Here is a 112,708-nt window from a genome sequence, read left to right as displayed (position 1 = left end):
GCAGGTCCTTGTAGATCATGCGGCTCATCAGTACCGCCGGGTGGTGGTACTCGACCAGGCTGCCATTGGCCAGGCCGGCATGAATGTGCATGTTGTGGAACGGCCAGGCGCCGCCGTTGGCGTAGCTGACGTTGAACGCCGAGGCCAGGCCGGCGATCTTCAGGCACTGGGTGTAGCCGCCGGTGATGGCCACGTTGGGCTGCACCACGTCGACCGCACCCTGGACCAGCATGTCGCGGAAGCGATAGGCCTGGCCCTCGTTCTGGCCGGCGGCGATGCGGATCGAGGTGCGCTGGCGCAGGTCGGCCATCTGGCGGATGTCGTTGTGCATGATCGGCTCCTCGAAGAAGCCGATGCGTGCTTCCTCCACCCGCTGGGCCAACTGCAGGGCGTGCACGGCGTCGAGGTTGCAGTTGGCGTCGATGTAGATCTCGACGTCGTCGCCGACCGCCTCGCGCACCGCCAGTACCCGCCGTGCGTCCTCGGCGATCACCGCGTTCACCGGCTTGTGGTCACGGTGCAGCATGGCTTCGGCGGCCACGGTCATCTTCAGTCGGGTATTGCCCTGGGCGACCCAGTGGCGGGCGGCCTCGACCAGTTCGTCGCGGCCAAGGAAGGAAAAGCCGAAGGTGGTGTATACCGGCACCTCGCTGCGTGCACCGCCGAGCAGGCGCCACAGCGGCAGGCCCAGGGCCTTGGCCTTGATGTCCCAGAGAGCGATGTCGATGGCGGCGATGGCGTGCGAGGCGTAGCCGGACTGGCCGCGCGGGATCATCGTCCATGTCAGGCGCTCCCACAGACGCTCGGTGTCCAGGGCGCATTCGCCTTGGATCAGGTGGCCGGCGACCTCGTTGATCGCGCTCGCCACCACTTCTTCCTCGGTGATCGCGGTGAAGCCATAGCCCTTCAGGCCGCCCCGCGTCTCGATCTCGCACAGGCAGGCGGACAGCGACATGCTGCGCTTGATGCCGACCACTTCGATGTCGACCGGGATGTTCATCGGAAAGGCCGTGACGGCGACGATATCGAAGGCACCGGCCTGGAGTTGGTTCCGTAGTTCCGCTTGGGCATGAGACATGGCAGGGGTTTCCAGAGGAATGAAGAGAGAGGTCGGGCGCAATTCAGCTACCCATCATGGTCTTTGGCAGCCAGAGGGCGATCTGCGGGAACAGCACGAGCAGCAGCGAGGCCACCACCAGGATGGCGACGAAGGGCAGCGAGCCGAGCATGATGTCGCGCATCGGCAGCTGCGGCGCGATGCCCTTGACCACGAACAGGTTGATGCCCAGCGGCGGGGTGATGCAGCCGATCTCCATGTTCAGGGTGATCAGCACGCCGAACCAGATCGGGTCAAAGCCTGCTTCCAGAACGAAGGGCAGGAACATCGGCGCGACGATCACCACGATGGCGAACGGTGGCAGGAAGCAGCCGATGGCGACCATCATCAGCCACAGCGCAAGCAGGGTCAGCCACTTGTTGCCGAAGGTGCCGATCAGCCCCTCGGAGATCGCCGTCACCGCGCCGTGGTAGGAGAGGAACTGCGCCAGGTAGTAGGAGAACGCGGCGATCACCAGGATCATCGAGGTGTCGCGCACGGTCTTGAGCAGCAGGGTCTTCCACAGATGCAGGTCGGTGACCCGGTAGATTGCCAGCACCAGGGCGATGGAGGCCATGGCGCCCACCGCGGCGATTTCCGAAGGCGTGGCCCAGCCGCCGTAGAGCGCGGTCATGATCACCAGGATCATCACGAAGAAGGGCACAACGCGCAGCAGTGCCAGGGGCGCCTCGCTCTCCGAGCGGTCGCGTTCGAGCATCGCCTGGCGAATCTGCGGGTTGGCCTTTTCGAAACGCCACATGCTCCACACGGTGTAGGCGGAGAACAGCGCGGCGACCATCAGCGCGGGGAGGATACCGGCCATGAACAACTGGCCGATGGAGGTGTTGGTGACCACGCCGTAGAGCAGCAGGACGATGGACGGCGGGGTGAGGATGCCCAGGGTGCCGCCGCCGACCACGATGCCGCAGGCCAGCGCCGGCGGATAGCCACGCGCGATCATCTCCGGCACGGCGGAGGAGCCGATGGCCGCGACCGTCGCCGGCGAGGAGCCGGACATCGAGGAGAACAGGGTGCAGCCGCCCACCGCGGACACGCCCAGGCCGCCGGGCACCGGCAGCAGGCGGTGCAGGGCGCGGTAGATGTCCTTGCCGGCCGGGCTGATGGCGATCACCGCGCCCATGAAGATGAACATCGGCAGGGCCACCAGCTCGATAGAGTCCAGCGACTGGAAGGCGGATTCGGCAATGAACAGCGCCTGCTCGGCCTCTCCGCTGATCGCCATCATGACCAGCGTGGCGATCGCCAGCGAATAGGCGATCGGCAGGCCGAGGCCGATGAGGGCGAGCAGCAGGCCGACGGTGACCAGGCTCAGGGTGATCGGATCCATCAGTGGGTCCCCGTTATGTTGTCCGCTGGCGCCTCTTGGCCGCACAGCCGGATCAGGATGTCCAGCAGCAGGTTCGGGATGATCAGCGCGGTGCCGATCGGGATGGCCAGGTAGGGCACCCAGAGCGGCGGCCCCCACAGGCTGGCCGAGTGCCAGCCGCTGTCCCAGGCCTTGAGGAACATCTCCCAGGAGGAGACGAACAGCAGCACGAACAGGAACAGGGCGATGAGGTCGAGCAGGTTACGGTGGATGCGCTTGGCCCGGCCGCTGAAACGCTTGCGCAGCAGTTCGATGGCGATCTGGCCGCCGGCGCGGTCGGAATAGGCCAGGCTCAGGAAGGCCGCGTAGATCAGCAGGTAGACGCTGGCCTCGAGCTCCCAGATGGTGTTCATGCCGACCAGCCCGCGGCCGAACACCGCCCAGGTGATGGCGCAGCAGGCGAACACCACGCCCACGGCGGCCAGGGCGCTGGCGGCCACATTGAGCACATCCAGGGCGCGACGGGCTCTCAACAATGCGTCGATCATTGCGTTCTCACTCTGCAGGGCTCTCGCGGAAGCCGGGGTGGTGCGCCCCGGCAGTGGCTGGCTACAGCGGCTCGTCGATGGCCTTCAGGGCGTCGGCCCCTTCCGGCACGTTCTTGACGAACCACGGCCAGGCGGTCTTCTTGGCGTTATCGAGCCAGGCTTGCAGTTGCTCGTCGCTCAGGCTATGCAGGGTGACTCCGCGCTCGCCGAATTCCTGGGCGATGCGCTGGCTGTCCGCGGCCATCTTGTCGGCGAACCAGGCCTCGGATTCCTGTACCGCCTCCAGGATTGCCTGGTAGTGCTGGTCACCCACCTTCTTCTGCACGCCGGGCGAGAGCAGGATGGTGTGCATGCCTCCAATGAAGCCCTTGCCGACCATCAGGTGGTCGATCACTTCGTTGAGGTTGTAGCCCTCGAAAGAGGCGTATTGGGTGAGCACCCCTGTGAGCACCCCGGTCTGCAGGCCCTGATAGATCTCCGAGGCTGGCAGTGAGGTGATGGTGGCGCCATTCTCCATCAGCATGCTTTCCGAGGACTTGCCCAGGCCGCGCATCTTGTTCTGCGCCAGATCCGAAGGCAGTAGGATGGGCTTGCCGGTGTTGCCGATGGTGGCCATCGCCCAGCCGGAGCCGGCGAGCACCACGCCGGTCGAGGCGACCGCCTGTTCCAGCATCGGCCAGATGCGCCGCTCGCGCCAGACAAGCCCGTCCTTTGGCTCGGTGACCAGCCCCGGCAGAGCACCGATCTCGGTCAGGGGCGCCATTCCCGACAGCCAGGGAAGCGGATAGATGGCCATGTCGATGCGGCGTTGCTGCAGGCCCTGGTGTTGGGCCATCGCCTTGGATATCTGCTGGTTCGGATGGATGGATACGGTGACTTCACCGTTGGTTTTTTCGTTGATCAGCCCGGCCACGTGCGCCGCCCATTCATGGCGGGCATCGCTCTGGGTATAGGAGTGGCTGAATTTCAGGTTTGTCGCCGCCATCACACCCTGACTACCCAGGGTGAGCATGGCGACTGCGGTCCAGAGAATCTTTTTCATGAGCACCTCTTCTTGCCTCACGGGCGCTGTGGCGCACGGACTGGGGCGGGAGTCGACGGGTGGTTTCCGGGCAGGCAGCGGCCCGGCGTGCAATGCCGATGCACGCAAGGGGTTGCCTGCGGTGGAAGGTCGCGTGTGGGCCGGCTTCAGTCCTTGAGCAGGGTCCACTGGCCGTTCTTGACGGTGATCAGCTCTCGGCCGCGCTCGTCGAAGCCGCTGTGGTCCTCGGGGGTCATGTTGTAGACGCCCTGGGTGGCGGCCAGCTCCTGGGTCTTTTCCAGTGCATCGCGCAGCGCCGCGCGGAATTCCGCGGTACCCGGCTGGGCGACCTTCTCGGCTTCGGGAATAGCGCGCTCCAGCAGCAGCCCGGCGTCGTAGACGTTGGCGCCGAAGGTGGCGGGGGTTTCGCCGTACATTTCCTTGTAGCGCTCGATGTAGTCGGCGGCGATGGCCTTGGAGGGGTGGCTGTCGTCCACCTCGCCGATCACCAGCATCAGGCTGGCGGCGAGGATGGTGCCTTCGACCTTCTTGCCGCCGAGCTTGAGGAACGGGTCCAGTGCCGCGCCGTGGGTCTGGTAGATCTGGCCCTTGTAGCCCTGGTCGGCGAGGGTGGTCTGCGGCATAACCGAGGAGCTGCCGGGGGCGGCGACCAGTACGGCGTCGGGCTTTGCCATCAGGATCTTCAGGCCCTGGCCGGTCATCGAAGTATCCTGGCGCTGGAAGCGCTCGCTGGCGACGATCTTGAGGCCATGCTGCTCGGCCAGGCCGCTCATCACCTTGGCCCAGTTCTCGCCATAGGGGTCGGCGGTGCCGACGAAGCCCAGGGTCTTCACCCCGCGCTTGACCATGTCGTCCATCAGTGCGGCAGCGATCAGGTCGTCGTTCTGGGTGGTCTTGAACACCCATTTCTTCTGCTCGGTCATCGGCAGGACCACGGCGGCGGTGCCCACCGGGGCCAGCATCGGAGTGCCGGACTCGGCGGCGAACTGAATCACGCCCATCGCGTTGGGCGACCCGCTCGGGCCGATGATGGCGTCCACCTGCTCTTCGTCGATCAGCTTCTTGAAGGCCTTCACCGAGGCGGTCGGATCGCTGCCGTCATCCAGTGGGATGTACTTCACCTTCTGGCCGCCGATCTCGGTGGGCATCAGCGCGATGCTGTTCTTCTGCGGGATGCCGACCAGCGCGATGGGGCCGGTGGAGGAGGTGATGACGCCGATCTTCACATCCGCCAGGGCGGTGCCCGGCAACGCCTGAGACAGGCCAAAAACGCTCGATAGCAGGAATGGCGCGACTTTCTTCAGCAGCATGTCGTTCTCCAGATGCAAGGCTTCTACGGCTCGTGAACGGCTCGCTAAAAGGGCGTTCCGTGCAGTGATCGAGGCTGACCGGGCGTCGTCGACAAGGCGATTCGCCATCCTCGGTCGCAGCGGGAATTGCAGGTTGCATGCCAGGAAAATGCCTGCACCATCGCTGTGCCCCGTTCTCCAGCACCTGCGCACCGTTCCGGCTGGGCAGCGGAGCGGGCCTTCCGGCGCCCATCCCGGGGGGTCGCCGGACGCCCTCTCCAGCCCAGTAAAAACAAGGGCTTAAAGATGAAAAAGAACTGGAATTTTCACGCTTAGAAAGAGCAATTTTTTGTTCGTTATTGGCATGTGATTGGTGGCCCTTTCGCTGATGTAAAAATTTTTCTCCATGCCGCGCACCAGGCGTACTTTTTGTTGACCTAAAAGTCAGATATCGCTCATCGTCAAGCACACCAGCAAGGTTAATATACTGATTTAAATCAATAAATAGTCGATTTGGCTTTTTGTTGGGAACTCAGCAGTAGCCCGTGAAAAATGCACAAATCTCGTGCGAAAGACGTTCTCAACGCACTGATTTCAGGCGAAATTTATTCGCATAATTCAATTGACATTTCACGTAATTGGCGCGAATTTCTATTTAGCAAATCGCTGCGGCCCATCGTCGCGGCGAACGTAAATAGAGGACCGTGCCGTGACGATCGTCGTCGAACAACTGAGCCTGGGAGGCAACGGGGTGCGTGTGATGGTGAAGGACACCATCGACGTCGCCGGCTATACCACCCGTGCCTCCAGTCGTGCGCTGGCCGATGCGGCTCCGGCCCAGCGCCATGCCGAGGTGGTGGAGGCTCTGTTGGCCAGCGGCGCCCGCCTGATCGGCAAGACCGTGCTGCACGAACTGGCCTTCGGCACCACCGGTATCAATCATGCCTGCGGTACCGCCCCCAACCCGCATTTTCCCGGACGTATTCCGGGCGGCTCCTCCAGCGGCTCGGCCGCTGCGGTGGCAGCCGGTCTGTGCGACTTCTCGCTGGGCACCGACACCGGCGGCTCGGTACGCATCCCCGCCTGCTGTTGCGGCGTATTCGGCCTCAAGCCCACCTTCGGCCGCGTCAGCCGGCGCGGTGTGATGCCGGCGCAGAGTTCGCTGGATTGCGTCGGGCCCTTCGCCGCCACGCTGCCGATGCTGGAACGGGCGATGCGCATGATCGATCCGGGCTTCGGCGCGCTGCCGGCGGCGGCGGATGAGCCGACGCTCGGCGTCGTTCCGGTAAGTGCCGCCGAAGGGGTGGAACGCACCCTGCGGCCTGTGCTCGAGGCCAGCGGCCTGTCGTTGGGCGAAGCGCCGCTGACGCAGATGAGCGCGGCCTATGACGCCGGCATGGTGGTCATCAACCGCGAGACTTGGGTCGCCTGCGCTGAGCTGGTCGAGAGCGGACGGGTCGCTCCCGACGTCGACGGTCGCCTGCGCGCGGCGGCTCTGACCAGCGATGCCGCGCTGGCCCAGGCCGAAGCGGTGCGCGCGGCCTTCACCGCCGAGGTGGACGCCGCCCTGCAGCGCTTCGACGTGCTGGTGCTGCCGACGATGCCCGACTACCCGCTGCGCGTCGAAGACGCCGCCGATACCCGTGCGGTGCTCGGCATGACCGCCTTCGTGCGGCCGTTCAACCTTTCCGGCCATCCGGCGCTGACGCTGCCTTTCACCAGCGACGACGGTCTGCCGGTGGGCCTGCAGCTGGTCGCCGCCAAAGGTGCCGACGAATTGCTCCTGGCGGTCGCCGGCGAGCTGCTGCGACGCCTGTATTCCAACCCGAGCGATTGTGGAGCCTGACATGACTTCGCTGAACGCGGCCGCTCGCGAGCCCGCCGCCCTCACTTCGAACGCGGACTTCCAGGTCCTGCTCGACGACATCCGCCAGCGCGCCCGCACCGGCGAATTCGACCGCCTGCGGCACATTCCGCAGGACATCATCGAACGCTTCCGTGCGCTGGGCGTGTACCGCGCCCTGGTGCCGCGCCGCTTCGGCGGCGACGAACGCAGCCCTCGCGAGTTCTGCCAGATGGTCGAGGCGCTGTCCCGGGCCGACGGCTCCGCCGGCTGGGTGGCGAGCTTCGGCATGAGCCCGGTGTATCTGGCCTCGCTGCCGTCGCAGACCATCGCCAAGGTCTATGCCGATGGCCCGGACGTGGTGTTCGCCGGTGGCATCTTTCCGCCGCAGCCGGCCGAGCAGGTCGAAGGCGGCTTCCGGGTCAACGGCCGCTGGAAGTATTCCAGCGGATGCATGGGCGCCCAGCTGGTCGGTGTCGGCATCGCGCCGAAGAGCGGCGACAAGCTCGATCTTCCGCGCCTGGCGGTGATGCCGCGGGAAAAGGCCCGCATCGAGCAGACCTGGGACACCGTCGGCCTGCTCGGTACCGGCAGCCACGACCTGGTGGTCGAGGACGTGCTGGTCCCGGAGGAGTGGACCTTCGTGCGCGGCGGCAAGCCGAACCTCGACGAGCCGTTCTTCCGTTATCCGTCGCTGTCCTTCGCCACCCAGGTGCTTTCGGTGGTCGGCCTGGGCGTCGCCCGCGCCGCCCTCGACGAGCTCTACGACATGGCCGGCGGCCGCGTCTCGGTGACCGGCGCGCCCGGGCTCGGCGACCGTCCGCTGACGCAGACCGAGGTCGCGCGAGCCGAGGCCTCGCTGCGCGCCGCGCGCTGCTTCTTCTACGAGGCCATCGACGACGCCTGGGTGCACGTGCTGGCGGGTGACCCGGTGCCGGTGGAGAAGATCAACCTGTTGCGCCTGTCCTCGACCCATGCCACCCGCGTCGCCGCCGAGGTGGCGCGCACCGCGCAGATGCAGAGCGGCATGACCGGCGTCTACAACGACCACCCGCTGGCGCGCTGCGTCAACGACGCCCAGGTCGTCACCCAGCATGCCTTCATGGGCGACATCACCTTCCAGAACGCCGGTGCGGTGTTCTTTGGCAAGAAACCCTTGCCCGGCTACCTCTGACAGGAGCGAGACATGAGCGAGAAAAAACCGCTGCGCGTGCTGTTCTGCATGGGCATCAACCAGAACTTCTTCGATGCCCCGCGCGAGGAACAGCTGCAGGTATGGGCCGCGTTCAGCGCCATGTGGAACGGCATCCACGACCTGCCGGGCGTCGCCGTGCTGGGCAACCTGGACGACGACCAGAGCATGGTCGGCCCGTCCAGCGGCTGGCCATGGACCACCTACCTGCTGGCCGACGTACCGGACATCGAGACCGTGCATGCCGCCTGCAACCTGTTCCGCAGTACGCCGGTGGGCGAGGGCCCGTACAAGTTGTGGCGCTACGCCAAGGTCGAGGCCCGTGTGGGCCGCGAGCTGATCATCCAGCGCGCGTGACCGGCATGAACGACCAAGCCCGGATCGCCGCCCTGCAGGCGCAGCTCGCGCGCTTCCAGACCGAGCACGCGGTGCGCGCCTGCATGAACCGCTACATGGTGCTGTGCGACGCGCTGGACGCCAGCACCCCCCTGGACGAGCTGGCCGCGCTGTTCACCGCCGACGCGCTGTGGGAAGGCAAGGGCGCGAAGTACGCCAGGAGTTTCGGCGGCTACCGCGGTCGGGAGGCGATCCGCGCCATGTTCGCCGGCTACATGAAGACGCCGGCGCACTTCGCCCTGAACGTGCATTTTCTCGCCTCGGAACTGATCGAGGTGGACGCCGACGGCGCCACCGGCAGCTGGGTGATGCTGCAGGCCTCGACCTTTGCCGACGGCGGCTCGCACCTGAACGCTGCGCGCCTGACGGTGAGCTTCGCCTTCGAGGACGGTGCCTGGCGGATGGCCCATTTCCAGACCGAGAACCTCTTCGGCCGGCCGGTGAGCGCCTGGAACAGCGACGCCGAACTGCCGGTACCCGAGCGCCCGGCCGAATGAAACAACCCTCATCCATGAGTCGGCGCACGGGCGCCGACGAGGAGTGACCGTGACCAAGCTGATCGAAACCGTGACCCTGGAAAACTCGCCCGCCGAGCTGGTGCAGGCCGACCGCGTGCACACTTCGCTGTACACCGACCCGAAGCTGTTCGACGAAGAGATGGAAAGGATCTTCTACAGCACCTGGGTCTGGGTGGCACACGAAAGCGAGATTCCCGAGGCCGGCAGCTACAAGAGCACCTACATCGGCAAGCAGCCGGTGATCGTGGTGCGCGACCGCAAGAAGCAGGTCCACGTGCTGCTCAACCGCTGCCGCCACCGTGGTGCCACCGTCTGCGAGCACAAAAAGGGCAAGACCAGCAGCTTCGTCTGCCCCTATCACGGCTGGAGCTACGCCCTGGACGGCTCGCTGCGCGGCGTGCCGCATCCGGAGAGCTACGGTGAATGCCTGGACAAGGGCGAGTTCCCGCTGGTCTCGCTGCGCGTGGAGGCCTACGCCGGCATGCTGTTCGCCACCTTCAAGGACGACATTGAGCCGCTGGTGGATTTCCTGGGCCCGGCGAAGAAGTGGATGGACCTGTTCATGAAGCAGGGCGCCGGCTATGGCATCAAGGTGCCCGGCGAGCACCGCTTCCGCTTCCCCGGCAACTGGAAGATCCAGCTGGAGAACACCACCGACGCCTACCACTTCCCGCTGGTGCACAAGTCGTTCCTGTCGTCGGTCGACCAGCAGACCCTGGACATGCTCGATTTCGTCGAGGGTCCCGGCTACGTCGAGGACCTGGGCAACGGCCACAGCGTGATGGTGATGATCCCCGACCTGGTGGATCTGGAAGCCGACCTGGACAAGCCGATCCCCGCGCGTTTCGAGGAGCTGGCCCGGGCGCTGCGCGACGAGGGCATCGAAGAGATGCAGGTGCGTCGTATCGTCCGCGCCGTCGGCGGCTCGGGCTTCAACCTCAACCTGTTCCCCAACGTCGCCTGCTCGATGGCGTTCTTCCGCGTGCTGCAGCCGATCTCGGTCGACGAGACCGAGATCCACCACGCGGTGATCACCATGGACGGCGGCCCGGCCGTGGCCAACCGCTACCGCCTGCGCCTGCACGAGCACTTCCAGGGCCCGATGGGCTTCGGCACGCCGGACGATTCCGAGGCCTGGGAGCGCGTGCAGAAGGGCGCCCATGCCGGCGAAGACCTGTGGATCCTGCTCAATCGCGGCCTGCCCGGCGAGAAGCCGACCGAGGACGGCCGGGTCAGCGACGTGTCCGCCGAGACCGGCATGCGCGCCGCCTACCAGCAGTGGAAAAAGATGATGTCGGCCTGACCGACCGGAGAGTGCATCGATGAGTCTGCAACTGCTTCAGCAAGTCACCGCCTTCATCTGGCAGGAAGGCGACATGCTCGACCACGGCGAATACGACGCCTGGCTGTCCCTGTGGAGCGAGAAGGGGGTCTACGTGATTCCCATCAACCCCACCGAGGAGGATTTCGAAAACAGCCTCAACTACGCCTACGACGACGCCCACATGCGCGAGAAGCGCGTGGTGCGCCTGACCGGCGGCGAGTCCATCTCCACCAGCCCGGCGCCGCGCACCGTGCGCACCCTGTCGCGCTTTCGCGTGCTCTACGAGGACGCCGAGTACGTCACCGTGCGCTGCGCGCAGAACCTGCGCGAGTTCCGCAAGGACAGCCTGAAGCACTACAGCGCGGACATCGTGTACGAACTGGAGCGTGCCGGCGACGGCTTCAGGATCCAGCGCAAGCTGATCCGCCTGATCAACTCCGACGATGCCCTGGCCGGCATCGGCTACATCCTCTGAGGTCGCCATGAACCAGATCGCACTGGTCACCGGCGCGGCCCAGGGGCTGGGCCACGCCATCGCCCGCCGGCTGTTCGCCGCCGGCCACGCCGTGGTGCTCAGCGACCTCTCGCTGGAGCGCGCCCAGGCCGCCGCCGCCGAACTCGACCCGAGCGGCGAGCGCGTCCTGGCGGTGAAGCTCGACGTGGCCGCCAAGGCCGACTTCGAGGCGGCGCTGGCGGCCACCCTGGCGCGTTTCGGCGCGCTGCACGTGGCCGTCAACAATGCCGCCATGACATTGGCCACGCCGGTCATGCAGATCTCGCCGGAGGAGTTCGACCGCGTGCTCAGCACCAACTGCCGCGGCACCTTCGTCGGCTGTCAGGTGTTCGGCGCGCACATGGCCGCCGCCGGCTACGGCCGCCTGGTCAACCTGGCCTCGCTGGCCGGGCAGAACGGCGGCACCTCCACCGGTGCGCACTACGCCGCGTCCAAGGGCGCCATCGTCACCCTGACCAAGATCTTCGCCCGCGAACTGGCAGCCAGCGGGGTGACGGTCAATGCCATCGCGCCGGGGCCGATCGACTCGCCCATGGTGCATGCGGTGGTGCCGACGGACCGCCTGGAAACGCTGGTCCAGAACATCCCGGTCAAGCGCCTGGGCGATGCCGACTTCATCGGCGACCTGGTGGTGCAACTGGCGCGTCCGGAGGCCTATTTCGCCACCGGCGCGACCTGGGACGTGAACGGCGGCCTGTATCTGCGCTGAGCCTCGGGCCGCGCGACAACCTTTGACGTAGGGACGGGGTGACCCGATGACTGAACAACTTCTGAAGGTCGTGGTGCACAGGCGCCAGCTGCAGGGCGACGGCGTCGTCGTGCTCGACCTGATACCCGCCGATGGCGGCGGTTTGCCGGCCTTCGAGGCCGGCGCCCACGTGGACCTGCACGTCGCGCCCGGCCTGGTACGCCAGTACTCGCTGTGCAGCGACCCGGCCGAGCGTGCCGTCTACCGCCTCGGCGTACTCAAGGATCCGGCCTCGCGCGGCGGCTCGAACGCCGTCCACGAGACCCTGCTGGAAGGCGCCGAGGTGATGATCGGTGCGCCACGCAACCTGTTCCCGCTGGCATCCGAGGCCAGGCGCTCGATCCTCGTCGGCGGCGGCATCGGCATCACTCCGATGATCGCCATGGCCTATGCGTTGCATGCCCGAGGGGCGGATTTCGAGCTGCACTACTGCGGGCGCTCGCGCAGCCGTAGCGCCTTTCTCGAGGAACTGGCCGCCTCGCCGTTCGCGTCGCGGGTATTCACCCACTTCGACGACGAGGCGGCCGGGCAGCGTCTCGACCCCGATGCGGTGCTGGGCCGCGCCGAGCCGGGCGTGCACCTGTATACATGCGGCCCCACCGGCTTCATGGACTGGATCATCGGCGAGGCCGCGCAGCGCGGCTACCCGGAGGAACAGATCCACCGCGAGTACTTCCAGGTCGAGGTGGACGCCTCGGGCTCCGGCTTCGAGGTGGTCGCCGCGCGCAGCGGCAAGACCGTCCAGGTCGCAGAGGGCCAGAGCATCCTCGATGCGCTCGCCGAAGTCGGGATCAAGGTCGAGAAATCCTGCGAGCAGGGCGTATGCGGCACCTGCCTGTGCGACGTGCTCGAAGGCGAACCGGACCACCGCGACGTCTACCTGACCGATGAAGAAAAGGCCGACGGCGACCAGATGCTGGTGTGCTGCTCGCGTTCCCGGTCGAAAACTCTCGTGCTGGACATCTGAGGAGGCCCGTCATGGTTGCCATAACCGATTTCCGCAATGCCATGGCCATGCTCGGTGGCGCCGTCACGGTGATCACCACCGACGGTCCGTCCGGCCGCTTCGGCTTCACCGCCTCGGCGGTGTGCAGCGTCACCGACACCCCGCCGACCCTGCTGGTGTGCATGAACCGTTCGTCCTTCGCCAACGAGCACTTCAAGAGCAACGGCGTGCTCTGCGTGAACGTGCTGGCCGGCGACCACCAGGGCGTTTCCGGCATTTTCGCCGACCGCAACCTGCGTACCGAAGAGCGTTTCGCCTCGCATGCCTGGTCCGCCCTGCAGAGCGGCGCGCCGGCACTGGACGAGGCGCTGGTCAATTTCGATTGCCGCATCGCGCAGATCCATGAAGTGGGGACCCACAACATCTTCTACTGCGACGTGCTGCAGATCCGGCAGGGCCCGTCCCGCGAGGCGCTGGTGTATTTCGATCGCGCCTACCACCGGCTTTGCGAGGACTCCAAGGCCAGCCGCTGAACCCAACGATCAGAACCCGGCCATCGAGTCGGGCCGCGGGCGGCCCAGCCCCCCGCTCTCGCGTCGAGCGCACCATCAAGAGTGCGCCACGCCTTCAACTGCCGCCTTTGGACCTTTGGACTGCTCACCAACTCAGCATTACGAAAAGGAGCGGCACATGTTTCATCAGTCCTTGCTTGCGCGCGCCATCCGGGGCGCCTGCATCCTCGGGGCGCTGGGGGCGCCCCTCGTGGCCCAGGCCGATTTCGTCGACGACAGCCACCTGAAGCTCGACCTGCGCAATTTCTATCTGAATCGCAACTTCACCAACAGCGATGCCCCGGTTTCCGAGGTGGGCAGCTGGTCGCAGGGCTTCGACCTGCAGTTCTTTTCCGGCTACACCGATACGCCGCTGGCCTTCGGCCTGGACCTGAACGCCCAGTACGCCCTTCGCCTGGATTCCTCCGGCAACGACGGCTCGCTGCCCTACAGCCTCTCCGACCAGAAGGTCCCGGACGACTACGGCCGCGCCGGCGCCACGCTGAAGATGAAGTATTCCAATACCGAGCTGAAGATCGGCGACATGCGACCGCGCCTGCCGATCGCCTACGATGACGCCAGCCGGCAGCTGGACACCATCTACCAGGGCGCCGTGCTCGAATCCAAGGAGATCGAGGGGCTGACCCTCACCGGCGGTCGTTTCTGGTCTGCCGTGACGCGCGAGTCCTCGGACCACGAGAAGCTCTACAAATGGGGCTCCACCGACAACCTCGACAGCGACGGGCTGGATTTCGGCGGCGTTACCTACGATCTGACCAAGAGCCTGCAGGCCAGCTACTTCTACGCCGTGCTCAACGACATCTACCGGCAGCACTATGTCGGGCTGGCGCACATGGCCGACCTCGGCGGTGGCTACAAGCTCAAGACCGACCTGCGCTACTTCAACAACAACGAAGACGGCGACGCCCTCGCCGGCGCGGTGGACAACCGCTCCTATGGTGCGTTGTTCACCCTGCTCAAGGGCGCGCACATGTTCGGCGTCAGCTATCAGCGCATGCTCGGCGACAGCGTGTTCCCGACCATGAACGGCTACATCCCCAACCCGTATCTGGTGAACTGGTCGTCACTGGCCTTCGTGCGCCCGGGCGAGCGGTCCTGGTCCGTGCGCTACGGCTACGACTTCGCCGGCTGGGGCCTGCCGGGCCTGACCCTGTATACCCGCTACATCAAGGGCACTCACTGGGACCGCGGCCCGGGGCTGGACGACAACGCCGAGTCGGAGCGCAACATCTACCTCAACTACGTCGTCCAGAGCGGTGCGCTCAAGGGGCTGGGATTCGACCTGCGCAACATCAAGACGCAGCAGAAGTACGGGAGCGACTACGACGAGTACCGCTTCGCCACTACCTACACCTGGAACTTCTGGTAAGAGCGCCCGGCGCTTGCTCCGATCGACCGGGCGAATCCCACCGATTACGTGGGTTCGCCCGTTGCCGATGTCGGGGAACGGCACGTCCGGGACCTGGCCGTAGCGGCAGCTTCGGCAAGCGATAGCCTGTCGGGATCGTCCGTTTCCCTGCCATGGCGCATCGTGCCCGGCGAGCGCCATGTCATGCCAACCGAGTTTTGCTCCTTTCGCCCGGCCTTGGTTCCGGGCTTTTTTACGGCGGTCTGAAGATCGCCGGAAGGATGGAAGATGCGTAACTACTATTGCGGCGGCGATCTGCTGCGCTATCACAGCATTGCCGAACTGGCCGCCACGGCCCGTCGTCGCCTGCCTTATTTCGCCTGGGAGTACCTGGAAGGCGGCGCCGAACAGGAGTGGACCCTGCGGCGCAACCGTGCCGCCTTCGGTGCCTGGGGGCTGCAGTCGCGAACCTTGGTGCCGGCGCACCCGCCGGCTACCCGCCGTCAGCTACTCGGTCAGGAAACGCCGCTGCCGTTCGGTATCGCACCCACCGGCTACAACGGCATGCTGTTTCCGGACGCGGACCTGCACCTGGCCCGCGCCGCCGCGCAGCGGGGCCTGCCGTTCGGCCTGAGCACCGTCTCCAACGCGTCCCTGGAGGAGGTGCGTGCGGCGGCGCCGGACGTCAACCTGTGGTTCCAGCTCTACCCGATGCGCGATCCGTCCATTCAGTCGGATCTGCTCGCCCGTGCCGAGAGCCAGGGCGTGTCGACCCTGCTGATGACCAGCGATGCCTCGACGCTCGGCAACCGGGAGTGGGACCGGCGCAACTTCGCGCGGCCGCGGCAGCTGTCGTGGCGCAACAAGCTGGACGTGCTGCGTCATCCGGGTTGGCTGCGCCGGGTGATGTGGCCGAAGGGGCTGCCAATCATGGGCAACCTGGCGCCCTACATCCCGGCTGCCGAGCGCAATGCGCTGGGCTCGATGCAGTTCGTCTCCCGGCAGATGGACACGCTGCTCGACTGGGACAAGCTGGCGCGCCTGCGCGACGGCTGGCACGGGCGACTGCTGCTCAAGGGCGTGCTGCACCCCGACGATGCCGAGCGTGCCGCCGCCCTGGGCCTGGACGGTATCGTCATCACCAATCATGGCGGACGTCAGCTGGATGGTGCGTCTTCCAGCCTGGAAGCGCTGGCACGGATCGCCCCGCGGCTGCGTGGCCGGCTCGCGCTGTTGCTCGACAGCGGCATCCGCCGTGGCAGCGACGTGGTCAAGGCGCTGGCGCTCGGCGCGGACATGGTGCTGCTCGGCCGCGCCACCCTCTACGGCGTGGCGGTCGCCGGCGAGGCCGGCGCCGGGCGTGCGCTCGACCTGCTGGCCGACGAGTTGCGGCTGGCGCTGAACCTGATGGGCTGCCCCGGCATCGATGCGCTTAGCCATGACTGGCTGCTCGATGCGGAGGAGGGCTGGACATGAAGCTGTTCGAACTGCTGTCGCTGACGCTCCGACCGGGCTGCCTGGGTGCCGCGCAACCTGCGCTGCAACAGGCCCTGGCGTCGAGCCGCGAGGGCGTGACGCTGCTCGGATGCTGGTATTCGGAGATCGGGCCGCTGAACCGCGTGGCCCTGCTTCGCGGCTTCGCCAGCGAAGACGCTCGCGAAGCCGAGCGCGAGCGCCTCCTGCTGACGCCCGATGCGCTGGGCGTGGGCGCCTGGCTGGAGGCCACCGAGGTGGCGGACTACAGGCTGTTCCCCTTCGTGGAATTGCCGCCGCCAGGCAGCCATGGGCCCTTCTACGAACTGCGCGAGTACGAGCTGGTCGCCGACGGCCTGCCGCCGACCCTGGACGGCTGGCGGCGAGCGCTGGGCCCGCGCACCGCGCCGGCCTACTCGCCGATCTGTGCCGCCTTCTACGCCACCTCGGGCAGCCTGCCGCGCATCCTGCACATCTGGCCCTACCGCTCCCTGGAGCAGCGCCTCGAGGTTCGCACCCGCTCTGTGAACGAGGGCGCCTGGCCGCCGGAGAATTCCACGCCGCAACTGAAAAGGATGCACTCGACCGTCTACCTACCGATGGCGTTCTCGCCCCTGAAATAGCGAAGATCGCCCCGGTTCAGCGCGGCAACGGCCGCGCGGTGGCCTGATCTGCTTGGGCTGGACGAATACCGGCAGTCCCAGCCCGAGGCAGGCCGGGTCCGGCAGGGTTGCCGGCTCATGGCATCCGCGATACGGCGAGGTCGGGCGCGGCAATGATGGCGTCCGGTATCAAAAGCCAGAAAATCGGACCTACCGGGAGCCTGTGGATGACGACATCCGGACGAAGTCGCTTGGCGTCTGTCCGAGCCGCTTGCGGAACATGGTCGAAAAGGCGCTGGGACTGTCATAGCCGAGATCCAGGGCAACCTGCGTGATCGACTGTCCCGCCGACAGCCTGGGCAGCGCGGCCAGCAGGCATGCCTGCTGGCGCCATGCCCCGAAGCTCATGCCGGTCTGCTGCTGGAAAAACCGGGTGAAGGTGCGCAGGCTCTTGTGCGATTGCTGCGCCCATGCCTGCGGCGTGGCCTGGATGCTGGGTGATTCCAGAAACGCCTTGCACAGTCTCGCAAGCTGCCGGTCCCTGGGAATCGGGGCGAACAAGGGCATCGTCCGTGCCAGGCGCACCTCGTGCAGGAGCAGCCGCACCAGGGCGCCATCGCGGCCGTCTTCGTCATAGAGGGCGGGAATGTCCAAGGACGCCAGCAGCAGCTGGTGCAGCAGCGGCGTGACGACCAGCGCCTCGCAGTGCCCTGTCGGGCGCGGTGCGGACGCGGGTTCGATATACAGGCTGCGCGTGCTCACGCCCTGCATGCGCACGCGATGGCGCTTGCCCGCCGGAATCCATACCCCGCTGTAAGGCGGAATGGCCCATGCGCCATCGTCCGTTTCCACTTCCATCACTCCGCTCATGCCGTAGAGGAACTGGGCGCGCCGATGCGTGTGGGTATCCAGCAGGGTGCCTGGCGGATAGTCGGTGCCGATGGCAAGTACGGGCCGTGCGACGGCATCCACGGAATCGAGCGGTACGTTGTGCATGACAGGGAAAAACATGGCCGAAACAAAAGGATTGTTGTCCAGTTCCCGAAAGATGGCCATTGCGCCATCGCCATATCGTGGCGTTTTACCTCGTCAGGATGCCGCTATCCCATGTATTTCCTGCTTCTGTTCTTTGGCGTGTTGGCCGGCATGACGACCGTACTGTTCGGCTTCGGCGGCGGGTTCGTCGCCGTGCCCGTGCTGTATTCGGTCCTCTTGGCCACCTACGGCCCCGACAGCGTGGTGGGCCATGCCGCCATGCACGTCGCCGTCGCCACCTCGACCTGCATGATGATTTTCGGCGCCGGGCTGGCCACGCTGCGCCACCACAGGGCCGGGGCCGTGCCATGGGGCCAGGTGCGCCCGCTGCTGGGCTACATCGCGGCCGGAGCCATGCTGGGGGCCACCGCAGCGCTGGCCTCGAGCGGCGACTGGGTGCGTTGGGCGTTCATCGTCTATCTGGGACTGACGATCCTCGACAGCCTCCTGCGGCCCGGTTTCATCCAGGAGACCAGATCGCGGATTCGCCCGCTGGGGAAGCGGGCGACTGCCGGCGCCGGCGTGACGATCGGCGCGATCGCGGCATTCCTTGGCGTGGGTGGGAGCGTGATGACGGTCCCGCTGATGCGCAGGCGCGGCGCCAGCATGAGCACCGCAACGGCGGCGGCCAATCCGTTGTCGCTGCCGATGGCGCTGGTGGGCTCGGCGACCTACGCGGCGCTGGCGTGGAACGCCGCGCCCCTGGGCGCATGGCATGCCGGCTACATCGACTTGCGTGCCTGTCTGGTGCTGGTGGCCGGTTCGTGGCTGGGCATCAGGGCGGCGTCACGGTGGATCGGCAAGATTCCCGACAGCCTCCATGCCAAGGCCTACATCGCATTGCTGTGCATCGTACTGGCGGTGATGCTGGCGGTTTAGGAGCACGGAGAGGATCGCTCGTTGAAGGGGGCGGTAGGCGCCACCCATTGCGTTTCGCTGCACGCCTGGACCTGATTGCCAGCAGAGCACTGCCACGCCTTCAGGCGTTCGCCGCCTTCCTGTCTTTTCGGCCCGGCGCACGCTTCGGTGGCTGCCTTCGATCCATGCGGCGGGTGGTGGTCACCAGCTGTTCCCGAACGGCATAGCCGTCAGCCATCGTTACCAGTTCCAACTTCTCGGTATCTCGCATCAGTCTGCCCTCTTTTGCCATCAGACCGTCACAAGCCCAGCGGTAGTTCAATCGAAGCGAGCCATGATGCGCGAGCGGGTGAGCGTACGTCGGCTGTGAATGGAAGGTGCCGATGCCCTGGAGGAGGAGGGGGCGGAGAGGGGCTGGCGTACGTGCAGCGGCCCGGCAGGCAGGTCAGGTGGCAATCACGAAGGCGATCGCAATGCCAAGGCCGACGATGCAGTCGGCGCACATGGCCATCGCCAGCAGGAGGGTCCTGTCTGTCCCGGGGAGGGGAAAGCGCTGCATTGCCGTTACGGCGAGCCCGAATCCGAGTGTAACCATGAAAAATCCCTCTTCAGTCCCGGCGATTGTCGGCAGGGACCAAGAAGGGAGGCAACAGGTTGATGTCCGGAATGTGACAGACTGGATCGTTGCCGCTGGGGCTGCCGCTCGAACCGGTCCGGGGTCACCTTCGCGAAGCTGCGGCCGTCACATTCCAGGTAACGGGGCGCTGGTGAAACCGTGACGCAAGACGGAGCGCATGGGCTTGAACCATGCGGCCGAAACGAAAAAAGCCCCGGAGGCTCGGCGGCCTTCGGGGCTTTTCGCTGATTCGATCTGGCGGTGAGGGAGGGATTCGAACCCTCGATACGGTTTCCCGTATACACACTTTCCAGGCGTGCTCCTTCAACCGCTCGGACACCTCACCGGATCTCGACGGGCGTGCGCTTCGTCGAGGCGCGCTAATGTAGCGGAAGTGCCAGGCCATGGCAAAAATTTTTTCGGGTTTTCATCGATTTATCTCAAGGAGCGCTCGAAGCGCATGCAATTGCTAACCTTCCATGAAACCAGACGGTATTAATGCCAGTCCGAAGACTAGGGAATTGCCAGGCAAGGCATATGTCGTTCCTGAAAAAGAAACAGAAGAGGCCCGTCTCCACGGCGCGCGTGCAGACCCGTCTGCGCATCGAAGCGGCGAAGCTGGAACTGGGCATGTACGTGGTCGAGGTGGATCGGCCCTGGCGCGAGACGACCTTTCTCTTCCAGGGCTTTCCGCTGCTGCGTGCGCGTGACATCCGGGTCGTCCAGGAGCACTGCCGCTACGTCTACGTTGACGAGACCAGGCGCGTGGCAGTCAGCGAGTTGCACGCGGCCAAGCCGGTGCCGCTGGTGGCGGCGAGCGACCGACGCGAACGTTACGAGCAGGCGTTTTCCGCTGCGCTGCCCGAGGCCCGTGAAAGCCACGAGCAGGGCGTGCTGCTGCTGGAGCAGGTGCTCGACGACGTCCAGCACGGCCGGCCGATCGACACCCGCTCCTGCCGCGCGGCGATCAAGCGCAACCTCGACAGCCTGCTGCACAACGAGAGCGCGCTGCTCTGGCTGACCCGGCTCAAGAGCCAGGACGCCTACACCGGCCTGCACTGCCTGTCGGTGTCGATCATGGCGATGGGGTTCGCCAACTCCCTGGGCTTGTCGGACGCGGAGATCGAGACGCTGGGGATGGCCGGGCTGCTGCACGACGTCGGCAAGATCCGCATCGATCCGGCCATTCTCAACAAGCCGGGCAAGCTGACCTCGGAAGAATTCGAAGAGATCAAGCTGCACCCGGTGTACGGCTACGAAGCGCTGCGCGGGCAGGCGGACATCCCGGCGGCGGCCGTGCATGCCGCCCACGGGCATCACGAGCGCCTCGACGGTCGCGGCTACCCACAGGGGCTGCAGGCCGGGCAAATCTCCTTCTTCACCCGCATCATCACCATCGTCGATGCCTTCGACGCCATCACCAGCCATCGCGCCTATGACCAGGCACGGCCGATCCAGGTCGCCTTCGACGTGCTGCGCAACAACGGCGGGCAGCAGTTCGACGAGAAGCTGGTCGAGCAGTTCATTCGCTGGCTGGGGGTGTTCCCGGTGGGGACGCTGGTCGAGCTGCATACCGGCGAGGTGGCGCTGGTGCTGGAGAAGCACCCGGAGCTGCACCTGCGGCCCAGGGTGGTGGTGCTGCGCGACGCCGAGAAGCGCCCCTGTGCGCCGCGCTACCTAGACCTGTCGCGGATCAGCGTCGACCCCCAGGGGCAGCCCTACCGCATCGGCAGGGGGCTGCCGGATGGTGCTTTCGGGCTGTACATCGCCGATTGCGAGGTGCAGGCGATCCTGCATCCGGAGGTGCTTGCCCTGCTCGAAGAGGACGAGCTCGTGCTCCCGGCGAGCGGGCCGGACGAGCCGGTCGGCGAGGCGCCGGAACGGCCGGCGGAGTGACCGGCGGGTCAGTCACGGCGCTTTACCTGGCGCACCTCGACTCGGTAACGTCAGCGCACTTCCAAGAACAAGGATTCTGCGCCATGTCTGAGCTCGTCGCCTATCACCTCGAAGATGGCATCGCTACCCTGACCCTCTGCAATGGCAAGGTCAACGCGCTTTCCCCGGCCGTGATCGAAGCCCTGGACGCCGCCCTGACCCGCGCCGAGCAGGACCGCGCGGTGGTCGTGCTCACCGGCCAGCCGGGCATCCTCTCCGGCGGCTACGACCTCAAGGTCATGACCTCCAGCCCCGAGAACGCCAAGGCCCTGGTGGCGTCCGGCTCGGCGCTGTCGCGGCGCATGCTGGTGCATCCGTTCCCCATCGTGGTCGCCTGCCCGGGCCATGCGGTGGCCAAGGGCGCCTTCCTGCTGCTGTCGGCCGACTACCGGATCGGCGTGCAGGGCGAGTTCCGCGTGGGCCTGAACGAAGTGCAGATCGGCATGACCATGCACCACTCGGGCATCGAGCTGGCGCGCGACCGTCTGACCAAGCCCGGCTTCCACCGTGCGGTGATCAACGGCGAGATGTTCGAGCCGCAGGAGGCCATGAGCATCGGTTTCTTCGATCGCGTGGTAGCGTCGGAACAGCTGATGCCGATCGCCCTGGCCACCGCCGGGCAGTTGAAGCAGCTCAACATGACCGCCCATCGCAACACCAAGCTCAAGGCCCGTCGCGGCCTGGTGGAGCTGCTCGATCGGGCGATCGAGCTGGACAAGCAGCACGTCATCTGAAGCCGGCGCTTTTTTTGCCGATGGGCGCTCAAACCGGCTCGGGCTGCGTTTAAACTTCGGGAGCGACGCCCCGCCATGCGGGGCGTTCTTCCGTTCTCAAGCCGCTCTCAGGAGAGCCCGATGCCGACCCCGCACCTTCCGGTAGCACGCGCCGATTTCGACCAGGTCATGGTTCCCACTTTCGCTCCCGCCGCCTTCGTGCCGGTGCGAGGCCAGGGTTCGCGAGTGTGGGACCAGAGCGGCCGCGAACTCGTCGACCTGACCGGAGGCATCGCCGTGAACGTGCTCGGGCACGCCCATCCGGCGCTGGTGGCGGCCCTGACCGAGCAGGCCGGCAAGCTCTGGCACATCTCCAACGTGTTCACCAACGAGCCGGCCCTGCGCCTGGCCAGGAAGCTGGTGGACGCGACCTTCGCCGACCGCGCCTTCTTCTGCAACTCGGGCGCCGAGGCCAACGAGGCGGCCTTCAAGCTGGCGCGCCGCTACGCCTTCGATGTGCATGGCGAAGAGAAGGTCGAGATCATCTCGGCGCTCAACAGCTTCCATGGCCGCACCCTGTTCACCGTGACGGTCGGCGGGCAGCCCAAGTACTCCGACGGCTTCGGCCCGAAGATCCAGGGCATCACCCACGTGCCCTACAACGACCTGGAGGCGCTGAAGGCCGTCGTCTCCGAACGTACCTGCGCGGTGGTGCTCGAGCCGATCCAGGGCGAAAGCGGCATCCTGCCGGCCGAGCAGGCCTACCTCGAGGGCGCGCGCGCGCTCTGCGACGAGCACGACGCGCTGCTGATCTTCGACGAGGTGCAGACCGGCGTCGGGCGTACCGGCGACCTGTTCGCCTACATGCACTCGGGCGTGCGGCCGGACATCCTGACCACCGCCAAGAGCCTGGGCGGCGGCTTCCCGATCGGGGCGATGCTGGCCACCGACCGGGTCGCGTCGCATTTCTCCGTCGGTACCCACGGCACCACCTACGGCGGCAACCCGCTGGCCTGCGCGGTGGCCGAGGCGGTGATCGACATCGTCAACACGCCCGAGGTGCTGGAGGGCGTGAAGGCGCGGCACCAGCGGTTCCGCACCCGCCTGGAGCAGATCGGCGAACGCTATGGCATCTTCAGCCAGATCCGTGGTCGGGGCCTGCTGATCGGCTGCGTACTGTCGCCGGCCTGGAAGGGCCGTGCCAAGGACGTGTTCGATGCCGCCGAGCGCGAGGCGCTGATGGTGCTGCAGGCCGGGCCCGACGTGGTCCGCCTGGCGCCGAGCCTGGTGATCGAGCAGGCGGACATCGACGAGGGCCTCGACCGCCTCGAACGCGCCATCGCCAAGCTGGTCGATGCCTGATTGCCAACGGGCCACCGTGGTGGCCCCTCACGAGGAAGAACGATGAGCGACAGCCTGCACCTGATCCTGGAAGACGTCGACGGGACCCAGCTGGAAACCTCCTGCACGCGGTTCGCCGTCATGTGGCAGGGCAAGGAAGTGTGGATCCAGCAGGTCGGCAACGGCCAGCTGATGATCGGCGTCGATGTGGAGGAGGGCGACACCGAGTACGCCAACCTGCTGCTGCGCCCGCTGGCGACCAACCTGGTCAGCCTGCAACTGGAAATGGAGCCGGTCGAGGCCGAGGACGGCCACGTACACGGGCCGGACTGCAACCACGATTGAACTGAAAGGCCGAAAGGATGCTGGCACTGGGCAAATGGCTGGAGCTGACGCTGGCCGGCCGCGAACCGACCGAAAAGATCCAGCTGACCGCCAAGGGCGTGAAGCTGCACTGGCTGGCCGAGGGGGCGCTGCAGATCCTGCCGCCGGCCGCCGCGGACATCGGGCTCGACCTGGTGCTGTCGGCGGGCGTGCACGGCAACGAGGTGCTGCCGATCCAGGTGCTGGACGAGCTGGTGCGCGCCATCGCCCGCGGCGAGCTGGTGCCGCGGGTGCGGCTGCTGTGCCTGCTCGGCAACCCCGGCGCGGTGCGCCGGGGCGTGCGCTACCTGGAGACCGACCTCAACCGGCTGTTCGCCGGGGCGCATGCCGAGGCGGGCGGTAACGAGGCCTTTCGCGCCGCCGAGCTGGAGCGCCTGGTGAGGAGCTTCTTCGCCGACGCCGCTCGCGATCGTTGCCATCTCGACCTGCATTCGGTGATGCGCGCCTCGCGCCTGGCGCAGTTCGCCATCTGCCCGGCAACGCAAGGGGCGGGCCGTGGGAACTGTCTTGACCGCGAAGAGACAACTGCTCCGACGGCGTCGGCACGCGCACTGATCCGGCTGCGCACGCTCGGGCTCGCCGGCGCCGTGCTGCAGGAGCGGCCCGCGCCGACCTTCAGCGCACACACGGCCAGCGCGCACCAAGCTGAGGCGTACACGCTGGAGCTGTCCGAGGCGCCATCGCTGGCGGCCTTCGAGCGGCGACTGTGGCGGCTGGTGGCCGGCGCGCCGATGGAGGCGCCCAGCGGCGAGCCGCCGGTGCTGTTCCGCGTGACTCAGGAGGTCGTCAGGACGCGCGGCCCCTTCCGCCTGTGCCTGCCGGAGGCCATCGAGAACTTCGCCCCGCTGCCGCGCGGCACCCTGCTCGCCGAGGAAACCGGCGGCCAGCGCTGGCTGGTCGAGGACGACGAGGCCCGCGTGCTGTTCCCGATGGCGCAGGTGGCGGTCGGGCAGCGGGCGGTGCTGGTCGTGGTGCCCTGCGCGGTGGAGACGCTGGCGCCGGCCTAGACGCCCGCCGAGGGGCTGCGCAGCGAGTCGTCGCCGGTAACGGTGGCCGTTTCGGTCGCGGCAGTGGCGTTGGCCCGCAGCCGATCGCGATCGCTCTCGCTGGCGTCGAGCGGCATGTAGCTCGACTTGTGCTCGGCCATGCTGGCGTGCTCGTCGAGGTCGGTCAGCACGCGCTTGGCCTCGCAGCGTCCGGTCACGCCGCGCGCCAGCACCATGCCGCCCATCGCCAGCTGCAGCATGCCGCCCAGGCCGCCGCGGCGCAGGCCCTTGCCGAGCAGGACCAGGCCGCCGGCGATCGAGGCGGCGCGCTCGAAGCCGTGGACGTTCTGCGGGACGGACTTGTCGGGGAAGAAGGGGTTCATGGCGTCTCTCCGATGGGGGCGTGATGAAAGGACTGACCCGCCACCACCGGGAGCCGTTCCAGCCGCAGGTCGGCTGCTCAGCCTCAGCCCGCCATGCCGAACACCTTGAGCAGGAAGGCGTATTCCAGCGCCGCGTCCTTGATCGCCTGATAGCGGCCGCTCATGCCGCCATGCCCGGCGCCCAATTCGGTCTTGAGCAGCAGCAGGCTGTCGTTGCTGCGCGTGGCCCGCAGCCTGGCCACCCACTTGGCCGCTTCCCAGTACTGCACACGGCTGTCGTTGTAGCCGGCGACCGCGAGGATCGGCGGATAGTCGCGGGGCGCGACGTTCTCGTAGGGCGCATAGGCGCGGATGCGCTCGTGCACCACGGGATCGTTGGGGTCGCCCCACTCGTCGTACTCGGTGATGGTCAGCGGCAGGTCCGGGTTGAGCATGGTGTTCAACGTGTCGACGAAGGGCACCTCGGCGACGGCGGCGCCGAACAGCTCGGGGCGCATGTTCAGCGCCGCGCCGATGAGCAGGCCGCCGGCGCTGCCGCCGCTGATGGCCAGGCGCTCGGAGGTGGTGTAGCCCTCGGCGATCAGGTGTTCGGCGCAGGCGATGAAGTCGGTGAAGGTGTTCACCTTGTGCTCGAGCTTGCCGGCCCGGTACCAGGCCTCGCCCAGGTCGCCGCCGCCGCGGATGTGGGCGATGGCGAAGACGAAGCCGCGATCGAGCAGCGACAGCCGCCCGTGGGAGAACCAGGGGTCGAGGCTGTGCCCGTAGGCGCCGTAGCCATACAGATAGAGCGGCGCCGGGCGGCCCAGGGTGTCGCGGCGGGCTACCAGGCTGATCGGCACCCGGGTGCCATCCGCGGCCACCGCCCAGAGCCGTTCGCTGACGTAGGCGTCCGGATCGAAGGGCCCTTCCACGGGGGTTTCCTTGAGCACCTGCTGCTCGCCGCTGGCGAGGTCGACCTGACGGATCTGCGCGGGGCGGTTGAGCGCCTCGTAGCGCACCCGGATCACCGGGCTGTCGAACTCCAGGGTGTCGCTGACGTGCAGGCTGTAGGCGGCGTCGGGCAGGGCGATGCGGTAGGTGTCGGCCCCGGTCGGGCGCACCTCGACGATCGGCAGGCCGTTCTCGCGCAGGCTGAGGGTCATGGCGCTGCGATTGAGGCTGACGCCCTCGAACATCACGCGCTCGTCGTGCGGGAGGATTTCCTGCCAGTGGGTGCGGGTCGGCTGGGCCTCGTCAGCCCGGTAGAGGGCGAAGTTGATGCCGGTCTGGTTGCTGCGGATGAACCAGCACCAGCGGCCTTCCCACAGACCATGATCCGGGAAGTACTCGTGCTCCTCCTGGCGCGGCGCCAGGCAGAGCGGAGCCTGCTCCGGCGCATCGGCGGGCAGCACCCAGGCTTCGCTGGTGGTCTTGCTGTGCGAGAGGATGATCAGTTGCCGCTCGGAGCTGGAGCGGTAGCAGTGCACGAAGAAACGCCCGTCGGGGTCGTGGTACACCTCGGTGCTTCCGGGCTCGCCGAGGCGGTGGCGAAGGATGCGGTGCGGCCGGTGGGTGTCGTCCAGCTCGCCGAAGAAGATGGTCCGGTTGTCGTTGGCCCAGGTCATGCTGCCGTCGCAGTTGTCGAAGGGCAGGGCGGTGACCTCGCCGGTGGCCAGGTCCTTGACGAACAGCCGGTAGATCTCGTCGCCCTGGGTGTCGAGGCTGTAGGCCAGCCGGGTCTGGTCCTGGCTGATGCTCATCGTGCCCAGCGAGAGGAAGCCGCCGTTGGCCAGCGCGTTCGGATCGAGCAGCAACTGCTCGGCGTTCTCGTCCACCGTCAGCGAGCCGTCGGCGGGACGCGGGCAGCGGTAGTGCCGGGGGTATTCGTCGCCGGCGGTGGTGCGCCGGTAATAGAGCCAGGGGCCCCAGGGCGAGGGCAGCGACAGGTCGGTCTCGCGGATGCGGTCCTTGATTTCCTGGAACAGCGCTTCGCGCAGCTCCGCCTGGTCGGCCATCTGCGCGTCGAGGTAGGCGTTCTCCGCTTTCAGGTAGTCGAGCACCTCGGGGGCGTCGCGGTTCTCCAGCCAGCGGTAGGGGTCGTTGCCGGTCTCGACTCGGGCGATGGGGGCTTCGGGCATCGGGGCACTCCAGGCAGGCGTCGCGACGGCGACGAGGGTGGGCGCGCGGTAGCGGGCGCGATACGCCGCAGTGTACCTCGCGCTTTGTGCTTCGAGGCATTGACGCCTAGGCTGGCAGGGGGTTCCAGCGGCCTATCGTGCGCCACCGTCGTCATGAATGCCCCATGCAAGCACGGTAATGCCGTTCACTTAGGCAAGCTCGCCCCGAGGTCGGGCCTCCCACGAAAGCGGAGTTGCCCGCCGAGCCCTGTGGAGTTCCCGACGGGCTTGCGGCATCTACCACATCCCTGTGGGAGGCGCGCCCTCGCGGCGATGCAGGCCGTAGGCCTGCCCGAGGCCAAGGGTCCTCACTTAAGTGAACAGCATTGCGTGCACGCACGGGGCTTGCGGGCAGGTGCCACCACTGGCGCAATTGACAACCAGGCGCTTTTCCCCGATGGTGTGCGCACCCAATCAAACGGGCGTATGAATCGAGCGTTTGGCTTCCTGCTCGATCGCCCGGGTACCGTGTCGGTGGGTGCCGCGGTGGAGGAAAGGCCGCGGCGTGTCAGGCCATCGGGCATGCGACACATAACGTTCAGCTTTCATACCGTGGAGATCAGTTGATGATTTACGAAGGTAAAGCCATCACGGTTAAGGCTCTTGAGAGTGGCATCGTCGAGCTCAATTTCGACCTCAAGGGTGAGTCCGTAAACAAGTTCAACCGTCTCACCCTCGATGAGCTGCGCCAGGCGGTCGACGCCATCAAGGCCGATGCCTCGGTCAAGGGCGTGATCGTCACCAGCGGCAAGGACGTGTTCATCGTCGGCGCCGACATCACCGAATTCGTCGCCAACTTCAAGCTGCCGGACGAAGAACTGGTCGCCGGCAACCTGGAAGCCAACCGCATCTTCAGCGATTTCGAAGACCTCGAAGTGCCGACCGTCGCCGCGATCAACGGCATCGCCCTCGGCGGCGGCTTCGAAATGTGCCTGGCGGCCGACTACCGCGTCATGTCCGCCACCGCCAAGGTCGGCCTGCCGGAAGTCAAGCTGGGCATCTACCCGGGCTTCGGCGGCACAGTGCGCCTGCCGCGTGTGATCGGCGTGGACAACGCGGTCGAGTGGATCGCTTCGGGCAAGGAAAACCGCGCCGAGGACGCACTCAAGACCGGCGCCGTGGACGCCGTGGTCGCCCCCGAGCTGCTCCGCGACGCGGCGCTGGACCTGGTCAGGCGCGCGGTTGCCGGCGAGCTGGACTACAAGGCCAAGCGCCAGTTCAAGCTCGAGAAGCTCAAGCTCAACGCCATCGAGCAGATGATGGCCTTCGAGACCGCCAAGGGCTTCGTCGCCGGCCAGGCCGGCCCGAACTATCCGGCCCCGGTCGAAGCCATCAAGACCATCCAGAAGGCGGCCAACTTCGGCCGCGACAAGGCGCTGGAAGTCGAGGCCGCCGGCTTCGTCAAGCTGGCCAAGACCTCGGTCGCGGAAAGCCTGATCGGACTGTTCCTGAACGACCAGGAGCTGAAGAAGAAGGCCAGGCAGTACGACAGGCAGGCGCGCGAGGTGAAGCTCGCCGCGGTGCTCGGCGCCGGCATCATGGGTGGCGGCATCGCCTACCAGTCGGCGCTCAAGGGTACGCCGATCCTGATGAAGGATATCCGCGAAGAGGGTATCCAGATGGGCCTGGACGAGGCGTCCAAGCTGCTCGGCAAGCGTGTCGAGAAGGGCCGCCTGACTCCGGCGAAGATGGCCGAGGCGCTCAACGCCATCCGCCCGACCATGTCCTACGGCGACTTCGGCAACGTCGACATCGTGGTCGAGGCCGTGGTCGAGAATCCGAAGGTCAAGCACGCGGTGCTGGCCGAGGTGGAAGGTGCGGTCAAGGAGGATGCGATCATCGCCTCCAACACCTCGACCATCTCCATCAGCCTGCTGGCACAGGCGCTCAAGCGTCCGGAAAACTTCTGCGGCATGCACTTCTTCAACCCGGTGCACATGATGCCCCTGGTCGAGGTGATCCGCGGCGAGAAGACCAGCGAGACCGCCATCGCCACCACCGTCGCCTATGCCAAGAAGATGGGCAAGAACCCCATCGTGGTCAACGACTGCCCCGGCTTCCTGGTCAACCGCGTGCTGTTCCCGTACTTCGGCGGCTTCGCCCGGGTGATCGCCAACGGCGTCGACTTCGTGCGTACCGACAAGCTGATGGAGAAATTCGGCTGGCCCATGGGCCCGGCCTACCTGATGGACGTCGTCGGCATGGACACCGGCCACCACGGCCGTGACGTGATGGCCGAAGGCTTCCCGGATCGCATGAAGGACGACACCAGGACCGCCGTCGACGCCATGTACGAGGCCAACCGCCTGGGCCAGAAGAACGGCAAGGGCTTCTACGCCTACGAGATGGACAAGAAGGGCAAGCCGAAGAAGGTCGTCGACCCCGAAGCCTACGAGGTGCTCAAGCCGATCGTGCGCGAGCAGCGCGAGCTGACCGACGAGGACATCGTCAACTACATGATGATCCCGCTCTGCCTGGAGACGGTGCGCTGCCTGGAAGACGGCATCGTCGAGACCCCGGCCGAGGCGGACATGGGCCTGATCTACGGCATCGGCTTCCCGCCCTTCCGCGGCGGCGCGCTGCGCTACATCGACTCGATCGGCGTGGCCGAATTCGTGGCCCTGGCGGACAAGTACGCCGACCTGGGCCCGCTGTACCACCCCACCGCGAAGCTGCGCGAAATGGCCGCCAAGGGCCAGCGCTTCTACGGTTGATCGGCATATAAAGCGAGAGTGAATTTATGAGCCTGAATCCGAGAGACGCCGTCATTATCGACTTCGGCCGCACCCCGATGGGCCGTTCCAAGGGTGGCATGCACCGCAACACCCGCGCCGAGACGCTGTCGGCCAACCTGATCGACGCCCTGCTGGCGCGCAATCCGCAGGTCAATCCGGCGGAAGTGGAAGACGTGATCTGGGGCTGCGTGAACCAGACCCTGGAGCAGGGCTGGAACATCGCCCGCATGGCTTCGCTGCTGACGCGCATTCCGCACACCAGCGCCGGCCAGACCGTCAGCCGCCTGTGCGGCTCGTCGATGAGCGCGCTGCACACCGCCGTGCAGGCGATCCAGACCGGCAACGGCGACGTCTTCGTCGTCGGTGGCGTCGAGCACATGGGCCACGTCGGCATGATGCACGGCGTCGACCCGAACCCGCAGCTGTCCCTGTACGCCGCCAAGGCCTCCGGGATGATGGGCCTGACCGCCGAGATGCTGGGCAAGATGCACGGCATCACCCGCGAGCAGCAGGACCAGTTCGGCGTGCGCAGCCACCAGCGTGCCTGGCAGGCCACGCAGAACGGTCACTTCAAGAACGAGATCATCCCCATGCAGGGGTATGACGAGAACGGCTTCCTGAAGGTGTTCGATCAGGACGAGACCATCCGTCCGGAAACCACCCTGGAAGGCCTGGCGCAGCTCAAGCCGGCGTTCAATCCCAAGGGCGGCACCGTGACCGCGGGCACCTCCTCGCAGATCACCGACGGCGCCTCCTGCATGATCGTGATGTCGGCGCAGCGCGCCAAGGACCTGGGCATCCAGCCGATGGCCGTGGTCCGCGCCATGGCGGTGGCCGGCGTCGACCCGGCGATCATGGGCTACGGCCCGGTGCCCTCGACCCAGAAGGCGCTCAAGCGCGCCGGGCTGAGCATCGACGACATCGACCACGTCGAGCTGAACGAAGCGTTCGCGGCGCAGGCCCTGCCGGTGCTCAAGGACCTCAAGCTGCTCGACAAGATGGACGAGAAGGTCAACCTGCACGGCGGCGCCATCGCCCTCGGCCACCCGTTCGGTTGCTCCGGTGCACGGATTTCCGGCACCCTGCTGAACGTGATGGCACAGCATGGCGGCACGCTCGGCGTGGCGACCATGTGCGTGGGCCTCGGTCAGGGCATCACCACGATCTTCGAACGCGTCTGACTCGTTCGTGTCAACAAACCGGGGCCCCGTGCCCCGGTTTTTCGTTTTCTGGCCTTCGGGCCCGCGAGGCACTGCATGCAGATCAAGACCGGGCGTTACCGCCACTACAAGGGGCCCGAGTACCGGGTCTTCGCCGTTGCACGGCATTCCGAGACGGAAGAGTGGATGGTCTTCTACCAGGCGCTGTACGGCGAGTACGGGCTCTGGGTGCGACCGCTGGAACTGTTCGCCGGCTCGGTTGAAGTGGACGGTGAAAGCGTTCCGCGTTTCGCCCTGATCGAGCCGGAACCCAGTCCCTTCCAGGGCGAAATCTGAGTCCGCCGGCTCGGTAGTCGGCTTGACCTCGGCTCCGTCGCCACTATATATAGCGGTGCCTTCGGGCGCCCCCGCCTTTCATTTCTCGGTTCAGGAAGTCTCCACCCCATGGGTAAATCGCTGGTCATCGTGGAATCACCGGCCAAGGCCAAGACCATCAACAAGTACCTGGGCAACCAGTACGTGGTGAAGTCGAGCATCGGCCACATCCGCGACCTTCCCACCAGCGGCTCCGCCAATGGCAGCAAGGAGCCGGCCAAGCGCGGCAAGGCCAACGGCGAGGCCGCCGCCCTGTCTCCTAAGGAGAAGGCCAAGCGGCAGCTGTTCACGCGCATGGGCGTGGACCCGGAGCACGGCTGGCAGGCCAAGTACGAGATCCTTCCCGGCAAGGAGAAGGTGATCGAGGAACTGCGCCGGCTGGCCAAGGAAGCCGACACCATCTACCTCGCGACCGACTTGGACCGCGAAGGGGAGGCGATCGCCTGGCACCTGCGCGAATCCATCGGCGGCGACGACAGCCGCTTCAAGCGCGTGGTGTTCAACGAAATCACCAAGAAGGCCATCCAGGAGGCCTTCTCCCAGCCGGGCGAGCTCGACATCAACCGCGTCAACGCCCAGCAGGCGCGGCGCTTCCTCGACCGCGTGGTCGGCTACATGGTCTCGCCGCTGCTGTGGCAGAAGATCGCCCGCGGCCTCTCGGCCGGGCGCGTGCAGTCGGTGGCAGTGAAGCTGGTCGTCGAGCGCGAGCGCGAGATCCGCGCCTTCGTCCCGGAGGAATACTGGGAAATCCACGCCGACCTGGAGACCGCAAAGAACGCCAAGGTGCGCTTCGAGGTGGCGCGGGAGAAGGGCGAGGCCTTCAAGCCGCTCAACGAGGAGCAGGCCAATGCCGCGCTGGCCAAGCTCAAGGCCTCGAGCTACCAGATCAGCAAGCGCGAGGACAAGCCGACCAGCAGCAGGCCCTCGGCTCCGTTCATCACCTCCACGCTGCAGCAGGCCGCCAGCACGCGCCTGGGCTTCGGCGTGAAGAAGACCATGATGATGGCCCAGCGGCTCTACGAGGCCGGCTACATCACCTACATGCGTACCGACTCGACCAACCTCTCGGTCGACGCGGTGACCATGGCGCGCGGCTTCATCGAACAGGAGTTCGGCGAGAAATACCTGCCGGCCAAGCCCAACGTGTACACCAGCAAGGAGGGCGCCCAGGAAGCGCACGAGGCGATTCGTCCCTCGGACGTCAACCTGCGGCCGAACCAGCTGTCCGGCATGGAGCGCGACGCCGAGCGGCTCTACGACCTGATCTGGCGCCAGTTCGTGGCCTGCCAGATGCCGCCGGCCGAATACCTGTCCACCAGCGTGACCGTGACTGCCGGCGAGTTCGAGCTGCGCGCCAAGGGCCGCATCCTCAAGTTCGACGGTTACACCCGCGTGCTGCCGCAGCAGAGCAAGGGCGGCGAGGACGACGTGCTGCCGGAGATGAGCCAGGGCGAGTCGCTCAAGCTGCTCGAGCTGGACCCGAGCCAGCACTTCACCAAGCCGCCGGCGCGCTACTCCGAAGCCAGCCTGGTCAAGGAAATGGAGAAGCGCGGCATCGGCCGGCCCTCGACCTACGCGGCGATCATCTCGACCATCCAGGACCGCGGCTACGTCTCGCTGCACAACCGCCGGTTCTACTCCGAGAAGATGGGCGACATCGTCACCGAACGCCTCTCCGAGAGCTTCCAGAACCTCATGGACTACGGCTTCACCGCCGGCATGGAGGAGAACCTCGACGACGTCGCCCAGGGCGAGCGCGACTGGAAGCACCTGCTCGACGAATTCTATGGAGACTTCAAGCGCAAGCTCGAGCTGGCCGAGACCAGCGACAAGGGCATGCGCGCCAACCAGCCGACCCTGACCGACATCCCCTGCAAGGTCTGCGGCCGGCCGATGATGATCCGCACCGCCTCGACCGGCGTGTTCCTCGGCTGCTCGGGCTACAGCCTGCCGCCGAAGGAGCGCTGCAAGTCGACCATCAACCTCATCCCGGGCGACGAGATCGCCGCCGACGATGAAGGCGAATCCGAATCACGGGTGCTGCTCGGCAAGCGTCGCTGCCCGATCTGCGCCACCGCGATGGACGCCTACCTGCTCGACGAGAAGCACAAGCTGCACATCTGCGGCAACAACCCGGACTGCCCGGGATACGAGATCGAGGAAGGCCAGTATCGGATCAAGGGCTACGAAGGGCCGAGCCTGGAATGCGACAAGTGCGGCAGCGAGATGCAGCTCAAGACCGGCCGCTTCGGCAAGTTCTTCGGCTGCACCAACCCCGCCTGCAAGAACACCCGCAAGCTGCTGAAGAACGGCGAGCCGGCACCGCCGAAGATGGATGCCGTGCCGATGCCCGAGCTCAGGTGCGAGAAGGTCGACGACACCTATGTGCTGCGCGACGGCGCTTCCGGACTGTTCCTGGCCGCCAGCCAGTTTCCGAAGAACCGCGAGACGCGTGCGCCGCTGGTGAAGGAGCTGATTCCGCACAAGGACGAGATCGATCCGAAGTATCACTTCCTGCTGTCAGCGCCGGTCAAGGACCCGGAAGGGCGCCCGGCCGTGGTGCGCTTCAGCCGCAAGACCAAGGAGCAGTACGTGCAGTCGGAGGTCGACGGCAAGCCGACCGGCTGGAAGGCGTTCTACGCCAACGGCGCCTGGAAGGTCGAGGACAAGCGCTGATCGGCGCTGGTATCGCGCGCCCGATGGGTGCAGTCTGAACAGCAAGGCCAAGCCACCGGAGCGCCGTCATGGCCCATGAGCTTTATACCCGTACCAACCAGAAGATCTTCTTCGCCGGCCTGTCGCTGGAGAGCTGGAAGAAGGCCGCCACGAGCCCGGCGCTCGTCAATCCCGCGCTGGCCCAGGCCGAGCGTGAGGCGACCCTGTTCCATCTCTATGGCGCCGTGCTCGGGCTCTGTCACGAGATCGCCGGCTACTACCGGGCGCCGAACGCTGGCGCGCCGCGGGTCGACCTGCTGCTGACCCGGGAAGCCTTCGAGGCCTCGCCGAGCCCCGAACTCGCCGAGCTGCTGGAACTGGCCGGGCAGTCCGAGACCTGGCTCGCCCGGCTGCTGGCGGCGCACGCGGCGCTGTTCCAGCCGCCGCGTGCGCCAGCCAAGGTCAAGACCGACCCGTCGCTGCCGTTGATCGAAGCCGTGACCCTGGAGCAGGACGAACCCCCGCTCACTCATGACGAAGCCGAAGCCTGGCGCCAGCAGCTCAAGCAACTGGTGCTGCGCTTTCGAGAATCGATGACCGAGTGGTAGCACCTGGATCGGAAACAGGCCGTCACCGCTGCGGCCTCAGCCCTCACGCGTAGGCTGGTACAATCGCGCCATCGTCTGGAGAGTTGATATGCCTACGTCTTTTCTTGAAATCGTCGAACTGGCCGACGGCCGTATCGTGCTGCGTCGCGCCGAGGACGAAGAAGTGCTGCTGACGCTGGATTTTTCCGAGGACGCCAAGCTGTTCCTGCACGGTCACCACGTCGAGGTCGCCAAGGCGATGATCAATATCGGTGTGCAGATGGCGGGAAAGATGTCGGAAGGGGAGTTCGAGCGGGAGGAAGAGGAACCGCGCGTGCTGCACTGAGGCGGCATGGGGGAGGGTGATCGGCACGTCCCTGTGCCGGCGCCGGGGTCAGGCTCCGATGCGGATGTTCAGCCCCTGCGAGCCACCCTGTTGGGCGGCGGCGATGAATTGAAGGCGCTCCGCGACGTCCAGTTCGCCGAGCCAGGTCACCACCGTATGGCTGCGCCCCGAGCGTAGCGCCATGCGCGCCAGTTCTCCCGCGCTCTGACCGCCGCGCGGTTGCAGCAGCAGAATCTGTTCCCGGTTCAGTTCGACACCGCGCAGCCAGCCGCTGGCCAGGGCCGCCGGCGGCGCCACCAGGGTTAGCCAGCGGCCGTTTGCCGCCTCGCTCAGCTCGCGCAGCACCGGCGCCAGCAGGAGCTGGCAGCGCGCGATGCTGCCGCTGAGCGTCAGTTCGCTGAAGCTGTCGGTGTCCTCGTCCGCCGGGCGCGCCCGGAACAGTGGCAGGCTCGACTTCGAAGCGCCGTCGAACAGCGACAGCTGCGGCCGGGTGATGCTTTCGGTGTACTGCATGCGATAGTCCTCAGCGACGAATGACGCCGACACTCAGTCCCTCGATGACCAGTTCCTGGTGCTCGAGGTCGACTTCGATCGGGGCGAATTCCGGGTTTTCGGCCAGTAGCCAGACCTTGCTGCCCTCGCGCTTGAAGCGCTTGACGGTGACCTCGTCGCCGACGCGGGCGACCACCACCTGCCCGTTGCGGGCCTCGCGGGTGGTGTGGACGGCGAGCAGGTCACCGTCGAAGATGCCGATGTCCTTCATGCTCATGCCGCGCACGCGCAGCAGATAATCGGCCTTCGGATGGAAAAATGCCGGATTGATCTGGCAGGATTCCTCGACGTGCTGCTGCGCCAGGATAGGTGCGCCGGCGGCGACCCGGCCGATGATCGGCAATCCCGCTTCCTCGGTGCCGGCCGGCTCGAAGTCGGGGATGCGGATGCCACGGGACGCGCCCGGGGTCATCTCGATGGCGCCTTTCTTGGCGAGCGCCTTGAGATGGTCTTCGGCGGCGTTGGGTGACTTGAAGCCGAGTTCCTGAGCGATTTCCGCCCGGGTGGGCGGGTAGCCGTTCTCTTCAAGGCAGCGCTTGATGAAGGACAGGATCTCGGACTGCCGAGGCGTCAACTTGGTCATGGCTGGTCTGTTCTTTTATCCAGTGGTGACTGGGATTATATACAGTATCGGTCGGCCGGCAACGCCTGTTTACCGTTCGCCTGCCCAGCGAGGTTGACGCGGCGGTCAATGAAACTTATGTTTAAAACGTTTGTTCGACCCGGCCGGAGGGGCCATGGCGCAGTCAGAAACCGTTGAACGCATTCTCGATGCGGCAGAGCAGCTGTTCGCCGAGAAGGGCTTCGCCGAGACGTCGCTGCGTCTGATCACCAGCAAGGCCGGGGTTAACCTGGCCGCGGTCAACTATCATTTCGGCTCCAAGAAGTCGCTCATCCAGGCAGTGTTCTCGCGCTTCCTCGGTCCCTTCTGCCAGAGCCTCGAGCGCGAGCTCGACCGCCGCGAGGCGGAGGCTGCCGGTCCGGAATCGCTCGAGGAGCTGCTGGAAATCCTCGTCGAGCAGGCCATGGCGGTAAAGCCGCGCAGCGGCGACGACCTGTCGATCTTCATGCGCCTGCTCGGCCTGGCCTTCAGCCAGAGCCAGGGGCACCTGCGGCGTTATCTCGAGGACATGTACGGCAAGGTGTTCCGCCGCTACATGCAGCGCGTGCACGAGGCGGCGCCGCGCATACCGCCGATCGAACTGTTCTGGCGGGTGCACTTCATGCTCGGCGCCGCGGCGTTCAGCATGTCCGGAATCAAGGCGCTGCGCGCGATCTCGGAGAACGATTTCGGTGTGGACACCTCGATCGAACAGGTGATGCGCATGATGGTGCCGTTTCTCGCCGCCGGCATGCGCGCCGAGTCCGGCATCGCGGACCAGGCCCTGAGCCAGGCCCAGCCGCGGGCCCGGCGCAACGCGCTGGCGCTGCCGGCGACCTCCTGAGCGCCGTAGTGCGCTGGCCGGTTTTCCGGCCCAGCTGTTAAGCTTGCGGCCTGTGTGGCTGGTTCGAATGCTCATTTTCGGCGCCAGGCTTCGTCATACTGCGTTGCCATTCCTCGCCGTAGCCCCGCTACGACTCGTCATGGCGCCTTGTCTGACAAACCCCGGCACTCGAACCTGAACACACAAGCCAACCGTACAGGCCGCTAGCGCATGCCCGCACTCGACTTTCTCCAGGTATCCATTCCCGACCAGACGCTTTCCGGCTATGCCGACGGCGTGCTGGTCTGCCGCTACGAGGTGTCCACCGCCGCCAATGGCGCCGGCGAACGCAACGGCTCGGGCTGCACGCCGCGGGGCCTGCACCAGGTGCGTGCACGCATCGGCGACGGCCTGCCGGTCGGGGCGGTGCTCAGGGGGCGGCGCTGGACCGGGGAGATCTGGACGCCCGAACTGCACGAGCGTTTTCCCGGCCGCGACTGGATCCTCAGCCGCATCCTCTGGCTGTCCGGCTGCGAGCCCGGCGTCAACCGGCTCGGCGAGGTCGACACCTTCCGCCGCTACATCTACCTGCACGGCACGCCGGACAGCGAGCCGATGGGCGTGCCGGGCTCGCACGGCTGCATCCGCATGCACAACCTCGACCTGCTCGAGCTTTTCCCGAACGTCCCGGCGTACTGCAAGGTTCTGATTTCCGATCAGCCTGGCGAGGCGTTTCAGAAAACGGTTTCGAAGGAGCCATCATGATTCAGGGTTCGTTGATGCTCGACGTCGAGGGGTTGTGGCTGTCCTCCGAGGACCGGCATCTGCTGCGCCAGCCGGAAGTCGGCGGGCTGATTCTGTTCGCCCGCAACGTCGAGCATCCGCGCCAGGTCGCCGAGCTGTGCCGGAGCATCCGGGCGCTGCGGCCCGATCTGCTGCTGGCGGTCGACCAGGAAGGCGGCCGCGTGCAGCGTCTGCGCCAGGGCTTCATGCGGCTGCCGCCGATGCGCTCCCTTGCCGGGCACGAGGACGCCTGCGCGCTGGCCGAGGCCTGCGGCTGGATCATGGCCACCGAGGTGCTGGCGGTCGGGCTGGATTTCAGCTTCGCCCCGGTGCTGGACCTCGATCATCAGCGCAGCGCCGTGGTCGGCAGCCGCGCCTTCGAGGGCGATCCGGCAAGGGCCGTCGAACTGGTGCGGGCCTTCGTCAAGGGCATGCATGAGGCCGGCATGGCTGCCACGGGCAAGCACTTCCCCGGCCACGGCTGGGCCGAAGCCGATTCGCATGTGGCCATTCCGGTGGACGAGCGCAGCCTCGACAAACTGCGCAGCCGTGACATGCAGCCGTTCCAGGCGCTGGCCGGCGAGCTGGACGCGGTCATGCCGGCGCATGTGATCTACCCGCAGGTGGACGAGCGCCCGGCCGGATTCTCGCGTCGCTGGCTGCAGGACATCCTGCGCGGCGAGCTGGGCTTCGACGGAGTGATCTTCAGCGACGACCTGTCCATGGCCGGCGCCCACGTCGCCGGCGATGCGGCCGACCGCGTCGAGGCCGCGCTCGGCGCCGGCTGCGACATGGGCCTGGTCTGCAACGACCGGGCCGCCGCCGAACTGGCGCTGGCGGCACTGCAACGTCTGCGCGCGCGGCCGGCCGGGCGACTGGCGCGGATGCGCACCCGGGCCTCGGCTTCGCCGAGCTACAAGGAGAGCCCGCGCTGGCTGGCCGCTCTCGGCCGGCTCAGGGCCGCCGGCCTGGTCGCCTAGTGGCCTGCGCCCTGGTTGGTTGACCTGGGTCGGATGCGAGGCCAGGCGCCATGAGCGCCGAAACTGACTGAACCAGCCAAACAGGCGATTCACACTCATCGATTCATCAAGGACACACGCATGACCGTTCACGCCATCATCGGCGGCACCGGGCTGACCGAGCTCACCGGCTTCGCCCTGCGCGACAGCCGTATCGTCGAAACGCCCTATGGCGTGCCCTCCGCCGAAATCCTGCGCGGCGACTACGCCGGCCGCGAAGTGCTGTTCCTCGCCCGCCACGGGCATCCGCACCGCATCCCGCCGCACCAGGTGAACTACCGCGCCAACCTCTGGGCGCTGAAGGAGGCCGGGGCCGAGGCGATCCTGGCGGTCAACGCCGTCGGCGGCATCCACGCGGCGATGGGCAGCGGCCACTTCTGCGTGCCGCACCAGCTGATCGACTACAGCTACGGCCGCGCGCACACCTTCTTCGAGGGCGAGCTCGAGCACGTCACGCACGTCGATTTCAGCTATCCCTACGACGAGACGCTGCGCGAGCGGCTGATCGCGGCGCTGGCGGCCGAGGGCTACGCCTTCAGCGGCCATGGCGTCTACGGCTGCACCCAGGGCCCGCGGCTGGAAACCGTCGCCGAAGTGGTACGGATGGAGCGCGATGGCTGCGACATCGTCGGCATGACCGGCATGCCGGAGGCCGTCCTCGCTCGCGAGCTGGAGCTGCCGTACGCCTGCCTGGCGCTGGTGGTCAACCCGGCGGCGGGCAAGAGCAGCGGGGTGATCACCATGGCCGAGATCGAAGCGGCGCTGGCCGAGGGCATCGGCAAGGCGCGCCGGGTCATCGCCCGGGTTCTGGCGGGGCAGGCGCCGAGCTAGCGCGACCGCTGTGCCGGCAGCGGCGCGAACAGCGCGTCGATGTCCGCCTGGTCGAGCTGCCAGTCGCCGCCGGCTTCGCTGTCCAGCAGGCCGGCGGCGAGTCCCGCCTTGCGCTGCTGCAACTGCTGGATCTTCTCCTCGACGGTGCCGCGGGCGATGAGCTTGTAGACGAACACCGGCTTGTCCTGGCCGATGCGGTAGGCGCGGTCGGTGGCCTGGTTCTCCACCGCGGGATTCCACCAGGGGTCGTAGTGGATCACCGTGTCGGCAGCGGTCAGGTTCAGCCCGGTCCCGCCGGCCTTGAGACTGATCAGGAACACCGGCACCTCGCCGTCCTGGAAGCGTCTGACCGGCGTGCGCCGGTCGCGCGTGTCTCCGCTCAGCCGCACGTAGTCGATGCTGCGCTGCTGCAGTTCCTGCTCGATCAGCGTCAGCATCGAGGTGAACTGGGAGAACAGCAGCACCCGGCGACCCTCGGCGAGCAGTTCCTCGAGGATCTGCAGCAGGCTTTCCAGCTTGCCGGAGTGGCCGCCGCGCGTCCTGGGCACGCCTGCGTCGGTCAGGCGCAGGTCGCAGCAGACCTGACGCAGTTTGAGCAGCGCCTCGAGGATCACGATCTGGCTGCCGGCCAGCCCGCGGCGGTCGATCTCGTCGCGGACCTTGCGGTCCATCGCCAGGCGCACGGTCTCGTACTGGTCGCGCTGGGCCGGCGTCAGTTCCACCCAGTGGACGATCTCGTTCTTCGGCGGCAGTTCGCGGGCGACCTCCTCCTTGCGCCGGCGCAGGATGAAGGGCTTCACCCGGCCGACCAGGTGGGCGAGACGTTGCTGGTCGCCGTGCTTCTCGATGGGCGTGCGGTAATGCTTGCCGAAGCTCCTGGCATCGCCCAGCCAGCCGGGCATCAGGAAGTTGAACAGCGACCAGAACTCGCCCAGGTTGTTTTCCAGCGGCGTGCCGCTCAGGCACAGCCGCTGCCCGGCGTTCAGCCGGCCGGCCGCCTGGCTGGCCTTGCTCGCGGGGTTCTTGATGTTCTGCGCCTCGTCGAGCACCAGCAGGTGGAAGCGCTGTTGCGCCAGCGTATCGATGTCGCGCGGCAGCAACGCATAGGTGGTCAGCACCAGGTCGTGATCGGCGATGCGTTCGAACAGCGCGGCGCGCTGGGCGCCGTGCAGGACCAGCACGCGCAGGCCGGGGGCAAAGCGTTCGGCCTCGTCCTGCCAGTTGGGGATCAGGCTGGTGGGCATGACCACCAGGGCCGGGCGATCCAGGCGGCCGGCTTCCTTTTCCAGCAGCACGTGGGCGAGGGTCTGCAGTGTCTTGCCGAGGCCCATGTCGTCGCCGAGGATGCCGCCGACCTCCAGTTCGCGCAGGGTCTGCATCCAGTTCAGGCCGTCCAGCTGGTAAGGGCGCAGGGTCGCCTGCAGGCCGGCGGGCGGCTGGCAGGCGCGCTGCCGGTAGTCGCGCAGGCGCTGGGCGAAATCGAGCAGGCGCTCGCCGCCGTGCCAGCTCAGGTCCGGGGCATCCAGGGCGGCCAGCCGGGCCGCGTCGCCCTGGCCGAGGCGCAGGCGCTCGGCCTTCGGCTGGTCGAAGTGGTACAGCTCGCCGAGGGTGGCGAGGATCGGCTTGAGCCGGCCGAAGGGCAGGGCGACCTGCAGCGGCTGGCCATCCCCGCGCTTGCGCTCCAGCCGCACCCGCAGGGGCTCGTCGTCCGCGCGCTCGGCCAGGCTGTCGCGGTTCAGCAGCGCCGGGTTGCGCCGGATGACGTCCAGCAGCACCGGCAGCAGGCTGATGCGCTGGCCCTCGACGACGATGCCGAGCTCGAGATCGAACCAGCTGTGCTCCGGCGCTTCGTCCACTTCGGCGTACCAGGCCTCGACCGGCGTCAGGTCGTAGGCGAAGCCGGGACGGACGTCGATCCTCCAGCCGTCCTCGCGCAGCCGCGGCAGGTGCACCTGGGCGAACTGCAGCCAGGCGTTCTCGCTCGCCAGGGCGTACATCTCGCCGCTGTCGTTGGGCAGCGCCTGGCTCTGCCGCAGCGCCGGGCGGAAGCCGAGCTGCTGCAGCTGCCGGCGGATCGCCTGCTCGGCCTCGGGCTGGCGGGCGATGCTGAGGATCTCCTGGCCACGCACCGCGCGTACCCGCTGCCTGCCGGCCGGCTTGCCGTGCGTGCGGGCGCCGGCATACAGGAAGCTCAGCGCGGCGCGGTGCTGCTGCTCGTTGGCCATGCGCCCGGTGCCGGCGTTGAACTGGGTAAAATGATGGGTGCCGAGGGTCAGGCAGGGCGTCGGCGTCAGGTCGTCGATTTGCCGTTCGACCGGCTGGGCCGGTGCCGGCAGCTGCGGGGCGATCTCCTGCAGCGAGGCGCTGAACAGCGCCGCCTGCGGCGCGGGCACGCCGGGCGCCTCCACCAGCCGGCGGGCCAGCGCGCTGTCGAGGCCGTGCTCGACCAGCCCGGCGAGCGCCGCCGTCTCGTCGAGGTAGAACAGCGGGTCGACGGCCGTCAGCAGCTCGCTGTTCGGATCCTCGAACTGCCAGTTGCCGTGCAGCCGGCCGTCGTCTCCGGGCGTCCAGACGAAGTGCGCGCGGCGTGGCTCGCCCAGGCGCAGCGGCGTGCCGTCGTGGTCGAGAAAGGCGCGTCCGCTCTGCAGAATCAGGCGCAGCGCCTCGCCGCCATGCTCGCCTTCGAGTGCGAAGTCGTAGCGCGAGCCCGGGCACAGGCTGAGCAGCGCGGCGATGCGCAGGTCGATCGGCTGCAGGTAGGCGGGCTGGCGGAAGCCGGCCTCGCGCACGCCGTAGAAGGGCTCGGCCTGCGTCCAGCTGCCGTCCGCGCGGAGGCGCCCCCGGTACACCAGGGCCCGCACGTCCGGCTCGATGACGTAGCGCAGCGACCAGCCGCTGGTGACAGCCGACGGCGCCACGCTGCTGGCCAGGGTCGACAGCCATTCGCGCAGGGCCTCGGACAGCTCGTTGGGATCGCCGTCTCCATCGTCGGTGGCCGGTGTGGCGCGGCGTTCGAGGGTCAGCAGGGTGGCGGCCGCATGCTTGCAGTTGTTGCCGACCGGGCAGGTGCAGCGGGTACGCATGATGCCGTCATCGGCCAGGCGGATGTCGACCATGTAGGCTTCGTTGCGGCTGCCGCGACAGCTGGCGGTGACGCGTTGCGGCTCTTCCGAGAGGATTTCCACCAGGCCACCGTCGGCATAGTCCTGGCTGCGCGCCAGCGTGCGCGGCGCGAAGCGCGCCCGCCAGGGGAATGGCAGGCGTTCGAGGAACCGCTGGCTCCCCGACAATCAGCGGCCCTCCTTCGGCGTCAGGCGTTCCATCAGCGCCTCGAGCACGTTGAAGCGTTCCTCCGGACGTTCCATCGGCACCTGGAACCTGAACAGGGTGGCGCCCTCGAGCCGGTAGCGGTTGGGCTGCGCCTGGATCAGCTTGACCAGCACCAGCGGGTCGACCGAGGTCTCGGGGCTGAACTCGATGCGCCCGCCCTGCGGCCCGGCGTCGACCTTGGCGATCCCCAGCTGCTCGGCCTGCAGCTTGAGCAGGGTCACCCGCATCAGGTTCTTGGCCGGCTCCGGCAGCAGGCCGAAACGGTCGATCATCTCCACCTGCAGGTCCTTGAGCGCTTCCTCGTCCGGCGCCGAGGCAATGCGCTTGTAGAGGATCAGCCGGGCGTGCACGTCCGGCAGGTAGTCCTCGGGGATCAGGCAGGGCAGGCGCACATTGATGTCCGGCCCGCCGCCCAGCGGCTGTTCCAGATTCGGCTGCTCGCCCTTGCGGATCGCCTTGACCGCGCGCTCGAGCATTTCCATGTAGAGAGTGAAGCCGACCGCCTGAATCTGCCCGCTCTGGCCTTCGCCGAGCAGTTCGCCGGCGCCGCGGATTTCCAGGTCGTGGGTGGCGAGCACGAAGCCGGCGCCGAGGTCCTGCGCGTTGGCGATGGCTTCCAGGCGCTTCTGCGCGTCCTCGGTCATCTGCTTGCGCGGTGGCGTCAGCAGGTAGGCATAGGCCTGGTGGTGGCTGCGCCCGACCCGCCCGCGCAACTGGTGCAACTGGGCCAGGCCGAACTTGTCGGCGCGCTCGATGATGATGGTGTTGGCGCTCGGCACGTCGATGCCGGTCTCGATGATGGTCGAGGCCACCAGCACGTTGTAGCGCTTGTGGTAGAAGTCGCTCATCACCTGTTCGAGTTCGCGCTCGCGCATCTGCCCATGGCCGATGGCGATGCGCGCCTCCGGCACCAGCTCGGCCAGGTCGCGCGCGCATTTCTCGATGGTCTTGACCTCGTTGTGCAGGTAGTACACCTGGCCGCCGCGCAGCAGCTCGCGCAGCAGCGCCTCCTTGATCACCGCATTCTGCTGCTCCATGACGAAGGTGCGCACCGACAGCCGGCGCGCCGGCGGGGTGGCGATGATCGACAGGTCGCGCATGCCCGACACCGCCATGTTCAGCGTGCGCGGGATCGGCGTGGCGGTGAGGGTGAGGATGTCCACCTCGCTGCGCAGGGCCTTGAGCTGCTCCTTCTGGCGCACCCCGAAACGGTGCTCCTCGTCGATGATGACCAGGCCCAGGTTCTTGAACTTGACGTCCTCCTGCAGCAGCTTGTGGGTGCCGATGACGATATCCACCTTACCCTCGGCGAGCTGCCCGATGGCGCCCTCGACGTCCCTGGCGGACTTGAAGCGGCTCATCACCTCGACCTTCACCGGCCAGTCGGCGAAGCGGTCGCGGAAGCTGTTGTAGTGCTGCTGGGCGAGCAGGGTGGTGGGCACCAGCACCGCCACCTGCCTGCCGCTGTGCACGGCGATGAAGGCCGCGCGCATCGCCACCTCGGTCTTGCCGAAGCCGACGTCGCCGCAGACCAGCCGGTCCATCGGCTTGGCCGCCAGCATGTCGGCGCGCACCGCGTCGATGGCCGCCTGCTGGTCGGGCGTCTCCTCGAACGGGAAGCCGGCGCTGAAGGTCTCGTAGTCGGCCTGCGGGTCCCTGAACGCGTAGCCCTGGCGCGCGGCGCGCCGGGCGTAGATGTCGAGCAGTTCGGCGGCGACGTCGCGCACCTGTTCGGCGGCCTTGCGCTTGGCCTTCTGCCACTGCTCCGAACCGAGCCGGTGCAGCGGGGCGAGGGCGTCGTCGCTGCCGGTGTAGCGGGCGATCAGGTGCAGGTTGGCCACCGGCACGTAGAGCTTGGCCTCATCGGCGTACTCGAGCATCAGGAACTCGGCCGGCTGGCCCTCGACCTCCAGGTTGACCAGCCCCTGGTAGCGGCCGACGCCGTGGTCGATGTGCACCACCGGCGCGCCTTCGCGCAACTCGGTGAGGTTCTTGATCACGTTGTCGCCGGCGTCGCGGCCCTTTTCCCGGCGCCGGCGCTGCATGACGCGCTGGCCGAACAGCAGCGTCTCGGCGATCAGCGCGACGGGCGGCTCGTGCAGCAGCAGGCCCTCGTCCAGCGGGGCGATGGTGATCGCCAGCCGCTCGGTGCTGGCCAGGAAGCCCGTCCAGCCCTCGACTTCCTGCGGGCGCAGCTTGATGCGCGCCAGCAATTCCAGCAGCACCTCGCGGCGCCCGGCGGACTCGGCGGCGAACAGCACGCGGCCAGGGAATTCTTCGATGAAGCGGCGCAGCCGGCCCAGCGGCTCGCTGGCCTTGGCGTCCGCGCCCAGCTCCGGCAGCGTGCCGGCGGCGAAGCGTTCGCGGCCGACGCCGGGCTCGATGTCCTGCTGGCTGGCGATGACCCGCGGCAGGCTCTTGAGGCGGGCGAAGCAGTCCTCGACCGGCAGGAACAGTTCGGCCGGCGGCAGCAGCGGACGCTCCGGGTCGTAGCGGCGATCCTCGTAGCGGTTGCGCACGTCGTTCCAGAACTGCTCGGCGGCCTGCTCGATGCCGGGCAGGGAGAACACCTGGCTGTCGGCCGGCAGGTAGTCGAACAGCGTCGAGGTCTCGTCGTAGAACAGCGGCAGGTAGTACTCGATGCCGGCCGGGCTGATGCCGGTCGACAGGTCCTGGTAGATCGGGCAGCGACGGAAGTCGACGTCGAAGCGCTCGCGAAAGCGCGCACGGAAGCCGGTGACCGCTTCCTTCTTCAGCGGGAACTCGCGCGCCGGCAGCAGGCGGATCGAGTCGACCTTGTCGATCGAACGCTGGGTGTCCGGATCGAAGGTGCGCAGCGTCTCGATTTCCTCGTCGAACAGGTCGATGCGGTAGGGCTGCGGGCTGCCCATCGGGAACAGGTCGATCAGCGCGCCGCGCACGGCGAACTCGCCGTGTTCGTAGACCGTCTCGACGCAGCGGTAGCCGGCGGCTTCCAGGCGCAGGCGCATCTGCTCGACGTCGAGCCGCTGGCCGACGTCCAGCACCAGGCTGGAGCCGAGCAGGAAGCGCGTCGGCGCAAGGCGATGTAGGGCGGTGCTGATCGGCACTACCAGGATGCCGTGGCGCAGTTCCGGCAGCTGGTAGAGCGTGGCGATGCGCTGCGAGATGATGTCCTGGTGCGGCGAGAAGACGTCGTAGGGCAGGGTCTCCCAGTCGGGGAACTGCAGCACCGGCAGCTGCGGCGCGAAGAACGCCAGCTCCTGCTGCAGGCGGTCCGCGCTCTGGCTGTCGGGCGTCAGCAGCAGGGTGAAGCGCTCGGCGGAAGAGGCGGCCTCGGCGACGGCCAGGCTCAGGGAGGATCCGGGAAGGTTGCCCCAGTGCTGCCGGCCGCTGGCGGCGGGCATGGGCGGAAGTCGCAGGACGGACACGGGCAGGCGTGGCTCCGATGGGAAAAATGGCCGCCCGGATTGTAACTATCGACTGGCGCCGCTGTCAGTGTTTGGGTCGTGACCGGGCGGTTGCCAGTCAGCCTGTCGCCCGTCTGCCACGGCCGCTACGGATTTGCCGACGCAGGGGTGCGCCGTCATAATGTAGCCCCTTTTCTCAGCCCCTACATGTGGAAGGAACTGCCCGTGAATCAGAAGCCCGACCAGTGCCTTGGTGAATGGATCGACCGAGAAGCCCTCGCTGAAGCGATGATTCCGCTGATTGGTCAGCTTTACCGTAACAACAACGTGGTGACCTCGATCTACGGCCGCGGCCTGATCAATCGTTCGGTCATCGAGTTGCTCAAGGCCCATCGCTTCGCCCGCCACCGTCAGGTCGACCAGGCGGAGCTTTCCGTACACGAGACGTTCCAGATCCTCAAGACCATGAGCGAGCTGAACCTCGGCGCCGCCTCGGTCGACCTGGGCAAGGTCGTCTCCAAGTTCAAGACCGACGGCAACGGCCGCAACCTGGACCAGTTCGTCCGCGACGAGCTGGCCGAAGTCGCCGGCAAGCGCACCACCTCGCCGCGCAAGGGCACCGACGTCGTGCTCTACGGCTTCGGCCGCATCGGTCGCCTGCTGGCGCGCATCCTGATCGAGAAGACCGGCGGGGGCGACGGTCTGCGTCTGCGCGCCATCGTGGTCCGCAAGGGGGCGGAGAACGATCTGACCAAGCGCGCCAGCCTGCTGCGCCGCGATTCGGTACACGGGCCGTTCAACGGCACCATCACCATCGACGAAGAAAACAACACCATCACCGCCAACGGCAACCTGATCCAGGTGATCTACTCGAACGACCCGGCCTCGGTGGACTACACCCAGTACGGCATCGAGAACGCGCTGCTGGTGGACAACACCGGCAAGTGGCGCGACGCCGAGGGGCTCGGTCAGCACCTCAAGTGCCCGGGCGTCGACCGCGTGGTGCTGACCGCGCCGGGCAAGGGTGCGCTGAAGAACATCGTGCATGGCATCAACCATGCCGAGATCAATGCCGACGACCGCATCGTCTCCGCCGCGTCCTGTACCACCAACGCCATCGTGCCGGTGCTCAAGGCGGTGAACGACCAGTACGGCATCATCAACGGTCACGTCGAGACGGTGCATTCCTACACCAACGACCAGAACCTGATCGACAACTTCCACAAGGGCAGCCGCCGCGGCCGCAGCGCTCCGCTGAACATGGTCATCACCGAGACCGGCGCCGCCACCGCCGCCGCCAAGGCGCTGCCGGTGCTCAAGGGCAAGCTGACCGGCAACGCCATCCGCGTGCCGACGCCGAACGTGTCCATGGCCATCCTCAACCTGAACCTGGAGAAGGCCACCAGCCGCGACGAGATCAACGAGTACCTGCGCCAGGTGGCCATGCACTCGGAACTGCAGAAGCAGATCGACTTCGTCAGCTCGCAGGAAGTGGTGTCGACCGACTTCGTCGGCTCGCGCTACGCCGGCGTGGTGGATGCCGAGGCGACCATCTGCAACGACAACCGCGTGGTGCTCTACGTCTGGTACGACAACGAGTTCGGCTACAGCTGCCAGGTGGTCCGCGTGATGGAAGAGATGGCCGGGGTCAACCCGCCGGCATTCCCGCGCTGATGCCGTGCTGACGCGGCTGCCCGGCCGCCGCGTCGAAAGGCCCGCCTCCGAGAGGAGCGCGGGCCTTTTTCATGTGCGCGGTTTATTTCGAAACGGCCATCAAGCTTTGCCGGCCTCACGCCGGTAAGCACAGGAATCCATGCGACAGGGATCGTCCGCCTTACCTTGATTTAACCGGGGGACGTCATGTCCGTGCGCCTGAAATTCCGTCACAAGATCCTGCTGGCCGCTTCGCTCGTGGTGATAGCGGTATTCGCCGCCTTCACCACCTACAACTATTACCTCCAGCGCGACGCCCTGCGCGAGGACCTGCAGAGCTACCTGACCGAGATGGGGGCGGTGACCGCCGGCAACATCCAGAACTGGCTGTCCGGCCGCCTGCTGCTGCTGGAAGGCGCCGCGCAGACGCTCGCCGTCCACTCCACCGGCGCCGACGCGCAGTCGCTGGTCAGGCAGCCGGCCTTGAGCACCACCTTCCAGTTCACCTACCTCGGTCGCGCCGACGGCGAGTTCATCGTACATCCGAGCCTGGAGCTGCCGGCCGACTATGATCCGCGCCAGCGCCCCTGGTACCGGGACGCCCAGGCGGCCGGGCAGACCACCCTGACCGAACCCTACGTCGACGTCGGAACCGGCGACCTGGTGGTCACCGCGGCCACGCCTGCGCGGGAAGGTTCGCGGCTGCTCGGTGTGGTCGGCGGCGACCTCAGCCTGAAGACGCTGGTCTCGATCATCAACGCGCTCGATTTCGACGGCATGGGCTATGCCTTCCTGGTCAGCGGCGACGGCAAGGTGCTGGTCCACCCGGATCGTCAGGCCGTGATGAAGACGCTCGCCGAGCTCTATCCGCGCAACACGCCGGCGCTCGAAGGTGGCTTCGCCGAAGTCGAGCAGGCCGAGGGCACCCGCATCCTCAGCTTCGCTCCGGTCACCGGGCTGCCTTCGGTGGACTGGTACGTCGGCATCTCCATCGACAAGGGCAAGGCCTATGCGATGCTCGAGCGCTTCCGCACCTCGGCGCTGGTGGCCATGCTCGTCGCCGTGGGCTTCATCGTCGTGCTGCTGGGCATGCTCATGCGCGTGCTGATGAGACCGCTGATGGACATGAACCAGGCCATGCGCGGCATCGCCCAGGGCGAGGGCGATCTGACCAAGCGCCTGCTGGTGCAGTCGGACGACGAGTTCGGCGAGTTGGCGACCGGCTTCAACCAGTTCGTCGAGCGCATCCAGGGTTCCATCCGCGAGGTATCGGAAGCGACCCAGCAGTTGAACGAGGTCGCCCAGCGTGTGCTGACCGCATCCAACTCCTCGATGGCCAATTCGGACGAGCAGGCGAGCCGCACCAACAGCGTCGCCGCGGCGATCAACCAGCTCGGCGCGGCGGCGCAGGAAATCGCCCGCAACGCCGCGCAAGCCTCCGAGCAGGCCAGCGGCGCGCGTGGCGAGGCCGAGGATGGGCGCCAGGTGGTCGAGCGCAATATCCAGGCGATGCAGTCGCTTTCCGAGAAGATCAGCGCCTCGTGCCGGCAGATGGAGGCGCTGAACGGCAAGACGGTCGATATCGGCCAGATCCTCGAGGTGATCAAGGGCATCTCCGAGCAGACCAACCTGCTGGCGCTCAATGCCGCGATCGAGGCGGCGCGCGCCGGCGAGGCCGGGCGCGGGTTCGCGGTGGTCGCCGACGAGGTGCGCAACCTGGCGCACCGCACCCAGAGTTCGGCGCAGGAAATCCAGCAGATGATCGAGCAGCTCCAGGTCGGCGCCCGTGAATCGGTGGCCACCATGACCCAGAGCCAGGAGCACAGCGAGGCCAGCGTGCGCATCGCCAACCATGCCGGCGAGCGGCTGGGAGGCGTCACCCGGCTGATCGGCGAGATCGACGGGATGAACCAGTCGGTGGCCACCGCGACCGAGGAGCAGACCTCGGTGATCGAGTCGCTGAACCTCGACATCAGCGAGATCAACGCGCTGAACCAGGAGGGCGTGGAGAACCTGCAGGCCACGCTGCGTGCCTGTGGCGACCTCGAGCACCAGGCGCTGCGCCTCAAGGGGCTGGTGGACAGCTTCCGCGTCTGACCCGCTCGCACGGGGTGACCGCCCGGTCCTTCGGGGGAGGGGACCGGGGGCGCGGGCGGCCGGCAGCTGCTCCGGCAGGGGCGCTAGTGGCTTGTCCCGCTTGAAAAAAATGGGAAAGCGCGGGTGGTCACCGCTGTGACTCGGCCTCTATAATCGGGCGGATTTTTACCCGGGTCCTGTGCAGCGACGGCCAACGACGGCCTGGTCGCCGATCAGGCCGTTATCACTGCATGACCCGAAAACAGTTTCCAAAATCAGTGGTTAGGCAAACCGATGATCAAAATAAAACGTGGGCTCGACTTGCCCATAGCAGGCGCGCCGACGCAGCGCATCGAGGCCGCCAGGCCCGTGCGCAGCGTCGCCGTGATTGGCTTCGACTATCCGGGGATGAAGCCGACCATGGCGGTACAGGTCGGCGATCGCGTCAAGCTGGGGCAAGTTCTCTTTTCCGACAAGAAGACGCCGGGCGTGGACTTCACCGCGCCGGGCGCCGGGGTGGTCAGTGCGATCCATCGTGGCGAAAAGCGCGTCCTGCAGTCGGTCGTCATCGATCTGGACGGCGATGAGGCCGTCGAGTTCAGTCGCTACGAGGCCTCGGCGCTCGAGGGGCTGAGCGACGAGCAGGTGCGCGAAAACCTCCAGCGCTCCGGCCTGTGGACCGCCTTGCGTACCCGTCCGTACAGCAAGGTGCCCGCGGTCGACGCGGTGCCCAGCTCGATCTTCGTCACCGCGATCGACACCCATCCGCTGGCGGCCGATCCGGCGCTGATCATCGGTGAGCGCCCGGCCGAGTTCGAAGCCGGCCTGAAGGTGCTCGGCGTGCTCGGCAAGGTGTTCGTGTGCAAGGCCGAAGGCGCCTCGTTGCCGGGTGAGAGCCTGGCGCGGGTGCGGACCGAGGCCTTCGCCGGCCCGCATCCCGCCGGCCTGGCCGGTACCCACATCCATTTCCTCGATCCGGTCAGCGCGAGCAAGAGCGTCTGGAACGTCGGCTACCAGGACGTGATCGCCATCGGCGCCCTGTTCACCACCGGCAGACTGTCGGTCGAGCGCGTGGTATCGCTGGCCGGCCCGGTGGTCGAGAACCCGCGGCTGGTCCGTACTCGCCTGGGCGCCAGCCTCGACGAGCTGACCGCCGGCGAACTCAACCCCGGTGCCAACCGCGTGGTTTCCGGCTCGGTGCTCGGCGGCCGTACGGCCCACGGCGCCTTCGCCTTCCTCGGCCGCTATCACGTCCAGGTGTCCTGCCTGCGCGAGGGCAAGGAGCGCGAAATGCTCCACTACCTGCGCCTGGGACGGACCAAGCACTCGGTGCTCAACATTTTCATCTCCAAGTTGAACGCCGGCAGGAAGTACCCGCTTTCCACCACGACCAACGGCAGTCCGCGGGCCATGGTGCCGGTGGGGAACTACGAAGAGGTCATGCCGCTGGACATCCTGCCGACCCAGCTGCTGCGTTCGCTGATCATCGGCGACACCGAAATGGCGCAGAAACTCGGCTGCCTGGAACTCGACGAAGAGGATCTGGCGTTGTGCACTTACGTCTGCGCCGGCAAGTACGAATACGGCCCGATCCTGCGGGACAACCTGACCCGTATCGAGAAGGAGGGATAAGCCATGGGTATTCGCGCATTCCTCGACAAGATCGAGCACCATTTCGAAAAGGGCGGCAAGTACGAGAAGTGGTACGCGCTCTATGAAGCGGTCGACACCTTCCTCTATCGCCCCGGCTCGGTGACCAAGACCACGGCTCACGTGCGTGACGGCATCGACCTCAAGCGCATGATGATCACCGTCTGGCTGTGCACCTTCCCGGCGATGTTCTTCGGCATGTGGAACACCGGCTATCAGGCCAACCTGATCTTCGCGCAGACCCCCGACCTGCTGGCGAACCAGGAAGGCTGGCGCTTCGCGCTGATCGGCGCGCTGGCGGGCTTCGATCCCAACAGCCTGTGGGACAACTTCATCCAGGGAGCCGCGTACTTCCTGCCGATCTATGCGGTGACCTTCATCGTCGGCGGTTTCTGGGAAGTGCTGTTCGCCTCGATCCGCAAGCACGAGGTCAACGAAGGCTTCTTCGTCACCTCCGTGCTCTTCGCGCTGATCCTGCCGCCGAGCATCCCGCTGTGGCAGGTGGCGATGGGCATCAGCTTCGGCGTGGTGCTGGGCAAGGAAGTCTTCGGCGGCACCGGCAAGAACTTCCTCAACCCGGCGCTGACCGGTCGAGCCTTCCTGTTCTTCGCCTACCCGGCGCAGATGTCCGGCGACATGGTCTGGACCGCGGTCGATGGTTACGCCGGCGCCACCGCGCTGAGCCTCGGCTTCGCCGGCGGCATGGAAAACATCATCGGCAACGGAATCAGCTGGATGGACGCCTTCCTCGGCACCATCCACGGCTCCATCGGCGAGACCAGCACCCTGGCGATCCTCATCGGCGGTGCCGTGCTGCTGGCGACCAAGATCGCGTCCTGGCGCATCGTCGCCGGGACCATGATCGGCATGATCGTCCTGAGCACGCTGTTCAACCTGATCGGCTCGGAAACCAACCCCCTGTTCGCCATGCCCTGGTACTGGCACCTGGTGGTCGGCGGCTTCGCCTTCGGTCTGATCTTCATGGCGACCGACCCGGTGTCCGCGTCCATGACCAATACCGGGAAGTGGATCTTCGGCGCCCTGATCGGCGTCATGGTGGTGCTGATCCGCGTGGTCAACCCGGCCTTCCCCGAAGGCATGATGCTGGCGATCCTGTTCGCCAACCTGTGTGCGCCGCTGATCGACCACTTCGTCATTCAGGCCAACATCAAGCGGAGGCTGGCACGCAATGTCTAACAAGGAATCCACTGTACGTACCCTGACGGTGGCCCTGCTGGTCTGCCTGGTCTGCTCGGTGTTCGTCGCCGGCGCCGCGGTGGCGCTGCGCCCGACCCAGGTGGAAAACCGTCAGCTCGACAAGCAGCGCAGCATCCTGGCGATCGCCGGCCTCGGCCAGCCGGGCATGTCGGCCAACCAGGTCAAGGCGCTGTACGGCGAGCGCATCGTCGCCCGGCTGGTGGATCTCGAAACCGGCAAGTTCACCGACGAGTTCGATCCGCAAACCTTCGACCCACTGGTTGCGGCCAAGGATCCTGCGTTGTCCGAAGCCCTGCCGGGCTCCGAGGACATCGCTTCGATCAAGCGTCGTGAGCGTTACAGCACCGTCTACATGGTGGAGAACGACGGCAAGCTGGACACCCTGATCCTGCCGATTCGCGGTTATGGCCTGTGGTCTACCCTGTACGGCTTCATGGCGGTCAAGGGTGACCTGAACACCGTCGTCGGCCTGGGCTTCTACCAGCATGGGGAAACCCCGGGGCTCGGTGGCGAAGTCGACAATCCGAAGTGGCGTGGCCAATGGCCAGGCAAGACGCTGTACGACGAAAATGGCAAGCTGTCGGTACAGATCGTCAAGGGCGGCGTCGATCCGCAAAGTCCCAGGGCCGAGCACCAGGTCGATGCCTTGGCCGGTGCAACCCTGACCAGCAACGGGGTGAACAACCTGTTGCATTTCTGGCTGGGCGAGAACGGCTTCGGTCCATTTATCGCTAACCTGCGCGCTGGGGAGGCTTGAACATGTCGCAACCTACCGTCAAACAGGTTCTGTTCGAACCGGTTTTCAACAACAACCCCATCGGCCTGCAGATCCTCGGCATCTGCTCGGCCCTGGCGGTGACCTCCAACCTCAAGACCGCGCTGGTGATGTCCATCGCGCTGACCCTGGTGACCGGCTTCTCGAGCATGTTCATCTCGATGATCCGTAGCCAGATCCCCAGCTCGATCCGCATGATCGTGCAGATGGTGATCATCGCCTCGCTGGTCATCGTGGTGGACCAGATCCTCAAGGCCTACGCCTTCGCGTTGTCCAAGCAGCTGTCGGTGTTCGTCGGCCTGATCATCACCAACTGCATCGTGATGGGCCGCGCCGAGGCCTTCGCCATGCAGAACCCGCCGGTCCTTTCGTTCTTTGATGGCATCGGCAACGGGCTGGGCTACAGCGCCATGCTGATCATGCTGGGCATCGTCCGCGAGCTGTTCGGTGCCGGCAAGCTGATGGGCTACACCATCATCCCGGTGGTCAACGACGGCGGCTGGTACCAGCCCAATGGTCTGTTGCTGCTGCCGCCTTCGGCGTTCTTCCTCATCGGCCTGTTCATCTGGGGCCTGCGCAGCTGGAAGAAGGAGCAGGTGGAGAAGCCGGCCTTCCGCATGGCTCCGCAAGTCTCGAGCAAGGAGGCCTACTGATGGAGCATTACATCAGCCTCTTCGTCCGTGCCGTGTTCGTCGAGAACATGGCGCTGGCGTTCTTCCTCGGCATGTGCACCTTCATCGCCATCTCCAAGAAGGTGGAAACCGCCATCGGCCTGGGGATCGCGGTGATCGTGGTACAGGCCATCACCGTACCGGCCAACAACCTGATCTACACCTACCTGCTCAAGGGCGGGGCCCTGTCCTGGGCAGGCCTGCCGGACGTGGACCTCTCGTTCCTCGGCCTGCTCAGCTACATCGGCGTGATCGCGGCCATCGTGCAGATTCTGGAGATGCTGCTCGATAAATACGTGCCCAGCCTCTACAACGCCCTCGGCGTGTTCCTGCCGCTGATCACGGTGAACTGCGCCATCATGGGCGGCACGCTGTTCATGGTCGAACGCGACTACAACATCGGTGAAAGCGTGGTCTACGGCTTCGGCTCCGGCGCCTCCTGGGCGCTGGCGATCATGTTGCTGGCCGGTATCCGCGAGAAGCTCAAGTACAGCGACGTGCCCGAGGGCCTGCAGGGCCTGGGTATCACCTTCATCACCATCGGGTTGATGTCGCTGGGCTTCATGTCTTTTTCCGGCGTACAGCTGTAAGGGCGAGGTGTATCGATGAACTATGAAATATTCCTCGCCATCGGCATGTTCACCGCCATCGTCATCGCGCTGGTGGTCATCATCCTGGCGGCGCGCGCCAAGCTGGTCTCCAGCGGCGACGTGAACATCGAAATCAACGGCGAGCGCACGATCACCGTGCCCGCCGGCGGCAAGCTGCTGCAGACGCTGGCGGCCAACAACATCTTCCTGTCCTCGGCCTGCGGGGGCGGCGGTACCTGTGCGCAGTGCAAGTGCATCGTCGAGAGCGGCGGCGGCGAGATGCTGCCCACCGAGGAGTCGCACTTCACCCGCCGCGAGGCCGGCGAAGGCTGGCGCCTGTCCTGCCAGACCCCGGTCAAGCAGGACATGAAGATCGAGGTGCCGGAAGAAGTCTTCGGCGTGAAGAAATGGGAGTGCACGGTCGAGTCCAACCCGAACGTCGCCACCTTCATCAAGGAGCTCACCCTGCGGCTGCCGGAAGGCGAGAACGTCAACTTCCGCGCCGGCGGCTACGTGCAGCTGGAGTGCCCGCCACACACCGTGCACTACAAGGATTTCGACATCCAGCCGGAATTCCGCGGCGACTGGGACAAGTTCAACCTGTGGAAGTACGTGTCGAAGGTGGACGAGACCACCATTCGCGCCTACTCCATGGCCAACTACCCGGAAGAGCGCGGCATCGTGAAGTTCAACATCCGTATCGCCTCGCCGCCGCCGGGCAAGGACGACGTGCCGCCGGGCAAGATGTCCTCCTGGGTGTTCAGCCTCAAGCCGGGCGACAAGGTCACCGTGTACGGTCCGTTCGGCGAGTTCTTCGCCAAGGACACCGACGCCGAGATGGTCTTCATTGGCGGCGGTGCCGGCATGGCGCCGATGCGCTCGCACATCTTCGACCAGCTCAAGCGCCTGAAGTCCAAGCGCAAGATGAGCTTCTGGTACGGCGCGCGCTCGCTGCGCGAAGCCTTCTACGTCGAGGAGTACGACCAGCTGCAGTCGGAGAACGAGAACTTCCAGTGGCACCTGGCGCTCTCCGATCCGCAGCCCGAGGACAATTGGAGCGGGCCCACCGGCTTCATCCATAACGTCCTGTTCGAGAACTACCTCAAGAATCACCCGGCGCCGGAGGACTGCGAGTTCTACATGTGCGGCCCGCCGATGATGAACGCCTCGGTGATCAAGATGCTGACCGATCTTGGTGTCGAACCTGAGAACATCCTGCTCGACGATTTCGGCGGCTAGCATGTTCCCAGCGGTCATCCGGCCCGTCATCGCTGTCGCTTGCGCGGCAGCCCTGGCGGGCTGTCCATTTCAGGAGAGCGTCGAGGCTTTCGGCGGCCCCACCATGGGCAGCACCTACTCGGTCAAGTACGTCCGCGCGCAGGGCATCGAAGGGCCCGAGGCGCTGCAGGCCGAGACCGAGCAGATCCTCGCCGACCTCGACCGGCAGCTCTCGACCTATCGTTCCGATTCGGCGATCGAGCGGTTCAACGCGCTTCCGCCGGGCAGCTGCGAGGCCATGCCGCCGGCGGTGCTCGAGCTGGTCGAGGCCGGCAGGGCGCTGTCCGAGGAAAGCGGCGGCGCCCTCGACCTGACGCTCGAACCGCTGCTCAATCTCTGGGGCTTCGGCCCCAAGGGCACGGGCACGCGGGTGCCGGCGGCGGACGAGATCGCCAGGGTGCGCGAGCAGGTCGGCCACCACCACCTGCGCGTCGAGGGCGAGCGGCTGTGCAAGGACACCGCGCTCGAAGTGGACTTCAACAGCATCGCCGCCGGCTATGCGGTGGACAAGGTCGTCGAGCGGCTGAAGGCCCTCGGCGTGGGCAGCTACCTGGTGGAAATCACCGGCGAGCTGAAGGCCGAAGGACGCAAGCCCGACGGTTCGCCCTGGCGCATCGCGATCGAGGCGCCACGGGACGACGAGCGTGTCGCCCAGAAGATCATCGAACTCGACGGCCAGTCGATCTCGACCTCCGGCGACTACCGCAATTACTTCGAGCAGGACGGACGACGCTTTTCACACACCCTCGACCCGGAAACGGGCGCACCGATCACTCATCGGCTGGCATCGGTTACAGTGGCGCAGCCCTCCGCAATGCGTGCGGACGGGTTGTCTACCGTGTTGATGGTGCTCGGTCCGGAGCGCGGTCTGGCGTTCGCCGAGGACAAGGGTATTCCCGCCTTCTTCGTGATCCGGGAAGGCGACGGTTTCGCAACGAAAAGCACCGAGGCCTTTGACGAGCTGTTCGGTGCGGGAGGTGAGCAATGACCTGGTTGCTGGCATTCGGCGTCATGTTGCTGGTGGTGCTCGGCATGGCCGTGGGGGTGATCATGGGGCGCAAGCCGATCGCCGGTTCCTGCGGCGGCATCGCCAACCTGGGTATCGAGAAAGAATGTTCGATCTGCGGCGGAAGCCGCGAAAAGTGCGAGGAAGTCAACGCTCAGGCGGCCCGGGACGCGAATTCCGACCTCGCCTACGATGCGACCAAGCGCTAGGGTCTGTTGCCATTTCGTACGCGGCCGCGCCGGAGCCTGTTTTTGCGCGAGGCAAGGCACGAGGGAGTGCAGTTTGGTCATTCCAAATAAACGACGAGAAACGCCGCATCGCGCAAAAACAGGCCCGTCCCGCAGGGTTGCGCGGCAAATGGCGCCATGCGGCGTTGCGGGACTTGGCAAGGGATCACCATTGCCTGCGTCCCGCGCCTGGCCTGGCGCCATTTGGCGCGGCAACGCGGCTCGCGACGAAACGGCAACAGACCCTAGCGGCAGGGACGCGCGAAAACTCGCTGCACTGCACCGCCGGCTGGAGTGAGGGCTCCGGCCGGTGGTGTTCCCGCCTATTTCAACCGAATCTGTCAACCGGCGGCCCGCTCACGAGGCGTCCGCATTCCAGGAGACTATATGGCTGTCTACAACTATGACGTAGTGGTGCTCGGTTCGGGGCCGGCGGGGGAGGGCGCGGCGATGAACGCGGCCAAGGCCGGCCGCAAGGTCGCAGTCGTCGACAACCGCCCGCAGGTGGGGGGCAATTCCACCCACCAGGGCACCATTCCCTCCAAGGCGCTGCGTCATTCCGTACGGCAGATCATGCAGTACAACACCAATCCGCTGTTCCGCCAGATCGGCGAGCCGCGCTGGTTTTCCTTTCCCGATGTACTGAAAAGCGCCGAGAAGGTCATCGCCAAGCAGGTCACCGCGCGTACCGGGTACTACGCGCGCAATCGCATCGACCTGTTCTTCGGGACTGCCAGCTTCGCCGACGAGAACACCGTCGAGGTGGTCTGCCTGAACGGTGTCGTCGAGCGTCTGGTCGCGCCGCAGATCATCATTGCTACCGGCTCGCGGCCATACCGTCCGGCCGACATCGACTTCAATCACCCGCGCGTCTACGACAGCGACACCATCCTCACCCTCAGCCACACGCCGCGCCGGCTGATCGTCTACGGTGCCGGGGTGATCGGCTGTGAATATGCGTCCATCTTCAGCGGCCTGGGCGTGCTGGTGGACCTGGTGGACACCCGCGACCAGTTGCTGAGCTTCCTCGACGACGAAATCTCCGACGCGCTCAGCTATCACCTGCGCAACAACAACGTGCTGATCCGCCACAACGAAGAGTACGAGCGGGTCGAGGGCGTGGAGAACGGCGTTATCCTGCACCTCAAGTCGGGTAAGAAGATCAAGGCCGACGCGCTGCTCTGGTGCAACGGCCGGACCGGCAATACCGACAAGCTGGGGCTGGAGAACATCGGCATCAAGGTCAACTCGCGCGGCCAGATCCAGGTCGACGAGCACTACCGCACCGAGGTCGGCAACATCTACGGTGCCGGCGACGTCATCGGCTGGCCGGCGCTGGCCAGCGCCGCCTACGACCAGGGTCGCTCGGCCGCCGGCAGCATCGTCGAGAACGACAGCTGGCGCTTCGTCGACGACGTGCCCACCGGCATCTACACCATTCCGGAGATCAGCTCGCTCGGCAAGAACGAGCGCGAGCTGACGCAGGCCAAGATCCCCTACGAAGTCGGCAAGGCGTTCTTCAAGGCCATGGCGCGTGCGCAGATCGCCGGTGAGCCGGTCGGCATGCTGAAGATCCTGTTCCACCGGGAAACGCTGGAAATCCTCGGGGTGCACTGCTTCGGCTACCAGGCCTCGGAGATCGTGCACATCGGGCAGGCGATCATGAACCAGAAGGGCGAGGCCAACTCGCTGAAGTACTTCATCAATACCACCTTCAACTACCCGACCATGGCGGAAGCCTACCGGGTGGCCGCCTTCGACGGGCTCAACCGGCTTTTTTGAGCGGCTCCGCCCGGCGACCGGAGCCGGGCGGGGAGGCCGGGCCAGGCGCCGAGACTCCATGGCGCTGGCCCAACCGGGAAAGCTTCTGAGAACGGAGCTGGAACAACGGGGCGGGGCGTAAGAGCGGCTGGTTGCCCTCGACAGGCACGCCGTACCGCTCCCTTCTTCCCTGGAGGAGAGGGCGGCCCTGCACACCAGCCCTCACCCGGAGGGAGAGAGGGTTATTGGCGTGGGGCCGCAGCGACCTGCATACCCGGGCCGCAGGCAGAGCCTGCTCCTATAGGCGCGGCAGGTGCACACAGCGGCCCCTACGAGCAGCGCCGAGCCTTTCCTCCCGCTGGGAGAAGGTGGCCCGCAGGGCCGGGTGAGGGCTTTTACGCGAGCAGGCCCGCTTCGGGGGAGAAAACGCCCCGCTTACCAAGCTGGGAGAAGGTGGCCTGAGGGCCGGATGAGGGCGTTTTTCGCGCCGCTCCTGTGGGAAGGAAACGCCCCGCCATGGCAGGGGTGCGGTCGTAGGGTGGGCTTCAGCCCACCAGACGTTGGACCATGCTATGTGGCGGCAGTCCAATCTGGCCGACCGGTTGCCGGCTGGTCGAGGCAAGGACGCTGATTCCAGCTCGCGCCGTCAGGTGCCGGCCGCGTGCCGGGGCCTGTCCGCCAGTACCGAGACCGCAAGCCCGGGGAAATCGGTGATCAGGCTGTCGACGCCCATGTCGGCGAGCCGGCGCATCAAGGCCGCGTCGTTGACCGTCCACACCGAGACGTGCAGGTTGTCGCGCTGCGCCCGGGCGACGCGCTCGCGCGTGCACAGGGTCCACTTGATGGCGAGCAGGCTGCAGCCATACTGGCGCGCGACCTTCAGGGGATCGAGCCAGTCGTATTCGGCCACCAGCCCGCGGGCAAGCTCGGGGGCGTGCTGGCATGCCGCTTTCAGCACCTCGCGCGAGCTCGACGTGAGGGTGACGCGCTCGAGCAGGCCCCGGGCCTGCGCCAGATCGCGGATCGCCACCACGGTGCGCGCCGCGCGCTGGCGCGATGCGCTCTTGACCTCCAACTGCCAGTGCTCGAAGTCGCAGGCGTCGAAAAGATCGGCCAGGCGCGGGATCGGGCACTCGCTCTTCCAGCCGGGGCCACCCAGGCGGGCGTCGTAGGCCATCAGCTCGGCGGCCAGGGTCTGCGCCACCTTGCCGCGGCGGCCGGTGGTGCGCTTGAGCGTGGGGTCGTGGATCACCACCAGCTCGCCGTCGCGGGACAGGTGCAGGTCCAGCTCGCAGCGGCGCACGCCGTGTTCGAGGCAGCGTCGGAAGCTGGCGAGGGTGTTCTCGGGCGCCTCGCCCTTGGCTCCGCGGTGGCCGTAGATCAGTGTCATGTTCAGCGGGTCTCGTTGCCGCCCCCGGCGGGACGGTGATGGCGGACGCTGGAAATCACCCGGTCGCGCTCGAAGTACACCGAGAACTCCCGGTAGTCCCAGCGGGTGATGGGCGGGTTGCCCACGGGCGCGTGCTCCTCGTCCGCCAGGCCGAAGCGCTCCAGCACCTCGGCTCTGGCCTGGCCGTTCTGCGGCATGGCGATGGCGGGTGCGCCCTGGCTGCCGACCGGGATGCGCAGGGTGTCGGCAGCTGCGGTGCAGGAGAGGGCGAGGCTCAGGAGCAGCAGGGGCGTGCGAAACATCTGGATCATCCTTGGTGGGTTTCTCGGGACTGGCGCCGGCGCAGCGCCTGCTGCTGCAGGATATGCCGGGCGAGCATCTGGCGCTGTGACTCACTGAGCGACTTGAATTCCGCGCCCAGGTCGAAGCCACCGTCCTCGCGCGGCTGGCAGTGCACGATCTCCGCGCGCAGCTGCAGGCCGAGGGTCTGCGGCAGCAGCACCAGCCTCAGCGAGACGTCGGTGCCCACCGGCAGCCCTTCGTCGTGGGCGAAGCGCACGCCGCCCTCGGAGAGGATCACCGGCCGCGGCGTGCCGACGTCCTTGAGCAAGTGCGAGGCCAGGGTCTGTCCGAGCAGCTCCAGGCGCCTGTTCTGCACCTTGAGGTAGCTGGCGAGGATGCGGTTGCGCTCGCCGAGCTGGCGCAGCAGATGCTGCGCCTCGAATTCCAGATGATGCAGCTCGGCCAGCAGGCCGAAGCCCGGCGGCGCTTCCTCCTCGGCCAGTGCCTCTTCCGCAGGCTCGAGCCGGGTGATTTCCAGTGCGATCCGGTCCTCGATACGGTAGTATTCCCGCCGTTCTTCGATGTCCTGAGTAGACATGGCAATACCATGGCAGTCCTGATGGCTCGAGTGTAACAGGCTCCAGCCGGCGGCCGCCGCACGCATTCAACGACCCCGCCAGCGAACCCGTCTCCTTATGTTCAGACCGCTGTCCGTGTACATCGGGGCGCGCTATACCCGCGCCAGGCGCCGCAGCCTCTTCGTTTCCTTTATCTCCTTCACTTCCATGATCGGCCTGGCGCTCGGCGTGCTGGTGATGATCGTCGTGCTGTCCGTGATGAACGGCTTCGATCACGAGATGCGCACCCGGGTGCTGGGGATGGTGCCGCATGCAACCATCGAGAGCCCGGTGCCGGTGAACGACTGGCCGGCGCTCGCCCGGCGTCTCGAGGCGCAGCCTCAGGTGCTGGCGGTGGCCCCCTTCATCCAGATGCAGGGCCTGCTGACCCATGAGGGCCAGGTGCAGAAGGTGCTGATCAACGCGATCGAGCCGGACGCCGAGCGGCAGGTGTCGATCATCGAGGATTTCGTGCGCGAGGGCTCGATGGCTTCGCTGGCGCCGGGCGACTTCAACATCGTCATCGGCGACCGGGCCGCCGCCAAGCTCGGCGTCGGCATCGGCGACAAGATCACCTTCATCGCGCCGGAAGTCACGGTGACGCCGGCGGGCATGTTCCCGCGCATGAAGCGCTTCACCGTGAGCGGCATCTTCCACGTCGGGGCGGGCGAAATCGATGGCTTCGTGGCCATGACCAACCTGGCGGACCTGGCCCGCCTGCAGCGCTGGCAGCCCGACCAGGTACAGGGCCTGCGGCTGCGTTTCGACGACCTGTTCCAGGCGCCACGGCTGGCCTGGCAGCTGGCCGGGCAGCTGGGCGACAACTTCTATTCGCGCGACTGGACCCGCACCCACGGCAACCTCTACCAGGCGATCCGCATGGAAAAGGCGATCATCGGACTGCTGCTGCTGCTCATCGTCGCGGTCGCCGCCTTCAACATCATTTCCACGCTGGTGATGGTGGTGACCGACAAGCGCGGCGACATCGCCATCCTGCGCACGCTCGGTGCCACCCCGGGGCGGATCATGCGCATCTTCATGGTCCAGGGCACCGTCATCGGCGTGGTCGGCACGCTGGTCGGGGCCGTGCTGGGCATCGTCGCGGCGCAGAACATCAGTGCCTGGATCGCCGGCCTGGAAGGCCTGCTGGGGCACAAGTTCCTCAGCGCCGACGTCTACTTCATCGATTACCTGCCCTCCCGGCTGATGGCCGAGGACGTGCTGCTGGTGTGCGGCGCGGCGCTGGTCCTGAGTTTCCTTGCCACCCTTTATCCGGCCTGGCGGGCCGCCCGTACGCAGCCTGCCGAGGCCTTACGTTATGAGTGAGCCGGCCATGAACGATCGTACCGAGCAACCCGTCCTCAGCTGCCGCAACCTGGGCAAGCGCTATGAGCAGGGCCCGGTTTCCGTGGACGTGCTGTCCGGCCTGGAACTGGAGCTGTTTCCCGGCCAGCGCGTGGCGGTGGTCGGCAGTTCCGGATCGGGCAAGAGCACGCTGCTGAACCTGCTCGGCGGCCTCGACACGCCGAGCGAGGGCAGTGTCTGGCTGGCCGGGGAAGAGCTGTCGGCGCTCGACGAGAAGGCGCGCGGATTGCTGCGCAACCGGGCGCTCGGCTTCGTCTACCAGTTCCATCATCTGCTGCCCGAGTTCACTGCGCTGGAGAACGTCTGCATGCCGCTGCTGATCGGCCGTACGCCGATCCCCGAGGCGCGCCGTCGCGCCACCGAACTGCTGGAGCGGGTCGGTCTCGGCCATCGGCTGGTGCACAAGCCGGCCGAGCTGTCGGGCGGCGAACGCCAGCGCGTGGCGATCGCCCGGGCGCTGGCCAACCGGCCGGCGCTGGTGCTGCTGGACGAGCCGACCGGCAACCTCGATCACCACACCGCGCAGGGCATCCAGGAACTCATGCTGGAGCTGAGCACCTCGCTGCGCACGGCCTTCCTGGTGGTGACGCACGACCCGCAGCTGGCCGCGCAGATGGACCACACCCTGCGCCTGGAAGACGGTCGACTGGTGGCTGCCTGATGTTCCGTCCCTTCAGCCTGTACGTCGGCAGCCGCTATACCCGGGCCAAGCGGCGCAACCACTACATTTCGTTCATCTCCCTCAGTTCGATGATCGGCCTGGCCCTCGGGGTGCTGGCGATGATCGTCGTGCTCTCGGTGATGAACGGCTTCCAGCGCGAGATGAGCGCCCGGATTCTCGGCATGGTTCCGCATGCGCTGATCGTCGGCGCCGAGCCGCTGGGCGACTGGCAGGCCGTCGCGCAACAGGCCGAGCGTGATCCGCAGGTGCTGGCGGTGGCGCCGCTGACGCAGCTCGAGGGCATGCTGTCGTTCCGCGGCACCATGCAGCCGATCCAGGTGCACGGCATCGATCCCGCCGTCGAAGACCAGGTCTCGATCGCTGGGTCGCACATGCTCGCCGGGCAGCTCTCGGCATTGAAATCGGGCGAGTTCGGCATCGTGCTCGGGACGATGACCGCCCGACGCTTCGGCGTTTCGGTCGGCGACAAGCTGACGCTGATCGTGCCCGAGGCGAGCGCCGCGCCGGGCGGGGTGACGCCGCGCCTGCAACGGCTGACGGTGGTCGGCGTGTTCAAGGTCGGCGCCGATCTGGACGGCAGCCTGGCGATGATCCACCGCGACGACGCGGCGCGGCTGCTGCGCTGGGAACCGGGCCAGGTGCAGGGCGTGCGCCTGAAGCTGGCGGATCTGTACCGCGCCCCCGCGGTTGCCGCGCAGGTGGCGGCGACGCTCGGCGAGGATTACCGCGCGCTCGACTGGACGCAGACCCAGGGCAGCCTGTTCGCCGCGATGAAGATGGAGAAGACCATGATCGGCCTGCTCCTGATGCTGATCATCGCGGTGGCGGCGTTCAACATCATCGCCACGCTGATCATGGTGGTCGCCGACAAGCGCGCCGATATCGCCATCCTGCGCACCCTCGGGGCCACGCCGCGCGAGATCATGGCGATCTTCGTGGTGCAGGGCAGCATCATCGGTTTCACCGGCACCCTGGCGGGCGTGGTGCTCGGCGTGCTCGCGGCGCTGAACGTCAGTGAGCTGGTGGCCTGGCTCGAGCGCGTCTCGGGCCAGCACGTGTTCAGCTCGGACGTCTATTTCATCAGTTCGCTGCCGTCGCACCTGGAAGTCGGCGACGTGCTGCTGGTGAGCGTGGCGGCCTTGCTGATGAGCTTCCTCGCCACGCTCTATCCCTCCTGGCGCGCCGCCCAGACCTCGCCCGCCGAGGCCCTGCGTTACGAGTGATCGCTGTTGCGGCGCTCGCTGCGGGTCTGCTGGCGCTTGCGCCAGCTGCGCCGTACCCAGATACGCCAGTACAGTTGCGTCAGGCTGTAGCCGAGCACCGCCAGGACGATGCCCAGCACCAGTGAGCCCAGGTACAGCGGCTGCCAGTGGGTCTGCAGCAGCCAGCGGATCCAGGCCAGGCTGAGCTCGGCCGGCATGTCGAATGCCGGCGAGCCCATCAGCCAGGTCCCTACCTTGTAGTTGCAGTAGAACACCGGCGGCATCGTCAGCGGATTGGTCAGCCAGACCAGCCCGACCGCGATCGGCAGGTTGGCCCGGGCCGGAATGGCGCAGGCGGCTGCGGCGAGCATTTGCAGGGGCATCGGAATCATCGCCCAGAACAGCCCGACCGCCATGGCCCTCGCGACCGAATGTCGATTGAGGTGCCACAGGTTCGGATCATGGATCAGGGTGCCGAGGAACCGCAGCGACTTGTTGTGCTTGATGCGGTCGGGATGCGGCATGTAGCGTTTGATGAAACGACGCGGCATGAAAGATCTCTGACGGGCAGATGCCCGGCGATTATGCCTCGAATCCATGGGGCGATGTGGCGGCTTTGTGACAGGCTTCTACAGCCGGAGGGCGCCGGGATGGTGTCCTCTCTCGCTTGCCGCGAGGCGCCCGATGCGCCGTGTCGGGCAACGAAAAGAAAAGGACTTCGCCATGCACTCCATGCGCGCAGGGATGCTCGCGCTGGCCGGCGGCCTGGTGCTGCCGCGCTTTCTACCCACGCTTCCGCCGCTCTGGCTGGTGCTCGGGCTGGCCGTGCTGGGGCTGGCCTGCGCAGCTAGCCGCTATCGCAGCGCCGGCCTGCTGCTGCTCGGTTTCGGCTGGGCCTGCGTCAATGCCCAGTGGGCGTTGGACGGCCGCCTGGCGCCCGCGCTCGACGGGCGGACCTTCTGGCTCGAAGGGCGGGTCGTCGGCCTGCCGGATCGCCGCGAAGGCGTGACGCGCTTCGAGATGACCGCCATCGAATCGCGCCATGACGGACTCCCGGATCGTCTGCGACTGGCCTGGTACGGCGGGCCGGATATGCGGGCGGGCGAACGCTGGCGGGTTGCCGCACGGCTGAAGCGTCCGCATGGGCTGGTCAATCCGCAGGGGTTCGATTACGAAGCCTGGCTGCTGGCAGGCGGCTTCGGCGCCACCGGCACGGTCAAGGCCGGCGAGCGCCTGGAGGCGGCGAAAGGGGCGGGCGGCTGGCGCGACGGCCTGCGGACGCGCCTGCTCGGCGTCGAGGCGGCAGGCCGGCAAGGGGCGCTCGCCGCGCTGGTGGTGGGCGATGCCTCCGGGCTCTCCAGCGCCGACTGGCGGGCGCTGCAGGCCACCGGGACGGTGCATCTGATGGTGATCTCCGGCCAGCACGTGGGGATGCTGGCGGGGCTTCTCTATGGCCTGGTGGCGGTGCTCGCGCGCGGGGGGCTGTGGCCGCGACGCTTGCCCTGGCTGCCCTCGGCCTGTGCGCTGGCCTTGAGTGGCGCCCTGGCGTACGGCTGGCTGGCCGGTTTCGAGGTGCCGGTGCGCAGGGCCTGCCTGATGGTGGCGGTGGTCCTGCTCTGGCGGCTGCGTTTTCGCCACCTGGGTGTGTGGCTGCCGCTGCTGGTGGCGCTGAACGGCGTGCTGCTGCTCGACCCGCTGGCGTCGCTGCAGCCCGGCTTCTGGCTGTCGTTCGGCGCCGTGGCGTTGCTCGCCCTGGTGTTCAGCGGGCGCCTGGGCGCGTGGCGATGGTGGCAGGCGCTCGGCCGGGCGCAGTGGGCGGCGGCGCTCGGGTTGCTGCCCCTGATGCTGGCCCTGGGGCTGCCGGTCAGCCTCAGCGGCCCGCTGGCCAACCTGGTGGCGGTGCCCTGGGTCAGCCTGCTGGTGGTTCCGGCGGCGTTGCTCGGCGCGCTGCTGCTGCCAGTTCCGCTGCTTGGCGCGGGGCTGCTCTGGGGCGCGGGCTTGCTGTTGTCGGTGCTGTTCGACCTGCTCGCGCTGGTCGCCCAGTGGCAGCCGGCCTGGCTGCCGCCAACCCTCGGCCCGGTCGCCTGGGGTCTGCTGGCGCTTGGCGTGTTCCTGCTGCTGTTGCCGGCCGGCCTGCCCGGACGGGCGTTCGGCGCGGTGCTGGCGCTACCTTTTCTCTTCCCGGGCGTGGAGCTGCCGGACGAGGGCCAGGCGCGGGTTTGGGTGCTCGACGTGGGGCAGGGGCTTTCGGTGCTGGTGCAGACGCAAGGTCATGCGCTGCTCTACGACGCTGCGCCGCGCTACGGGGATTTCGACCTGGGCGAGCGCGTGGTGGTGCCGGTGCTGCGCGGGCTCGGCGTTTCCCGGCTGGATGTCATGTTGCTGAGCCATGCCGACAGCGACCATGCCGGCGGTGCCAGGGCGGTCGCCGACGCGCTGCCGGTGCTGCGCACGGTCAGTGGCGAGCCCGCTCGTCTGCCCGCCGCACTCGCCGCCGAAGACTGCCGTCGGGGCGAGCAGTGGAGCTGGGATGGCGTGCATTTCCGGCTGTGGAAGCTGGAGCGGGCGGCCACCGGAAACGCCGCCTCCTGCGTGCTGATGGTCGAGGCGGCCGGCGAACGGCTGCTGCTGACCGGGGATATCGATGCGGCGACCGAGGGCGCGCTGGTCGAGGAAGGCTGGCCGATCGCGGCGGACTGGCTGCTGGTCCCGCATCATGGCAGCCGCAGTTCCACTTCGGCGCGCTTCCTGGACGCCGTTGGCCCTCGCGATGCCCTGGTTTCCCGTGGGATGCACAACGCCTTCGGCCATCCCCATCCGCTGGTGGTCGAGCGCCTGCGCAGCGCCGGCGTGAGGGTTCACGACACCGCGCTCGACGGTGCGTTGCAGCTGTTTCTGGGCGAGCGCAAGCCGCTGCGACGCCAGCGCGACGAACGACGGTTCTGGCGGGAAAAATGAGAACGGCGGCCGTCGGCGACCCCAGGGCCCTATGCTAGAGTGGCGCCATTTTTCAGGGGGGTATTCTCGTGTGGGAGCTGGTTAAAGCAGGCGGTTGGATCATGCTGCCGATCATCCTGTGCTCGATCGCCGCGGCCGGCATCATCGCCGAGCGCCTGTGGACGCTCCGGCCGAGCCGGGTCACGCCACCGCACCTGCTGGGCCAGGTCTGGAAGTGGATCAAGGAGAAGAAGCTCAGCAACCAGAAACTCAAGGAGCTGCGCGCCAGCTCGCCGCTGGGCGAAGTGCTCGCCGCCGGGCTGGCCAACTCCAAGCACGGCCGCGAAGTGATGAAGGAGTGCATCGAGGAAGCCGCGACGCGCGTGGTGCACGATCTCGAGCGCTATCTCAATGCCCTGGGCACCATCGCCGCGATGGCGCCGCTGCTCGGCCTGCTGGGCACCGTGCTGGGCATGATCGAGATCTTCAGCTCCTTCATGGGTTCGGGCATGGCCAATGCACCGCAGCTGGCCGGGGGGATTTCCAAGGCCCTGATCACCACGGCCGCCGGCCTGTTCGTCGCCATTCCGGCACTGTTCTTCCATCGCTATCTGCAGCGCCGGGTCGACGAGCTGGTGGTCGGCATGGAGCAGGAGGCGATCAAGCTGGTGGAGGTCGTGCAGGGCGATCGTGAAGTCGACCTGGGCGAGGGCCGGGCGTGAAGTTTCGACGCAAGCCCCGGGAGAACGTCGAGATCGGTCTGGCGCCGCTGATCGACGTGGTGTTCATCCTGCTGCTGTTCTTCGTCGTGACCACCACCTTCACCCGTGAAACGCAGCTGAAGGTGGATCTTCCGGAAGCGGCCAGCGGCACGCCGCCGCAGGAAACCGAGCTCAAGCAGCTCGAGGTGGTGATCGACGCCACCGGCCAATACGCGCTGAATGGCAAGGCCCTGGTCAAGAGCGATCTGCAGACGCTGACCGCAGCGCTGAACAAGGAGTCGCAGGGCGACTACAGCCTGCCGTTGATGATCAGCGCCGATGCCAAGACGCCGCACCAGGCGGTGATCACCGCCATGGACGCGGCCGGCAAGCTCGGCTTCTCGCACCTGCGCATCACCACGGTCGAGGCGCAGGCGACGCCCTGATGGGGTTCGGCGAACGGTTGCAGCGGGCCTGGTACCAAGGTCATCCCGCACTTGCCTTGCTGGCGCCGCTGGAGTGGGCGTTCCGTGCGGTGAGCGGGCGCCGGCGCCGGCGTTTTCTCGCGCACCGGGAAAGCGCCTACCGCGCGCCGGTGCCGGTGATCGTGATCGGCAATGTCACCGTGGGCGGTACCGGCAAGACGCCGATGATTCTCTGGCTGATCGAGCATTGCCGTGCCCGTGGGCTGCGGGTCGGTGTCGTCAGCCGCGGCTACGGCGCCCAGCCGCCGCAGTGGCCGTGGCGGGTGCAGGCGGAGCAGGAGGCGCGGGTGGCCGGGGACGAGCCGCTGCTGATCGCGCGCCGCAGCGGCGTGCCGGTGGTCATCGATCCCGATCGCGCGCGGGCGGTGCGGGCACTGCTGGAAGGCGCCGATGTCGACCTCATCCTCTCCGACGACGGCTTGCAGCATTACCGCCTCGACCGGGACCTGGAGATCGTCCTGATCGATGCGGCGCGCGGCCTCGGCAATCGCCATTGTCTACCGCGCGGGCCATTGCGCGAGCCGCCCGAGCGGCTCGCCAGCGTCGACGCCGTGCTGTTCAACGGCGCGACTGAGGATGTTCCCGACGGCTACGGCTTTGCCCTGCAGCCGGTCTCGCTCGTCGAGGTGAGCAGCGGGAAGGTGCTGCCGCTCGATTATTTTCCGCCCGGCCAGGCATTGCACGCGGTCGCCGGCATCGGCCATCCGCAGCGTTTCTTCGCCACCCTGGAGGCGCTACACTGGCGCCCCGTTCCACATCCGTTCGCCGATCACGCGGCCTATCGCCTGGATCAGCTGACGTTCAGTCCGGAACTGCCGCTGGTGATGACTGAAAAGGATGCGGTCAAATGTCGGGCGTTTGCCGCGTCCGGCTGGACCTACCTGAGAGTCGAAGCCAGGCCCACGACGACCTTCGTCGCCTGGCTCGATGCCGAACTGGCGCGGCTGTTACCCGACACTTTCTAGTCGTTCATTGGGGCGACTGGTCATTCAAGGATCGCCATGGACACCAAACTGCTCGATATCCTTGCCTGTCCCCTGTGCAAGGGCCCACTCAAGCTGAGCGACGACAAATCGGAGCTGGTCTGCAAGGCCGATGCGCTGGCCTTTCCGGTACGAGACGGCATTCCGGTGATGCTGGAAAGCGAAGCGCGCACCCTCGACGTCGATGAGCGGCTGGACAAATGAGCGACGCCTTCGTGGTGGTGATTCCGGCTCGATACTCCTCGAGCCGGCTGCCGGGCAAGCCGCTGCAGGCCATCGCCGGCAAGCCGATGATCGAGCACGTCTGGCGGCAGGCCAGCCGCAGCGCCGCTGCTCGCGTTGTGGTGGCGACCGACGACGAGCGCATTCTCCAGGCCTGCGAAGGCTTCGGCGCCGAAGCGCTGTTGACCAGCCCGGCGCACAACTCGGGCACCGATCGGCTCGCCGAAGTGGCCGAGCGCCTCGGGCTCGCCGACGATGCCATCGTGGTCAATGTCCAGGGCGACGAGCCGCTGATTCCGCCGACGGTCATCGACCAGGTGGCGGCCAACCTCGCGGCGAACCCGCAGGCCGCCATCGCCACCCTGGCCGAGCCGCTGGACGGGGTCGAGAGCCTGTTCAATCCCAACGTGGTGAAGGTACTCAGTGATGCCCGCGGCATGGCGCTGACCTTCTCGCGTGCCCCGTTGCCCTGGGCGCGCGACCACTTCGCGGACGACCGCACATCCCTGCCCGAGGGCGTGCCCTACCGCCGGCATATCGGCATCTATGCCTACCGCGCGCGGCTGCTGCGGGCGTTCGTCGCCTGGGGCCCCTGCTGGCTGGAGGACACCGAGCGCCTGGAGCAGCTGCGCGCACTCTGGCATGGCGAGCGCATTCACGTCGCCGATGCGATCGAGCCGCCGCCCGCCGGCGTCGATACCCCGGAAGACCTCGCGCGGGTGCGCCGCCTGCTGGAGCACTGATGCACATCCTGTTCGTCTGCCTGGGCAATATCTGCCGCTCGCCGACGGCCGAGGCCGTGTTTCGCCATCGGGTCGAGGCGCAGGGGCTGGCCGAGCGGATCTTCGTCGACTCGGCCGGCACCGGCGGCTGGCACGTCGGCAAGGCGCCGGACGCCCGCACCTGCGCGGCCGGCGCGCGGCGCGGCTACCGCCTGTCCCACCTGCGCGCGCGGCAGTTCGAGAGCGCCGACTTCCAGCGCTTCGACCTGATCCTGGCGATGGATCGCGCCAACCTCGAGCACCTCGAGGCGCTGCGGCCGGAGGGCGCCTCGGCGCAGCTGGACCTGTTCCTGCGTCGCTACGAGCTGTCGGTGGATGAAGTTCCCGATCCCTACTATGGCGGCCCCGAAGGCTTCGAGCGGGTGATCGATCTGATCGAGCAGGGCAGCGAGCGACTGCTCGACGACGTGAGGCGCGTCCTGTGAGCCTGTCGATCGAGACGGACGTCGACCTCGCGCGCTACAACACCTTCGGCTTTCCGGTGGTGGCGCGCCGCTTCGTGCGCGCCTGCTCGCAGGCGCAGATCCTCGAGGCGGTCGAACTGGCCGGGCGCCTCGGGCAGGACCTGCTGGTTCTCGGCGGCGGCAGCAACCTGGTGCTGACCCGGGACATCGAGGCGCTGGTGCTGCAGATCGCCACGTGCGGCGTGCGGGTCCTGGCGGACGACGGCGAAACCGTGCTGCTGGAGGCCGAGGCCGGCGAGCCCTGGCACCCGTTCGTCCAGCATACGCTCGTGTGCGGCTATGCCGGGCTGGAGAACCTGAGCCTCATTCCCGGCACCGTCGGCGCGGCGCCGATCCAGAACATCGGTGCCTACGGAGTCGAGCTGAAGGACGTCGCGGTGGCGGTGATCGCGTTCGACCGTCTGGAGCAGCGCGTGATCGAGCTGTCGGCCGATGACTGTGCGTTCGGCTACCGCGACAGCCGCTTCAAGCGCGAAGCCGGGCGCTGGATCGTCCTGCGCGTGCGCTTTCGTCTGCAGCGCCGGGCCCGGCTCAATCTGGACTACGGCCCGATACGCCAGTGGCTGGCGGGCGAGGGGGTCGAGCATCCCGATGCCGCCGACGTCAGCCGCGCGGTCTGCGCGATCCGCAGCGAGAAGCTGCCGGACCCCGCCGTGCTCGGCAATGCCGGCAGCTTCTTCAAGAATCCGGTCGTCAGCGCGGAACGGGCGGACAGGTTGCGGAACGAGCACCCCGGCCTGGTCTGCTTCGCGCAGGGCGACGGGCGGGTGAAGCTGGCGGCCGGCTGGCTGATCGAGCGGGCGGGCTGGAAGGGGTTCCGCGAGGGCGACGCCGGCGTGCATCGGCTGCAGGCCCTGGTGCTGGTCAATTACGGGCATGCCAGCGGGGCCCAGGTGGTCGAACTGGCCCGGCGCATCCAGGCCGACATCCGCGAACGCTTCGACGTCGATCTGGAGATCGAGCCCAACGTAATATAGGGCAAGGTGGAATCGCCTTTTCAGTCGCCCGCGTTCATGGTATAAAACGCGCCGCTTTTGCAGGCTCTCGCCTGGAAAGCCTTACTCCGCACACGTGTCGACACGGTATCCTGGGTGCCCGGAAGGGTTGGATATCGGGACGCGTGGAGGCCTAACCCGACTTTTCCGAGGAAGTCCCATGTCTCAAGTCACCATGCGCGATATGCTGAAGGCCGGTGTGCACTTCGGCCACCAGACCCGTTACTGGAACCCGAAGATGGACAAGTACATTTTCGGCGCGCGCAACAAGATCCACATCATCAACCTCGAAAAAACCCTGCCGATGTTCAACGAAGCCCTGAGCTTCGTCGAGAAGCTGGCTGCCGGCAAGAACAAGATCCTGTTCGTGGGCACCAAGCGTTCGGCCGGTAAGCTGGTCCGTGAGGAAGCGGCGCGTTGCGGCTCGCCCTACGTCGACCATCGCTGGCTGGGCGGCATGCTCACCAACTACAAGACCATCCGCGCTTCCATCAAGCGTCTGCGCGAGCTCGAGGGCCAGTCCCAGGACGGCACCTTCGACAAGCTGACCAAGAAAGAAGCCCTGATGCGCACCCGCGACCTCGAGAAGCTCGAGCGCAGCCTGGGCGGCATCAAGGAGATGGGCGGTCTGCCCGATGCCATGTTCGTGATCGACGTCGACCACGAGCGCATCGCCATCAGCGAAGCGAACAAGCTGGGCATCCCGGTCATCGGCATCGTCGATACCAACAGCAGCCCCGAAGGCGTGGACTACGTGATCCCCGGTAACGACGACGCCATCCGCGCCGTGCAACTGTACCTGGGCGCCATGGCCGACGCGGTCCTGCGTGGCCGCCAGAACGGCGGTGCTGCCGACGAGTTCGTCGAGGAAGCCGCCTCCGAGGCCGCCGAAGGCTGATAACGAGCCCTCGCATGGCGTCACCCGGTGGACGAAAAGGGGGCTAGGCCCCCTTTTTGCCACTTTCAGATTTGATTGCCCTCCAAGCGAGGGCTGGTTCAGACAACCGAAATCGAGAGGATTGCGAACATGGCAGAGATTACTGCGGCCCTGGTCAAAGAACTGCGCGAGCGTACCGGCCTGGGCATGATGGATTGCAAGAAGGCCCTCACCGCCGCCAACGGCGACATCGAGAAGGCGATCGACGACATGCGCGCCGCCGGTGCCATCAAAGCCGCCAAGAAGGCCGGCAACATCGCCGCCGAAGGCGCGATCGCCGTGAAGGTCGCCGATGACAACAAGGCTGCCGTCATCATCGAGGTCAACTCGCAGACCGACTTCCTGGCCCTGCAGGACGACTTCAAGAACTTCGTGGCCGACAGCCTCGACAAGGCCTTCTCGCAGAACCTGACCGACGCCGCTCCGCTGGTCGAGCAGCAGGAAGACGCGCGCCTGGCCCTGGTCTCCAAGACCGGCGAGAACGTCAACATCCGCCGCCTGACCCGTGTCGAAGGCGACGTGGTGGGCGCCTACCTGCATGGCCATCGCATCGGCGTGCTGGTCGTCCTCAAGGGCGGCAACCCGGAGCTGGCCAAGGACATCGCCATGCACGTGGCCGCCAGCAACCCGCAGTTCCTCGACCCGTCGCAGGTTTCCCCGGAAGCCATCGCCAAGGAAAAGGAAATCTTCCTGGCGCTGAACGCCGAGAAGATCGCCGGCAAGCCGGAGAACATCGTCGAGAACATGGTCAAGGGCCGCATCAATAAGTTCCTGGCCGAGGCCAGCCTGGTCGAGCAGCCGTTCGTCAAGGACCCGGAAGTCACCGTCGGCGGCCTGGCCAAGAAGGCCGGTGCCGAGATCGTTTCCTTCGTTCGTTACGAAGTGGGCGAGGGCATCGAGAAGGCCGAGGTGGACTTCGCTGCCGAAGTGGCCGCCCAGGTCGCCGCCACCAAGCAGTAAGGCTCGTGCTGTAACGAAAGAGGCTGCCCGCTCACGCGTGCGGCCTCTTTTTTCGAGAGAAGCCTGTTTTTCCGTCGCCGTTCCGGCACCAACAGGCCCGTGCGCGGTCGAAGCGCAGATATTTTTTTCCGATGCCGCAGGAGAGATTGCCAGATGGCCCAGCAGGTGAGTGGACGTAAACCTCGCTACAAAAGGATTCTTCTGAAGTTGAGCGGCGAGGCCCTGATGGGCTCGGAAGACTTCGGGATCGACCCCAAGGTGCTCGACCGCATGGCGCTGGAAGTCGGCCAGCTGGTCGGCATCGGCGTACAGGTCGGCCTGGTGATCGGAGGCGGCAACCTGTTCCGCGGCGCCGCCCTGTCGGCGGCCGGCATGGATCGGGTGACCGGTGACCACATGGGTATGCTGGCCACGGTCATGAACGCCCTGGCCATGCGCGACGCGCTGGAGCGCTCGAACATCCCGGCGCTGGTCATGTCGGCGATTTCCATGGTCGGCGTGACCGATCATTATGACCGCCGCAAGGCCATGCGCCACCTCAATACCGGTGAGGTGGTGATTTTCTCGGCCGGCACCGGCAACCCCTTCTTCACCACCGATTCGGCGGCCTGCCTGCGTGCGATCGAGATCCACGCCGACGTGGTGCTCAAGGCGACCAAGGTCGACGGCGTGTACACCGCAGATCCGTTCAAGGATCCGAATGCCGAAAAATTCGAGCGTCTGACGTACGATAACGTGCTCGACCGCAAGCTGGGCGTGATGGACCTGACCGCGATCTGCCTGTGCCGCGACCACAACATGCCCCTGCGTGTCTTCAACATGAACAAATCCGGTGCCCTGCTCAACATCGTGCTCGGTGGCGCCGAAGGAACCCTGATCGAGGAGTCGAACGAATGATCAACGAGATCAAGCAAGACGCGCAGGAGCGCATGAAGAAGACCCTGGAGGCGCTGGATCACGCGTTCGCCAAGATTCGTACGGGTCGTGCGCATCCGAGCATCCTCGACGGCGTGATGGTTTCCTACTACGGGGCCGACACCCCTCTGCGGCAGCTGGCCAACGTGGTGGCCGAGGACTCCCGCACCCTGGCCCTGACCGTGTTCGACAAGAGCATGATCCAGGCGGTGGAGAAGGCGATCATGACCTCAGACCTGGGCCTGAACCCGGCGACCGCCGGCACCACCATCCGCGTGCCGATGCCGGCGCTGACCGAGGAAACCCGCAAGGGCTACACCCGCCAGGCCCGCGCCGAGGCGGAGAACGCCCGCGTGGCGATCCGCAACATCCGTCGCGATGCGCTGGCGCAGCTGAAGGACTTGGTCAAGGAAAAGGAAATCAGCGAAGACGATGAGCGTCGCGGCCAGGACGAGGTCCAAAAGATCACCGACAAGTTCGTCGCCGAGATCGACAAGGCGCTGGAGAACAAGGAAGCCGACCTGATGGCCGTCTGAGGCCGGTCGCCTTTGCCGGACAGCCCTTGTGTGTCAGGCTGCCGGCTGGTCGGAAGGCAGGGACGCGGCGGTCGGCCGGTCCCTGGTATCCGGGCGAGAGTGCCGCTGGAGTGCTCCGTTTGTGCGGGATGTCACCCTTGAGGTGTCCGCCCATCGTTTGAAGCGCTGACAGGCGCAAGTAGAGAGTTCATGGATAAGGTCAGGCAGATTGCCGGACGGAGTATTCCCCGTCATGTTGCCATCATCATGGATGGCAACAATCGTTGGGCCAGGCGCCGGCTGTTGCCCGGCGTGGCAGGGCACAAGGCGGGCGTCGATGCGGTTCGCGCCGTCATCGAGGTCTGCGCGGAGGAGGGGGTGGAAGTCCTGACCCTCTTCGCCTTTTCGAGCGAGAACTGGCAGCGGCCGGCCGACGAGGTCGGTGCCCTGATGGAGCTGTTCCTGTCCGCCCTGCGGCGCGAAACGCGTCGGCTGAAGGAGAACGGGATCAGCCTGCGGATCATCGGCGATCGCTCGCGCTTTCATCCGGACCTGCAGGCCGCCATGGCCGAAGCCGAGGCCTTCACCAGCGGCGGGCGGCGTTTCGTCCTGCAGGTGGCGGCCAACTACGGCGGCCAGTGGGACATCGTCCAGGCCGCGCAGCGCCTGGCTCGTGAAGCGGGAAGCGGGCGGATGAACCCCGACGAGATCACCCCCGCGCTGTTCCAGAGCTACCTGGCGACCGGCGATCTGCCGCCGCCGGACCTGTGCATCCGCACCGGCGGCGAGCGGCGGATCAGCAACTTCCTGCTGTGGCAGATGGCCTACGCCGAGCTGTATTTCTCCGACCTGTTCTGGCCCGATTTCAAGCACGATGCCATGCGCCAGGCGCTCTCCGATTTCTCCACGCGTCAGCGCCGATTCGGCAAGACCAGCGAGCAGGTCGCCCAGGAGGCTCAGGCCGAATGCTGAAACAGCGCATCATCACCGCGGCAGTGTTGCTGCCGATCGCAGTGATCGGCTTCTTCCTTCTCAAGGGCGTGGCCTTCGCCCTGTTCTTCGGACTGGTGGTATGCCTCGGCGCCTGGGAGTGGGCGCGGCTGGCCGGCTTCGAAAGCCCGTCGGTGCGCGTGGGCTACGCCGTGGCGATCGGGCTCGCGCTGGCCCTGCTGGCGGCGCTACCGGCGCTCGCCAGCGTGGTGCTGGCGGCCGGCGTGGTCTGGTGGGCGGCGGCGACCTGCCTGGTGCTGACCTATCCGAACAGCAGTCGCTACTGGGGCGGCCCGGTGGGCAGCCTGGCGCTCGGCGCGCTGGTGCTGCTGCCGGCCTGGCAGGCGCTGGTCCTGCTCAAGCAGTGGCCGCAGGGCAACTGGTTGATCCTCTCGGTGATGATGCTGGTCTGGATCGCCGACATCGGCGCCTATTTCGCCGGCCGTCGCTTCGGCCGCCGCAAGCTGGCGCCGATGGTCAGCCCCGGCAAGAGCTGGGAAGGCCTGGTCGGCGGCCTGGCCGCCAGCCTGGTGGTCACCCTGGTGGTCGGCCTGTCCCGCGGCTGGGCGGTGGCCGAGCTGGCCCAGGCCCTTGTCATCGCGCTGCTCACCGTGCTGATTTCCGTGGTTGGCGACCTGACCGAGAGCATGTTCAAGCGCAAGGCGGGCATCAAGGACAGCAGCCAGCTGCTGCCTGGCCACGGCGGGATACTCGACCGCATCGACAGCCTCACCGCGGCGATTCCGGTCTTCGCCGTGCTGCTCTGGCTTGCCGGATGGGCCGTCTGATGGAGGCGCCGTTACAGGTCACCGTGCTCGGTGCCACCGGTTCGATCGGCCTGAGCACGCTGGACGTCGTCGCACGCCATCCCGATCGCTACCGGGTGTTCGCCCTGACCGGCCATTCACGATTGGAGGAACTGCGGGCGCTCTGCCTGATCCATCGTCCCCGCTACGCCGTGGTGGCCGAGCCCGAGGCGGCCGGCCTGCTGCAGGAGCAGCTTGCGGGTGCCGGCGTCGAGACCCGCGTGCTGGCCGGGGAGGGCGGGCTCTGCGAGGTCGCCGCGCACCCGGACGCGGACGTGGTAATGGCGGCCATCGTGGGCGCGGCGGGGCTGCGTCCGACCCTGTCGGCAGTGCAGGCGGGCAAGCGCGTGCTGCTGGCGAACAAGGAAGCTCTGGTCATGTCCGGCGCGCTGTTCATGCAGGCGCTGCGCGACAGTTCGGCGACGCTGTTGCCGATCGACAGCGAGCACAACGCGATTTTCCAGTGCCTGCCCGCCGACTATGCGCGAGGGCTGGCGAGCGTCGGGGTGCGGCGGATCCTGCTCACTGCGTCGGGCGGGCCCTTCCGCCAGACGCCGACCGAGCAGCTGCACCAGGTCACGCCCGAACAGGCCTGCGCCCACCCGAACTGGTCGATGGGGCGCAAGATCTCCGTCGACTCGGCGAGCATGATGAACAAGGGGCTCGAGCTGATCGAGGCCTGCTGGCTGTTCGATGCGCATCCCGACCAGGTCGAGGTGGTCATCCATCCGCAGAGCGTGATCCACTCGATGGTCGACTACCAGGACGGCTCGGTCCTGGCCCAGCTCGGCAATCCGGACATGCGCACGCCGATCGCGCATGCGCTGGCCTGGCCGGCGCGCATCGACTCCGGCGTATCGCCGCTGGACCTGCTGCACATCGGCCAGCTGCAGTTCCAGGCTCCGGACGACGAGCGTTTCCCCTGTCTGCGCCTGGCGCGGCAGGCGGCGCTCGCCGGCGGTGTGGCGCCGGCGCTGCTCAACGCGGCCAACGAGGTGGCGGTCGACGCCTTCCTCGATCGGCATATCCGTTTCACCGAGATCGCGACTATCATCGCCGACGTGCTCGGCGCGGACCCCGGCGGTCCCGCCGCCTCCCTGGAGGACGTGCTGGCGGCCGATGCGCGGGCGCGTGCACTGGCTCGGACTTGGCTGTCGCGCCACGGGCGCTGACCGGAGGATAGAGATGGGCCCCTTCTACATGATTCTCGGCACGCTGGTCGCGCTGGGTGTGCTCGTCACCTTTCATGAATTCGGCCATTTCTGGGTCGCGCGCCGCTGCGGCGTGAAGGTGCTGCGTTTCTCGGTCGGCTTCGGCACGCCGCTGGTGCGCTGGTACGACCGCCACGGCACCGAGTTCGCCATCGCGGCGATCCCCCTGGGCGGCTACGTCAAGATGCTCGACGAGCGGGAGGGACCGGTGGACCCGGCCGAGCTCGACCGGGCCTTCAATCGCAAGACCGTCGGCCAACGGGTGGCCATCGTCTCCGCCGGGCCGCTGGCCAACTTCCTGCTGGCATTGCTGTTCTTCTGGCTGCTGGCCATGCTCGGCAGCGAGCAGGTCAAGCCGGTGATCGGCGCGGTCGAGCCGGGCAGCCTGGCGGCCAGCGCCGGGCTGGGTGTGGGGCAGGAGATCGTCAGCATCGACGGCGAGCAGACGCCGAGCTGGTCGGCCGTCAACCTGCAGCTGGTCAGGCGGCTGGGCGAGAGCGGCTCGCTCACGATCACCACCCGGGCATCCGAAGGCTCCGTCGAGAACCGGCACCAGGTGGCGCTCGCCCAGTGGCTGCGCGGCGAGGACGAGCCCGATCCGATCGGATCGCTCGGGCTGCGCCCCTGGCGTCCGGCAGTGCCGGCGGTGGTCGCGCAGCTGGAGCCGGACGGGCCGGCGGCCCGGGCCGGCCTCGCGGTCGGCGATCGGCTGGTCGCTCTGGACGGCACGCCGCTGGCCGACTGGCAGGCGGTCGTGGATCGCATCCAGAAGCTCCCCGGCGAGCGGGTGGAGCTCGAGGTCGAGCGTGACGGCATGCGCCGCACGCTGGCGGTCGAACTCGCCGCGCGGGGAGACGGCGAGTCGCGGCGCGGCTATCTGGGCGCTGGGGTTGCCGGTGTCGAGTGGCCCGAGGACATGCTGCGCAATGTCCGCTACGGCCCGCTCGAAGCCGCCGTCGAAGGGGTCACCCGGACCTGGACGATGAGCCTGCTGACCCTCGATTCGCTGAAGAAAATGCTGCTCGGCGAGCTCTCGGTAAAAAACTTGAGCGGCCCCATAACCATTGCTAAAGTGGCCGGCGCTTCTGCCCAGTCCGGTCTGGGGGATTTCTTGAATTTCCTCGCCTATCTGAGCATTAGTCTGGGGGTGCTCAATCTCTTGCCAATTCCGGTCCTCGATGGGGGGCACCTGCTCTTCTACATGATCGAGTGGGTCCGAGGGCGTCCGTTATCGGAGCGGGTTCAGGGCTGGGGGGTTCAGATCGGCATCAGCCTGGTCCTGGGTGTCATGCTGCTTGCGCTGGTGAACGACCTGGGCCGCCTCTGATCCCATCTGCCGCCGTGCTCTGCCGGCTCGTACAGTCTGTATAAGAAAGGACTTCATGAAACGTCTGCTGCTACCTGCGGTGATGTCCGCATTGATTGTCACCGAAGTTCACGCTGAGTCCTTCACCATCTCCGACATCCGGGTAAACGGTCTGCAACGGGTCTCCGCGGGCAGCGTGTTCGGGGCGCTTCCGCTCAACGTCGGCGATTCGGTCGATGACCGGCGCCTGGTCGAGGCCACCCGCGCGCTCTTCAAGACGGGTTTTTTCCAGGACATCCAGCTCGGTCGCGAGGGCAACGTGCTGGTCGTCACCGTGGTCGAACGACCGTCGATCTCCAACATCGAGATCGAAGGGAACAAGGCCATCAAGACCGAGGACCTGCTCAGCGGCCTGCAGCAGTCCGGCCTGGCCGAGGGCGAGATCTTCCAGCGCGCGACCCTCGAGGGCGTGCGCAACGAGCTGCTGCGCCAGTACGTCGCCCAGGGGCGCTACTCGGCCGGTATCGAGACCGAGGTGATCCCGCAGCCGCGTAACCGGGTGGCGCTGAAGATCACCATCAACGAAGGTTCGGTCGCGGCGATCAAGCACATCAACGTGGTCGGCAATACGGTTTTCCCCGACGAAGACCTGGTCGACCTGTTCGAGCTGAAGACCACCAACTGGCTGTCGTTCTTCCGCAACGACGACAAGTACGCCCGCGAGAAGCTGTCCGGCGACCTCGAGCGCCTGCGCTCGTACTACCTCGACCGCGGCTACATCAACATGGACATCACCTCGACGCAGGTGTCCATCACGCCCGACAAGAAGGACGTCTACGTCACCGTCAACATCGACGAGGGCGAGCGCTACACCGTCAGCGACGTCAAGCTCAGCGGCGAGCTCAAGGTGCCCCAGGAGGAACTCGAGTCGCTGATGCTGGTGAAGAAAGGGCAGGTGTTCTCGCGCAAGGTGATGACCACCACCTCCGAGCTGATCACCCGTCGGCTGGGCAACGAGGGCTACACCTTCGCCAACGTCAACGGCATTCCGCAGACGAACGACGAGGACCACACGGTCTCGCTCACCTTCGTGGTCGACCCCGGCCGGCGCGCCTACGTCAACCGCATCAACTTCCGCGGCAACACCAAGACCGAGGACGAGGTGCTGCGCCGCGAGATGCGCCAGATGGAAGGCGGCTGGGCCTCGACCTACCTGATCGACCAGTCGAAGACGCGCCTCGAGCGCCTGGGCTTCTTCAAGGAAGTCAACGTCGAGACGCCCCAGGTGCCCGGCACCGACGACCAGGTCGACGTCAACTACACGGTCGAGGAGCAGCCCTCCGGCTCGATCACCGCGAGCATCGGTTTCGCACAGAACGCTGGCCTCATCCTCGGCGGCTCGATCAGCCAGAACAACTTCCTCGGCACCGGCAACCGCGTCAGCATCGGCCTGACCCGCAGCGAGTACCAGACCCGCTATAACTTCGGCTTCGTCGATCCCTACTGGACCGAGGACGGCGTCAGCCTGGGCTACAACGCCTTCTACCGCACCACCGACTACGACGAGCTGGACTACGACATTTCCAGCTACGCGGTCGACAGCATGGGCGCCGGGGTCAACATCGGCTACCCGATCAGCGAGACCTCGCGGCTGTCCTTCGGCCTGTCCGTGCAGCAGGACACCATCGACACCGGCCGCTACACGGTCGATGAAATCTTCAATTTCATCGAGCAGGAGGGCGACAGTTACCTGAACTTCAAGGCCTCGGTGGGCTGGTCCGAATCAACCCTCAACCGCGGCGTGCTGGCGACCCGGGGGCACTCGCAGAGCGTCGTGCTGGAGACCACGGTGCCGGGCAGCGACCTGTCGTTCTACAAGCTGGACTACAACGGCCAGCTGTTCATCCCCCTGAGCCGCGACTACACCCTACGCATGCACACGCAGCTCGGCTACGGCGACGCCTATGGCTCGACCTCGCGCTTGCCGTTCTACGAGCATTACTATGCCGGCGGCTTCAATTCGGTGCGTGGCTTCGAGGACAGCAGCCTCGGCCCGCGCAGTACGCCCAGTACCGGCCACAACCCCGGCACGGAAAGGGACCCGGACCAGGATCCGCTACCCTTCGGCGGCAACGTCCTCATCCAGGGCGGCCTCGAGCTGCTGTTCCCGATGCCCTTCGTCAAGGACCAGCGCTCGCTGCGTACCTCTATATTCTGGGACGTGGGCAATGTGTTCGATAGCAACTGCCCGTCCGGCGCGCAGAATTGCAGCGACATCGACTTCGGCGACATGGCCAGCTCGATCGGCGTCGGGGTGACCTGGATCACCGCCCTCGGACCGCTGAGCTTCAGCCTGGGCATGCCGGTGGTCAAGCCGGACAATTCCGATCCGCAGGTGTTCCAGTTCTCCCTCGGACAGACCTTCTAACCAGGCGGGCCAGGCGCCCGCCCGATCCCTTTCAGGAGTGGTGTAACCGTGCGTAAATTGACTCAGATGTTCCTCGTCGCCAGCCTGCTGGTGGCGACCCCTGCCTTTGCCGACATGAAAGTCGCGGTGATGAACTACCAGATGGCGCTGCTCGAATCCGACGCCGCCAAGCGCTACGCGGTCGATGCCGAGAAGAAGTTCGGCCCCCAGCTCGACAAGCTCAAGGGCCTGGAAAGCGACGCCAAGCGCATCCAGGATCGCCTGGTGAAGGACGGCGACAAGATGCAGCAGGCCGAGCGCGAGCGCCTCGAGCTGGAATTCAAGCAGAAGGCCCGCGACTTCCAGTTCCAGTCTAAGGAACTGAACGAAGCCAAGGCCGCCGCCGACCGCGACATGCTCAAGCAGCTCAAGCCCAAGCTCGACCAGGCGGTGGAAGAGGTGATCAAGAAGGGCGACTACGACCTGGTGCTCGAACGCGGTGCGGTGGTGGACGTCAAACCCCAGTTCGACATCACGCGCCAGGTCATCGAGCGCATGAACCAGATGCGCTGACATGCCGGCCGACACAGTCTTCACGCTCGGCGAACTGGCCGGGCGGCTCGGCGCGACCCTGCGTGGCGAGGCCGGCACGCTCGTGACCGGCCTCGCCACGCTGCAGGAGGCCGGCCCCGATCAGCTGAGCTTCCTGGCCAACGCCCAGTACCGCAAGTTCCTGGCGAGCACGCAGGCCGGCGGGGTGCTGCTGACGGTGGCCGAGGCCGAGCACTACGCCGGTACGGCCCTGCTGGTGGACGATCCCTACCTCGCCTACGCGAGGGCCTCGCACCTGTTCGAGACCCGTCCCCCGGCAGCGGCGGGCATCCATCCGACCGCCGTGGTCGCCGAAAGCGCCACGGTCGACGCCTCCGCCAGCGTCGGCCCCGGCGTGGTGATCGAAGCGGACGCGCAGATCGGCCCCGGCGTGGTGCTCGGTGCCCACTGCTTCATCGGTGCGCGCAGCCGCATCGGCGCGAACGGACGGCTGGCCCCGCGCGTGACGCTCTACCACGACGTGATCATCGGCGAGCGGGTGGTCATCCAGTCCGGCGCCGTGCTCGGCGGGGAAGGGTTCGGGTTCGCCAACCAGAAGGGCGTCTGGCAGAAGATCGCCCAGATCGGCGGCGTGCGGGTCGGCGACGACGTCGAGATCGGCGCCAACACCACCATCGACCGCGGCGCGCTTTCGGACACCGTGATCGGCAACGGCGTGAAGCTGGACAACCAGATCCAGATCGCGCACAACGTCCAGATCGGCGATCACACCGCCATGGCCGCCTGTGTCGGCATTTCCGGCAGCACGCGCATCGGTCGCCATTGCATGATCGCCGGAGGGGTGGGCATGGTCGGGCACATCGAGATCTGCGACCGCGTGTTCGTGACCGGCATGACCATGGTCACCCGGTCGATCACCGAGCCGGGTACCTATTCCTCCGGCACCGCGATGCAGACCGCGTCGGACTGGAAGCGCAGCGCCGCGCGCATCCGTAACCTCGACGACATGGCGCGTCGTCTGCAACAACTGGAAAAACGCCTGGCCGCCGTGACCCCGCCGGCGGATGCTGCTTCTGATGCCTGAATGCCTTGCACGCTGCTCTGTCGTCGCGCTCCTGCCTTCCCTGCATGCGACGATCGCCCGGCCGGCCCCCTTATTCTGAACAGGCCCACCTGAACATGATGGATATCAACGAGATTCGCGAATACCTGCCCCACCGTTACCCCTTTCTGCTGGTCGACCGGGTGGTGGAGCTGAACACGGAAGCCAAGCACATTCGCGCCTACAAGAACGTGACCATCAACGAGCCGTTCTTCAATGGTCACTTTCCCCAGCATCCGATCATGCCGGGCGTGCTGATCATCGAGGCCATGGCCCAGGCGGCCGGCATCCTCGGGTTCAAGATGCTCGACGTGAAGCCGGCCGACGGTACGCTCTATTATTTCGTCGGCTCGGACAAGCTGCGTTTCCGCCAGCCGGTCCTGCCCGGCGACCAGTTGATCCTCGAAGCCAGGTTCCTTAGCGTCAAGCGTGGTATCTGGAAATTCGAATGTCAGGCCAGCGTCGATGAGAAGCCGGTCTGCTCGGCCGAAATCATCTGTGCGGAACGCAAGCTATGACACTGATCGACCCGCGTGCCATCGTCGACCCCGCCGCCAGGCTGGCGGACGGTGTCCGGGTTGGCCCCTGGTCGATCATCGGGCCCGACGTCGAGATCGGTGAAGGCACCGAGATCGCCCCCCACGTCGTGATCAAGGGTCCGACCCGGATCGGGCGGCACAACCGCATCTACCAGTTTTCCTCGCTCGGCGAGGACACCCCGGACCGCAAGTACAAGGGCGAGCCCACGCGCCTGGTGATCGGCGATCACAACGTCATCCGCGAGGGCGTCACCATTCACCGCGGCACCATCCAAGACCGTTCCGAGACCACCATCGGCGATCACAACCTGATCATGGCCTATGCCCACATCGGCCACGACAGCGTCATCGCCAATCATTGCATCCTGGTCAACAACACGGCGCTGGCCGGCCACGTGCACGTCGGCGACTGGGCGATCCTCTCCGGCTACACGCTGGTCCACCAGTTCTGCCATATCGGCGCCCACGCCTTTTCCGGCATGGGCACGGCGATCGGCAAGGACGTGCCCGCCTTCGTCACAGTGTTCGGCAACCCCGCCGAGGCGCGCAGCATGAACTTCGAGGGCATGAAGCGCCGCGGCTTCAGCCAGGACGTCATGCAGGCACTGCGCCGTGCCTACAAGGTGGTGTACCGCCAGGGGCTGACCGTCGAGGCGGCGCTGGCCGAACTCGAGGAAGCGGCCAGCGCTTTCCCCGAAGTGGCCGTGTTCCGCGATTCCATCCAGGCGTCTACCCGTGGCATCACCCGCTGACCCGACCGCGCCGCTGCGGATCGCGCTGGTAGCGGGAGAGGCTTCGGGGGACATCCTCGGCGCCGGCCTGATGCGCGCGTTGAAGGCGCGCCATCCCGCGGTCGAGTTCATCGGCGTCGGCGGTCCGCGCATGGAAGCCGAAGGCCTGCGCTCCTACTTTCCACTCGAGCGGCTCGCGGTGATGGGGCTGGTCGAGGTGCTCGGCCGTCTGCCCGAACTGCTCGCCCGGCGCCGCCGGTTGGCGCGGACCCTGATCGCGGCGCGCCCGGACGTCTTCATCGGTATCGACGCGCCCGATTTCAACATCGGCCTCGAACACCGGCTGCGCCAGGCCGGGATCAGCACCGTGCACTACGTCAGCCCGTCGGTATGGGCCTGGCGGCAGAACCGCGTGCTGAAGATCCGCCAGGCCTGCGACCTGATGCTCGCGCTCTTTCCGTTCGAGGCGCAGTTCTATGACCGGCATGGCGTCAACGTGCGCTTCGTCGGCCACCCGCTGGCCGACGACATTCCGCTCGAGGCTGATCGCCAGGCGGCGCGCGAACGCCTCGACCTGCCGCAGGACGAGTCGATCGTCGCCCTGCTGCCGGGCAGCCGTGGCGGCGAGGTGGCGCGCCTGGGCGGATTGTTCCTGGACGCTGCCGAACGCCTTCGGGCACTGCGCCCGGGCATCCGCTTCGTGCTGCCGTGCGCCAGCCCGGAGAGGCGCGTGCAACTCGAGCAGATGGTCGCCGGACGCGACCTGCCGCTGACCCTGCTCGACGGCCGCTCGCACGAGGCGCTGGCCGCCTGCGACGCGGTGCTCATCGCCTCCGGCACGGCGACGCTGGAGGCGCTGCTGTACAAGCGGCCGATGGTGGTGGCCTACAGCGTGGCGCCGATGACCTACCGCATTCTCAAGCGGCTGGTGAAGTCACCCTGGATCTCGCTGCCCAACCTGCTCGCCGAGCGCCTGCTGGTGCCGGAGCTGCTGCAGGACGCGGCGACCCCCGAGGCCATGGCGCAGCTGCTGTCGCCGCTGCTCGACGGCGGTGAGGTACAGACCGAGGGCTTCGACCTGATCCACCGCGCGTTGCGCCGCGATGCCTCCAGCCAGGCCGCGGCGGCGGTGCTCGAACTGGCGGGGCGCGGCTGATGCAGATGGGCCTGGATTTCAGCCTGGTCGAGGAGCTGGTCGCCGGCGTCGACGAGGTCGGCCGCGGGCCGCTGTGCGGCCCGGTGGTGACGGCGGCGGTGATCCTCGATCCGACGCGGCCGATCGAGGGGCTGAACGACTCGAAGAAGCTCACCGAGGCGCGCCGCGAAGCCTTGTACGAGGAGATCTGCGAGAAGGCGCTGGCCTGGTGCCTGGGCCGCGCGGAGGTCGAGGAGATCGACCGGCTGAATATCCTGCATGCGACCATGCTGGCCATGCAGCGGGCGGTCGAGGGGCTGAACGTGACGCCGCGCCTGGCGCTGATCGACGGCAATCGCTGCCCGCAACTGAAGGTGCCCAGCGCGCCGGTGGTGCAGGGCGATGCGCTGGTGCCGGCGATCGCCGCCGCCTCGATCCTGGCCAAGGTCAGCCGCGACCGCGAGATGCACGCGCTGGACCTGTGCTACCCGGGCTACGGGTTCGCCGCACACAAGGGCTACGCCACGGCCGTGCATCTCGAGGCGCTGCAGCGCCTCGGGCCGACGCCCATCCATCGCCGCTCCTTCGCGCCGGTGCGCGACTGCCTGGCGCTGGTGGTGGAGGAGGTCGTGGCCGACGCGGCCGCGCCGCTGCTCTAGCTCGCCTGTCGACCGCGGTCGCCGTCGTCCCGCTTGCGGATCGATCGCCGGCCCGCCCGCCCTCATTGGGGTACAATCGCGCCCCTGTCGCAAACCCTGCTCAAGGTCCGTTCATGTCCGCTCGCTTCGTCCATCTGCGCCTGCACACCGAGTATTCCCTGGTCGACGGGCTGGTCCGCGTCAAGCCGCTGATCAAGGCGGTCGCAGGGGCCGGCATGCCCGCCGTGGCGGTCACCGACCAGAGCAACATGTGCTCGCTGGTGAAGTTCTACAAGACGGCCATGGGCGCCGGCGTGAAGCCGATCAGCGGCGCCGACATCTGGCTCGCCAGCCGCGAGGAAGACGGTCCGCTCAGCCGCCTGACCCTGCTGGCGATGAACGCCAGGGGCTATCGCAACCTGACCGAACTGGTCTCGCGCGGCTGGACCGAGGGCCAGCGCAACGAGATGGTGATCATCGAGCGCGACTGGGTGAAGGAGGCCGCCGAGGGCCTGATCGCGCTGTCCGGCGCCAAGGAAGGGGAGATCGGCCTGGCGCTGCTCAACGAGGACCCGGCGCTCGCCGAGGTGCTGCTCGACGAGTGGACCCAGGTGTTCCCGGGCCGCTTCTACCTGGAGGTGCAGCGCACCAGCCGGGTCAACGACGAGGAATACCTGCACGCCGCCGTGGCGCTGGCCGAGCGCTGCGGGACGCCGCTGGTGGCGACCAACGACGTGCGCTTCCTCAGGCAGGAGGACTTCGAGGCCCACGAGACGCGCGTCTGCATCGGCGAGGGGCGCACGCTGGACGACCCGCGGCGGCCGCGCAACTACTCCGACCAGCAGTACCTCAAGACGCCGGAAGAGATGTGGGAGCTGTTCTCCGACCTGCCCGAGGCGCTGGAGAACACCGTCGAGATCGCCAGGCGCTGCAACATCGAGGTGCAGCTGGGCAAGTACTTCCTGCCCGACTTCCCCACACCCAACGGCATGGGCATCGACGACTACCTGCGCTACGCCTCCTACCAGGGCCTGGAGGAGCGTCTGGCGGTGCTGTTGCCGAAGGACACCCCGGACTACGAGGCAAAGCGGCAGGTCTACGTCGACCGCCTGGAATTCGAGCTCGGCACCATCATCCAGATGGGCTTCCCCGGCTACTTCCTGATCGTTGCCGACTTCATCCAGTGGGCGAAGAACAACGGCGTGCCGGTGGGGCCAGGGCGCGGCTCGGGTGCCGGCTCGCTGGTGGCCTACGTGCTGAAGATCACCGACCTCGACCCGCTGGCCTACGACCTGCTGTTCGAGCGCTTCCTCAACCCCGAGCGGATCTCCATGCCCGACTTCGACGTCGACTTCTGCATGGACGGCCGCGACCGGGTGATCGACTACGTGGCCGAGAAGTACGGCCGCAACGCGGTGAGCCAGATCATCACCTTCGGCTCGATGGCGGCCAAGGCCGTGGTGCGCGACGTGGCGCGGGTGCAGGGTAAGTCCTACGGCCTGGCCGACCGGCTGTCGAAGATGATCCCTTTCGAAGTCGGCATGACCCTCGAGAAGGCCTACGAGATGGAGGAGCCGCTGCGCGAGTTCCTCAAGAACGACGAGGAGGCCCAGGAAATCTGGGACATGTCGCTCAAGCTCGAGGGCATCACCCGCGGTACCGGCAAGCACGCCGGCGGCGTGGTGATCGCGCCGACCAAGCTCACCGACTTCTCGCCGATCGCCTGCGACGAGGAGGGTGGCGGCCTGGTGACCCAGTTCGACAAGGACGACGTCGAGCAGGCCGGCCTGGTGAAGTTCGACTTCCTCGGCCTGCGCACCCTGACCATCATCAAGTGGGCGATGGAGACCATCCACCGCATCCAGAAGCGCGATGGCGCCTCGGACGAGGAACTGGTCAACATCGACTTCATCCCGCTGGATGACAAGAAGACCTACGACATGCTGCAGAAGGCCGAGACCACGGCGGTCTTCCAGCTCGAATCGCGCGGCATGAAGGAGCTGATCAAGAAGCTCAAGCCGGACTGCCTGGAAGACATGATCGCGCTGGTGGCGCTGTTCCGCCCCGGCCCGCTGCAGTCGGGCATGGTGGACGACTTCATCAACCGCAAGCACGGTCGCGCGGAAGTCTCCTACCCGCACCCGGACTACCAGTACGCCGGCCTGGAGCCGGTGCTCAAGCCCACCTACGGCATCATCCTGTACCAGGAGCAGGTGATGCAGATCGCCCAGGTGATGGCCGGCTACACCCTCGGCGGCGCCGACATGCTGCGCCGTGCCATGGGCAAGAAGAAGCCCGAGGAGATGGCCAAGCAGCGCGGCGGTTTCATCGAGGGCTGCAACAACAACGGCATCGATGCCGACCTGGCGGGCAACATCTTCGACCTGGTGGAAAAATTCGCCGGCTACGGCTTCAACAAGTCGCACTCGGCCGCCTACGGCCTGGTCTCGTATCAGACCGCCTGGCTCAAGGCGCACCATCCGGCGCCCTTCATGGCCGCGGTGCTGTCGGCGGACATGCACAACACCGACAAGGTGGTCACGCTGATCGAGGAATGCCGCAACATGAAGTTGCGCATCGTCGCGCCGGACGTGAACAACTCGGAATTCAAGTTCACCGTCGACAACGACAACCGCATCGTCTACGGCCTCGGCGCGATCAAGGGCGTCGGCGAGGGCCCGGTCGAGGCGATCGTCGAATGCCGCAACGAAAGCGGGCCCTTCGAGGACCTGTTCGACTTCTGCGCGCGGGTCGACCTCAAGCGCATCAACAAGCGCACGCTCGAGGCGCTGATCCGCGGCGGCGCGCTCGACCGGCTCGGCCCCTACTTCTCCGACGATCCCAAGACCTACCAGGCGAACATCGACCGCAACCGCGCGGTGCTGCTGGCGGCGATGGAGGAGGCGATCCAGGCCGCCGAACAGACCGCGCGCAGCCTCGACAGCGGTCACATGGACCTGTTCGGCGGCCTGTTCGCCGAGCCGGAGGCCGATGTCTACGCCAACCACCGCAAGGCCAAGGAGCTGTCGCTCAAGGAACGCCTGCGCGGCGAGAAGGAAACCCTCGGCCTGTACCTTACCGGCCACCCGATCGACGAGTACGAAGGCGAGGTACGCCGTTTCGCCCGCCAGCGCATCGTCGACCTGCGCCCGGCGCGCGAGAGCCAGACCATCGCCGGACTGATCGTCAATCTACGGGTGATGAAGAACAAGCGCGGCGACAAGATGGGCTTCATCACCCTCGACGACCGCTCCGGACGCATCGAAGCCTCGCTGTTCGCCGACGCCTTCGCCAGCGCCCAGGCGCTGCTGCAGACCGACGCGCTGGTGGTGGTCGAGGGCGAGGTGAGCAACGACGACTTCTCCGGCGGCCTGCGCCTGCGCGCCAAACGGGTGATGAGCCTGGAGGAGGCGCGCACCGGGCTGGCCGAGAGCCTGCGCGTGCGGGTCGCGCGCGAGGCGCTGAAGGGCGATCGGCTGCGCTGGCTCGCCGAGGTCTGCGGCCGGCATCGCGGGGCCTGCCCGATCACCATGGAATACACCGGCGCCGATGCGCGCGCCTTGCTGCAATTCGGCGAAGGCTGGCGCATCGACCCGGCGGACAACTTGATTCAGGCGCTGCGTGACCAGTTCGGACGCGACAACGTCTTCCTGCAATACCGATAGCCTCGCCATCGGGGCGGGTGCTGGACAATTTTCGTTCGACCACAAGCCGCTCGTCCCGTAAGGTAGGGCGCAAAAAAATACGGACCAGTCGTCGGCCCCGAACGGGCGGACGCATGACGGATGCCTATGAACCCGAATTTTCTCGACTTCGAACAGCCGATCGCCGACCTGCAAGCCAAGATCGAAGAGCTGCGCCTGGTGGGCAACGACAACGCCCTGAACATCGGCGAAGAGATCGCCCGCCTGCAGGACAAGAGCGAGTCGCTCACCGAAAGCATCTTCAGCAACCTGAGCAGCTGGCAGATCGCGCAACTGGCCCGCCATCCGCGTCGTCCTTACACGCTCGACTACGTCGGCCTGCTGTTCAGCGAATTCGAGGAACTGCACGGCGACCGCCATTTCTCCGACGACCACGCGATCGTCGGCGGCGTGGCCCGCTTCGAGGGCGAGCCGGTCATGGTGATCGGTCACCAGAAGGGCCGCGACGTGCGCGAGAAGGTCCGGCGCAACTTCGGCATGCCGCGTCCGGAAGGCTACCGCAAGGCCTGCCGGCTGATGGAAATGGCCGAGCGCTTCAAGCTGCCGATCCTCACCTTCATCGACACGCCCGGCGCCTACCCGGGCATCGACGCCGAGGAGCGCAACCAAAGCGAGGCGATCGCCTGGAACCTGCGCGTGATGGCGCGGCTGAAGACGCCGATCATCGCCACCGTCGTGGGCGAGGGCGGCTCCGGCGGCGCGCTGGCCATCGGCGTCTGCGACCGGCTGAACATGCTGCAGTATTCGACCTACTCGGTGATCTCCCCGGAAGGCTGCGCGTCGATCCTCTGGAAGACCGCGGAGAAGGCGCCGGATGCCGCCGAGGCCATGGGCATCACCGCCGAGCGGCTGAAGGGCCTGGGCATCGTCGACAAGGTCATTTCCGAGCCGCTGGGCGGCGCCCACCGCAACCCGGCGGTGATGGCCGAAGCCATGCGCGAGACCTTCCGCCTGCAGCTCGACGAGCTGCGCGGCCGCGACACCGAGACGCTGCTGGCCGAGCGCTACGAGCGCCTGATGAGCTACGGCGTCGCCTGATGGCGCATGCGGGGCGGCGTTGCGCCGCCCCGCACTCGTCGCCGAAGTTGCGCATCGCCTTGCCGGTGCGCCACCTGCATCGGGGGCCGGGCCATGTCCGATCCGCTGTCTTCCCGCCTGTTCTCCGTCCTCCGCCCCTGGCTCGATGCGCCGGCCTTCCGCCTCGCGCTCTCCGGCGGGCTCGATTCCACCGTGCTTCTCCATCTGCTCGCCGAGCTGAGGCGCACGCAGGCATTGCCGGCGCTCACGGCGGTGCACGTGCATCACGGCCTGCAGCCTGGCGCAGACGCCTGGGCCGAGCACTGCCGGCGGCTGTGCGAGCGGCTGTCGGTGCCGCTGGAAGTGGCCCGGGTCCGGGTCGCACCCGGGCCGAGTGTCGAAGCGCAGGCGCGCGCCGCCCGTTATGCGGCGCTGGCCAAGGGCATGCAGCCCGGCGAGGTGCTGCTGACCGCCCAGCACCGCGACGACCAGGCCGAGACCGTGCTGTTTCGGCTGCTGCGCGGGGCCGGGGTGCGGGGACTGGCGGGCATGCCGGCGCAGCGTGCTTTCGCCAATGGCACCCTGCTGCGTCCGCTGCTCGGCTTCACCCGCGCCGAGCTGGAAACCCATGCGCGTGCGCAGGCGCTGGAATGGGTGGAGGACCCGAGCAACGCCGACTGCGCCCTGGCGCGCAATCATCTGCGCCGGGTCGTGATGCCGGCCCTGCAGGCGCATTGGCCGCAGGCTTCGACGAACATCGCGCGGGCGGCGCGGCACCTGGCGGAAGCGGGCGGACTGCTCGACGAACTGGCGCGCGCCGACCTGCTGGCCGCGCAGGGCGAGGCGCCGCTGCCCTGGCTGCCGGTGCCGAGCCTGGCGCTCGAACCGCTGCGCTCCCTGTCGCCGGCGCGCCAGCGCAATGCGCTGCGGCACTGGCTGGCGGCCTTCACGCGGCTGCCCGACAGCGTCCACTGGGCCGGCTGGGACAGCCTGCGCGACGCGGCCCCCGACGCCAGTCCGCGCTGGAAACTGTTCGGCGCCGAGCTGCAGCGCTCGCGCGACCGTATCTGGCTGGTCGCCGACGCCTGGCTGGAGACACCTTTGCCGGTGCGCTGGGCGGTGCCGTCGATGGCCCTCGAGCTGCCCGGCAACGGTCGCCTGGAAGCCTTGCCGTCGTTCGGCGACGACGGTCTCGAGGTGCGCTACCGAAAGGGCGGCGAGCGCCTGCACGTTCCCGGGCGGGGCCGGCGCGACCTCAAGCGTCTGCTCAACGAACAGGGCTGGCCGCCGTTCCTGCGCAGCCGGGTGCCGCTGGTCTACCGGGGCGAGACGCTGCTGGCGGTGGCCAACCTGGCGCCGGCGGGGGCGGATGGGCCGCTGCTGCGCTGGGCGCCGCCGGCCGGCCACGCAAGTTTGAGCTGGTAGGGCCTTTCCAGTAGACTACGCTCCCGTCTTATCCAAGCTTCTGCGTGGCTCCACGAGCCCCGCAGGGTTTCGCCATGCCGCCCTCCGCGCGCTGGCACCTTCGCTTTCCCCAGCGGCGCCGGCCGCTTAACGCAGACTTCTAGGGTTCTTATGACGCGCTACATCTTCGTCACGGGCGGTGTTGTTTCTTCATTGGGGAAAGGCATCGCCTCGGCATCCTTGGCGGCCATCCTGGAGGCGCGGGGCCTGAAGGTCACGATGCTCAAGCTGGATCCCTACATCAACGTCGATCCGGGCACCATGAGCCCGTTCCAGCACGGCGAGGTGTTCGTCACCCACGACGGCGCCGAGACCGATCTCGACCTGGGTCACTACGAGCGGTTCATCCGCACCACCATGACCCAGAACAACAACTTCACCACCGGCCGGGTCTACGAGGACGTGCTGCGCCGCGAGCGCCGCGGCGACTACCTCGGCGCGACCATCCAGGTCATTCCGCACATCACCGACGAGATCAAGCGCCGCATCATCAAGGGCGCCGGTGACGCCGACGTCGCGCTGGTGGAAATCGGCGGCACGGTCGGTGACATCGAGTCGCAGCCGTTCCTCGAGGCGATCCGCCAGCTGCGCGTCGAAGTCGGTGCCAAGCGCGCCATGCTGATGCACCTGACGCTGGTGCCCTACATCGCCACCGCCGGCGAGACCAAGACCAAGCCGACCCAGCATTCGGTGAAGGAGCTGCGCTCCATCGGTCTGCAGCCCGACGTGCTGGTGTGCCGCTCCGATCATCCGATCGACATGTCCTCGCGTCGCAAGATCGCCCTGTTCACCAACGTCGAGGAGCGGGCGGTCATCGCCCTCGAGGACGTCGACACCATCTACAAGATTCCCGGCGTGCTGCACGCGCAGGGGCTGGACGACTACGTCGTCGAGCGTTTCGGCCTCGAGTGCGGCAGTGCCGACCTCTCCGAATGGGACCGCGTGGTCGATGCCAAGCTGAACCCGGAGAAGGAAGTCACCATCGCCATGGTCGGCAAATACATGGAACTTCTCGACGCGTACAAATCTCTGATCGAGGCAATGAGCCACGCCGGTATCCAGAGCCGTACGAAAGTGAATCTCCGTTACATCGACTCCGAAGACATCGAGACCCAGGGCACCGGGCTGCTCGAGGGCATCGACGCCATCCTGGTTCCGGGCGGCTTCGGTCTGCGCGGCGTCGAGGGCAAGATCGCGACCGTCAAGTACGCCCGTGAGAACAGGATTCCCTATCTCGGTATCTGCCTCGGCATGCAGGTAGCGGTCATCGAGTATGCCCGTGACGTGCTGGGATGGAGCGATGCCAACTCGACCGAATTCGACCGCGAGAGCGGCCATCCAGTGGTCGGCCTGATCACCGAGTGGGCCGATGCCACCGGCAACCTCGAGACCCGCAGCGAAAGCTCCGACCTGGGCGGGACCATGCGCCTGGGCGCGCAGGAGTGCCAACTGGAGCCCGGCTCGCACGTGTACGACTGCTACGGCAAGGATCGCATCGTCGAGCGTCACCGCCACCGCTACGAGGTGAACAACAACCTGCTGCCGAAGCTGCAGGAAGCCGGCCTGAAGGTCACCGGCCGCTCCGGCGACGGCGCGCTGGTCGAAGTGGTCGAGGCGCCGGACCATCCTTGGTTCGTGGCCTGCCAGTTCCATCCGGAGTTCACCTCCACGCCGCGTGACGGCCATCCGCTGTTCAGCGGCTTCGTCAACGCCGCACTGGCGTACAAGGGGAGCAAGGCATGAGCACCCGGACCATCCGCGTCGGGGCCATCGAGGTCGCCAACGACAAGCCCTTCGTGCTGTTCGGCGGCATGAACGTGCTCGAGTCGCGCGACCTGGCCATGCAGATCTGCGAGGCCTACGTCGAGGTCACCGGCAAGCTCGGCATCCCCTACGTATTCAAGGCCAGCTTCGACAAGGCCAACCGTTCCTCGATCAACTCCTTCCGCGGCCCGGGCCTGGACGAGGGGCTGAAGATCTTCGAAGAGGTCAAGAAGACCTTCGGCGTGCCGGTCATCACCGACGTGCACGAGCCCTACCAGGCGCAGCCGGTCGCCGAGGTCTGCGACGTCATCCAGCTGCCGGCCTTCCTCTCGCGCCAGACCGACCTGGTGGTGGCGATGGCCAGGACCGGCGCGGTCATCAACATCAAGAAGGCCCAGTTCCTCGCCCCGCAGGAAATGAAGCACATCCTCGCCAAGTGCGAAGAGGCGGGCAACGACCAGCTGATCCTCTGCGAGCGCGGCTCCTCGTTCGGCTACAACAACCTGGTGGTGGACATGCTCGGCTTCGGCATCATGAAGCAGTTCCAGTACCCGGTGATCTTCGACGTCACCCATGCCCTGCAGATGCCCGGCGGGCGCGCCGATTCGGCCGGCGGCCGACGCGCGCAGGTGACCGACCTGGCCAAGGCCGGCTTGAGCCAGGGGCTCGCCGGCCTGTTCCTCGAGGCGCATCCGGACCCCGAGCAGGCGAAGTGCGACGGGCCCTGCGCACTGCGGCTGAACAAGCTGGAGCCGTTCCTGACGCAGCTCAAGCAGCTGGACGACCTGATCAAGAGTTTTTCGCCAATCGAAACCGCTTGAAGCTTCCTGCTTGAAGCTATTTATGGAGTGTTGATAACAATGGCAAAAATCGTCGACATCAAGGGACGTGAAGTTCTCGACTCGCGCGGCAACCCGACCGTGGAAGCGGACGTGATCCTCGACAACGGCATCGTCGGCAGCGCCTGTGCCCCGTCGGGAGCTTCCACCGGTTCCCGCGAGGCGCTGGAACTGCGCGATGGCGACAAGAGCCGTTATCTCGGCAAGGGCGTTCTCAAGGCGGTTGGCAACGTCAACGGCCCGATCCGCGACCTGCTGCTGGGCAAGGACCCGGCCGACCAGAAGGCCCTGGACCGCGCGATGATCGAACTCGACGGTACCGAGAACAAGGCCAAGCTGGGCGCCAACGCCATCCTCGCCGTCTCCCTGGCAGCCGCCAAGGCCGCCGCCCAGGACGCCGACCTGCCGCTGTACGCGCACATCGCCAACCTCAACGGCACGCCCGGCCAGTACTGCATGCCGGTGCCGATGATGAACATCATCAACGGCGGTGAGCACGCCGACAACAACGTCGACATCCAGGAATTCATGATCCAGCCGGTCGGCGCCAAGACCTTCGCCGATGCGCTGCGCATGGGCGCGGAAATCTTCCATCACCTCAAGGCCGTGCTCAAGGCGCGCGGGCTGAACACCGCGGTGGGCGACGAGGGCGGCTTCGCGCCGAACCTGGCCTCCAACGAGGAGGCGCTGGGCGCCATCGCCGAGGCGGTGGAGAAGGCCGGCTACACGCTGGGCACCGACATCACCCTGGCGCTCGACTGCGCCTCCAGCGAGTTCTACAAGGATGGCAAGTACGATCTCGAGGGCGAGGGCAAGGTGTTCGACGCCGCCGGTTTCGCCGACTACCTGGCCGGCCTGACCCAGCGCTACCCGATCATCTCCATCGAAGACGGCATGGACGAGTCCGACTGGAGCGGCTGGAAGGGCCTGACCGACAAGATCGGCGCCAAGGTCCAGCTGGTCGGCGACGACCTGTTCGTCACCAACACCAAGATCCTCGAGGAAGGCATCGAGAAGGGCATCGCCAACTCGATCCTGATCAAATTCAACCAGATCGGTTCGCTGACCGAGACCCTGGAAGCCATCCAGATGGCCAAGGCGGCCGGCTACACCGCGGTCATCTCGCACCGTTCGGGCGAGACCGAGGACGCCACCATCGCCGACCTGGCGGTGGGCACCGCCGCCGGCCAGATCAAGACCGGCTCGCTGTGCCGTTCCGACCGGGTGTCCAAGTACAACCAGCTGCTGCGTATCGAAGAGCAGCTCGGCGGAAAGGCCCCGTACCGCGGCCGCGCCGAGTTCCGCGGCTGATGGCAGCGTGATAAAAGGGCGGCGCATGCCGCCCTTTTTTGATGAATCAGGTTTTTTCATGTCCTCGAGCAGCCCCTTGTTGCGAAGCCTCCGGGCGTACCTTCGTCTTGCGAGGGCGGCCGCATTCCATGCCGGCCCGTACCAGGTGTGCCATGCGTAGTCCCTACTGGCTGTTCGCGGTCCTGATCCTGCTGCTCGGCGGCCTGCAGTACCGGCTCTGGGTGGGCGAGGGGAGTCTCGCCCAGGTCACCGATCTGAAGCGGCAGATCGCCGAGCAGCGCAACGAGAACGAGCGCCTGCTGGACCGCAACCGGCTGATGGAAGCCGAGGTCATGGAGCTCAAGCAGGGCATGGAAACCGTAGAAGAACGCGCGCGTCACGAGCTGGGGATGGTCAAGGAGGGGGAAACCCTCTACCAGCTGACCGAATGAGCGACGTGCCGTTACCTCCCTTCTGGTGCGTGGTTCCGGCCGCCGGCATCGGCAGCCGAATGCGCGCCGACCGGCCAAAGCAATATCTGCAAGTGGCCGGGCGCAGCATCCTCGAACATACCCTCGAACGTCTTCTCCGGCACCCCGGTCTGCAGGGGCTGGTGGTCAGCCTGGCGGCGGACGACCCGTTCTGGCCGCAGCTCGCCTGTGCCGGCGATCCACGCATCACCCGTGCGCGCGGCGGCAGGGAGCGTGCCGATTCGGTGCTCGGAGCGCTGCAGACGCTGCTGCGCATGGGCGTGGACGAAGACGCCTGGGTGCTGGTGCACGACGCGGCGCGGCCCAACCTGGCGCGCGAGGACCTCGATCGGCTGCTGGGCGAATTGCAGCACGACCCGGTCGGTGGGCTGCTCGCCGCGCAGAGTCGCGACACGCTCAAGCAGGCCGACGCCGAAGGGCGGGTGGTGCAGACGCTGGACCGCGCCCGGATCTGGCAGGCCTACACCCCGCAGATGTTCCGCCTGGGCATGCTGCAGCGCGCGCTGTCGCAGGCACTGGCCGCCGCCCTGGCGGTGACCGACGAGGCCTCGGCAATGGAGTGGGCCGGCCACGCGCCGCGCCTGGTCGAAGGCCGCACGGACAACCTCAAGGTGACCCGTCCGGAAGATCTGGAGTGGTTGCAGCGGGCCTGGGCAGGCCCGCTGTAAAGGCGCGTCAGAAGCGATAAAGCGCCGCGACGCCGGTCTGGGTGGGCATGCGCTCCTTCGGCACCACAATTACCTCGCCGCCGTGTTCGAAGGTCCACACGGTCAGCTCGTCCAGCAGGTCGGGCGTGGTCGCCGACTGCTCGCTCACCGGCAGCGCCTTGCCCTCGCTGAGATCGGTCTGGCCGGGAATGCGCCGTTCCGCCTCGACCAGCAGGGTCGCGACCCGCCCTTCGACGATCGACTGACCGATCTCCTCGATCCGGTCGGTCGCCAGGCCCTGGCCGCGGGATTCGCCGTACTGGTCGATGATGCCCTCCAGGCGCTTGAGGTAGCGCGGCTCCATCACCGTCCAGCTGAGCTGGCGCAGTTCGTCCTTGCCCAGCAGCGAGTGGTCCTTGTCGATGCCTTCCGGGAGCAGGAAGTTGTTGTGGCTGAGCTTGCGGAACACGTGCTGGTGTTCCGGCAGCGCAGCCAGGATCAGTGGCAGGCCGGTGGGTTTGGAGTGGTGCTCGAGAATGGCGCGGTCGACTTCGCGGAAATAGCGCTCGCGGTCGCGCTCCATCTCGCCCGAGCGTCCCTCGCCGCCAGCTTCGGCGGTCATCGGGTCGCCGCGTTCGCTGGCGCGGCTGTAGCCCTGCGGGTGGCCGCTCTGGTCCTTCGCCGTCAGGTCGCTGCCCAGGGCCTGTTCGAGCGTGGCGGGCACGCCCTCGGCGAGCGGGATCTCGTCGATGCCGTCGCGGTTACCCTCGTACAGGCGCACCGAATCCATGGTCAGCGCCAGGATCTGGTAGCGGTCCGCCGACTGGGCGATGCGTAGCAGCGGCTTGACGTGCATGCGGTCGTTGGCCACGGCCAGCTCCGGCACCTTGCGCTGCAGCCGGAAGAACTTGAAGTAGCCCGGCGCGCCGAATACCGCCAAGCCGTCGCGGCTGGCGTTCCAGAAGTCGTTGTCGTCGACCAGGGCGAGGAAGGGCTCGAGCAGCTTGTCCGCATCGGGAAAGCCCTGTTTCCTCAGCGAATCCTCCAGCTGGCGTACCAGCTGCTTGTAGCGGATCGGGTCCTGTTCGCGCTCGGGGAAGCTGCGGTGCGTCGGCTGGTAGAGCGAGAGGCAGGGCTTCTGCCGAACCGCCAGCAATTGCTTGAGCGTGTCGCGGGTAAGAGTCGCGGGCATGGTACACCTCATGACGTAATGATCAGTGGCGCGGTCCCTCGTGAATGGCTGTCCGGTCAGCGGCGGAGCTTGCCGATGGTGTGCTCCAGCGCATGGGTCATCTTGGCGGCGGCGCCATCGACCGCCAGGTCGAGCGATTCGGCCTTGTGCGTCACCGACAGGGCCTCGTGGTGCTTCATCCGCGCCTCGATCTGGCAGCGCTTGTCCTGCGGCCCGGCCTTGCCGGCGTTCTCGTCGTTGATATGCACCTCGACCCGGGTCAGGAAATCGCCGAATCGCTCGAGTTCGCCCTCGACGGTGGCGCGGATGCTGTCTTCCAGGCCCTGGGTCACGTTAATGCTGTGATTGCTGTTCACTTGGATGTGCATGGGGGTCTCCTGAGTGGCGCAAGGCGCGGGGGCGAAAGGGGCTGACAGGCTGTGACAGCTGCGGCGCGGGACCCTGCCGCGTCGAAAACAGGCTCGGCCACGTGACGATCGGAACGTTCGTCCACGTCTGGGCTTTTTCGCTGTTCTCGTGCTTGCCTGGCCATCGCTCGCGACGTTCTCACGCAGCCTGTGAGGGCGCCCTTTGCAGTTACGACGGGCCGACTCGGGGAGGGTTCCGCGTATCCGCCCGCCGGTATTTCAGGGAGTTACAGCGAATCGGGCGGTGCCGTGTCCGGACGATACTCGGGGCGCGCGGCGAGCCCGTGCTTGAGCGCTTCGATCAGTTGGGCGACCTTCGCCGACAGCAGCCGGCGCCTCGGATAGACGGCCCAGACGGCGGTATTCGGCGGCTGGTTGGCCTCGAGCAGGGACACCAGCCGCCCTTGGCGCAACGGTTCGCGCACGTAGTAGTCGGGCAACTGGCTGATGCCGAAGCCGCGCAGAGTCGCGTCCAGCACCGCCTCGCCGCTGTTGCAGCGCCAGTTGCCGGTGGGCCTGACACCGTGCTCGCGGTTATCGAGCTGGAAGGTCCAGACGTCGCTGGTGCCGATCAGGCAATTGTGGTGCGCCAGCTCCGAAAGCGTATGCGGGCGTCCGTAGCGCGCCAGGTATTCCGGTGCGGCGCACAGGTGCATGGCGCGCGGCGCCAGCCGGGTCGCCACCAGGCTGGAGTCGGTCAGCCGGCCGAGGCGGATGGCCAGGTCGAAACCCTCGTGCACCAGGTCGAGCAGGCGGTTGGTGAGCTCGATCTCCACCCTCAGCTGCGGGTGCGCGGCCATGAAGTCGTTCACCAGCGGGACGATGAAGCGCTCGCCGTAGGCCACCGCGGCGGTCATGCGCAGCAGCCCGGTGGGCGCGCTGTTCAGGTCGCTGACGGCCTGGAAGGCCTGGTCGCGCTCCTCGATCAGCCGCTGGCAGCGCACGTAGAAGGCCTGCCCCGCCTCGGTCATCGAGACCCGCCGGGTGGTGCGGTAAAGCAACTGCGCCTGCAGCCGGTCCTCCAGGCGTGCGACCTGACGACTGACGTGCGAGGACGACACCCGCAGCCGGCCGGCCGCGCCGAGAAAGCTGCCGGTCTCGACCACGGCGACGAATTCGTCCAGCCCGTCCCAACGTTCGGAGCCCATGATTATCCCTGTGCAGCAACAATGAATTACCGAGCCGTGGATTATCCCTTGCTGGCGCTGAATTACACTCGCTTTTTCGATCAACCCACGGAGCATCGTCATGATCAAATCGCGCGCCGCTGTCGCTTTCGGCCCCAACCAGCCGCTGCAAGTCGTCGAAGTGGATGTCGAGCCGCCCAAGGCCGGCGAAGTGCTGGTGCGCATCGTCGCCACCGGCGTCTGCCACACCGATGCCTACACGCTGTCGGGCCAGGATTCCGAGGGGGTTTTTCCCTGCATCCTCGGCCACGAGGGCGGCGGCATCGTCGAGGCGGTGGGCGAGGGCGTCACCTCGGTGGCGGTGGGCGATCACGTGATCCCGCTGTACACGGCCGAATGCCGCCAGTGCAAATTCTGCAAGTCCGGCAAGACCAACCTGTGCAGCTCGGTGCGCGCCACCCAGGGCAAGGGCCTGATGCCGGACGGCACCACCCGTTTCTCCTACAACGGCGAGCCGGTCTACCACTACATGGGCACCTCGACCTTCTCCGAATACACCGTGCTGCCCGAGGTGTCGGTGGCCAAGATTCCGAAGGAGGCGCCGCTGGAGAAGGTCTGCCTGCTCGGCTGCGGGGTGACCACCGGCATCGGCGCGGTGCTCAACACGGCCAAGGTTGAGGAGGGCGCCACCGTCGCCATCTTCGGGCTCGGCGGCATCGGCCTGGCGGCCATCATCGGCGCCAAGATGGCCAAGGCCAGCCGCATCATCGCGGTCGACATCAACCCGTCGAAGTTCGCCATTGCCGAGGAGCTGGGCGCGACCGATTTCGTGAATCCGAAGGACCACGACAAGCCGATCCAGGAGGTCATCGTCGAGATGACCGACGGCGGCGTGGACTACAGCTTCGAGTGCGTCGGCAACGTGCAGTTGATGCGTGCCGCGCTGGAGTGCTGCCACAAGGGCTGGGGTGAGTCGACCATCATCGGCGTGGCGCCGGCCGGCCAGGAAATCAGCACCCGGCCGTTCCAGCTGGTCACCGGGCGCGTCTGGCGCGGTTCGGCCTTCGGTGGCGTCAAGGGCCGCACCGAACTGCCGGGCTATGTGGAAAAGGCGCAGAAGGGCGACATTCCGCTGGACACCTTCATCACCCACAACATGGGGCTGGAGGATATCAACCAGGCGTTCGACCTGATGCACGAAGGCAAGAGCATCCGGACCGTCATTCATTTTTGACGGCTTCAGGCGGCAGGCTTCAGGCTGCAGGCGAAACGCGCTTTTGCCTGTAGCCTGCGGCTTGCAGCCTGCGGCCAGGAGCTTTTATGACCCTCGAAAATATCTCCTGCCAGAAAAGCTTCGGCGGCTGGCACAAGCGCTATCGCCACCGCTCGACCTCGCTCAACTGCGACATGGTGTTCGCCGTCTACCTGCCGCCGCAGGCCGAGCAGGGCGCCCGGCTGCCGGTGCTCTACTGGCTCTCGGGCCTGACCTGCACGGACGAGAACTTCATGCAGAAGGCCGGTGCGTTCCGCGCCGCGGCGGAGCTGGGCCTGATCATCGTCGCGCCGGACACCAGCCCGCGCGGCGAGGGCGTGCCGGACGATCCGGAAGGCGCCTGGGATTTCGGCCTCGGCGCCGGCTTCTACCTCAACGCGACCCAGGAGCCCTGGGCCCGGCACTACCGCATGTACGACTACGTGGTGCAGGAACTGCCGGCGCTGATCGAGGCGAACTTCCCGGTGTCCGACCGCCGCGGCATCGCCGGGCATTCCATGGGCGGGCATGGCGCGCTGGTCTGCGCGCTGCGCAACCCCGGGCGCTACCGGTCGGTGTCGGCCTTCGCCCCCATCACCCATCCCATGGAGTGCCCCTGGGGCGAGAAGGCGTTCAGCCGCTACCTGGGCGAGGACCGCTCGAAGTGGCGGGAATGGGACGCCTGCGCGCTGATCGCCGATGCGCCCGAGCGGCTGCCGATCCTGGTCGACCAGGGCGATCGCGACGACTTCCTGGCCAACCAGCTCAAGCCCGAAGCGCTCGAGGCCGCGGCCCAGGCCGCGGGGCATCCGCTGGTCCTGCGCATGCAGCCCGGGTACGACCACAGCTACTTCTTCATCGCCAGCTTCATCGAGGATCACCTGCGGCATCACGCCGAGGCATTGAAGGCGTAGGGTGGATGACGGCGCAGCCTCATCCACGCGTGGGGCCTTGACCGCGAACGAGTCCCCACCGTCCATTCGCGGCCAAGGCCGCTCCCACAAGGGCCCGGGTTAGCGATGTCGCCGCGAGGGCGCGCCTCCCACAGGGCGCGGTGGCCGGCGCCTGCTTTTGTGGGAGGCCCGACCTCGGGGCGATGCTCTTCGTCGAAGCGTAGGGTGGATAACGGCGTAGCCTCATCCACGCGTGGGGGGCCTTGGGTTGGCCGGGGCGTTTATATGACGCACCGGACCCGCGTGGAAAACGCTGCGCGGTTTTCCACCCTACCTGTGCTTGTGCAGCTCCGCCCCCGGCCCTATGGGCGGTCTTGACCGCGAACGAGTCCCCACCGTCCATTCGCGGCCAAGGCCGCTCCCACAAGGGCCCGGGTTAGCGATGTCGCCGCGAGGGCGCGCCTCCCACAGGGCGCGGTGGCCGGCGCCTGCTTTTGTGGGAGGCCCGACCTCGGGGCGATGCTCTTCGTCGAAGCGTAGGGTGGATAACGGCGTAGCCTCATCCACGCGTGGGGGGCCTTGGGTTGGGCGGGGCGTTTATATGACGCACCGGACCCGCGTGGAAAACGCTGCGCGGTTTCCACCCTACGGTCGTGGCGGGATTCAAAAAAAGGCCCGACCAGTAGCCCGGTCGGGCCTTTCCGTCACCAGGAGCTCAAAGCGACGGATAATCGGTATAGCCCTCCGCGCCCTTGGCGTAGAAGAGCTCCGGACGCGGCTCGTTCAGCGGCGCGTCGCGGCGCAGGCGCTCGACCAGGTCCGGGTTGGCGATGAAGGGAATGCCGAACGCCACCGCGTCGGCCTTGCCGCTGGCCAGCCAGGCGTTGGCCTGGTCCTTGGTGAAGCGCTCGTTGGCGATGTAGACGCCGCCGAAGAGGCGCTTCAATTGCGGCCCGAGGCTGTCCTCGCCTTCCTTCTCGCGGGTGCAGATGAAGGCGATGCCGCGCCTGCCCAGTTCCCGGGCGACGTGGCCGAAGGTTTCCGTGCGGTTTGAATCGCCCATGTCGTGCGAATCGGCACGCGGTGCAAGGTGTACTCCGACACGCCCGGCGCCCCAGACGGAAATGGCGGCATCGGTCACTTCAAGGAGCAGGCGGGCGCGGTTTTCCAGCGAGCCACCGTAGGCATCGGTGCGTTTGTTGGTGCTGTCCTGCAGGAACTGGTCAAGCAGATAGCCGTTGGCGCCGTGGATCTCCACGCCGTCGAAACCGGCTTCCCTGGCGTTCTCCGCGCCCCGGCGGTAGGCCTCGACGATCGCCGGAATTTCATCGATCGCCAGCGCGCGCGGCGTTTCGTAGTCTTTCATCGGCCGAACCAGGCTGACGTGGCCGGCCGGCTTGATCGCGCTCGGGGCGACCGGCAGCTGGCCGTCGAGGTAGATCGGATCGGAGATGCGCCCGACGTGCCAGAGCTGCAGCACGATCTTGCCGCCGGCGGCATGCACCGCGTCGGTAACCTTCTTCCAGCCCTGCACCTGTTCGGCGGACCAGATGCCGGGCGTGTCCGGGTAGCCGACACCCATCGGCGTGACCGAGGTGGCTTCGCTGATGATCAGCCCGGCGCTGGCGCGCTGGCGGTAGTACTCGACCATCAGTTCGCCGGGGACGCGGCCCGGCTCGGCCCGGCAGCGGGTCAGCGGCGCCATGATGATGCGGTTGGACAGCGTCAGATCGCCGATCCGGATGGGGTCGAAAAGTGTGCTCATGCGTGTCGCTCCTTGGGGAATGATCGGATGCGTCAGCCCTGCTGCAGCTCGGTGGCCAGGCGCTGCACGAAGGCCCCTATGGCCGCTTCGTCGCGCTTGAAGAAGTGCCACTGCCCGACCTTGCGGCTGGTCACCAGGCCGGAGCGCTGCAGGGTGGCCAGATGCACCGAGACGGTCGACTGCGACAGTCCGCAGCGCTGCTCGATCTGGCCGGCGCAGACGCCGATTTCCAGCGGGTGCTCCTGCGTCGGGAACCAGCGGGCCGGCGCCTTCAACCAGCGCAAGATGTTCCGTCGGACCGGATGGGCCAGTGCTTTGAGAACGGGATCGAGGTCGTCGCTCATGATCGGTGTGGCTGCATCGAATGAGGACGAACTGTATATCGCCGGAAAACGATATGGGATCGATACGCTTGATAGTGACCATCGCTTCAGTCGATGGCGCGGCGCGCCCGCTGCGGTCCGCTCCTGTAGAATCCGCGCATTCTGACTGCAGGAAACAGGCGATGCGTATTGGTCACGGCTACGACGTCCACCGCTTCGGCGAGGGCAATTTCGTCACGCTCGGCGGGGTGCGGATTCCCCATCATCACGGGCTGGTCGCCCATTCCGACGGCGACGTGCTGCTGCATGCGCTGAGCGATGCGCTGCTCGGCGCCGCGGCGCTTGGCGACATCGGCCGGCACTTTCCGGACACCGATCCGCAGTTCGCCGGAGCGGACAGCCGCGTGCTGCTGCGCCAGGTGCTGGCGCGGGTGCAGGGCAAGGGCTGGAAGGTCGGCAACGTCGACGCCACCATCGTCGCCCAGGCGCCGAAGATGGCGCCGCACATCGAGACCATGCGCGCGCGCATCGCCGAGGACCTGGGCGTCGACCTCGACCAGGTGAACGTCAAGGCGACCACCACCGAACGACTGGGCTTCGTCGGACGCGAGGAGGGCATCGCGGTACATGCGGTCGCCCTGCTGGTCGCCCGATGACCGAGGCCGAACTGCTCGGGCCGACGGCCTGCGGCGAACCCCTGGGGCGCGCCACGCTGAAGGCGGTGGCCGAGGACTTCCAGGTCGACGAGGTGCTGGACATTCCCCTCTCGGGGGCCGGCGAGCACCTCTGGCTGTGGGTCGAGAAGCGCGAACTCAACACCGAGGAGGCCGCGCGCCGCCTGGCCCGCGCGGCGGGCGTGCCGCTGCGGGCGATCAGCTATGCCGGTCTCAAGGACCGCCAGGCGCTCACGCGGCAATGGTTCAGCCTGCACCTGCCGGGCAAGGCCGATCCCGACCTGGCGCGTGCGCAGGATGCGTCGCTCGCGGTGCTCCGACAGGTGCGTCACAGCCGCAAGCTGCAGCGCGGCGCGCATTCGGCCAACGGCTTCACCCTGCGGCTGACGGCACTGGAGGCGGATCACGCCGCCCTCGACGAGCGCCTGCGCCGAATCGCCGCGCACGGCGTGCCCAACTATTTCGGCCCGCAGCGCTTCGGCCACGACGGCGGCAACCTGCAGCAGGCCCGCGAATTCGCCGAGGCCAGGGTGCTGCCGGCGCAGCGCAACCTGCGCTCGCGCGCGCTGTCGGCGGCCCGCAGCCATCTGTTCAACCGGGTTCTCGCCGAGCGGGTGGCCGCCGGCACCTGGGACCGGGCGCAGGTCGGCGACCTGCTGTCCTTCACCACCAGCCGCAGTTTCTTCACCGCCGGCGAGGCCGAATGCGGCGACCCGCGCCTGGCCGCGCTCGACCTGCATCCCACCGGGCCGCTCTGGGGACGTGGCGAATCGCCTGCACAGGGCGCCAGCGGTGCTCTGGAGCGGGCCATCGCGGCCACCGAACCGGCCATCGCCGAGTGGCTGGCCGAGGCGGCACTGGAGCACGAACGGCGCATCCTCCGCCTCCCCATCGGGGGCTTGTCATGGCATTATCCGGCCCCTGACATTCTGCAACTGGAATTCGTCCTGCCGACCGGGTGCTTCGCTACCGCCGTGGTACGCGAACTGGTCAGCCTGGCAGGACAGACGGACATCTGATGCGTATTTTGATTGCCAACGACGACGGGGTGTATGCGCCCGGGCTCGCCGCGCTGCACGCCGCGCTGGCGGATTACGCCGAGTGCAGGGTCGTCGCACCGATCCAGGACATGAGCGGGGCCAGCAGTGCCCTGACCCTGGACCGGCCCTTGCACCCGGTCACCATGCCCAACGGCTTCATCGGCCTGAACGGCTCGCCCACCGATTGCGTGCACCTGGGCCTCAACGGCCTGCTCGAGGACGCGCCGGACATGGTGGTGGCGGGCATCAACCTCGGCGCCAACCTCGGCGACGACGTGCTCTATTCCGGTACGGTCGCGGCGGCCATCGAAGGCCGCTTCAGCGGCCGTCCGGCATTCGCCTTCTCGCTGGTCTCGCGTCTGCCGGACAACCTGCCGGCCGCCGCGCACATCGCCCGCAGGCTGGTGGAGGCGCACGAGGGCCTGGACGTGCCGCCGCGCACCGTGCTCAGCGTGAACATCCCGAACCTGCCGCTCGACCGCATCCGCGGTTTCCAGCTGACCCGCCTGGGCCATCGCCAGCGCGCCAAGCCCCCGGTCAGGCAGGCCAATCCGCGGGGCAAGGAGGGCTACTGGATCTCCGCGGCCGGCGACGTCGAGGACGGCGGGCCGGGTACCGATTTCCACGCGATCATGCAGGGCTACGTGTCGATCACGCCGCTGCAGCTCGATCGCACCTTCCGCGAGGCCTTTCACGGGCTGGAGCGCTGGCTGGAGGGCGTACTGTGATGCATCGCGATTACGAAGACCGGCTGCGCCACGGTACCGGCATGACCTCCCAGCGCACCCGCGACCGACTGATCCAGCGCCTCTACGAGGAAGGGCTGTCGAACCCGCACGTGCTCGAGGTGATCCGCCGCACGCCACGCCACCTGTTCGTCGACGAGGCGCTGGCGCACCGGGCCTACGAGGACACCGCGCTGCCCATCGGGCATAACCAGACCATCTCCCAGCCGTTCATGGTGGCGCGCATGAGCGAGCTGCTGCTGGCCGACGGGCCGCTGGACAAGGTGTTGGAGATCGGCACCGGCTCCGGCTACCAGACCGCGGTGCTCGCGCAACTGGTCGAGCGGGTGTTCTCGGTCGAGCGCATCCAGGCGCTGCAGGAGCGCGCCAAGGAACGTCTGGTCGAACTCAAATTGCGCAACGTGGTCTTTCGCTGGGGCGATGGCTGGGAGGGCTGGCCGGCCCTGGCACCGTACAACGGCATCATCGTCACCGCCGCGGCTGCGGACGTTCCGCAGGCGCTGCTCGATCAGCTCGCCCCCGGCGGGCGTCTGGTGATCCCGGTGGGTGTGGGCGAAGTCCAGCAACTCATGCTCATCGTGCGTGAGGAGAACGGCTTCTCCCGCCACCTGCTCGATACCGTCCGTTTCGTGCCGCTGCTCAATGGCCCCGTCATCTGATTGACCTTCGGAAGGATCCATGAAGAACGCGCTGTTGTTGTACGTGAAAGGCATGGCCATGGGCGCGGCAGACGTGGTCCCAGGCGTCTCGGGCGGCACCGTCGCCTTCATCACCGGTATCTACGACGAACTGCTCGGCGCCATCGCCGCGGTACCCAGGGCGGCCGGCCAACTGCTGCGCGGCCGCGTGAAGCAGGCCTGGGCGACGGCGAACGTCAGCTTCCTGCTGGTACTGTTCGCCGGCGTGTTCACCAGCATCTTCAGCCTCGCCAGGCTGATCACCTACCTGCTGGACCACCATCCCATCCCGGTCTGGTCGTTCTTCTTCGGGCTGATCCTGGTGTCGGTGCACCTGGTCGCGCGGGAAATCGAACACAGGTGCGCCTCCAGGCTGGTCAGCTTCCTGCTCGGGATCGCCTTCGCCTACTGGATCACGGTCGCTGCGCCCATGCAGTGGAGCGATGCGCCGGCCAGCCTGTTCCTCGCCGGGGCGATCGCCATCTGCGCGATGATCCTGCCGGGCATCTCGGGCAGCTTCATCCTCGTGCTGCTGGGCCTCTATCCGGTGATCCTCGGCGCGGTGAAGAGCCTCAACGGCGGCGTGCTCATCTATTTCGCCCTCGGCACGGTGATCGGCATCGTCAGCTTCGCGCGCCTGCTCGGCTGGCTGCTGCACCGCTGGCGCGACATCACGCTGGCGTTCCTCGCCGGGCTGATGCTGGGTTCGCTGAACAAGGTATGGCCGTGGAAGCAGACGCTGACCTGGCGTACCGATTCGCACGGCGAGCAGGTCCCTGTGCTGCAGGACAACCTGCTGCCGGCCACCTACGGCGCGCTCACCGGGCAGGACCCGCAGCTGCTGGTGGCGATCCTGCTGGCCCTGGCCGGCATCTGCCTGGTGCTGGGCCTGGAGTGGGTCGCCGGTCGGCGCCAGCCCGTGGTAGAAAGGGCCTGATGTGGTCGTGACAGGGAGTAGGCGTTGAGGCTTTCAGCCATCCGGCATCTGCGTGGCGTCGTGCTTGGTGGCCTGTTCGGGGCGGTGGGGCTGTCGTTGCTGGCCGGCTGTGCCAGCCCGCCGCGCGGCGGCGTGCAGGTGGTCGATCGCAATGCCCGCGAGCAGGTCGAGAGCGGCAGCTACACGGTGCGCCGTGGCGACACGCTGTCGTCCATCGCAAATCGCTTCGGCTGGGACTGGCGGGCCCTCGCCCGGCACAACGGCATCGCGCCGCCCTATGTGATCCATCCGGGGCAGCGCATTCACTTCGGCAATATCTCGCCGGCGCCGGCCGCGCCTCCCGCCGCCACGAGGCCGGCCGCGCCCACGCCGCCCAGCGTGGCGACCCGCCCGGTGCCGTCCGCGCCGCCGATCACGCCCGGCCCGACCACCACCACGCCTGCGCCCACGCCCGCGCCGCAGCCCTCGGGGCCGGTGACCATCAAGCCGGTCGTACGCTCGGCCAGTGGCTGGGCCTGGCCTGCCGACGGTCCGCTGATCGGCAAATTCTCGTCAAACGGGAGTTTGAATAAAGGCGTTGATATCGCCGGGGAATTGGGACAGCCTGTCCTGGCAGCGTCTGATGGGACCGTCGTGTACGCCGGTAGCGGCCTGCGAGGCTACGGCGAACTGGTCATTATCAAGCACAGCGAAACCTACGTGAGCGCCTACGGTCACAACCGGAGGCTGCTGGTACGGGAGGGCCAACAGGTCAAGGCCGGGCAACTCATTGCCGAGATGGGATCGACGGGTACCGACAGGGTGAAGCTGCATTTCGAGATTCGCCGACAGGGCAAGCCCGTGGATCCGCTGCAATATCTGCCCAAGCGCTGACGACCTGTACCGCCCGATCCCTCCAGCCATAGGCAAGGCTCGGGTGATGCTACGGACAGGTGCCCCCGAGCTGTGGTCGAACTCAGCACGGGACAACAATAAATGGCACTCAAAAACGAAGCGCCGGAGTTTGACGTAGTAGACGATGCAGTGCTCCTGATGGAACCGGACATCGGCTTCGACGGTATGGGCGATACCACCTTGGGGGCCTCCTCCGGCGCCCCGTCGAAATCCTCCAGCAAGCAGCAGCACAAATACATCGACTACAACCGGGCGCTTGATGCGACCCAGCTGTATCTCAACGAAATCGGTTTCTCCCCCCTCCTCACGCCCGAAGAGGAAGTGCATTTTGCGCGTCTGGCGCAGAAGGGCGAGGCGGCCGGCCGCAAGCGCATGATCGAGAGCAACCTGCGGCTGGTGGTGAAGATCGCCCGACGCTACGTCAACCGGGGGCTTTCGCTGCTGGACCTGATCGAGGAGGGCAACCTCGGCCTGATCCGCGCGGTGGAGAAGTTCGATCCGGAGCGCGGCTTCCGCTTCTCGACCTACGCCACCTGGTGGATCCGCCAGACCATCGAGCGGGCGATCATGAACCAGACCCGCACGATCCGCCTGCCGATCCATGTGGTGAAGGAACTGAACGTCTATCTGCGCGCAGCCCGCGAGCTCACCCAGAAGCTCGACCACGAACCCAGTGCCGAAGAGATCGCCAATCTGCTGGAGAAGCCGGTCGGAGAGGTCAAGCGCATGCTCGGCCTGAACGAGCGGGTCACCTCGGTGGACATCTCGCTGGGGCCTGATTCGGACAAGACCCTGCTCGACACCCTCACCGACGACCGGCCGAGCGATCCCTGCGACCTGCTGCTCGACGACGACCTGTCGCAGAGCATCGACCAGTGGCTTTCGGACCTCACCGAGAAGCAGCGCGACGTAGTCATCCGCCGCTTCGGCCTGCGGGGGCACGAGAGCTGCACGCTGGAAGAGGTGGGGCAGGAGATCGGCCTGACCCGCGAGCGGGTCCGGCAGATCCAGGTCGAGGCGCTCAAGCGTCTTCGCGAGATATTCGAACGCAACGGCCTCTCCAGCGAGGCGTTGTTCCAGTAGGCCATGGGCCGCGCCGTTCATCGGGCGGCCTAATTCCCTCCTTGCCGAACGACGGGCTGGCCGACCAGGTGGATGGCCCGCGCCGTCCCGGTCGGCCCGGCGCTCCCGCTTCTCCTCTCGGCATGTAAGCATTCTCGTACGCGCGCTGTACGCCAGCTAGGAATTCCCTCCGCTATGGCTCGCCATGCGCTCGGTTATCCATCGGTAAATGTTTGATTTTTATAGTACTTTCAAATTATCGCGGAGTGCTGTCGCCTGGCTATCAGGACCTTTTGCGAGTTGCCGTGGTCGTGCGGGCGATTAATATCGCACCTGTGTTCACGGACGGGCGCGGGCGGGCAGGAAGCCGGTCGGGGACCTCGCTGGAAAAGCGATTCGTCAGGATGACGAGCGGGAATTCATGGACGCATGGAGGAAGGGGCGGGTTAATCCCGCCCCTTTATTTTTTCTGGCACGCGTCAGGCAGAACCCTGCAGGCAGCGGACGGACTAACGTCAGACAGGTGCGTTCAGGAGAGTCGACATGGCCGAGCAGAAAGACAAGAACGGAGAATCCGGGGACAAGGCCGACGAGGTCGAACGTCCGGATCCCGAGTCCGAAGACGAGCGTCTGGATGAAGCGCTGGAGGAGACGTTTCCGGCCAGCGATCCGATTTCGCCGCCCTGATCGGGTGGTCACTGCCACGCTGCTCCACAAGAAGCGCGGTTAGCGATGTCGCCGCGAGGGCGCGCCTCCCACAAGGGGGCGCTGGGCAGCGCCTGCTTTTGTGGGAGGCCCGACCTCGGGGCGATGCTTTCTGTCGGAGCGTAGGGTGAATAACGGCGCAGCCTCATCCACGCTTCGGGCGGCCCATGCCTGAGTCGACCGGCCGTTGCCATGCCGCATGGTTCGCGTGGAGAACGCTGCGGTTTTCCACCCTACGGCTTTTGCTGACCCTCCCTGGGTGCGCCGAGGTTAAGCCCATCGCCCGCGGGTGGCGCCGCACGCACCACCTCGCAGCAAGCCAAAGGTGACACGGGACGTTCACGCGGGGGCTTGGTGCGGAACTTGTGGTCGCCGCGCGTACCGCGTAGGCTCAAATTCCCTCTCGATCCCGCCGGGCCGCCAACCGCTTTCTGAGCACCGGCAGCACCCGCCGCTCGAACAACGGCGCCAGCCGGATGCCCGCGGGCGCGGGTTCGTTGGTGTCGAGCCAGTACAGTTCCTCGAGTTCGGCCAGCGGCTGCACCGCCTGCGACAGCGGTGCCAGGAAGGCTTCGGCCCGGACCCAGTGCCCCGGCTCGTTGGCGGCAGGTGCCTCGAAGCGTCCGAGCGGCTCGACGTCGCGGTCCCCCAGGTGCACATCCAGCTCTTCT

General features: G+C 66.9%; 106 protein-coding genes and 1 tRNA gene (2 of these 107 only partly in view). 83 read left to right on the top strand and 24 right to left on the bottom strand.

All coding sequences use genetic code 11. The features are described 5' to 3' along the window. The 5 genes from H610_RS0110425 to H610_RS0110405 form a co-directional block, all read right to left on the bottom strand. Positions 1 to 1,078, bottom strand: partial view of a mandelate racemase/muconate lactonizing enzyme family protein gene (locus H610_RS0110425; RefSeq protein WP_051231650.1) — the 5' portion only. Its footprint begins 122 nt before the window's first position; 1,078 of the gene's 1,200 nt are visible here — the first part of the coding sequence; the start codon lies at positions 1,076 to 1,078; its stop codon lies beyond the left edge, outside the window. Positions 1,079 to 1,121: 43 nt separating this feature from the next. After that, positions 1,122 to 2,444: a TRAP transporter large permease gene (locus H610_RS0110420; RefSeq protein WP_028239612.1), complete on the bottom strand. Its 1,323-nt coding sequence runs from the start codon at positions 2,442 to 2,444 to the stop codon at positions 1,122 to 1,124. Continuing rightward, positions 2,444 to 2,971, bottom strand: a complete 528-nt coding sequence (locus H610_RS0110415) for a TRAP transporter small permease (protein ID WP_028239611.1) — start codon at positions 2,969 to 2,971, stop codon at positions 2,444 to 2,446. Before H610_RS0110415 ends, H610_RS0110420 begins: the two co-directional genes overlap by 1 nt. Positions 2,972 to 3,032: 61 nt before the next feature. Next, a complete protein-coding gene (locus H610_RS0110410) occupies positions 3,033 to 4,013 on the bottom strand; it encodes a TRAP transporter substrate-binding protein (RefSeq protein ID WP_028239610.1) in 981 nt (326 codons plus the stop codon). Between the two features lie 146 nt (positions 4,014 to 4,159). Continuing rightward, on the bottom strand, positions 4,160 to 5,323 hold the full coding sequence (locus H610_RS0110405; RefSeq protein ID WP_028239609.1) for an ABC transporter substrate-binding protein: 1,164 nt from the start codon (positions 5,321 to 5,323) through the stop codon (positions 4,160 to 4,162). A 688-nt stretch (positions 5,324 to 6,011) separates the two neighbouring features. Here H610_RS0110405 and H610_RS0110400 point away from each other — a divergent pair. From H610_RS0110400 to H610_RS0110345, 12 genes are all read left to right on the top strand, one after another. Further along, positions 6,012 to 7,148, top strand: coding sequence for an amidase (locus H610_RS0110400; RefSeq protein ID WP_028239608.1), 1,137 nt, complete (start codon positions 6,012 to 6,014; stop codon positions 7,146 to 7,148). A gap of 1 nt (position 7,149) precedes the next feature. Continuing rightward, positions 7,150 to 8,319: an indole-3-acetate monooxygenase gene (gene iacA, locus H610_RS0110395; RefSeq protein WP_028239607.1), complete on the top strand. Its 1,170-nt coding sequence runs from the start codon at positions 7,150 to 7,152 to the stop codon at positions 8,317 to 8,319. Between the two features lie 12 nt (positions 8,320 to 8,331). Further along, positions 8,332 to 8,694: a hypothetical protein gene (locus H610_RS0110390; RefSeq protein WP_028239606.1), complete on the top strand. Its 363-nt coding sequence runs from the start codon at positions 8,332 to 8,334 to the stop codon at positions 8,692 to 8,694. A gap of 5 nt (positions 8,695 to 8,699) precedes the next feature. After that, positions 8,700 to 9,230: a nuclear transport factor 2 family protein gene (locus H610_RS0110385; protein ID WP_028239605.1), complete on the top strand. Its 531-nt coding sequence runs from the start codon at positions 8,700 to 8,702 to the stop codon at positions 9,228 to 9,230. Positions 9,231 to 9,279: 49 nt separating this feature from the next. Next, complete coding sequence (locus tag H610_RS0110380; protein ID WP_028239604.1) at positions 9,280 to 10,554, top strand: aromatic ring-hydroxylating oxygenase subunit alpha; 1,275 nt, start codon at positions 9,280 to 9,282, stop codon at positions 10,552 to 10,554. 19 nt (positions 10,555 to 10,573) lie between these two features. Beyond that, entirely contained in the window at positions 10,574 to 11,050 is a 477-nt protein-coding gene (locus tag H610_RS0110375) for an aromatic-ring-hydroxylating dioxygenase subunit beta (protein WP_028239603.1), read from the top strand. Between the two features lie 7 nt (positions 11,051 to 11,057). Further along, positions 11,058 to 11,798, top strand: coding sequence for an SDR family NAD(P)-dependent oxidoreductase (locus tag H610_RS0110370; RefSeq protein ID WP_028239602.1), 741 nt, complete (start codon positions 11,058 to 11,060; stop codon positions 11,796 to 11,798). Between the two features lie 46 nt (positions 11,799 to 11,844). Then, positions 11,845 to 12,804 carry a PDR/VanB family oxidoreductase gene (locus H610_RS0110365; protein ID WP_028239601.1) on the top strand — a complete coding sequence of 320 codons (960 nt, stop codon included), beginning with the start codon at positions 11,845 to 11,847 and terminating at the stop codon, positions 12,802 to 12,804. An 11-nt stretch (positions 12,805 to 12,815) separates the two neighbouring features. After that, the gene (locus H610_RS0110360) at positions 12,816 to 13,316 is read left to right on the top strand and encodes a flavin reductase (RefSeq protein ID WP_028239600.1); all 501 of its coding nucleotides are present in this window, start codon (positions 12,816 to 12,818) and stop codon (positions 13,314 to 13,316) included. Between the two features lie 157 nt (positions 13,317 to 13,473). Next, positions 13,474 to 14,724 carry an OprD family outer membrane porin gene (locus tag H610_RS0110355; RefSeq protein ID WP_028239599.1) on the top strand — a complete coding sequence of 417 codons (1,251 nt, stop codon included), beginning with the start codon at positions 13,474 to 13,476 and terminating at the stop codon, positions 14,722 to 14,724. A gap of 267 nt (positions 14,725 to 14,991) precedes the next feature. Next, positions 14,992 to 16,179 (top strand): alpha-hydroxy acid oxidase, encoded by a 1,188-nt coding sequence (locus tag H610_RS0110350; protein WP_028239598.1) that lies wholly within the window; start codon positions 14,992 to 14,994, stop codon positions 16,177 to 16,179. Further along, a complete protein-coding gene (locus H610_RS0110345; protein WP_028239597.1) occupies positions 16,176 to 16,799 on the top strand; it encodes an NIPSNAP family protein in 624 nt (207 codons plus the stop codon). Before H610_RS0110350 ends, H610_RS0110345 begins: the two co-directional genes overlap by 4 nt. A gap of 189 nt (positions 16,800 to 16,988) precedes the next feature. Here the strand turns inward: H610_RS0110345 and H610_RS0110340 are convergent, their stop codons facing one another. Beyond that, positions 16,989 to 17,774, bottom strand: a complete 786-nt coding sequence (locus H610_RS0110340; protein ID WP_028239596.1) for an AraC family transcriptional regulator — start codon at positions 17,772 to 17,774, stop codon at positions 16,989 to 16,991. A 111-nt stretch (positions 17,775 to 17,885) separates the two neighbouring features. Here H610_RS0110340 and H610_RS0110335 point away from each other — a divergent pair, with 111 nt between their 5' ends. Continuing rightward, positions 17,886 to 18,692, top strand: a complete 807-nt coding sequence (locus tag H610_RS0110335) for a sulfite exporter TauE/SafE family protein (RefSeq protein WP_028239595.1) — start codon at positions 17,886 to 17,888, stop codon at positions 18,690 to 18,692. A gap of 424 nt (positions 18,693 to 19,116) precedes the next feature. Here the strand turns inward: H610_RS0110335 and H610_RS25700 are convergent, their stop codons facing one another. Both H610_RS25700 and H610_RS0110320 read right to left on the bottom strand, forming a co-directional pair. Beyond that, a complete protein-coding gene (locus H610_RS25700; protein ID WP_161630464.1) occupies positions 19,117 to 19,266 on the bottom strand; it encodes a hypothetical protein in 150 nt (49 codons plus the stop codon). 277 nt (positions 19,267 to 19,543) lie between these two features. Further along, positions 19,544 to 19,633, bottom strand: a tRNA-Ser gene (locus H610_RS0110320). A gap of 191 nt (positions 19,634 to 19,824) precedes the next feature. Here H610_RS0110320 and H610_RS23685 point away from each other — a divergent pair. The 5 genes from H610_RS23685 (at position 19,825) to H610_RS0110295 (ending at position 24,667) form a co-directional block, all read left to right on the top strand. Then, positions 19,825 to 21,183, top strand: coding sequence for an HD-GYP domain-containing protein (locus H610_RS23685; RefSeq protein WP_051231648.1), 1,359 nt, complete (start codon positions 19,825 to 19,827; stop codon positions 21,181 to 21,183). A gap of 83 nt (positions 21,184 to 21,266) precedes the next feature. Beyond that, positions 21,267 to 21,956, top strand: coding sequence for a crotonase/enoyl-CoA hydratase family protein (locus H610_RS0110310; RefSeq protein ID WP_028239594.1), 690 nt, complete (start codon positions 21,267 to 21,269; stop codon positions 21,954 to 21,956). 120 nt (positions 21,957 to 22,076) lie between these two features. Next, the gene (locus H610_RS0110305) at positions 22,077 to 23,297 is read left to right on the top strand and encodes an aspartate aminotransferase family protein (protein WP_028239593.1); all 1,221 of its coding nucleotides are present in this window, start codon (positions 22,077 to 22,079) and stop codon (positions 23,295 to 23,297) included. Positions 23,298 to 23,339: 42 nt separating this feature from the next. Next, positions 23,340 to 23,621 carry a hypothetical protein gene (locus H610_RS0110300; protein WP_028239592.1) on the top strand — a complete coding sequence of 94 codons (282 nt, stop codon included), beginning with the start codon at positions 23,340 to 23,342 and terminating at the stop codon, positions 23,619 to 23,621. Between the two features lie 17 nt (positions 23,622 to 23,638). Further along, positions 23,639 to 24,667 carry a succinylglutamate desuccinylase gene (locus tag H610_RS0110295; RefSeq protein ID WP_028239591.1) on the top strand — a complete coding sequence of 343 codons (1,029 nt, stop codon included), beginning with the start codon at positions 23,639 to 23,641 and terminating at the stop codon, positions 24,665 to 24,667. Here H610_RS0110295 and H610_RS0110290 read toward each other — a convergent pair. Further along, positions 24,664 to 25,029, bottom strand: a complete 366-nt coding sequence (locus tag H610_RS0110290; RefSeq protein WP_028239590.1) for a YgaP-like transmembrane domain — start codon at positions 25,027 to 25,029, stop codon at positions 24,664 to 24,666. The two genes, H610_RS0110295 and H610_RS0110290, sit on opposite strands and share 4 nt — an antisense overlap. A gap of 83 nt (positions 25,030 to 25,112) precedes the next feature. Then, positions 25,113 to 27,146: a S9 family peptidase gene (locus H610_RS0110285; protein ID WP_028239589.1), complete on the bottom strand. Its 2,034-nt coding sequence runs from the start codon at positions 27,144 to 27,146 to the stop codon at positions 25,113 to 25,115. A gap of 605 nt (positions 27,147 to 27,751) precedes the next feature. On the opposite strand from H610_RS0110285, the gene fadB reads away from it, so the two are divergent. The 6 genes from fadB (at position 27,752) to H610_RS0110255 (ending at position 35,043) form a co-directional block, all read left to right on the top strand. Then, on the top strand, positions 27,752 to 29,899 hold the full coding sequence (gene fadB / locus H610_RS0110280) for a fatty acid oxidation complex subunit alpha FadB (RefSeq protein WP_028239588.1): 2,148 nt from the start codon (positions 27,752 to 27,754) through the stop codon (positions 29,897 to 29,899). 26 nt (positions 29,900 to 29,925) lie between these two features. Next, the gene (fadA, locus tag H610_RS0110275; RefSeq protein ID WP_028239587.1) at positions 29,926 to 31,101 is read left to right on the top strand and encodes an acetyl-CoA C-acyltransferase FadA; all 1,176 of its coding nucleotides are present in this window, start codon (positions 29,926 to 29,928) and stop codon (positions 31,099 to 31,101) included. A gap of 75 nt (positions 31,102 to 31,176) precedes the next feature. Next, positions 31,177 to 31,416, top strand: coding sequence for a DUF1653 domain-containing protein (locus H610_RS0110270; protein ID WP_028239586.1), 240 nt, complete (start codon positions 31,177 to 31,179; stop codon positions 31,414 to 31,416). Positions 31,417 to 31,524: 108 nt separating this feature from the next. Further along, positions 31,525 to 34,131 carry a type I DNA topoisomerase gene (gene topA, locus H610_RS0110265; protein ID WP_028239585.1) on the top strand — a complete coding sequence of 869 codons (2,607 nt, stop codon included), beginning with the start codon at positions 31,525 to 31,527 and terminating at the stop codon, positions 34,129 to 34,131. Between the two features lie 68 nt (positions 34,132 to 34,199). After that, on the top strand, positions 34,200 to 34,718 hold the full coding sequence (locus H610_RS0110260; RefSeq protein ID WP_028239584.1) for a DUF6586 family protein: 519 nt from the start codon (positions 34,200 to 34,202) through the stop codon (positions 34,716 to 34,718). A gap of 88 nt (positions 34,719 to 34,806) precedes the next feature. Further along, a complete protein-coding gene (locus tag H610_RS0110255) occupies positions 34,807 to 35,043 on the top strand; it encodes a hypothetical protein (RefSeq protein ID WP_028239583.1) in 237 nt (78 codons plus the stop codon). 48 nt (positions 35,044 to 35,091) lie between these two features. Here the strand turns inward: H610_RS0110255 and sulA are convergent, their stop codons facing one another. Together sulA and lexA are read right to left on the bottom strand one after the other, a co-directional pair. Then, entirely contained in the window at positions 35,092 to 35,556 is a 465-nt protein-coding gene (gene sulA / locus H610_RS0110250) for an SOS-induced cell division inhibitor SulA (RefSeq protein ID WP_028239582.1), read from the bottom strand. Between the two features lie 10 nt (positions 35,557 to 35,566). Next, entirely contained in the window at positions 35,567 to 36,178 is a 612-nt protein-coding gene (gene lexA, locus H610_RS0110245) for a transcriptional repressor LexA (protein ID WP_028239581.1), read from the bottom strand. Between the two features lie 154 nt (positions 36,179 to 36,332). On the opposite strand from lexA, the gene H610_RS0110240 reads away from it, so the two are divergent. The 4 genes from H610_RS0110240 (at position 36,333) to H610_RS0110225 (ending at position 39,652) form a co-directional block, all read left to right on the top strand. Beyond that, the gene (locus tag H610_RS0110240; protein WP_028239580.1) at positions 36,333 to 37,040 is read left to right on the top strand and encodes a TetR/AcrR family transcriptional regulator; all 708 of its coding nucleotides are present in this window, start codon (positions 36,333 to 36,335) and stop codon (positions 37,038 to 37,040) included. A 210-nt stretch (positions 37,041 to 37,250) separates the two neighbouring features. Beyond that, positions 37,251 to 37,784: a L,D-transpeptidase gene (locus H610_RS0110235; RefSeq protein WP_028239579.1), complete on the top strand. Its 534-nt coding sequence runs from the start codon at positions 37,251 to 37,253 to the stop codon at positions 37,782 to 37,784. Then, on the top strand, positions 37,784 to 38,782 hold the full coding sequence (gene nagZ / locus H610_RS0110230) for a beta-N-acetylhexosaminidase (protein WP_028239578.1): 999 nt from the start codon (positions 37,784 to 37,786) through the stop codon (positions 38,780 to 38,782). Before H610_RS0110235 ends, nagZ begins: the two co-directional genes overlap by 1 nt. A gap of 120 nt (positions 38,783 to 38,902) precedes the next feature. Further along, positions 38,903 to 39,652 (top strand): S-methyl-5'-thioinosine phosphorylase, encoded by a 750-nt coding sequence (locus H610_RS0110225; protein WP_028239577.1) that lies wholly within the window; start codon positions 38,903 to 38,905, stop codon positions 39,650 to 39,652. Here the strand turns inward: H610_RS0110225 and H610_RS0110220 are convergent. Both H610_RS0110220 and mfd read right to left on the bottom strand, forming a co-directional pair. Then, complete coding sequence (locus tag H610_RS0110220) at positions 39,649 to 42,942, bottom strand: DEAD/DEAH box helicase (protein WP_084166427.1); 3,294 nt, start codon at positions 42,940 to 42,942, stop codon at positions 39,649 to 39,651. The two genes, H610_RS0110225 and H610_RS0110220, sit on opposite strands and share 4 nt — an antisense overlap. Beyond that, positions 42,943 to 46,392 (bottom strand): transcription-repair coupling factor, encoded by a 3,450-nt coding sequence (mfd, locus tag H610_RS0110215; protein WP_028239575.1) that lies wholly within the window; start codon positions 46,390 to 46,392, stop codon positions 42,943 to 42,945. It abuts the gene before it with no gap. Positions 46,393 to 46,578: 186 nt separating this feature from the next. Here mfd and H610_RS0110210 point away from each other — a divergent pair, with 186 nt between their 5' ends. The 11 genes from H610_RS0110210 to sthA all read left to right on the top strand — a co-directional run bounded on the left by H610_RS0110210 (position 46,579) and on the right by sthA (position 59,297). Further along, positions 46,579 to 48,045, top strand: coding sequence for a glyceraldehyde-3-phosphate dehydrogenase (locus H610_RS0110210; RefSeq protein ID WP_084166426.1), 1,467 nt, complete (start codon positions 46,579 to 46,581; stop codon positions 48,043 to 48,045). Positions 48,046 to 48,231: 186 nt separating this feature from the next. Beyond that, positions 48,232 to 50,121 (top strand): methyl-accepting chemotaxis protein, encoded by a 1,890-nt coding sequence (locus tag H610_RS0110205; RefSeq protein ID WP_028239573.1) that lies wholly within the window; start codon positions 48,232 to 48,234, stop codon positions 50,119 to 50,121. A gap of 273 nt (positions 50,122 to 50,394) precedes the next feature. Beyond that, positions 50,395 to 51,732 carry a Na(+)-translocating NADH-quinone reductase subunit A gene (locus H610_RS0110200; RefSeq protein ID WP_028239572.1) on the top strand — a complete coding sequence of 446 codons (1,338 nt, stop codon included), beginning with the start codon at positions 50,395 to 50,397 and terminating at the stop codon, positions 51,730 to 51,732. A gap of 3 nt (positions 51,733 to 51,735) precedes the next feature. Beyond that, a complete protein-coding gene (locus H610_RS0110195; protein WP_028239571.1) occupies positions 51,736 to 52,947 on the top strand; it encodes an NADH:ubiquinone reductase (Na(+)-transporting) subunit B in 1,212 nt (403 codons plus the stop codon). Beyond that, entirely contained in the window at positions 52,940 to 53,725 is a 786-nt protein-coding gene (locus H610_RS0110190) for a Na(+)-translocating NADH-quinone reductase subunit C (protein ID WP_028239570.1), read from the top strand. Before H610_RS0110195 ends, H610_RS0110190 begins: the two co-directional genes overlap by 8 nt. Continuing rightward, on the top strand, positions 53,722 to 54,396 hold the full coding sequence (locus tag H610_RS0110185) for an NADH:ubiquinone reductase (Na(+)-transporting) subunit D (protein ID WP_201768358.1): 675 nt from the start codon (positions 53,722 to 53,724) through the stop codon (positions 54,394 to 54,396). The genes H610_RS0110190 and H610_RS0110185 overlap by 4 nt, the downstream gene beginning before the upstream one ends. Further along, positions 54,396 to 55,004 (top strand): NADH:ubiquinone reductase (Na(+)-transporting) subunit E, encoded by a 609-nt coding sequence (gene nqrE, locus H610_RS0110180; RefSeq protein WP_028239568.1) that lies wholly within the window; start codon positions 54,396 to 54,398, stop codon positions 55,002 to 55,004. The genes H610_RS0110185 and nqrE overlap by 1 nt, the downstream gene beginning before the upstream one ends. 15 nt (positions 55,005 to 55,019) lie before the next feature. After that, on the top strand, positions 55,020 to 56,243 hold the full coding sequence (gene nqrF, locus H610_RS0110175; RefSeq protein ID WP_028239567.1) for an NADH:ubiquinone reductase (Na(+)-transporting) subunit F: 1,224 nt from the start codon (positions 55,020 to 55,022) through the stop codon (positions 56,241 to 56,243). 103 nt (positions 56,244 to 56,346) lie between these two features. After that, positions 56,347 to 57,270 carry an FAD:protein FMN transferase gene (locus tag H610_RS0110170; RefSeq protein WP_028239566.1) on the top strand — a complete coding sequence of 308 codons (924 nt, stop codon included), beginning with the start codon at positions 56,347 to 56,349 and terminating at the stop codon, positions 57,268 to 57,270. Further along, a complete protein-coding gene (nqrM, locus tag H610_RS0110165; RefSeq protein ID WP_028239565.1) occupies positions 57,267 to 57,497 on the top strand; it encodes a (Na+)-NQR maturation NqrM in 231 nt (76 codons plus the stop codon). The genes H610_RS0110170 and nqrM overlap by 4 nt, the downstream gene beginning before the upstream one ends. Before the next feature lie 405 nt (positions 57,498 to 57,902). Continuing rightward, complete coding sequence (sthA, locus tag H610_RS0110160; RefSeq protein ID WP_028239564.1) at positions 57,903 to 59,297, top strand: Si-specific NAD(P)(+) transhydrogenase; 1,395 nt, start codon at positions 57,903 to 57,905, stop codon at positions 59,295 to 59,297. Between the two features lie 625 nt (positions 59,298 to 59,922). Here sthA and H610_RS0110155 read toward each other — a convergent pair. Genes H610_RS0110155 through H610_RS0110145 form a run of 3 tightly spaced genes read right to left on the bottom strand, consistent with a single transcriptional unit; the run spans position 59,923 to position 61,546 of the window. After that, positions 59,923 to 60,666: a glycerophosphodiester phosphodiesterase gene (locus H610_RS0110155; RefSeq protein WP_028239563.1), complete on the bottom strand. Its 744-nt coding sequence runs from the start codon at positions 60,664 to 60,666 to the stop codon at positions 59,923 to 59,925. Positions 60,667 to 60,668: 2 nt separating this feature from the next. Beyond that, positions 60,669 to 60,968: a hypothetical protein gene (locus H610_RS0110150; protein WP_028239562.1), complete on the bottom strand. Its 300-nt coding sequence runs from the start codon at positions 60,966 to 60,968 to the stop codon at positions 60,669 to 60,671. A 5-nt stretch (positions 60,969 to 60,973) separates the two neighbouring features. Beyond that, the gene (locus tag H610_RS0110145; RefSeq protein WP_028239561.1) at positions 60,974 to 61,546 is read right to left on the bottom strand and encodes a PilZ domain-containing protein; all 573 of its coding nucleotides are present in this window, start codon (positions 61,544 to 61,546) and stop codon (positions 60,974 to 60,976) included. A gap of 97 nt (positions 61,547 to 61,643) precedes the next feature. On the opposite strand from H610_RS0110145, the gene H610_RS0110140 reads away from it, so the two are divergent. The 3 genes from H610_RS0110140 to H610_RS0110130 are packed head-to-tail and all read left to right on the top strand — an operon-like array spanning position 61,644 to position 64,835. Further along, positions 61,644 to 62,891, top strand: coding sequence for a lipoprotein-releasing ABC transporter permease subunit (locus H610_RS0110140; RefSeq protein ID WP_028239560.1), 1,248 nt, complete (start codon positions 61,644 to 61,646; stop codon positions 62,889 to 62,891). Beyond that, entirely contained in the window at positions 62,884 to 63,591 is a 708-nt protein-coding gene (gene lolD, locus H610_RS0110135; protein ID WP_043238188.1) for a lipoprotein-releasing ABC transporter ATP-binding protein LolD, read from the top strand. Before H610_RS0110140 ends, lolD begins: the two co-directional genes overlap by 8 nt. Then, positions 63,591 to 64,835 carry a lipoprotein-releasing ABC transporter permease subunit gene (locus H610_RS0110130; protein ID WP_028239558.1) on the top strand — a complete coding sequence of 415 codons (1,245 nt, stop codon included), beginning with the start codon at positions 63,591 to 63,593 and terminating at the stop codon, positions 64,833 to 64,835. The genes lolD and H610_RS0110130 overlap by 1 nt, the downstream gene beginning before the upstream one ends. Here the strand turns inward: H610_RS0110130 and H610_RS0110125 are convergent. Beyond that, the gene (locus tag H610_RS0110125) at positions 64,826 to 65,365 is read right to left on the bottom strand and encodes a DUF2062 domain-containing protein (protein ID WP_028239557.1); all 540 of its coding nucleotides are present in this window, start codon (positions 65,363 to 65,365) and stop codon (positions 64,826 to 64,828) included. The genes H610_RS0110130 and H610_RS0110125 overlap by 10 nt on opposite strands. A 181-nt stretch (positions 65,366 to 65,546) precedes the next feature. On the opposite strand from H610_RS0110125, the gene H610_RS0110120 reads away from it, so the two are divergent. The 31 genes from H610_RS0110120 to ispD all read left to right on the top strand — a co-directional run bounded on the left by H610_RS0110120 (position 65,547) and on the right by ispD (position 98,364). Beyond that, positions 65,547 to 67,772, top strand: a complete 2,226-nt coding sequence (locus tag H610_RS0110120) for a DNA internalization-related competence protein ComEC/Rec2 (RefSeq protein WP_028239556.1) — start codon at positions 65,547 to 65,549, stop codon at positions 67,770 to 67,772. Positions 67,773 to 67,840: 68 nt separating this feature from the next. Further along, on the top strand, positions 67,841 to 68,473 hold the full coding sequence (locus H610_RS0110115; RefSeq protein WP_028239555.1) for a MotA/TolQ/ExbB proton channel family protein: 633 nt from the start codon (positions 67,841 to 67,843) through the stop codon (positions 68,471 to 68,473). Continuing rightward, the gene (locus H610_RS0110110) at positions 68,470 to 68,898 is read left to right on the top strand and encodes an ExbD/TolR family protein (RefSeq protein WP_028239554.1); all 429 of its coding nucleotides are present in this window, start codon (positions 68,470 to 68,472) and stop codon (positions 68,896 to 68,898) included. Before H610_RS0110115 ends, H610_RS0110110 begins: the two co-directional genes overlap by 4 nt. Continuing rightward, the gene (gene lpxK / locus H610_RS0110105) at positions 68,898 to 69,902 is read left to right on the top strand and encodes a tetraacyldisaccharide 4'-kinase (RefSeq protein WP_028239553.1); all 1,005 of its coding nucleotides are present in this window, start codon (positions 68,898 to 68,900) and stop codon (positions 69,900 to 69,902) included. Before H610_RS0110110 ends, lpxK begins: the two co-directional genes overlap by 1 nt. 36 nt (positions 69,903 to 69,938) lie before the next feature. Next, entirely contained in the window at positions 69,939 to 70,124 is a 186-nt protein-coding gene (locus H610_RS0110100; protein WP_028239552.1) for a Trm112 family protein, read from the top strand. Next, positions 70,121 to 70,885, top strand: a complete 765-nt coding sequence (gene kdsB / locus H610_RS0110095; protein WP_028239551.1) for a 3-deoxy-manno-octulosonate cytidylyltransferase — start codon at positions 70,121 to 70,123, stop codon at positions 70,883 to 70,885. The genes H610_RS0110100 and kdsB overlap by 4 nt, the downstream gene beginning before the upstream one ends. Beyond that, complete coding sequence (locus tag H610_RS0110090) at positions 70,885 to 71,349, top strand: low molecular weight protein-tyrosine-phosphatase (RefSeq protein ID WP_028239550.1); 465 nt, start codon at positions 70,885 to 70,887, stop codon at positions 71,347 to 71,349. The genes kdsB and H610_RS0110090 overlap by 1 nt, the downstream gene beginning before the upstream one ends. Next, entirely contained in the window at positions 71,346 to 72,365 is a 1,020-nt protein-coding gene (gene murB, locus H610_RS0110085; RefSeq protein ID WP_028239549.1) for a UDP-N-acetylmuramate dehydrogenase, read from the top strand. The genes H610_RS0110090 and murB overlap by 4 nt, the downstream gene beginning before the upstream one ends. 178 nt (positions 72,366 to 72,543) lie before the next feature. Continuing rightward, entirely contained in the window at positions 72,544 to 73,281 is a 738-nt protein-coding gene (gene rpsB / locus H610_RS0110080) for a 30S ribosomal protein S2 (RefSeq protein WP_028239548.1), read from the top strand. Positions 73,282 to 73,410: 129 nt separating this feature from the next. Further along, entirely contained in the window at positions 73,411 to 74,280 is an 870-nt protein-coding gene (gene tsf, locus H610_RS0110075) for a translation elongation factor Ts (RefSeq protein WP_028239547.1), read from the top strand. A gap of 153 nt (positions 74,281 to 74,433) precedes the next feature. Then, positions 74,434 to 75,177 (top strand): UMP kinase, encoded by a 744-nt coding sequence (gene pyrH / locus H610_RS0110070; protein WP_028239546.1) that lies wholly within the window; start codon positions 74,434 to 74,436, stop codon positions 75,175 to 75,177. Further along, a complete protein-coding gene (frr, locus tag H610_RS0110065) occupies positions 75,174 to 75,731 on the top strand; it encodes a ribosome recycling factor (protein WP_028239545.1) in 558 nt (185 codons plus the stop codon). Before pyrH ends, frr begins: the two co-directional genes overlap by 4 nt. 189 nt (positions 75,732 to 75,920) lie before the next feature. Continuing rightward, positions 75,921 to 76,682: a polyprenyl diphosphate synthase gene (uppS, locus tag H610_RS0110060; protein ID WP_028239544.1), complete on the top strand. Its 762-nt coding sequence runs from the start codon at positions 75,921 to 75,923 to the stop codon at positions 76,680 to 76,682. Further along, positions 76,676 to 77,488, top strand: coding sequence for a phosphatidate cytidylyltransferase (locus H610_RS0110055; RefSeq protein ID WP_028239543.1), 813 nt, complete (start codon positions 76,676 to 76,678; stop codon positions 77,486 to 77,488). Before uppS ends, H610_RS0110055 begins: the two co-directional genes overlap by 7 nt. After that, a complete protein-coding gene (ispC, locus tag H610_RS0110050; protein ID WP_028239542.1) occupies positions 77,488 to 78,678 on the top strand; it encodes a 1-deoxy-D-xylulose-5-phosphate reductoisomerase in 1,191 nt (396 codons plus the stop codon). Before H610_RS0110055 ends, ispC begins: the two co-directional genes overlap by 1 nt. A 13-nt stretch (positions 78,679 to 78,691) precedes the next feature. Beyond that, on the top strand, positions 78,692 to 80,044 hold the full coding sequence (gene rseP / locus H610_RS0110045; RefSeq protein WP_028239541.1) for an RIP metalloprotease RseP: 1,353 nt from the start codon (positions 78,692 to 78,694) through the stop codon (positions 80,042 to 80,044). A gap of 55 nt (positions 80,045 to 80,099) precedes the next feature. Further along, positions 80,100 to 82,451 carry an outer membrane protein assembly factor BamA gene (gene bamA / locus H610_RS0110040; protein WP_028239540.1) on the top strand — a complete coding sequence of 784 codons (2,352 nt, stop codon included), beginning with the start codon at positions 80,100 to 80,102 and terminating at the stop codon, positions 82,449 to 82,451. Between the two features lie 48 nt (positions 82,452 to 82,499). Then, positions 82,500 to 83,003: an OmpH family outer membrane protein gene (locus H610_RS0110035; RefSeq protein WP_028239539.1), complete on the top strand. Its 504-nt coding sequence runs from the start codon at positions 82,500 to 82,502 to the stop codon at positions 83,001 to 83,003. A gap of 1 nt (position 83,004) precedes the next feature. Further along, positions 83,005 to 84,066 carry a UDP-3-O-(3-hydroxymyristoyl)glucosamine N-acyltransferase gene (gene lpxD / locus H610_RS0110030; RefSeq protein ID WP_028239538.1) on the top strand — a complete coding sequence of 354 codons (1,062 nt, stop codon included), beginning with the start codon at positions 83,005 to 83,007 and terminating at the stop codon, positions 84,064 to 84,066. 95 nt (positions 84,067 to 84,161) lie between these two features. After that, positions 84,162 to 84,602, top strand: a complete 441-nt coding sequence (fabZ, locus tag H610_RS0110025) for a 3-hydroxyacyl-ACP dehydratase FabZ (protein WP_028239537.1) — start codon at positions 84,162 to 84,164, stop codon at positions 84,600 to 84,602. Further along, complete coding sequence (gene lpxA, locus H610_RS0110020) at positions 84,599 to 85,375, top strand: acyl-ACP--UDP-N-acetylglucosamine O-acyltransferase (RefSeq protein ID WP_028239536.1); 777 nt, start codon at positions 84,599 to 84,601, stop codon at positions 85,373 to 85,375. Before fabZ ends, lpxA begins: the two co-directional genes overlap by 4 nt. Next, complete coding sequence (gene lpxB / locus H610_RS0110015; RefSeq protein WP_043238184.1) at positions 85,359 to 86,510, top strand: lipid-A-disaccharide synthase; 1,152 nt, start codon at positions 85,359 to 85,361, stop codon at positions 86,508 to 86,510. The genes lpxA and lpxB overlap by 17 nt, the downstream gene beginning before the upstream one ends. Beyond that, positions 86,510 to 87,148 carry a ribonuclease HII gene (gene rnhB, locus H610_RS0110010; RefSeq protein ID WP_028239534.1) on the top strand — a complete coding sequence of 213 codons (639 nt, stop codon included), beginning with the start codon at positions 86,510 to 86,512 and terminating at the stop codon, positions 87,146 to 87,148. The genes lpxB and rnhB overlap by 1 nt, the downstream gene beginning before the upstream one ends. Before the next feature lie 113 nt (positions 87,149 to 87,261). Then, positions 87,262 to 90,792, top strand: coding sequence for a DNA polymerase III subunit alpha (gene dnaE, locus H610_RS0110005; RefSeq protein WP_028239533.1), 3,531 nt, complete (start codon positions 87,262 to 87,264; stop codon positions 90,790 to 90,792). Between the two features lie 126 nt (positions 90,793 to 90,918). Continuing rightward, a complete protein-coding gene (locus H610_RS0110000) occupies positions 90,919 to 91,869 on the top strand; it encodes an acetyl-CoA carboxylase carboxyltransferase subunit alpha (RefSeq protein ID WP_028239532.1) in 951 nt (316 codons plus the stop codon). 93 nt (positions 91,870 to 91,962) lie between these two features. Continuing rightward, on the top strand, positions 91,963 to 93,273 hold the full coding sequence (gene tilS / locus H610_RS0109995; protein WP_028239531.1) for a tRNA lysidine(34) synthetase TilS: 1,311 nt from the start codon (positions 91,963 to 91,965) through the stop codon (positions 93,271 to 93,273). A gap of 150 nt (positions 93,274 to 93,423) precedes the next feature. Beyond that, positions 93,424 to 95,055, top strand: a complete 1,632-nt coding sequence (locus tag H610_RS0109990; protein WP_028239530.1) for a CTP synthase — start codon at positions 93,424 to 93,426, stop codon at positions 95,053 to 95,055. Then, the gene (gene kdsA, locus H610_RS0109985; RefSeq protein ID WP_028239529.1) at positions 95,052 to 95,897 is read left to right on the top strand and encodes a 3-deoxy-8-phosphooctulonate synthase; all 846 of its coding nucleotides are present in this window, start codon (positions 95,052 to 95,054) and stop codon (positions 95,895 to 95,897) included. Before H610_RS0109990 ends, kdsA begins: the two co-directional genes overlap by 4 nt. Before the next feature lie 39 nt (positions 95,898 to 95,936). Then, positions 95,937 to 97,226 (top strand): phosphopyruvate hydratase, encoded by a 1,290-nt coding sequence (eno, locus tag H610_RS0109980; protein WP_028239528.1) that lies wholly within the window; start codon positions 95,937 to 95,939, stop codon positions 97,224 to 97,226. 152 nt (positions 97,227 to 97,378) lie between these two features. Next, the gene (gene ftsB, locus H610_RS0109975) at positions 97,379 to 97,657 is read left to right on the top strand and encodes a cell division protein FtsB (RefSeq protein ID WP_028239527.1); all 279 of its coding nucleotides are present in this window, start codon (positions 97,379 to 97,381) and stop codon (positions 97,655 to 97,657) included. Then, the gene (gene ispD / locus H610_RS0109970) at positions 97,654 to 98,364 is read left to right on the top strand and encodes a 2-C-methyl-D-erythritol 4-phosphate cytidylyltransferase (RefSeq protein ID WP_028239526.1); all 711 of its coding nucleotides are present in this window, start codon (positions 97,654 to 97,656) and stop codon (positions 98,362 to 98,364) included. The genes ftsB and ispD overlap by 4 nt, the downstream gene beginning before the upstream one ends. Before the next feature lie 7 nt (positions 98,365 to 98,371). Here the strand turns inward: ispD and H610_RS0109965 are convergent, their stop codons facing one another. The 3 genes from H610_RS0109965 to H610_RS0109955 all read right to left on the bottom strand — a co-directional run bounded on the left by H610_RS0109965 (position 98,372) and on the right by H610_RS0109955 (position 101,090). Continuing rightward, positions 98,372 to 99,535: a baeRF3 domain-containing protein gene (locus H610_RS0109965; protein ID WP_028239525.1), complete on the bottom strand. Its 1,164-nt coding sequence runs from the start codon at positions 99,533 to 99,535 to the stop codon at positions 98,372 to 98,374. Between the two features lie 56 nt (positions 99,536 to 99,591). Further along, positions 99,592 to 99,903, bottom strand: coding sequence for an HPF/RaiA family ribosome-associated protein (locus tag H610_RS0109960; protein WP_028239524.1), 312 nt, complete (start codon positions 99,901 to 99,903; stop codon positions 99,592 to 99,594). 266 nt (positions 99,904 to 100,169) lie between these two features. After that, on the bottom strand, positions 100,170 to 101,090 hold the full coding sequence (locus tag H610_RS0109955) for a LysR family transcriptional regulator (protein WP_043238178.1): 921 nt from the start codon (positions 101,088 to 101,090) through the stop codon (positions 100,170 to 100,172). A 100-nt stretch (positions 101,091 to 101,190) separates the two neighbouring features. Between H610_RS0109955 and H610_RS0109950 the strand changes: the two genes are divergently transcribed. Together H610_RS0109950 and fghA are read left to right on the top strand one after the other, a co-directional pair. Then, positions 101,191 to 102,303: an S-(hydroxymethyl)glutathione dehydrogenase/class III alcohol dehydrogenase gene (locus tag H610_RS0109950; RefSeq protein WP_028239522.1), complete on the top strand. Its 1,113-nt coding sequence runs from the start codon at positions 101,191 to 101,193 to the stop codon at positions 102,301 to 102,303. An 86-nt stretch (positions 102,304 to 102,389) separates the two neighbouring features. Then, positions 102,390 to 103,235, top strand: coding sequence for an S-formylglutathione hydrolase (gene fghA / locus H610_RS0109945; RefSeq protein WP_028239521.1), 846 nt, complete (start codon positions 102,390 to 102,392; stop codon positions 103,233 to 103,235). A 694-nt stretch (positions 103,236 to 103,929) separates the two neighbouring features. Here fghA and H610_RS0109940 read toward each other — a convergent pair. Then, positions 103,930 to 104,979: an alkene reductase gene (locus H610_RS0109940; protein WP_028239520.1), complete on the bottom strand. Its 1,050-nt coding sequence runs from the start codon at positions 104,977 to 104,979 to the stop codon at positions 103,930 to 103,932. 32 nt (positions 104,980 to 105,011) lie between these two features. Then, positions 105,012 to 105,323, bottom strand: a complete 312-nt coding sequence (locus H610_RS0109935) for an ArsR/SmtB family transcription factor (RefSeq protein WP_028239519.1) — start codon at positions 105,321 to 105,323, stop codon at positions 105,012 to 105,014. A 161-nt stretch (positions 105,324 to 105,484) separates the two neighbouring features. Here H610_RS0109935 and ispF point away from each other — a divergent pair, with 161 nt between their 5' ends. The 8 genes from ispF to H610_RS25790 all read left to right on the top strand — a co-directional run bounded on the left by ispF (position 105,485) and on the right by H610_RS25790 (position 112,019). After that, on the top strand, positions 105,485 to 105,958 hold the full coding sequence (gene ispF / locus H610_RS0109930) for a 2-C-methyl-D-erythritol 2,4-cyclodiphosphate synthase (protein ID WP_028239518.1): 474 nt from the start codon (positions 105,485 to 105,487) through the stop codon (positions 105,956 to 105,958). Further along, positions 105,955 to 106,995, top strand: a complete 1,041-nt coding sequence (gene truD / locus H610_RS0109925) for a tRNA pseudouridine(13) synthase TruD (RefSeq protein WP_028239517.1) — start codon at positions 105,955 to 105,957, stop codon at positions 106,993 to 106,995. Before ispF ends, truD begins: the two co-directional genes overlap by 4 nt. Beyond that, entirely contained in the window at positions 106,995 to 107,744 is a 750-nt protein-coding gene (gene surE / locus H610_RS0109920) for a 5'/3'-nucleotidase SurE (RefSeq protein ID WP_028239516.1), read from the top strand. The genes truD and surE overlap by 1 nt, the downstream gene beginning before the upstream one ends. Beyond that, complete coding sequence (locus H610_RS0109915) at positions 107,744 to 108,421, top strand: protein-L-isoaspartate(D-aspartate) O-methyltransferase (RefSeq protein ID WP_028239515.1); 678 nt, start codon at positions 107,744 to 107,746, stop codon at positions 108,419 to 108,421. The genes surE and H610_RS0109915 overlap by 1 nt, the downstream gene beginning before the upstream one ends. A gap of 19 nt (positions 108,422 to 108,440) precedes the next feature. Then, entirely contained in the window at positions 108,441 to 109,376 is a 936-nt protein-coding gene (locus H610_RS0109910; protein ID WP_028239514.1) for a DUF368 domain-containing protein, read from the top strand. Positions 109,377 to 109,400: 24 nt separating this feature from the next. Further along, on the top strand, positions 109,401 to 110,249 hold the full coding sequence (locus H610_RS0109905) for a peptidoglycan DD-metalloendopeptidase family protein (RefSeq protein WP_028239513.1): 849 nt from the start codon (positions 109,401 to 109,403) through the stop codon (positions 110,247 to 110,249). 102 nt (positions 110,250 to 110,351) lie between these two features. Beyond that, positions 110,352 to 111,353: an RNA polymerase sigma factor RpoS gene (gene rpoS / locus H610_RS0109900; protein ID WP_028239512.1), complete on the top strand. Its 1,002-nt coding sequence runs from the start codon at positions 110,352 to 110,354 to the stop codon at positions 111,351 to 111,353. Positions 111,354 to 111,875: 522 nt separating this feature from the next. Beyond that, on the top strand, positions 111,876 to 112,019 hold the full coding sequence (locus H610_RS25790) for a hypothetical protein (protein WP_169338855.1): 144 nt from the start codon (positions 111,876 to 111,878) through the stop codon (positions 112,017 to 112,019). 409 nt (positions 112,020 to 112,428) lie between these two features. Here H610_RS25790 and H610_RS25695 read toward each other — a convergent pair whose 3' ends face one another. Beyond that, positions 112,429 to 112,708 carry the 3' portion of an NUDIX hydrolase gene (locus tag H610_RS25695; RefSeq protein ID WP_161630463.1) on the bottom strand. Its footprint extends 158 nt past the window's final position, so the window shows 280 of its 438 coding nt (coding positions 159–438); its start codon lies beyond the right edge, outside the window; it ends in the stop codon at positions 112,429 to 112,431.

It is taken from the genome of Stutzerimonas azotifigens DSM 17556 (assembly GCF_000425625.1).
GTDB classification, from domain to species: Bacteria; Pseudomonadota; Gammaproteobacteria; order Pseudomonadales; family Pseudomonadaceae; genus Stutzerimonas; species Stutzerimonas azotifigens.
The sequence above is the reverse complement of the archived record's forward strand: the minus strand, read 5'-3'. Positions and strand labels throughout refer to the sequence as shown.

Bases quoted from the DNA above. Each gene is read 5' to 3' on its own strand.
- H610_RS0110410 (WP_028239610.1), bottom strand. From the start codon at position 4,013: ATGAAAAAGATTCTCTGGACCGCAGTCGCCATGCTCACCCTGGGTAGT.
- lolD (WP_043238188.1), top strand. From the start codon at position 62,884: ATGAGTGAGCCGGCCATGAACGATCGTACCGAGCAACCCGTCCTCAGC.
- H610_RS0109960 (WP_028239524.1), bottom strand. From the start codon at position 99,903: ATGCACATCCAAGTGAACAGCAATCACAGCATTAACGTGACCCAGGGC.
- H610_RS0110420 (WP_028239612.1), bottom strand. From the start codon at position 2,444: ATGGATCCGATCACCCTGAGCCTGGTCACCGTCGGCCTGCTGCTCGCC.
- H610_RS0110260 (WP_028239584.1), top strand. From the start codon at position 34,200: ATGGCCCATGAGCTTTATACCCGTACCAACCAGAAGATCTTCTTCGCC.
- H610_RS0110235 (WP_028239579.1), top strand. From the start codon at position 37,251: ATGCCCGCACTCGACTTTCTCCAGGTATCCATTCCCGACCAGACGCTT.
- nqrM (WP_028239565.1), top strand. From the start codon at position 57,267: ATGACCTGGTTGCTGGCATTCGGCGTCATGTTGCTGGTGGTGCTCGGC.
- lpxD (WP_028239538.1), top strand. From the start codon at position 83,005: ATGCCGGCCGACACAGTCTTCACGCTCGGCGAACTGGCCGGGCGGCTC.
- kdsB (WP_028239551.1), top strand. From the start codon at position 70,121: ATGAGCGACGCCTTCGTGGTGGTGATTCCGGCTCGATACTCCTCGAGC.
- H610_RS0110295 (WP_028239591.1), top strand. From the start codon at position 23,639: ATGCTGGCACTGGGCAAATGGCTGGAGCTGACGCTGGCCGGCCGCGAA.
- H610_RS0110350 (WP_028239598.1), top strand. From the start codon at position 14,992: ATGCGTAACTACTATTGCGGCGGCGATCTGCTGCGCTATCACAGCATT.
- H610_RS0109915 (WP_028239515.1), top strand. From the start codon at position 107,744: ATGCATCGCGATTACGAAGACCGGCTGCGCCACGGTACCGGCATGACC.
- fabZ (WP_028239537.1), top strand. From the start codon at position 84,162: ATGATGGATATCAACGAGATTCGCGAATACCTGCCCCACCGTTACCCC.
- iacA (WP_028239607.1), top strand. From the start codon at position 7,150: ATGACTTCGCTGAACGCGGCCGCTCGCGAGCCCGCCGCCCTCACTTCG.
- sulA (WP_028239582.1), bottom strand. From the start codon at position 35,556: ATGCAGTACACCGAAAGCATCACCCGGCCGCAGCTGTCGCTGTTCGAC.
- eno (WP_028239528.1), top strand. From the start codon at position 95,937: ATGGCAAAAATCGTCGACATCAAGGGACGTGAAGTTCTCGACTCGCGC.
- dnaE (WP_028239533.1), top strand. From the start codon at position 87,262: ATGTCCGCTCGCTTCGTCCATCTGCGCCTGCACACCGAGTATTCCCTG.
- rseP (WP_028239541.1), top strand. From the start codon at position 78,692: ATGGGCCCCTTCTACATGATTCTCGGCACGCTGGTCGCGCTGGGTGTG.
- H610_RS0110385 (WP_028239605.1), top strand. From the start codon at position 8,700: ATGAACGACCAAGCCCGGATCGCCGCCCTGCAGGCGCAGCTCGCGCGC.
- H610_RS0110365 (WP_028239601.1), top strand. From the start codon at position 11,845: ATGACTGAACAACTTCTGAAGGTCGTGGTGCACAGGCGCCAGCTGCAG.
- ispF (WP_028239518.1), top strand. From the start codon at position 105,485: ATGCGTATTGGTCACGGCTACGACGTCCACCGCTTCGGCGAGGGCAAT.
- H610_RS0110225 (WP_028239577.1), top strand. From the start codon at position 38,903: ATGACCGTTCACGCCATCATCGGCGGCACCGGGCTGACCGAGCTCACC.
- H610_RS0110285 (WP_028239589.1), bottom strand. From the start codon at position 27,146: ATGCCCGAAGCCCCCATCGCCCGAGTCGAGACCGGCAACGACCCCTAC.
- topA (WP_028239585.1), top strand. From the start codon at position 31,525: ATGGGTAAATCGCTGGTCATCGTGGAATCACCGGCCAAGGCCAAGACC.
- H610_RS0110170 (WP_028239566.1), top strand. From the start codon at position 56,347: ATGGGCAGCACCTACTCGGTCAAGTACGTCCGCGCGCAGGGCATCGAA.
- H610_RS0109935 (WP_028239519.1), bottom strand. From the start codon at position 105,323: ATGAGCGACGACCTCGATCCCGTTCTCAAAGCACTGGCCCATCCGGTC.
- H610_RS0110145 (WP_028239561.1), bottom strand. From the start codon at position 61,546: ATGTCTACTCAGGACATCGAAGAACGGCGGGAATACTACCGTATCGAG.
- tilS (WP_028239531.1), top strand. From the start codon at position 91,963: ATGTCCGATCCGCTGTCTTCCCGCCTGTTCTCCGTCCTCCGCCCCTGG.
- H610_RS0109955 (WP_043238178.1), bottom strand. From the start codon at position 101,090: ATGGGCTCCGAACGTTGGGACGGGCTGGACGAATTCGTCGCCGTGGTC.
- H610_RS0109990 (WP_028239530.1), top strand. From the start codon at position 93,424: ATGACGCGCTACATCTTCGTCACGGGCGGTGTTGTTTCTTCATTGGGG.
- H610_RS0110190 (WP_028239570.1), top strand. From the start codon at position 52,940: ATGTCTAACAAGGAATCCACTGTACGTACCCTGACGGTGGCCCTGCTG.
- surE (WP_028239516.1), top strand. From the start codon at position 106,995: ATGCGTATTTTGATTGCCAACGACGACGGGGTGTATGCGCCCGGGCTC.
- H610_RS0110140 (WP_028239560.1), top strand. From the start codon at position 61,644: ATGTTCAGACCGCTGTCCGTGTACATCGGGGCGCGCTATACCCGCGCC.
- H610_RS0110370 (WP_028239602.1), top strand. From the start codon at position 11,058: ATGAACCAGATCGCACTGGTCACCGGCGCGGCCCAGGGGCTGGGCCAC.
- H610_RS0110375 (WP_028239603.1), top strand. From the start codon at position 10,574: ATGAGTCTGCAACTGCTTCAGCAAGTCACCGCCTTCATCTGGCAGGAA.
- ispD (WP_028239526.1), top strand. From the start codon at position 97,654: ATGAGCGACGTGCCGTTACCTCCCTTCTGGTGCGTGGTTCCGGCCGCC.
- kdsA (WP_028239529.1), top strand. From the start codon at position 95,052: ATGAGCACCCGGACCATCCGCGTCGGGGCCATCGAGGTCGCCAACGAC.
- truD (WP_028239517.1), top strand. From the start codon at position 105,955: ATGACCGAGGCCGAACTGCTCGGGCCGACGGCCTGCGGCGAACCCCTG.
- H610_RS0110290 (WP_028239590.1), bottom strand. From the start codon at position 25,029: ATGAACCCCTTCTTCCCCGACAAGTCCGTCCCGCAGAACGTCCACGGC.
- fadA (WP_028239587.1), top strand. From the start codon at position 29,926: ATGAGCCTGAATCCGAGAGACGCCGTCATTATCGACTTCGGCCGCACC.
- H610_RS0110335 (WP_028239595.1), top strand. From the start codon at position 17,886: ATGTATTTCCTGCTTCTGTTCTTTGGCGTGTTGGCCGGCATGACGACC.
- ispC (WP_028239542.1), top strand. From the start codon at position 77,488: ATGGAGGCGCCGTTACAGGTCACCGTGCTCGGTGCCACCGGTTCGATC.
- H610_RS0109950 (WP_028239522.1), top strand. From the start codon at position 101,191: ATGATCAAATCGCGCGCCGCTGTCGCTTTCGGCCCCAACCAGCCGCTG.
- H610_RS0110155 (WP_028239563.1), bottom strand. From the start codon at position 60,666: ATGACACTGATCTACGGCCACCGCGGAGCCAAGGGCGAGGCGCCCGAG.
- rnhB (WP_028239534.1), top strand. From the start codon at position 86,510: ATGCAGATGGGCCTGGATTTCAGCCTGGTCGAGGAGCTGGTCGCCGGC.
- nqrF (WP_028239567.1), top strand. From the start codon at position 55,020: ATGAACTATGAAATATTCCTCGCCATCGGCATGTTCACCGCCATCGTC.
- H610_RS0109965 (WP_028239525.1), bottom strand. From the start codon at position 99,535: ATGCCCGCGACTCTTACCCGCGACACGCTCAAGCAATTGCTGGCGGTT.
- H610_RS0109940 (WP_028239520.1), bottom strand. From the start codon at position 104,979: ATGAGCACACTTTTCGACCCCATCCGGATCGGCGATCTGACGCTGTCC.
- H610_RS0110120 (WP_028239556.1), top strand. From the start codon at position 65,547: ATGCGCGCAGGGATGCTCGCGCTGGCCGGCGGCCTGGTGCTGCCGCGC.
- H610_RS0110415 (WP_028239611.1), bottom strand. From the start codon at position 2,971: ATGATCGACGCATTGTTGAGAGCCCGTCGCGCCCTGGATGTGCTCAAT.
- lpxK (WP_028239553.1), top strand. From the start codon at position 68,898: ATGGGGTTCGGCGAACGGTTGCAGCGGGCCTGGTACCAAGGTCATCCC.
- H610_RS0110130 (WP_028239558.1), top strand. From the start codon at position 63,591: ATGTTCCGTCCCTTCAGCCTGTACGTCGGCAGCCGCTATACCCGGGCC.
- H610_RS0110210 (WP_084166426.1), top strand. From the start codon at position 46,579: ATGTGGAAGGAACTGCCCGTGAATCAGAAGCCCGACCAGTGCCTTGGT.
- H610_RS0110055 (WP_028239543.1), top strand. From the start codon at position 76,676: ATGCTGAAACAGCGCATCATCACCGCGGCAGTGTTGCTGCCGATCGCA.
- sthA (WP_028239564.1), top strand. From the start codon at position 57,903: ATGGCTGTCTACAACTATGACGTAGTGGTGCTCGGTTCGGGGCCGGCG.
- fghA (WP_028239521.1), top strand. From the start codon at position 102,390: ATGACCCTCGAAAATATCTCCTGCCAGAAAAGCTTCGGCGGCTGGCAC.
- H610_RS0110000 (WP_028239532.1), top strand. From the start codon at position 90,919: ATGAACCCGAATTTTCTCGACTTCGAACAGCCGATCGCCGACCTGCAA.
- rpoS (WP_028239512.1), top strand. From the start codon at position 110,352: ATGGCACTCAAAAACGAAGCGCCGGAGTTTGACGTAGTAGACGATGCA.
- H610_RS25790 (WP_169338855.1), top strand. From the start codon at position 111,876: ATGGCCGAGCAGAAAGACAAGAACGGAGAATCCGGGGACAAGGCCGAC.
- H610_RS0110300 (WP_028239592.1), top strand. From the start codon at position 23,340: ATGAGCGACAGCCTGCACCTGATCCTGGAAGACGTCGACGGGACCCAG.
- H610_RS0110090 (WP_028239550.1), top strand. From the start codon at position 70,885: ATGCACATCCTGTTCGTCTGCCTGGGCAATATCTGCCGCTCGCCGACG.
- H610_RS0110125 (WP_028239557.1), bottom strand. From the start codon at position 65,365: ATGCCGCGTCGTTTCATCAAACGCTACATGCCGCATCCCGACCGCATC.
- H610_RS0110340 (WP_028239596.1), bottom strand. From the start codon at position 17,774: ATGCACAACGTACCGCTCGATTCCGTGGATGCCGTCGCACGGCCCGTA.
- bamA (WP_028239540.1), top strand. From the start codon at position 80,100: ATGAAACGTCTGCTGCTACCTGCGGTGATGTCCGCATTGATTGTCACC.
- H610_RS0110240 (WP_028239580.1), top strand. From the start codon at position 36,333: ATGGCGCAGTCAGAAACCGTTGAACGCATTCTCGATGCGGCAGAGCAG.
- tsf (WP_028239547.1), top strand. From the start codon at position 73,411: ATGGCAGAGATTACTGCGGCCCTGGTCAAAGAACTGCGCGAGCGTACC.
- H610_RS0110390 (WP_028239606.1), top strand. From the start codon at position 8,332: ATGAGCGAGAAAAAACCGCTGCGCGTGCTGTTCTGCATGGGCATCAAC.
- H610_RS0110205 (WP_028239573.1), top strand. From the start codon at position 48,232: ATGTCCGTGCGCCTGAAATTCCGTCACAAGATCCTGCTGGCCGCTTCG.
- H610_RS0110270 (WP_028239586.1), top strand. From the start codon at position 31,177: ATGCAGATCAAGACCGGGCGTTACCGCCACTACAAGGGGCCCGAGTAC.
- H610_RS0110345 (WP_028239597.1), top strand. From the start codon at position 16,176: ATGAAGCTGTTCGAACTGCTGTCGCTGACGCTCCGACCGGGCTGCCTG.
- frr (WP_028239545.1), top strand. From the start codon at position 75,174: ATGATCAACGAGATCAAGCAAGACGCGCAGGAGCGCATGAAGAAGACC.
- H610_RS0110100 (WP_028239552.1), top strand. From the start codon at position 69,939: ATGGACACCAAACTGCTCGATATCCTTGCCTGTCCCCTGTGCAAGGGC.
- H610_RS25700 (WP_161630464.1), bottom strand. From the start codon at position 19,266: ATGGTTACACTCGGATTCGGGCTCGCCGTAACGGCAATGCAGCGCTTT.
- nqrE (WP_028239568.1), top strand. From the start codon at position 54,396: ATGGAGCATTACATCAGCCTCTTCGTCCGTGCCGTGTTCGTCGAGAAC.
- lpxA (WP_028239536.1), top strand. From the start codon at position 84,599: ATGACACTGATCGACCCGCGTGCCATCGTCGACCCCGCCGCCAGGCTG.
- H610_RS0110195 (WP_028239571.1), top strand. From the start codon at position 51,736: ATGGGTATTCGCGCATTCCTCGACAAGATCGAGCACCATTTCGAAAAG.
- H610_RS0109910 (WP_028239514.1), top strand. From the start codon at position 108,441: ATGAAGAACGCGCTGTTGTTGTACGTGAAAGGCATGGCCATGGGCGCG.
- uppS (WP_028239544.1), top strand. From the start codon at position 75,921: ATGGATAAGGTCAGGCAGATTGCCGGACGGAGTATTCCCCGTCATGTT.
- H610_RS0110310 (WP_028239594.1), top strand. From the start codon at position 21,267: ATGTCTGAGCTCGTCGCCTATCACCTCGAAGATGGCATCGCTACCCTG.
- pyrH (WP_028239546.1), top strand. From the start codon at position 74,434: ATGGCCCAGCAGGTGAGTGGACGTAAACCTCGCTACAAAAGGATTCTT.
- H610_RS0110360 (WP_028239600.1), top strand. From the start codon at position 12,816: ATGGTTGCCATAACCGATTTCCGCAATGCCATGGCCATGCTCGGTGGC.
- rpsB (WP_028239548.1), top strand. From the start codon at position 72,544: ATGTCTCAAGTCACCATGCGCGATATGCTGAAGGCCGGTGTGCACTTC.
- H610_RS0110405 (WP_028239609.1), bottom strand. From the start codon at position 5,323: ATGCTGCTGAAGAAAGTCGCGCCATTCCTGCTATCGAGCGTTTTTGGC.
- ftsB (WP_028239527.1), top strand. From the start codon at position 97,379: ATGCGTAGTCCCTACTGGCTGTTCGCGGTCCTGATCCTGCTGCTCGGC.
- H610_RS0110355 (WP_028239599.1), top strand. From the start codon at position 13,474: ATGTTTCATCAGTCCTTGCTTGCGCGCGCCATCCGGGGCGCCTGCATC.
- H610_RS0110200 (WP_028239572.1), top strand. From the start codon at position 50,395: ATGATCAAAATAAAACGTGGGCTCGACTTGCCCATAGCAGGCGCGCCG.
- fadB (WP_028239588.1), top strand. From the start codon at position 27,752: ATGATTTACGAAGGTAAAGCCATCACGGTTAAGGCTCTTGAGAGTGGC.
- lexA (WP_028239581.1), bottom strand. From the start codon at position 36,178: ATGACCAAGTTGACGCCTCGGCAGTCCGAGATCCTGTCCTTCATCAAG.
- H610_RS0110150 (WP_028239562.1), bottom strand. From the start codon at position 60,968: ATGTTTCGCACGCCCCTGCTGCTCCTGAGCCTCGCCCTCTCCTGCACC.
- H610_RS0110305 (WP_028239593.1), top strand. From the start codon at position 22,077: ATGCCGACCCCGCACCTTCCGGTAGCACGCGCCGATTTCGACCAGGTC.
- H610_RS0110255 (WP_028239583.1), top strand. From the start codon at position 34,807: ATGCCTACGTCTTTTCTTGAAATCGTCGAACTGGCCGACGGCCGTATC.
- H610_RS23685 (WP_051231648.1), top strand. From the start codon at position 19,825: ATGTCGTTCCTGAAAAAGAAACAGAAGAGGCCCGTCTCCACGGCGCGC.